This is a genomic window from Aeromonas sp. R2-1 (assembly GCF_040908425.1).
In the GTDB taxonomy this organism is placed as follows: Bacteria; Pseudomonadota; Gammaproteobacteria; order Enterobacterales; family Aeromonadaceae; genus Aeromonas; species Aeromonas caviae.
Genome location: NZ_JBFODR010000008.1, coordinates 56,989 through 146,141, shown reverse-complemented (window position 1 = coordinate 146,141; position 89,153 = coordinate 56,989). Strand labels below are relative to the sequence as shown.

General features: G+C 63.2%; 82 protein-coding genes, 1 tRNA gene and 1 pseudogene (1 of these 84 running past the window's edge). 42 read left to right on the top strand and 42 right to left on the bottom strand.

Features of this window, described 5'->3' with window-relative positions; all coding sequences use genetic code 11:
* Positions 1-63 precede the first annotated feature (63 nt).
* Together AB5Y80_RS02180 and AB5Y80_RS02175 are read left to right on the top strand one after the other, a co-directional pair.
* A protein-coding gene (locus AB5Y80_RS02180; protein ID WP_139739419.1) for an IS3-like element ISAeca4 family transposase occupies positions 64-1,217 on the top strand; the annotation gives its coding sequence in 2 pieces (ribosomal slippage) (positions 64-301 and positions 301-1,217; 1,155 coding nt in all).
* Positions 1,180-1,443: a helix-turn-helix transcriptional regulator gene (locus AB5Y80_RS02175; protein ID WP_368172471.1), complete on the top strand. Its 264-nt coding sequence runs from the start codon at positions 1,180-1,182 to the stop codon at positions 1,441-1,443. The genes AB5Y80_RS02180 and AB5Y80_RS02175 overlap by 38 nt, the downstream gene beginning before the upstream one ends.
* Before the next feature lie 35 nt (positions 1,444-1,478).
* Here AB5Y80_RS02175 and AB5Y80_RS02170 read toward each other — a convergent pair whose 3' ends face one another.
* On the bottom strand, positions 1,479-2,741 hold the full coding sequence (locus tag AB5Y80_RS02170) for a site-specific integrase (RefSeq protein WP_270672044.1): 1,263 nt from the start codon (positions 2,739-2,741) through the stop codon (positions 1,479-1,481).
* 184 nt (positions 2,742-2,925) lie between these two features.
* On the bottom strand, positions 2,926-3,789 hold the full coding sequence (locus AB5Y80_RS02165) for a YicC/YloC family endoribonuclease (RefSeq protein ID WP_010676104.1): 864 nt from the start codon (positions 3,787-3,789) through the stop codon (positions 2,926-2,928).
* Between the two features lie 146 nt (positions 3,790-3,935).
* On the opposite strand from AB5Y80_RS02165, the gene rph reads away from it, so the two are divergent.
* The 9 genes from rph (at position 3,936) to AB5Y80_RS02120 (ending at position 13,537) form a co-directional block, all read left to right on the top strand.
* Positions 3,936-4,652: a ribonuclease PH gene (gene rph, locus AB5Y80_RS02160; protein ID WP_010676103.1), complete on the top strand. Its 717-nt coding sequence runs from the start codon at positions 3,936-3,938 to the stop codon at positions 4,650-4,652.
* Positions 4,653-4,727: 75 nt separating this feature from the next.
* Entirely contained in the window at positions 4,728-5,381 is a 654-nt protein-coding gene (gene pyrE / locus AB5Y80_RS02155; RefSeq protein ID WP_368172470.1) for an orotate phosphoribosyltransferase, read from the top strand.
* A gap of 211 nt (positions 5,382-5,592) precedes the next feature.
* Complete coding sequence (locus AB5Y80_RS02150) at positions 5,593-8,022, top strand: heavy metal translocating P-type ATPase (RefSeq protein WP_368172469.1); 2,430 nt, start codon at positions 5,593-5,595, stop codon at positions 8,020-8,022.
* A complete protein-coding gene (gene cueR, locus AB5Y80_RS02145; protein ID WP_010676100.1) occupies positions 8,019-8,408 on the top strand; it encodes a Cu(I)-responsive transcriptional regulator in 390 nt (129 codons plus the stop codon). Before AB5Y80_RS02150 ends, cueR begins: the two co-directional genes overlap by 4 nt.
* A gap of 153 nt (positions 8,409-8,561) precedes the next feature.
* Positions 8,562-9,716, top strand: coding sequence for a diguanylate cyclase (locus AB5Y80_RS02140; RefSeq protein WP_043153375.1), 1,155 nt, complete (start codon positions 8,562-8,564; stop codon positions 9,714-9,716).
* Between the two features lie 30 nt (positions 9,717-9,746).
* Positions 9,747-10,010 (top strand): YihD family protein, encoded by a 264-nt coding sequence (locus tag AB5Y80_RS02135; protein ID WP_010676098.1) that lies wholly within the window; start codon positions 9,747-9,749, stop codon positions 10,008-10,010.
* A 197-nt stretch (positions 10,011-10,207) separates the two neighbouring features.
* Entirely contained in the window at positions 10,208-11,656 is a 1,449-nt protein-coding gene (gene ccoG, locus AB5Y80_RS02130; RefSeq protein ID WP_301479751.1) for a cytochrome c oxidase accessory protein CcoG, read from the top strand.
* 74 nt (positions 11,657-11,730) lie between these two features.
* Positions 11,731-12,720 (top strand): serine/threonine protein kinase, encoded by a 990-nt coding sequence (locus AB5Y80_RS02125; RefSeq protein WP_039039688.1) that lies wholly within the window; start codon positions 11,731-11,733, stop codon positions 12,718-12,720.
* 208 nt (positions 12,721-12,928) lie between these two features.
* Positions 12,929-13,537 carry a thiol:disulfide interchange protein DsbA/DsbL gene (locus AB5Y80_RS02120; RefSeq protein ID WP_010676095.1) on the top strand — a complete coding sequence of 203 codons (609 nt, stop codon included), beginning with the start codon at positions 12,929-12,931 and terminating at the stop codon, positions 13,535-13,537.
* A 74-nt stretch (positions 13,538-13,611) separates the two neighbouring features.
* On the opposite strand, the gene pncB is transcribed toward AB5Y80_RS02120, so the two are convergent.
* Both pncB and AB5Y80_RS02110 read right to left on the bottom strand, forming a co-directional pair.
* Positions 13,612-14,790: a nicotinate phosphoribosyltransferase gene (gene pncB, locus AB5Y80_RS02115; protein ID WP_010676094.1), complete on the bottom strand. Its 1,179-nt coding sequence runs from the start codon at positions 14,788-14,790 to the stop codon at positions 13,612-13,614.
* A gap of 101 nt (positions 14,791-14,891) precedes the next feature.
* A complete protein-coding gene (locus AB5Y80_RS02110; RefSeq protein WP_069652407.1) occupies positions 14,892-15,527 on the bottom strand; it encodes a nicotinamidase in 636 nt (211 codons plus the stop codon).
* Positions 15,528-15,601: 74 nt separating this feature from the next.
* On the opposite strand from AB5Y80_RS02110, the gene AB5Y80_RS02105 reads away from it, so the two are divergent.
* Positions 15,602-16,252, top strand: coding sequence for a DNA mismatch repair protein MutT (locus AB5Y80_RS02105; protein WP_029314880.1), 651 nt, complete (start codon positions 15,602-15,604; stop codon positions 16,250-16,252).
* Positions 16,253-16,328: 76 nt separating this feature from the next.
* Complete coding sequence (locus AB5Y80_RS02100) at positions 16,329-16,814, top strand: DUF523 domain-containing protein (RefSeq protein ID WP_266142247.1); 486 nt, start codon at positions 16,329-16,331, stop codon at positions 16,812-16,814.
* On the opposite strand, the gene AB5Y80_RS02095 is transcribed toward AB5Y80_RS02100, so the two are convergent.
* The 3 genes from AB5Y80_RS02095 to AB5Y80_RS02085 form a co-directional block, all read right to left on the bottom strand.
* A complete protein-coding gene (locus AB5Y80_RS02095) occupies positions 16,760-17,716 on the bottom strand; it encodes an acyltransferase (RefSeq protein ID WP_368172468.1) in 957 nt (318 codons plus the stop codon). The two genes, AB5Y80_RS02100 and AB5Y80_RS02095, sit on opposite strands and share 55 nt — an antisense overlap.
* Positions 17,717-17,723: 7 nt before the next feature.
* Positions 17,724-18,623, bottom strand: a complete 900-nt coding sequence (locus AB5Y80_RS02090) for an acyltransferase (RefSeq protein ID WP_039039683.1) — start codon at positions 18,621-18,623, stop codon at positions 17,724-17,726.
* A 132-nt stretch (positions 18,624-18,755) separates the two neighbouring features.
* Entirely contained in the window at positions 18,756-20,273 is a 1,518-nt protein-coding gene (locus AB5Y80_RS02085) for a YifB family Mg chelatase-like AAA ATPase (RefSeq protein WP_052815775.1), read from the bottom strand.
* A gap of 384 nt (positions 20,274-20,657) precedes the next feature.
* Here AB5Y80_RS02085 and ilvG point away from each other — a divergent pair, with 384 nt between their 5' ends.
* The 6 genes from ilvG (at position 20,658) to ompA (ending at position 28,479) form a co-directional block, all read left to right on the top strand.
* On the top strand, positions 20,658-22,304 hold the full coding sequence (gene ilvG / locus AB5Y80_RS02080; protein ID WP_368172467.1) for an acetolactate synthase 2 catalytic subunit: 1,647 nt from the start codon (positions 20,658-20,660) through the stop codon (positions 22,302-22,304).
* Positions 22,301-22,558, top strand: coding sequence for an acetolactate synthase 2 small subunit (ilvM, locus tag AB5Y80_RS02075; protein WP_010676086.1), 258 nt, complete (start codon positions 22,301-22,303; stop codon positions 22,556-22,558). Before ilvG ends, ilvM begins: the two co-directional genes overlap by 4 nt.
* Before the next feature lie 12 nt (positions 22,559-22,570).
* Positions 22,571-23,515, top strand: a complete 945-nt coding sequence (locus AB5Y80_RS02070) for a branched-chain amino acid transaminase (RefSeq protein ID WP_039039680.1) — start codon at positions 22,571-22,573, stop codon at positions 23,513-23,515.
* A 146-nt stretch (positions 23,516-23,661) separates the two neighbouring features.
* On the top strand, positions 23,662-25,503 hold the full coding sequence (gene ilvD / locus AB5Y80_RS02065; protein ID WP_368172466.1) for a dihydroxy-acid dehydratase: 1,842 nt from the start codon (positions 23,662-23,664) through the stop codon (positions 25,501-25,503).
* A 64-nt stretch (positions 25,504-25,567) separates the two neighbouring features.
* On the top strand, positions 25,568-27,100 hold the full coding sequence (gene ilvA / locus AB5Y80_RS02060) for a threonine ammonia-lyase, biosynthetic (RefSeq protein ID WP_010676083.1): 1,533 nt from the start codon (positions 25,568-25,570) through the stop codon (positions 27,098-27,100).
* 248 nt (positions 27,101-27,348) lie between these two features.
* Positions 27,349-28,479, top strand: coding sequence for a porin OmpA (gene ompA, locus AB5Y80_RS02055; RefSeq protein ID WP_048209598.1), 1,131 nt, complete (start codon positions 27,349-27,351; stop codon positions 28,477-28,479).
* A gap of 52 nt (positions 28,480-28,531) precedes the next feature.
* Here the strand turns inward: ompA and AB5Y80_RS02050 are convergent, their stop codons facing one another.
* Positions 28,532-28,927 carry an HPP family protein gene (locus AB5Y80_RS02050; RefSeq protein WP_041201741.1) on the bottom strand — a complete coding sequence of 132 codons (396 nt, stop codon included), beginning with the start codon at positions 28,925-28,927 and terminating at the stop codon, positions 28,532-28,534.
* 150 nt (positions 28,928-29,077) lie between these two features.
* Here AB5Y80_RS02050 and AB5Y80_RS02045 point away from each other — a divergent pair, with 150 nt between their 5' ends.
* Positions 29,078-29,617, top strand: coding sequence for a TetR/AcrR family transcriptional regulator (locus AB5Y80_RS02045; RefSeq protein WP_286700108.1), 540 nt, complete (start codon positions 29,078-29,080; stop codon positions 29,615-29,617).
* Here AB5Y80_RS02045 and priA read toward each other — a convergent pair.
* A complete protein-coding gene (gene priA, locus AB5Y80_RS02040; RefSeq protein ID WP_368172465.1) occupies positions 29,614-31,821 on the bottom strand; it encodes a primosomal protein N' in 2,208 nt (735 codons plus the stop codon). The genes AB5Y80_RS02045 and priA overlap by 4 nt on opposite strands.
* Positions 31,822-31,968: 147 nt before the next feature.
* On the opposite strand from priA, the gene rpmE reads away from it, so the two are divergent.
* From rpmE to AB5Y80_RS02025, 3 genes are all read left to right on the top strand, one after another.
* Complete coding sequence (gene rpmE / locus AB5Y80_RS02035; RefSeq protein WP_010676078.1) at positions 31,969-32,184, top strand: 50S ribosomal protein L31; 216 nt, start codon at positions 31,969-31,971, stop codon at positions 32,182-32,184.
* Between the two features lie 116 nt (positions 32,185-32,300).
* A complete protein-coding gene (locus AB5Y80_RS02030) occupies positions 32,301-33,734 on the top strand; it encodes a DUF2867 domain-containing protein (protein WP_010676077.1) in 1,434 nt (477 codons plus the stop codon).
* Between the two features lie 179 nt (positions 33,735-33,913).
* Entirely contained in the window at positions 33,914-35,170 is a 1,257-nt protein-coding gene (locus AB5Y80_RS02025; RefSeq protein ID WP_045522880.1) for a malic enzyme-like NAD(P)-binding protein, read from the top strand.
* Between the two features lie 72 nt (positions 35,171-35,242).
* On the opposite strand, the gene AB5Y80_RS02020 is transcribed toward AB5Y80_RS02025, so the two are convergent.
* The 5 genes and pseudogenes from AB5Y80_RS02020 to trmA all read right to left on the bottom strand — a co-directional run bounded on the left by AB5Y80_RS02020 (position 35,243) and on the right by trmA (position 39,133).
* A complete protein-coding gene (locus AB5Y80_RS02020) occupies positions 35,243-35,425 on the bottom strand; it encodes a hypothetical protein (protein WP_010676075.1) in 183 nt (60 codons plus the stop codon).
* 54 nt (positions 35,426-35,479) lie between these two features.
* Positions 35,480-36,805: a two-component system sensor histidine kinase RstB gene (rstB, locus tag AB5Y80_RS02015; RefSeq protein ID WP_368172464.1), complete on the bottom strand. Its 1,326-nt coding sequence runs from the start codon at positions 36,803-36,805 to the stop codon at positions 35,480-35,482.
* A gap of 113 nt (positions 36,806-36,918) precedes the next feature.
* Positions 36,919-37,008 (bottom strand): annotated as a pseudogene (locus AB5Y80_RS02010) (two-component system response regulator RstA); the annotation flags it as partial.
* A 25-nt stretch (positions 37,009-37,033) separates the two neighbouring features.
* Positions 37,034-37,741, bottom strand: a complete 708-nt coding sequence (gene rstA / locus AB5Y80_RS02005; RefSeq protein ID WP_010676073.1) for a two-component system response regulator RstA — start codon at positions 37,739-37,741, stop codon at positions 37,034-37,036.
* Positions 37,742-37,999: 258 nt separating this feature from the next.
* A complete protein-coding gene (gene trmA, locus AB5Y80_RS02000) occupies positions 38,000-39,133 on the bottom strand; it encodes a tRNA (uridine(54)-C5)-methyltransferase TrmA (RefSeq protein WP_042864749.1) in 1,134 nt (377 codons plus the stop codon).
* A 169-nt stretch (positions 39,134-39,302) separates the two neighbouring features.
* Here trmA and AB5Y80_RS01995 point away from each other — a divergent pair, with 169 nt between their 5' ends.
* Both AB5Y80_RS01995 and AB5Y80_RS01990 read left to right on the top strand, forming a co-directional pair.
* A complete protein-coding gene (locus AB5Y80_RS01995) occupies positions 39,303-40,424 on the top strand; it encodes a DUF5610 domain-containing protein (protein WP_368172474.1) in 1,122 nt (373 codons plus the stop codon).
* A 94-nt stretch (positions 40,425-40,518) separates the two neighbouring features.
* Positions 40,519-41,052: an ATP--cob(I)alamin adenosyltransferase gene (locus tag AB5Y80_RS01990; RefSeq protein WP_104452114.1), complete on the top strand. Its 534-nt coding sequence runs from the start codon at positions 40,519-40,521 to the stop codon at positions 41,050-41,052.
* 154 nt (positions 41,053-41,206) lie between these two features.
* Here the strand turns inward: AB5Y80_RS01990 and malZ are convergent, their stop codons facing one another.
* The 9 genes from malZ to AB5Y80_RS01945 form a co-directional block, all read right to left on the bottom strand.
* Positions 41,207-43,036 carry a maltodextrin glucosidase gene (gene malZ, locus AB5Y80_RS01985; RefSeq protein WP_029314873.1) on the bottom strand — a complete coding sequence of 610 codons (1,830 nt, stop codon included), beginning with the start codon at positions 43,034-43,036 and terminating at the stop codon, positions 41,207-41,209.
* A gap of 245 nt (positions 43,037-43,281) precedes the next feature.
* A complete protein-coding gene (locus tag AB5Y80_RS01980) occupies positions 43,282-44,130 on the bottom strand; it encodes an HDOD domain-containing protein (RefSeq protein ID WP_039039670.1) in 849 nt (282 codons plus the stop codon).
* Between the two features lie 69 nt (positions 44,131-44,199).
* Positions 44,200-44,619: an META domain-containing protein gene (locus tag AB5Y80_RS01975; protein ID WP_368172463.1), complete on the bottom strand. Its 420-nt coding sequence runs from the start codon at positions 44,617-44,619 to the stop codon at positions 44,200-44,202.
* A 178-nt stretch (positions 44,620-44,797) separates the two neighbouring features.
* Positions 44,798-46,159, bottom strand: a complete 1,362-nt coding sequence (gene yegD / locus AB5Y80_RS01970) for a molecular chaperone (protein WP_042878606.1) — start codon at positions 46,157-46,159, stop codon at positions 44,798-44,800.
* A gap of 104 nt (positions 46,160-46,263) precedes the next feature.
* On the bottom strand, positions 46,264-47,253 hold the full coding sequence (locus AB5Y80_RS01965) for a 2-hydroxyacid dehydrogenase (protein WP_042878605.1): 990 nt from the start codon (positions 47,251-47,253) through the stop codon (positions 46,264-46,266).
* A 77-nt stretch (positions 47,254-47,330) separates the two neighbouring features.
* Entirely contained in the window at positions 47,331-47,810 is a 480-nt protein-coding gene (locus tag AB5Y80_RS01960) for a CreA family protein (RefSeq protein WP_041214236.1), read from the bottom strand.
* Between the two features lie 21 nt (positions 47,811-47,831).
* Positions 47,832-48,278 carry a DUF962 domain-containing protein gene (locus AB5Y80_RS01955; protein ID WP_041214237.1) on the bottom strand — a complete coding sequence of 149 codons (447 nt, stop codon included), beginning with the start codon at positions 48,276-48,278 and terminating at the stop codon, positions 47,832-47,834.
* A 237-nt stretch (positions 48,279-48,515) separates the two neighbouring features.
* Positions 48,516-49,376 (bottom strand): hypothetical protein, encoded by an 861-nt coding sequence (locus tag AB5Y80_RS01950; protein WP_010676062.1) that lies wholly within the window; start codon positions 49,374-49,376, stop codon positions 48,516-48,518.
* Between the two features lie 156 nt (positions 49,377-49,532).
* The gene (locus tag AB5Y80_RS01945) at positions 49,533-49,919 is read right to left on the bottom strand and encodes a TraR/DksA C4-type zinc finger protein (protein ID WP_010676061.1); all 387 of its coding nucleotides are present in this window, start codon (positions 49,917-49,919) and stop codon (positions 49,533-49,535) included.
* A 462-nt stretch (positions 49,920-50,381) separates the two neighbouring features.
* Here AB5Y80_RS01945 and AB5Y80_RS01940 point away from each other — a divergent pair, with 462 nt between their 5' ends.
* The 9 genes from AB5Y80_RS01940 (at position 50,382) to AB5Y80_RS01900 (ending at position 59,683) form a co-directional block, all read left to right on the top strand.
* Positions 50,382-51,713, top strand: coding sequence for a glutamine synthetase family protein (locus AB5Y80_RS01940; protein WP_010676060.1), 1,332 nt, complete (start codon positions 50,382-50,384; stop codon positions 51,711-51,713).
* Positions 51,714-52,003: 290 nt separating this feature from the next.
* Entirely contained in the window at positions 52,004-53,365 is a 1,362-nt protein-coding gene (locus tag AB5Y80_RS01935) for an aspartate aminotransferase family protein (protein WP_010676059.1), read from the top strand.
* A 54-nt stretch (positions 53,366-53,419) separates the two neighbouring features.
* Positions 53,420-54,517 (top strand): polyamine ABC transporter substrate-binding protein, encoded by a 1,098-nt coding sequence (locus tag AB5Y80_RS01930; protein WP_039039663.1) that lies wholly within the window; start codon positions 53,420-53,422, stop codon positions 54,515-54,517.
* 117 nt (positions 54,518-54,634) lie between these two features.
* Positions 54,635-55,720 carry a polyamine ABC transporter substrate-binding protein gene (locus tag AB5Y80_RS01925; RefSeq protein WP_201890749.1) on the top strand — a complete coding sequence of 362 codons (1,086 nt, stop codon included), beginning with the start codon at positions 54,635-54,637 and terminating at the stop codon, positions 55,718-55,720.
* A 76-nt stretch (positions 55,721-55,796) separates the two neighbouring features.
* Positions 55,797-56,951 (top strand): polyamine ABC transporter ATP-binding protein, encoded by a 1,155-nt coding sequence (potA, locus tag AB5Y80_RS01920; protein WP_010676056.1) that lies wholly within the window; start codon positions 55,797-55,799, stop codon positions 56,949-56,951.
* Entirely contained in the window at positions 56,948-57,853 is a 906-nt protein-coding gene (locus AB5Y80_RS01915; protein ID WP_010676055.1) for an ABC transporter permease subunit, read from the top strand. The genes potA and AB5Y80_RS01915 overlap by 4 nt, the downstream gene beginning before the upstream one ends.
* Positions 57,850-58,692: an ABC transporter permease subunit gene (locus AB5Y80_RS01910; protein ID WP_104452119.1), complete on the top strand. Its 843-nt coding sequence runs from the start codon at positions 57,850-57,852 to the stop codon at positions 58,690-58,692. Before AB5Y80_RS01915 ends, AB5Y80_RS01910 begins: the two co-directional genes overlap by 4 nt.
* Positions 58,693-58,740: 48 nt before the next feature.
* A complete protein-coding gene (locus tag AB5Y80_RS01905; RefSeq protein ID WP_368172462.1) occupies positions 58,741-59,466 on the top strand; it encodes an MOSC domain-containing protein in 726 nt (241 codons plus the stop codon).
* A 140-nt stretch (positions 59,467-59,606) separates the two neighbouring features.
* A tRNA-Pro gene (locus AB5Y80_RS01900) sits at positions 59,607-59,683 on the top strand.
* A gap of 238 nt (positions 59,684-59,921) precedes the next feature.
* Here the strand turns inward: AB5Y80_RS01900 and AB5Y80_RS01895 are convergent.
* Both AB5Y80_RS01895 and AB5Y80_RS01890 read right to left on the bottom strand, forming a co-directional pair.
* Positions 59,922-60,449, bottom strand: a complete 528-nt coding sequence (locus AB5Y80_RS01895; protein WP_010676052.1) for a hypothetical protein — start codon at positions 60,447-60,449, stop codon at positions 59,922-59,924.
* Between the two features lie 123 nt (positions 60,450-60,572).
* Positions 60,573-61,037, bottom strand: coding sequence for a thioesterase family protein (locus tag AB5Y80_RS01890; protein WP_039039661.1), 465 nt, complete (start codon positions 61,035-61,037; stop codon positions 60,573-60,575).
* Between the two features lie 131 nt (positions 61,038-61,168).
* Here AB5Y80_RS01890 and recQ point away from each other — a divergent pair, with 131 nt between their 5' ends.
* A complete protein-coding gene (gene recQ / locus AB5Y80_RS01885; protein ID WP_039039660.1) occupies positions 61,169-63,004 on the top strand; it encodes an ATP-dependent DNA helicase RecQ in 1,836 nt (611 codons plus the stop codon).
* Positions 63,005-63,103: 99 nt separating this feature from the next.
* On the opposite strand, the gene AB5Y80_RS01880 is transcribed toward recQ, so the two are convergent.
* Complete coding sequence (locus tag AB5Y80_RS01880) at positions 63,104-63,406, bottom strand: cytochrome c (protein ID WP_041211966.1); 303 nt, start codon at positions 63,404-63,406, stop codon at positions 63,104-63,106.
* A 104-nt stretch (positions 63,407-63,510) separates the two neighbouring features.
* On the opposite strand from AB5Y80_RS01880, the gene AB5Y80_RS01875 reads away from it, so the two are divergent.
* The 3 genes from AB5Y80_RS01875 (at position 63,511) to AB5Y80_RS01865 (ending at position 66,055) form a co-directional block, all read left to right on the top strand.
* Positions 63,511-64,938: a YdiU family protein gene (locus AB5Y80_RS01875; RefSeq protein WP_368172461.1), complete on the top strand. Its 1,428-nt coding sequence runs from the start codon at positions 63,511-63,513 to the stop codon at positions 64,936-64,938.
* Positions 64,939-64,948: 10 nt separating this feature from the next.
* Positions 64,949-65,236 carry a DUF3630 family protein gene (locus AB5Y80_RS01870; RefSeq protein ID WP_266140054.1) on the top strand — a complete coding sequence of 96 codons (288 nt, stop codon included), beginning with the start codon at positions 64,949-64,951 and terminating at the stop codon, positions 65,234-65,236.
* 144 nt (positions 65,237-65,380) lie between these two features.
* Positions 65,381-66,055 (top strand): 7-cyano-7-deazaguanine/7-aminomethyl-7-deazaguanine transporter, encoded by a 675-nt coding sequence (locus tag AB5Y80_RS01865; RefSeq protein ID WP_010676046.1) that lies wholly within the window; start codon positions 65,381-65,383, stop codon positions 66,053-66,055.
* A 270-nt stretch (positions 66,056-66,325) separates the two neighbouring features.
* On the opposite strand, the gene rraA is transcribed toward AB5Y80_RS01865, so the two are convergent.
* The 12 genes from rraA to AB5Y80_RS01805 form a co-directional block, all read right to left on the bottom strand.
* Positions 66,326-66,811, bottom strand: a complete 486-nt coding sequence (rraA, locus tag AB5Y80_RS01860) for a ribonuclease E activity regulator RraA (protein ID WP_010676045.1) — start codon at positions 66,809-66,811, stop codon at positions 66,326-66,328.
* A 154-nt stretch (positions 66,812-66,965) separates the two neighbouring features.
* A complete protein-coding gene (mgtE, locus tag AB5Y80_RS01855) occupies positions 66,966-68,390 on the bottom strand; it encodes a magnesium transporter (RefSeq protein WP_324045111.1) in 1,425 nt (474 codons plus the stop codon).
* Between the two features lie 132 nt (positions 68,391-68,522).
* On the bottom strand, positions 68,523-69,929 hold the full coding sequence (gene cysG / locus AB5Y80_RS01850) for a siroheme synthase CysG (RefSeq protein ID WP_368172460.1): 1,407 nt from the start codon (positions 69,927-69,929) through the stop codon (positions 68,523-68,525).
* A 12-nt stretch (positions 69,930-69,941) separates the two neighbouring features.
* Positions 69,942-70,754: a nitrite transporter NirC gene (nirC, locus tag AB5Y80_RS01845; protein WP_368172459.1), complete on the bottom strand. Its 813-nt coding sequence runs from the start codon at positions 70,752-70,754 to the stop codon at positions 69,942-69,944.
* A 137-nt stretch (positions 70,755-70,891) separates the two neighbouring features.
* Positions 70,892-71,209 carry a nitrite reductase small subunit NirD gene (gene nirD / locus AB5Y80_RS01840; RefSeq protein ID WP_368172473.1) on the bottom strand — a complete coding sequence of 106 codons (318 nt, stop codon included), beginning with the start codon at positions 71,207-71,209 and terminating at the stop codon, positions 70,892-70,894.
* Complete coding sequence (nirB, locus tag AB5Y80_RS01835; protein ID WP_368172458.1) at positions 71,209-73,755, bottom strand: nitrite reductase large subunit NirB; 2,547 nt, start codon at positions 73,753-73,755, stop codon at positions 71,209-71,211. The genes nirD and nirB overlap by 1 nt, the downstream gene beginning before the upstream one ends.
* A gap of 296 nt (positions 73,756-74,051) precedes the next feature.
* On the bottom strand, positions 74,052-75,152 hold the full coding sequence (locus AB5Y80_RS01830) for an ABC transporter permease (RefSeq protein WP_368172457.1): 1,101 nt from the start codon (positions 75,150-75,152) through the stop codon (positions 74,052-74,054).
* Positions 75,153-75,155: 3 nt separating this feature from the next.
* Positions 75,156-76,265: an ABC transporter permease gene (locus tag AB5Y80_RS01825; protein ID WP_323909227.1), complete on the bottom strand. Its 1,110-nt coding sequence runs from the start codon at positions 76,263-76,265 to the stop codon at positions 75,156-75,158.
* Positions 76,262-78,031, bottom strand: a complete 1,770-nt coding sequence (locus AB5Y80_RS01820) for an ATP-binding cassette domain-containing protein (RefSeq protein WP_335815773.1) — start codon at positions 78,029-78,031, stop codon at positions 76,262-76,264. Before AB5Y80_RS01820 ends, AB5Y80_RS01825 begins: the two co-directional genes overlap by 4 nt.
* The gene (gene hlyD, locus AB5Y80_RS01815; protein ID WP_368172456.1) at positions 78,028-78,996 is read right to left on the bottom strand and encodes a secretion protein HlyD; all 969 of its coding nucleotides are present in this window, start codon (positions 78,994-78,996) and stop codon (positions 78,028-78,030) included. The genes AB5Y80_RS01820 and hlyD overlap by 4 nt, the downstream gene beginning before the upstream one ends.
* Positions 78,997-79,081: 85 nt before the next feature.
* Positions 79,082-79,723, bottom strand: coding sequence for a TetR/AcrR family transcriptional regulator (locus AB5Y80_RS01810; RefSeq protein ID WP_277856493.1), 642 nt, complete (start codon positions 79,721-79,723; stop codon positions 79,082-79,084).
* Between the two features lie 241 nt (positions 79,724-79,964).
* Positions 79,965-80,885, bottom strand: a complete 921-nt coding sequence (locus tag AB5Y80_RS01805; RefSeq protein ID WP_073352141.1) for a LysR family transcriptional regulator — start codon at positions 80,883-80,885, stop codon at positions 79,965-79,967.
* 168 nt (positions 80,886-81,053) lie between these two features.
* On the opposite strand from AB5Y80_RS01805, the gene AB5Y80_RS01800 reads away from it, so the two are divergent.
* A complete protein-coding gene (locus tag AB5Y80_RS01800) occupies positions 81,054-82,478 on the top strand; it encodes an MFS transporter (RefSeq protein WP_368172455.1) in 1,425 nt (474 codons plus the stop codon).
* An 88-nt stretch (positions 82,479-82,566) separates the two neighbouring features.
* On the opposite strand, the gene hslU is transcribed toward AB5Y80_RS01800, so the two are convergent.
* The 4 genes from hslU to argS form a co-directional block, all read right to left on the bottom strand.
* Entirely contained in the window at positions 82,567-83,895 is a 1,329-nt protein-coding gene (hslU, locus tag AB5Y80_RS01795; RefSeq protein ID WP_010676031.1) for an HslU--HslV peptidase ATPase subunit, read from the bottom strand.
* Between the two features lie 92 nt (positions 83,896-83,987).
* Positions 83,988-84,521: an ATP-dependent protease subunit HslV gene (gene hslV, locus AB5Y80_RS01790; protein ID WP_005340772.1), complete on the bottom strand. Its 534-nt coding sequence runs from the start codon at positions 84,519-84,521 to the stop codon at positions 83,988-83,990.
* A gap of 186 nt (positions 84,522-84,707) precedes the next feature.
* The gene (locus AB5Y80_RS01785) at positions 84,708-85,556 is read right to left on the bottom strand and encodes an SPOR domain-containing protein (RefSeq protein WP_010676029.1); all 849 of its coding nucleotides are present in this window, start codon (positions 85,554-85,556) and stop codon (positions 84,708-84,710) included.
* A 3-nt stretch (positions 85,557-85,559) separates the two neighbouring features.
* The gene (gene argS, locus AB5Y80_RS01780; protein WP_270821348.1) at positions 85,560-87,305 is read right to left on the bottom strand and encodes an arginine--tRNA ligase; all 1,746 of its coding nucleotides are present in this window, start codon (positions 87,303-87,305) and stop codon (positions 85,560-85,562) included.
* A 314-nt stretch (positions 87,306-87,619) separates the two neighbouring features.
* On the opposite strand from argS, the gene AB5Y80_RS01775 reads away from it, so the two are divergent.
* From AB5Y80_RS01775 to AB5Y80_RS01765, 3 genes are all read left to right on the top strand, one after another.
* Positions 87,620-88,186 (top strand): LON peptidase substrate-binding domain-containing protein, encoded by a 567-nt coding sequence (locus AB5Y80_RS01775; protein ID WP_010676027.1) that lies wholly within the window; start codon positions 87,620-87,622, stop codon positions 88,184-88,186.
* A 124-nt stretch (positions 88,187-88,310) separates the two neighbouring features.
* Complete coding sequence (locus AB5Y80_RS01770; RefSeq protein WP_010676026.1) at positions 88,311-88,880, top strand: sigma-70 family RNA polymerase sigma factor; 570 nt, start codon at positions 88,311-88,313, stop codon at positions 88,878-88,880.
* Positions 88,873-89,153, top strand: the 5' portion of a protein-coding gene (locus AB5Y80_RS01765; RefSeq protein WP_368172454.1) for a ChrR family anti-sigma-E factor. 385 nt of this gene lie beyond the right edge of the window; only the first 281 of its 666 coding nucleotides appear in the window; the start codon lies at positions 88,873-88,875; its stop codon lies beyond the right edge, outside the window. The genes AB5Y80_RS01770 and AB5Y80_RS01765 overlap by 8 nt, the downstream gene beginning before the upstream one ends.

Sequence of the window (89,153 nt, the reverse complement as noted above, 5' to 3'; positions counted from 1 at the left end):
TGAATCGCCCCTACTTTCCTAGACACCTCAAGAGCCTCAAACTGAGGTCAATCAGGAGGTGTTATGAGCAAGCAGCAACGTTACACGGAAGAATTCAAACTGGCCGCCGTCAAGCAGGTGACTGAGCGCCATTACCCAGTGGCAGAGGTCGCTGAGCGACTTGGTGTTTCCAGCCACAGTCTTTACGCCTGGATCAGGCGCTACAGCCAGCCCGCCGTGCAGCAACAGCATGACTCCAGCCAGCAAGCCGAAATTCGGCGCCTCAAGGCTGAACTGCGCCGCGTCACCGATGAGCGAGATATCTTAAAAAAGGCCGCCGCGTACTTTGCCAAGCTGTCAGGGTAAGGTACGCCTTCATCCGGGTGCACGCGTCCACACATCCCATCCGCCGACTGTGTCGGATGATGAATGTCCACCCGAGCGGTTATTACGCCTGGCAGCACCAGCCTTTATCTGCCCGCGCACTTGAAGACCAACGCCTCCTGGGCCAGATCAAGCAATGTTGGCTAGAAAGCGGGGGCGTCTATGGCTATCGCAAGATCCGGGATGACCTGCGAGAGATGGGCGAGACCTGTGGGAAACACCGGGTGGCGCGATTAATGCGTCATGAAGGTTTGCGTTCACAAACCGGTTATCGTCGCCGTCCCGGTCATTATGGTGGCCGGCCAACGGTGGTTGCACCGAATCATCTTGAACGCCAGTTCGATGTGACTGAGCCAAATAAGGTCTGGGTAACGGACATCACTTATATTCGAACCCATGAAGGCTGGCTCTATCTGGCCGCGGTATTGGATTTGTTTTCACGACAAGTCATTGGTTGGTCAATGGGGCCACGGATCGACCGAGAGTTGGCCATCAGCGCGTTACTGATGGCAGTGTGGCGACGGCGACCCGAGCAGGAAGTGCTGGTTCATTCTGACCAAGGGAGCCAGTTTAGCAGCTATGACTGGCAGGATTTTTTGCGGGAGCACCGGCTCAAGGCCAGCATGAGCAGACGTGGCAATTGCCATGATAACGCGGTGGCGGAGAGTTTCTTCCAACTCCTCAAACGCGAGCGGATCCGACGTAAAACCTATGCAGATCGGGAGGAGGCCCGGCAGGATGTGTTCGATTACATTGAAATGTTTTACAACCCCAAGCGTCGGCACAGTTTCAACAATGGGCTATCGCCAGTAGAGTGTGAAAAGCAATATTTCGAACGGCTCAAAAGTGTCTAGAGAAGCCGGGGCGATTCAGAGAGCCCAAGTGCTTCACTGCTCTGGCCAATGTGAGCGGTTGGTTCGAGAAGCGGATCGCCGAGCCATTACTGGCGTTACTCGAACGCTGTGGTGGAAGATGGAGAGGGAGGGGCTGGCGCCAAAGCGGGTGAGGCTGAGCATCCATTGTGTTGCCTGGCGACTGTCTGATCTGCTTTGGTGGATTGAGCAACGCAAGGCTGCCTAGAGGTAGAGTTGAGCCCCTGTTATGGGGCTCTTGTATTAACTGACTTCATCAAGCTTGGCACCAGTGTAGTTGACTGGGCCATTGACGATGGGGGCCAACCATTCACCGAGTTTTATGTGTGCCTCTGTGCGCTCTGCAAAGTAGGCATGGCGGTTGTAGATTTCATCAACACGACTCCCCGCTTGCTGGTTCAAGCAGCGTTTGGCGAGGGCATCATCAAATCCCATTTTGCCGAGCATTGTCCTCGCGGTACCGCGCAGGTCATGAACGCGTCGTTTATCAAACGAGAAGAAGTTCTGTTCGAATAACTTTTTGATTGCATGATTCAGAGTGTTTTCGCAGACATGGGGTGTTCGAGCCTGCTTGCTGATCCTCCTGGCTGGGAAAACCCACTCACTGCCACAGCTACGAATTTTCAGCTCTTTCAGCCAGGACATGGCAGGTTCACTGAGTGGAATGTCGATAGACTTGCGCTTTTTGGTGCGCTCTTTGGGGAGATGCCAAACCTTCTGCTCCAGATCAAACTCGCTCCATGGCGCAGCCAGCAGCTCCATTTTTCTTGTGCAGGTAGCGATCAGTAGGGCACAGGCCAGGTAGTTTTCACGACTGAACTGGGCCGGGATCGCACGAAGCTTGGTGAAAAACTCGATCACCTCCGGTTCTGTCATTGGATAGTTGGCGGCCCGCTCTGGCCCACCTGCATCTCTGGGGCGGAATGGACTGGCAGGATTAAAGCGAGTGACATCCAGCTTCATACCATGATCAAAGGTACGTTTGAGCATACGCATCACATCATTCGAAATGGTCGGTCTTGGTGGTTTTCCGCCATATCCGTTGGTGATATCGCGCAGGATTTCACTGATATCCAGCGGCCTGATTTTATCTAGTTCAAGATGACCGATGCGCCCGGCGATCTCACGTTCATAGAGGCTGCGCTCTTTTTCATGTGAGGTTATTTCGCGTTTGCGTAACTGGTGATAATCCTCAAAGAGGTCGTTCAGTGTCTTGAACGGGTTCCTGTTGATCTTGAGGCGAACCTGAACCGGGTCAACACCATCGCGCTTGATGGCCAGCCGCAGCTTGGTCGCTTCGTCCCGGGCATCTGCTAGAGACCAGTCAGATACCTGACCTATGGTGTACTCTCGCCGAAGTTTTGTCGTGGGCGTGGTGTAGCGCAGCATCCAATAAGCTTCACCGCGAGCAGGGGTCATCAGGTATAGCCCGTTACCATCGGCATGCCGGACGGCGGATTTTTCCTTGATCAGTTTTTTGACTGTTTTGTCGTACAGCTTACCCATTTTCCTGCCTTAAAAAATTGGGGAGTACAATTTCGCTAGCAAAACTATAGCGAGATTGAACTCCCCAATCTACTACCCATCACTACCCAAACTAAAATGCGTTTGGATGAATGTTGTGATTTTCAAAACAAGAAAAGCGTTTGATTTTAATGGGTTTGTTATCCTGCTCGGATAAAGAAAACCATCATTCAATATTTTGGATCTGCTCGCGCATCTGCTCGATGAGCACTTTCAACTCGACGGCGGACTGGGTCACCTCGGCGTTGATCGACTTGGAGCCCAGCGTGTTCGACTCGCGGTTGAACTCTTGCATCATGAAGTCGAGACGACGGCCGCAGGCGCCACCCTTCTTCATGATCTTGTTGGTTTCGCTGATGTGCATCTCCAGGCGATCCAGCTCTTCGGCCACGTCGATCTTCTGGGCCAGCAGCACGATCTCCTGCTCGATGCGGGCAGGATCCAGCTCCACCTTGGCTTCGGCCAGCCGGTCGGTGAGCTTCTGGCGCTGCCACTCGATGATCTGCGGCAGGTGCTCGCGCACCTTCTTCACTTCTACCTGGATGCCGGCCAGACGCTGTTCGATCAGCGCCTTGAGGTTGGCCCCTTCGCTGGCGCGTGAGGCGAGGAAGTCTTCCATGGTCAGGTCGAAGCCGGCCATCAGCTCGGTGGCGACCACGTCCATGTCCTGCTCGGCGGCAGCCATGACGCCCGGCCAGCGCAGCACGTCCACCGGATTGAGCTGACCCTGGCCCGCCTCTTTCATCACCCAGTTGGCGCTCTCGATGATGAGTTTGGCCAGTTCTTCATTGATGTGCAGCTGGCTGGCGGCGGCCTGGGCGGCCTCGAAGCGCAGGTTGCACTCCACCTTGCCGCGCTGCAGCTTGGCCCGGAAGCGCTCACGCAGAACCGGCTCCAGGCTGCGCAGTTGTTCCGGCAGGCGAATGTAGGTCTCCAGATAGCGCTGGTTGACCGAACGAATTTCCCAAACGGCTGTGCCCCAGTCGCCCTTGAGTTCCTTGCGGGCGTAGGCGGTCATGCTGTGAATCATTGATTGTTCCGGGCTTGATGAAGTGTGCGGCCAGTATACTCAGCCAGGCCTGCTCCGTCAGCCGACGAGGTGGTTTTAGCGGCTGATATTTGAGTAGCGATCGCTTATACTCCTGCGCCAATTCAGCCAGCCCAGAGGTCAGTCCCATGTCCCGTCCCAGCGATCGCAGCGCCGCCCAGGTGCGTCCGGTAACCATCACCCGCCACTTCACCAAGCATGCTGAAGGGTCCGTGCTGGTGGAATTCGGCCACACCCGCGTGCTCTGCACCGCCAGCGTCGACACCAGCGTGCCGCGCTTCCTCAAAGGCAAGGGGCAGGGGTGGGTCACTGCCGAGTACGGCATGCTGCCGCGCTCCACCCACTCCCGGATGAACCGCGAAGCGGCCTCCGGCAAGCAGAGCGGCCGCACCCTGGAGATCTCCCGTCTGATCGCCCGCTCCCTGCGCGCGGCGGTAGACTTGAGTGCCCTGGGCGAGCACACCATTACCGTTGACTGCGACGTGTTGCAAGCCGACGGCGGTACCCGTACCGCCGCCATCACCGGTGCCTGCGTGGCGCTGGTGGATGCGCTGAACTGGATGGTGGAGAAGGGGCTGATCAAACAGAGCCCGCTCAAGCAGATGATCGCGGCCGTCTCCGTCGGCATGTTCGAAGGGGAGGCAATCTGCGATCTGGAGTACATCGAAGACTCCGCCGCCGAGACCGACATGAACGTGGTGATGACCGAAGATGGTCGCATCATCGAGGTGCAGGGCACCGCGGAGGCCGAACCCTTCACCCACGAGGAGCTGCTGGCCATGCTGGCCCTCGCCAAGGGCGGCATCGCCGACATCATTGCGCTGCAGAAGCAGTCGCTTGCATGATTTTAAAAACGCGGCACTGTCCGCGTTTTTTTATACCCCTACACAAGACAACGACAAGCCAAGCAAGGAGCCAGAATGAAAGCCTACCAGCGTCAATTTATCGAGTTCGCCCTGGAGAAACAGGTCCTCAAATTCGGTGAATTTACCCTGAAATCCGGTCGTAAAAGCCCCTACTTCTTCAACGCCGGCCTGTTCAACAGCGGCCGCGATCTGGCCCGTCTCGGCCGCTTCTACGCCGCCGCCCTGATGGATGCCGGCATCGAGTTCGACGTGCTGTTTGGCCCGGCCTACAAGGGGATCCCCATCGCCTCCGCCACCGCGGTGCAGCTGGTGGAGCAGCATGACGTGGATGTGCCCTGGTGCTTCAACCGCAAGGAGGCCAAGGATCACGGCGAGGGCGGCAATCTGGTGGGCAGCCCGCTCAAGGGGCGCATCATGCTGGTGGATGATGTCATCACTGCCGGCACCGCCATCCGCGAATCCATGGATCTGATCCAGGCCAACGGCGCCTCCCTGGCTGGCGTGCTGATCGCGCTGGACCGTCAGGAGAAGGGCAAGGGCGAGCTTTCCGCCATTCAGGAAGTGGAGCGTGACTACGGCGCCCACATCATCGCCATCATCCAGATGAGCGACCTGATCGCTTATCTGGAAGAGAAGCAGGCCGAGCAGCCGGAGCTGGCGGTGCAACTGACCGCCATGAAGGCTTACCGCGCCCAGTACGGTATTTGACGACCCGGTTTCCCCCTCATCCCCGGTCCTTCTCCCGCGAGTGGAGAAGGGAGCAGATCGGCATGCAGCCGATCCCGTCAACGGCGCCCAACGGCGCCGTTTTTTATTTTCACAAAAAGTCGGTGTGCTCACTTGATCTTGCCCTTACAGTAAAGGTTAAGGTTTGGTCATCGGCGCGGGTTTCGGCCGACGGGTTCCGGGGAGGAACAACATGACCACTCATCTTCAATCACCCATTCATCTGCAGTTGCCGCTGAGCGGCATGAGCTGCGCCAACTGCGCCGGCCGCATCACGACCGCCCTCAACAAGCTCGACGGGGTATCGGCCACCGTCAACTTCGCACTGGAGCAGGCGGCCATCGAGCTGGCCAGCTCTGACCGTTTGCCGGCGGTGCTGGAGAGCATCCAGGCGCAGGGTTATGACTACGGCAGTGAGACCATCCTGTTTCAAATCACCGGCATGACCTGTGCCGGTTGCTCGGCCCGCCTGAACAAGATGCTGGCGGCGCTGTCCGGCGTCATCTCCGCCGACGTCAACTTCTCCATCGAGCAGGCTCGTATCGTGCTGGTCCCCGGGATGCAGACGCCCGCGGCCCTGCGCGAGCAGATCGAGGCCCTCGGCTTTGGCGCCCAACTGGCGCAAGGTTCCGCCAGCGGCCGCCGTCAGCAGTTGCTGGAGCGGGAAGCGCAGGAGGCCGCCAGCGCCCGTCAGGCGCAGACCCGGGTCATCGTCTCGGCTTTGCTGACCCTGCCGCTGCTGGTGGGGATGCTGGCCATGGCCGGTCTGCTGCCCTGGCATCTGCCCGCCTGGCTGGAGCTGGTGCTCGCCACCCCGGTACAGTTCTGGATCGGGGCCCGCTTCTATCGCGGCGCCTGGCTCGCCATCAAGAACCGCTCCGCCAACATGGATGTGCTGGTGGCGACCGGTACCAGCGCGGCCTACTTCTACAGCCTCTATCTGCTGCTCAACCTGGGGATGGCCGCCAGTGGCCAGCTCTACTTCGAGGCGAGTGCCATCATCATTACCCTGATCTCCCTCGGAAAACTGCTGGAAGCGCGAGCCAGACGCAGTACCCAGTCCGCCATTCGCGAACTGATGGCGCTGCGGCCGGAAACCGCCACCGTCTGGCGCGGCGAGCGCTGGCAGATCGTGGCCATCGACGAGGTGCTGCGCGGCGACAGGCTGCGGGTGCTGGTGGGGGAACGGGTGCCGGTGGATGGCAGAATCGCGAGCGGCGAGAGCGAGCTGGACGAGTCGATCCTCACCGGCGAGAGCCTGCCGGTGCCGCGCGGTGAGGGCGACAAGGTGCTGGGCGGTGCCATCAACCGCTCCGGCGTGCTGGAGATCGAAGCCACTACGGTGGGGGAGGACTCCAGCCTCAGCAAGATCATCGCATTGGTGGAGAACGCCCAGATGGGCAAGGCGCCGTTGCAGCAGCTGGTGGACAAGGTCTCCGCCGTGTTCGTGCCGGTGGTGATGGCCATCGCCCTGTTCACCCTGCTGGTATGGTACGCCATCACCAGCGACTTCGGTCAGGCGCTGCTGGCGGCGGTAGCCGTGCTGGTCATCGCCTGTCCCTGTGCGCTGGGGCTGGCGACGCCGGCGGCCATCGTCACCGGTACCGGGGTGGCGGCGCGCCACGGCATTCTGATCAAAGATGTCGATACCCTGCAAAAGGCCCACGCCATCAAGGCGCTCATCTTCGACAAGACAGGCACCTTGACCCAGGGCCGGCCCGTGCTGGCGAGCTGGAGCGGCAACGATGAGCAACTGCGCCTCGCTGCCGCTCTGCAGCAGGCGAGCGAACACCCGCTGGCGCTGGCCATGCGCGAGGCGGTCGACAAGGAGACTACGCTGCCCCAGCCGGAGGCGGTGGAGGTGCGGGTCGGTGCCGGTATTGTCGGTCAGGTCGCCGGTCATACGGTCGCCATCGGCAATGGCTCTTTGCTGGCCCAGCTCGGCATTGAGGTGCCCGCGCAGGATAAGCAGCCTACCGACGGCGCGACTCGGGTCTGGGTGGCCATCGACGGCGTGGTAGCGGGCATTGCGGCGCTGGCCGATACCCTGCGCCCCGAGAGCCCGGATGCCATCGCCACCCTGCGCCAGCGCGGCATCGCCAGCTGGCTGGTGAGCGGAGATGCGCCGGCGCCGGTGGCCCATATCGCCGCCAAGCTGGGGCTGGACGGGGCCTTCGACTCCGTGCTGCCGGCCGGCAAGGTGGAAAAAGTCGAAGCGCTGCGGGCGCAAACCAGCGGGCTGGTCGCCATGGTGGGGGACGGGGTGAACGACGCCCCGGCGCTGGCGGCGGCGGATGTCGGTATCGCCATGGGCTCCGGCTCCGACGTGGCGATGGAGACCGCCTCCATCACCCTGATGCGATCTGACCCGCGGCTGGTGGCCGATGCCATCGACATCTCGGCGGCCACCTGGCGCACCATCCAGCAGAACCTGTTCTGGGCCTTCGTGTTCAACATCATCGGCATTCCGCTGGCGGCACTGGGTTACCTCAGCCCCGAGCTGGCGGGGGCGGCCATGGCCCTGAGCAGCATCACCGTCTTGAGCAATTCCCTGTTATTGAAGCGCTGGCAGCCCCGGGCGGGCAGACTGCGTGCATCTGAATCCCAAAGGAGTCATTCATGAACATCAGCAAGGTCGCCAAGGCCACCGGCCTGACCGCCAAGACCATCCGCTACTACGAGAGCATCGGCCTCATCTCGTCGCCAGTGCGCAGCGACAACGGGTATCGCAGTTATACGGATGCCTCCCTGCGGGAGCTGCGCTTCGTCAAGCGGGCGCGGGAGACCGGCTTCAATCTGGAGGAGTGTCAGGAGCTGCTGGCGCTCTATCGGGACGAGCACAGAACCAGTGCCCAGGTGAAGAAGCTGGCCCAGGAGAAAATCGTCGATCTGCGCTCCCGCATCGCCGGTTTGCAAGCCATGCTCAGCGCCCTCGAGGAGGTGGTGAGCTGCTGTCACGGAGATGCGAATCCCCAGTGCCCCATCCTCGACGAGCTGGAGAAAGGGTGAGGGAGGGCTGCGCCATTCGACCCTGCAGAAAAGGGTCTGTCGGGGCCTGTACGGAAGGGGACGCGCTGAGTGGCAGCTTAATAGCGGTCGATTGATTGTTGAGCAGGAAAGGGGAGTGTTAAACTGTGCGGCTCTTGTACAGGGAGTACCCAGTTGACACAGAGTGTGAAATATCAGGTGCGGCGGGCCATCATGGTCCAGCTCTATACCCATGCCTCCTTCAGCCTGCCTTGCCTGGGGCTGCTGGCGATCAGCTGGAGCCTGCTGTTCCACGATTACCTGCCGGCCAGCGAGTCGCTGGGCTGGCTCGGTCTGGTCCTGCTGCTGTTGCTGGGGCGCTGGTGGCATTTGCGCTGGCGCCAGCCCAGGCTAGCGGAGCTTCCGCTGCCGGTGCTCGAGCGCGAACTCTTTGTCGGGGTGACCATCACCTCCATCATCTGGGCACTGGGCGTGCTGCTCTATATGGACAAGCTGCCCGACACCTATCGTGCCGCCATGATGATGCTCTCCAGCCTGATCCTGACCGGCAGCGCCATCATGCTGTTCGGCAGCCGTCGTACCCTCTATGGGGCCGTGCTGCCCCTCGGGTTTGCCATGTTGTTCGAGCTCAGTGGCGGCAACACCCAGGAGCGTATCGTCTCCTGCATGCTGGCGGGGTATCTGTTCGTCTTTCTGCCGACCCTGCTGCGGCGCCTGCGGCGGGATCAGGTGGCCTCTCTCTACCACAGTTTTTCCAATGCGGATCTGGTGGCCGAGCTGAAGGCGGTCTCCGAGCACCTCAAGCTCACGTCCCGCCTCGACGGTCTGACCGGCATCGCCAACCGGGCCCATCTCGACGACTCCCTGGCGCGCGCCTGGCGTCGCTGCCACCGTGCCAGGGCGCCTCTCTCTCTGGTGCTGGTGGATGTGGACTACTTCAAGCAGTTCAATGATCACTATGGTCACCAGGTGGGGGACCAGTGCCTGCAACAGGTGGCGAGCCTGCTGGCCGAAGTGCTGCGGCGGGAAGACGATCTCGCTGCCCGTTACGGCGGAGAGGAGTTCGCCCTGCTGCTGCCCTGCACCACCTTGCAGGGGGCCATGCAGATCGCCGAGCAGGTGCGTACCTCGTTGCGAGCCCTCGGCATTCCCCACCACAAATCCCGGGTCTCGGGGCGGGTCAGTTGCAGCTTCGGGGTGGCGACCCTGGTGCCGGATCAGCATCACTCTATTGCCGAGCTCATCCAGAAAGCGGATGCGGCGCTCTATCAGGCCAAGCATAATGGCCGGGATCGTATCGAAGTAGCCTTGATGGGTAAGGTTGCCTGAGTTTCACAAGACAGATTAAAGAGGTCGTCTATGCAATGTCATCGTATCGAAGAGCTGCTGGAACTGCTGCAGCCTGCCTGGATCAAGGAGCAGGATCTCAGCCTGGTGCAGTTTGTTGCCAAACTGGCCGAGGAGGCGGGATTTGACGGTCCCCTGTCCGCACTGACCGACGACATGCTGATCTACCACCTCAAGATGCGGGAATCCGACAAGCAGGCGATGATCCCGGGGCTGGCCAAGGATCACGTGCCCGACTTCAAGGAGGCCCTGCTCAAGGCACGCGGCATCAAGTAATCCGGCCGTCACATCGCCATCAGAGAAAGGTTTCAAGAGAATCTGTGAAAAGGCGCATAGTCAACTGGCTATGGGCCTTTTTTGTTGCCTGAAATTGCGACGGGACTCGAACTATAGATACATTTAACCCACACAATTAGCAGGTTGTTTAAGATATAATCGCTTTCATAACAATATGAGTGGAGCGATGTGTTGCAATGGCCGACAAGGACAAGATCGACATCAAGGATGTGACCGGTGACGTCACCGGGACCTTCAATCCCAACACCTTCAAGGCGGGAGATGACAGGTTCAACCCCGGCAACCGCATCTATGTCCGCTCCCAGACCGGCTACTGGCAGCGGGTGCGCAAGGCCATGGGCTGGTTCTTCGTCGCGCTCTTTGTCCTCCTGCCCTGGCTGCGTTATGACGGTCGTCAGGCGGTGCTGTTCGATCTGGAGCACCAGCAGTTCCACATCTTCGGTGCCACCATCTGGCCGCAGGACCTGACCCTGCTGGCCTGGATCTTCATGATCGCCGCCTTCGGGCTCTTCTTCGTGACCACCTTCCTCGGCCGGGTCTGGTGTGGCTATCTCTGTCCCCAGACGGTGTGGACCTTCCTGTTCATCTGGTTCGAAGAGAAGCTGGAAGGGGCGGCCAACAAGCGCCGCAAGCTGGATGCCTCGCCCTGGAACGCCGAGAAGCTGGCCCGCAAGGGGGCCAAGCACCTGGCCTGGATCCTGCTGTCGCTGGGTACGGGGCTGACCTTCGTCGCCTACTTCCAGGATGTCTTCCACCTGGTGCCCGATTTCTTCACCCTGCAGGCGGGAGGCTGGGTCATCTTCTGGGTGCTGTTCTTTGCCGCCTGCACCTATGGCAACGCCGGCTGGATGCGCGCCATCATGTGTATCCACATGTGCCCCTATGCCCGCTTCCAGTCCGCCATGTTCGACAAGGACACCTACATCGTCGGCTATGACAGCCAGCGTGGCGAGACCCGCGGCGCCCGTGGTCGCAAGGCCGATCCCAAGGCCCTGGGGCTGGGGGATTGCATCGACTGCGACCTCTGCGTGCAGGTCTGCCCGACCGGTATCGACATCCGTGACGGCCTGCAGTACGAGTGCATCAACTGCGGCGCCTGTGTCGACGCCTGCGATCAGACCATGGAGCGGATGGGGTATCCGAAGGGGCTCATCAGTTACACCACCGAGCACAAGCTGGCCCACAGTGAAACCCAGGTGGCGCGGCCCAAGCTGATTGGCTATGGCCTGGTGATGGTCGTCATGCTGGGGGTCTTCGTCTATAACGCCATGTCCATCATGCCCATGGGGCTCGACATCCTGCGGGATCGCAACCAGCTGTTCCGGGAAAACAGCGAGGGGCTCATCGAGAACACCTATACCCTGAAGATCCTCAACAAGACCCTGAACTCCCAGACCTACCGGCTGGACGTGGAAGGGCTGCCGGAGTACCAGTGGTTCGGACCCCGCGAGGTGACACTGAAGGCGGGCGAGATCTATACCCTGCCGGTGAGTCTGGCGGTGGATCCCTTCAACCTGAAGCGCCCCACTCTGGACGTCCAGTTCGTGCTCAAGCGGGAAGGCGCGGCGCCGGATGACAGCAAGGGGACCTTGCGCCAACCGAGCAAGTTTATCAGCAGGTTGTGACGGCAAGGCGCACCGCCATGCACGGCAACGGCAGACAGTGGTGATAGAATGGGGCGCAACAGCGCCCCTTTTCTATGGTGGATGACATGCGTTTCAACTATTCCGACCTCAATCCCGATCTCATCATGGATGCCATCGATCTCAGCGGCTTGCGCATCGATTCCGGCCTTATCGAGCTCAACAGTTACGAGAACCGCGTCTATCAGTTCCAGGATGAGGATCGCCGTCGCTACGTGGTGAAGTTCTACCGCCCCGGTCGCTGGAGCCGGGCCCAGATCCTGGAAGAGCACGCGTTTGCCGCTCGCCTCTGTGAAGCTGAGATCCCGGTCGCCGCTCCCATTGCCTTTGCCGGCGAGACCCTGCTGGAGCATCAGGGCTACCCGTTTGCCATCTGGCAGAGCGTCGGGGGGCGTCAGTTCGAGGTGGACAACCTGGACCAGCTGGAGTGGGTGGGGCGTTACCTCGGTCGCATCCACAGCGTCGGTGCCAGCCATGCCTTTCATCACCGGGTTCCGCTGGATGTGGAGAGCATGCTGCACGAGCCGCGTCAGTTGCTGGCGGCAGGCGAGTGGTTGCCGAGCGGACTGGCCAAGTCCTTCTTCGGGGTGCTGGACGAGCTGATCCGGCACGTATGCGACGCCATGACCCTGGATGTGGCGCGCATCTCCCTGCATGGGGACTGCCACCCGGGCAACATCCTGTGGCGTGACGGCCCCCTGTTTGTCGACCTCGACGATTGCCGCACCGGCCCCGCCATCCAGGATCTCTGGATGATGCTGAACGGGGAGCGTCATGAGCAGCAGATCCAGCTCGATACCCTGCTGGCGGGGTATGAGGAGTTCATGGAGTTCGACCCGCGGGAGCTGGCGCTCATCGAGCCGCTGCGTGCCATGCGCATCGTCCACTACATGGCCTGGCTGGCAAGACGCTGGGAAGATCCCGCCTTCCCCCGCCACTTCTCCTGGTTCAACACCGAACACTACTGGCGCCAGCAGATTGCGACCCTGCATGATCAGCTCGAGGCATTGAAGGCCCCGCCGCTCAGCCTGATGCCGCAGTGGTAGGGGCGCGAACCCGACAGATCGCCACGCCACGGGGCGTCCGTTGGTGGTGTGCCCGCACCATTGCCACAGCGGCAAGGTGCCCGTGGGAGGCGGGATGGCAGTCCCGCCTGTCTGCCTTTGCCATTGACGGCACGAGGGTGAGGCAATAGGCTTGGACTGCTTCGGTTCGCCGGGCGTGCCTCACAGTGATCCCTTAACAGGAAACGTCATGAAAAAAGTACTATTTTTCCTCGCTGCCATGCTGATGATCCCCATGGTTCACGCCGCCCCGCAATTCAAGGAAGGTGTCAACTATGACGTGGTCAGCCAGACCGGCAGCGCCCAGCCGGAAGTGATGGAGTTCTTCTCCTATTTCTGCCCGCACTGCGCCAAGTTCGAGCCGATTGCCGAGGATCTGAAGAAGAGCCTGCCGGAAGGCGTGCCGATGAAGAAGAACCCGGTGGCCTTCCTGGGCCGTGAAATGGGTCCCGAGATGCAGCGTGCCTACGCCGTCGCCAATCTGCTGAACGTGGAAGGCAAGCTGACCCCGGCCATCTTCGACAAGATCCACACCCAGCGCCAGATCCCCCAGAGCCGCGCCGACGTGAAGCAGGTTTTCGTGGACAATGGCGTGCCGGCCGAGGAGTTCGACGGTGCCGTCGACAGCTTCGCCGTCTCCGGCATGGTCTCCCAGTTCGATCGCAACACCGAGAGCTACAATGTGCGCGGTGTGCCGGCCTTTCTGGTCAACGGCAAGTACATGGTGAAGATTGAATCCATCACTTCCCAGGAGCAGTTCAACCAGCTGGTGAAATTCCTGCTGGCCAAGAAGGACTGATCATTCCTGAGTCGATACAAAAGCCCGCCGGTGCAAACCGGCGGGCTTTTTGTTTGGCGTCTCGCGGGCCTGACTCAGACCCCGACGTGGAAGGCCTGTTTGAGGTTGCGAATGAAGTCCGCATCCCGGCAGAGGGTCTTGCCCGGGCTGTCGGAGATCTTGGCGACCGGGCCGCCGTTGCACTCCATCAGCTTGAACACGATGTTCATCGGGCTGACGCCGGGCAGATCGCAGGTGAGCTTGGTGCCGATGCCGAAGCTGGTGTTGATGCGGCCGCGGAAGTGGCGCAGCAGCTCGACGGCCTTGTCGAGGTTGAGCCCGTCGGAGAAGACCAGTGTCTTCTCGGCAGGGTCGATGCCGAGCCGCTGATAGTGGCTGATGGCTTTCTCGCCCCACACCACGGGATCACCGGAGTCGTGGCGCAGCCCCTGGTAGCGGCTCGCCAGCTCGAAGTCGAAGTCACGCAGGAAAGCATCCATGGTGATGCAGTCGGTGAGCGCGATACCGAGGTGGTTGGTGAATTCGTCCAGCCAGCTGGTGAGGGCGGCGCGCTGGCTGAGCTCCAGCGGGAAGCCGAGCTGCTGGTGGGCCTGGAACCACTCGTGAGCCTGGGTACCCACCGCGGGCAACCGGTACTTCTGGGCCAGCAGGTAGTTGCTGGTGCCGCGAAACGCCGGCAGCCGCTCTTTGAGACGACCCACCACGGCGTCTTGTACCGCGAGGGAGAAGCGGCGACGGGTGCCGAAGTCGATGAGGTTGAACTCGCTCATCTCCTCCCGGCTCAGCTCCCGCTCCAGCTTGTCGATCTTCTGATCGAGCCGCTCCAGTGCCTGGCTGACGCCGAACTGGGGATAGCGGAAGCGGTTGCGCATCTCGCTGATGATGGCGAGCACCGGGATCTCCCACAGGATCACGTCCTGCCAGGGGCCCTCGACGCGCACATTGATGCGGCCATCCTGCTCGAACACCTTGAGCAGGGAGGCGTCCAGCGGCTTGCGGCGCAGGTGGTCCAGGTAGTCGGGCGTGAAGAAGGGGCGTTCGGCCAGGAAGTCGAGTTCGGACCGGGTCAGGCGCAGGGAGCCGGCGAGGCGCAGTTGTTCCTCGATCTGGCCCATCATGGGCAGCAGATCTTCTTCGTTGCGGCTGTGGAACTCGGCGACGACGTCGGCATCCGGATAGCGATGGAACACCGCCTGCTGCATGTGCAGCTTGTAGGCATCGGTGTCGAGCAGGCTGTGGAGGATGGGAGGCATATCAGGCTCCTGTGATGAGTGCTGCGCGGGCAACGCACTCTGGCTGCATCTGTGACGGGTGGGCGCCGGTGTCGGGTGGGCAGTGGAAAATGGAAGGCATGTCAGGCATCCAGCAGGCGTTGAATGTCGGCCAGGGTCTGGGCCAGCTCGGCGCCGGCCTCGATCATCCGGGTGCGGGCCTGGTCGATTGTCTCGGGGGCGATGCCGCGGCAGGCGTCGAGGTGGACGATGACCCGGAAACCGGCGCGACGCAGTTGCAGCACGCTGGTCTTGACGCAGTAGTCGGTGGCGAGGCCGCCGACCAGCACGGTAGTGACGCCGCGGGCTTGCAGAAACTCGATGAGCCCGGTGCTGCGCCGCTCCGCCAGGTCGTGATAGCAGGCGCCATAGGGATGCAGGTCCGGCTCGACCCCCTTCCAGACGAAGAAGTCGTAGTCGATGGGGGCGGGCAGGCCGTCGAGCAGCTCGAACCCAGGTGTGCCGGGCACGCAGTGGGCCGGCCAGGTGAGATCGGCATTCGCCAGAGCAAGGGGTTGCAACATGGCGCCGGGTTCGGTCACCACCCAGGGGGCGTTCGCGGGGTGGGCATCCTTGCTGCCGGTTCGCAGGGTGGCGAGGGCAGCCTGGGCATTGAGCGCCGCCACTATGGTATCCCCGCCAGCGACGGGCAGCTCGTTCGGGCAGAGGGGGGTGAATCCCTTCTGCGCATCAATATCCAGGCTGGCGATGATTCCCATGGATGGCTCCTTCACATAATATTCTTGTGATATTATCTACCAAACATTATTAGAAGGCGAGCAGGTCGACCAGGATGCCGAGAATGAGTCTGGATATGGTGGTGCTGCGGTTGCGCGAGGAGCGGCTCGAGCTGCTTCTCGAGACCCGGGATCGCCCCCCCTTTGCCCACTGCTGGCAGTTGCCGGCCCTGCGCATCGACGAGACCCGGGATCGGGATCTGGACGCGGCTCGCCATCGCCTGCTGGCAGAGTGGGGGCTGGAGCACTGCTACAGCGAGCAGGTCTGTACCCTCGGCAACCTGGAGCGGGATCCCCGCGGCTGGTCCACCACCCTGGTCTATCTCTGTCTGGCGGATCCCGATGGGGGGGCGGTGCGCGGTCGCTGGCATCCTCTGGACGATCTGCCCGGCCTGCAACTCGCCTTCGATCACGGCAAGCTGGTCGCCATGGGGCTGGAGCGGCTGCGCATCAAGAGCCGTTACAGCACCCTGCCGCTGCATCTGCTGGGGGCAGAATTCACCCTCTCCGAGGTGCAACGGGCGTTCGAGATCGTCCTGCAGACCCCCATGAACACGGCCGCCTTTCGCAAGCGGCTCCACCGTGCGGACATCCTGGTGGACACAGGACGCAAGCGCACCGGCAAGCAACGTCCCGCCATCCTCTATCGGCTGGAGACCCCCTGTTGCGTCATGTTCGATCAGGTGATGCACGGTGCGGAAGCATAAGCCGATGTCTGCGAAAGCCGGATTGTCGCCCCATCGCGGGTCTGGTGCACTGGCACCTCACACAGGAAGTGACAGCATGGGAGAGACGGGAATGCACAAGGTGCTGGTGAGCGCCTGCCTGCTGGGTCAGCCGGTGCGTTACGACGGCCAGAGCAAGGGGATTGTCAGCGACTGGCTGCAGGCGCTGGGAGCCGAGGGGCGGGCACTGGCCTTCTGCCCCGAAGTGGCGGGTGGCCTGCCGACGCCACGCCCCCCTGCCGAGCGCCAGGGGGAGCGGGTGGTCACCGAAAGCGGGCTGGATGTGACGGAGGAGTTCGATCGGGGCGCCGCCCTTGCGCTGGCCCTCTGTCAGCAGCAGGGCATTCGCTTCGCCCTTCTGAAGGAGGGGAGCCCCTCCTGCGGCAGCGGCCGCATCTACAATGGCCGCTTCGAAGGGGTTTCACTGGCGGGAGAGGGCAAGACCACGGCTTTGCTGCGCCGCCATGGCATCGCGGTGTTCAGCGAGGATCAGCTGCCCGAGCTGGCCTCGGCGCTCGCCTTGGCTGCCTGCGGATCGGTCTGAGCCGCCGCATCGGCCGCCTGCCACTGCGCCAGCACGTCGTCTTTTTCCTTCCAGCGTGCGTTCAGCCACTCCTGGAAACCGCGTTTGAACTGCTTGTCGTTGAAGTAGTCCCCCACCAGTTGCTCGTCCACCGGCAGCTCCTCGATCCGCACCCGGATGCGCTTCATCTTCCCCATCAGGAAATCCTTGAAGGGGGTGTCGGGGTTGTCCGGGTAGCTGATGGTGACGTTGATCAGGCTGTCGAATTGATCGCCCATGGCTGCCAGGGTGAAGGCGAGTCCTGCCGCCTTGGGGGGCATGAGATGGCGATAGCGGGAGCGGGCGGCCTCGCGCTTCTGATCGGTGAAGCGGGTCCCCTCCACGAAGTTGATGACGGTGGTGGGAATGTGGCGAAACTTCTCGCAGGCGTTGCGGGTGGTCTCGATATCCTTGCCTCGCAGATGCGGATTTCTTAACAGAAACTCTCTCGAATAGCGGCGCATAAAGGGCATGTCCAGCCCCCAGCAGGCGAGCCCCAGCAGCGGGATGTAAATGAGCTCGTGCTTCATGAAGAACTTGGGCACCGGCAGCCGATTGCGAAACAGGTGGCCGAGCACCACGATATCGGTCCAGCTCATGTGGTTGCTGATGATGAGATACCAGCCATCCTTGCGCAGCCGGGTATTGTCCTCAATCTGCCAGTCGATGCGGGTAGTGAGGCGGATCACCTGGGCGTTGCAACCGAGCCACAGGCCCATGAAGCGATTGTTGAGCCGGCTGCAGGCGCGACCAAAGGCCGGCACGGGCAGCAGCAGTTTGGCCAGAGAAACCAGCAGGATCAGGCTGGCACACAGGGCGGTAAACAGTATGGTCAGACCGGCGCTGATGAACAGCACCAGGGGGCCCGGGAGCAGGTTTGGCATGAGTGTCTTACTGCGTCTTGTCCGCCAGCAGCTTATCCAGGGTCTGGTCCTTCTCGTGCCAGATCCCGTTCAACCACTGTTGAAACTCTTGTTGGAACTCGGGGTCATTGAAGTAATCCCCCACCAGATTGCGTTCGATCGGCAGAAAGCGGACCCGAACCTTGATCTCCTTGACCCGACCGCACATGAAGTCCCAGTAGCTGGGGACGCCGCCGGGATAGGCGATGGTCACATCCACCAGCTTGTGCAGTTGATCCCCCATGGCCGCCAGGGTGAAGGCGATGCCCCCTGCTCTCGGGTGCAGCAGATGACGATAGGGTGCCCCTTGCCTGTCGTGCTTGCCGACGGTGAAGCGGGTCCCTTCCACGAAGTTCATCACACTCACCGGCATATGGCGGAAACGGGCACACGCCTTGCGCGTGGTTTCTATGTCTTTTCCCCTCAGATGCGGGTGCTTTTCCAGAAATTTTCGGGAATAACGCCGCATGAATGGGAAATCCAGCGCCCACCAGGCCAGACCGAGAAAAGGTACCCAAATCAGTTCTTTCTTGAGAAAAAACTTCAGGAAGGGGATTTTTTGATTAAAAATCCGCTGCAATACCAGTATGTCGACCCAGGATTGGTGGTTGGCAATCACCATATACCACTCATTCCGGCGCCCTTTGTCCACTCCGACCACATCGAAAGGGGTGTTGATGATGGTTTTCTGGATCAGATTGTTAAAACCTATCCAGTGGGTGGCGCAGCCGTCCAGGAGGGTGTTGCAGAGACGTCGCGCCCCCTTGAAGGGCAGCAGCAGCTTGATGAGGCCAAGCAGCAGGACGGGGACAAACCAGAACAGGGTGTTGATGAAATAGAGCAGGGTCGAGAGGCTGCCGCGCAGTCGCTCTATCAGCTTGTTGGGCATGGTGGAATCCGTCTTCGTATCGGTGGATGGCAACCAAGTGGTCAGATCTGTTGCCATAATATCAGCCGGCCCACGACTAGACCATGGTGGCGCCCTTTCCGGGTCGGGAGGTGGCTGCTGCCGTTCCCCCGCTCACTGGCCCCCGCGCAGCCGTGACAACAGCCTGTCCATGGCACGATAGCCCAGGGCTTCGATCAGATGCGCTCTCTCGATGGTGGCGTGTCCCGCCAGATCGGCGATGGTGCGCGATACCCGCAGGATGCGGTGCCAGGCCCGGATGCTGAGCCCCAGCTTCTGGATGGCACCTTCCAGAAACTCGGCATCCTGTGGCGATAATCTGCAAACATCTTCGATTTCACGACTATCCAGCAGGTTGTTGAGTTTTCCGCTGCGACTCAGCATGCGCTCTCGCGCCCCCAGCACCCGTTCGCGTATCTGCTGGCTCGATTCCCCCCGCTCCGCCTTGCCGGTCAGGCTCCCCCTGGGCAAGAGCGGGACCTCTACCGTTAGATCGAAGCGGTCGAGAAAGGGGCCGGAGAGCTTGCCCAGATAGCGCAGGATCTGATCCGGGCTGGAGCGGGTCTGGCCGTCGCCATAATGGCCGCAGGGGCTGGGGTTCATGGCACCCACCAGTTGGAAGCGGGCGGGAAAATCCACCTGGCGGGCGGCACGACTGATGGTGATGTGCCCGGTCTCCAGCGGCTCGCGCAGGGAGTCGAGCACCTTGCGCTCGAACTCCGGCAGTTCATCCAGAAACAGGACCCCGTTGTGGGCGAGGGAAATTTCGCCAGGCCTGGGATGGGTACCCCCGCCCACCAGCGCCACCGCCGAGGCGCTGTGATGGGGCGTGCGATACGGCCTGTGGTGCCAGTGGCCGGCGCGGGGGGTGAGGCCGCCGATGGAGTGGATGGCTGCGGTCTGCTGCGCCTCCTGTTCGCTCAGCGGTGGCAGAATGCCGGGCAGACGGCTGGCCAACATGCTCTTGCCGGTGCCGGGGGGGCCGATGAACAGCAGGTTGTGGCTGCCGGCGGCGGCGATCTCCAGCGCCCGCTTCGCCTGGGACTGACCGATCACATCCTGCAGATCCGGCACGTCGGGCAGGGTCTCCGCGCTCTGGGGTTCCGGCAGCGGCAGTTCGTACTGGCCCGCCAGCCAGGCGGTGACCGCCAGCAGCTGGTGGGCGGTGCGCACCTCGGCATCCTGGATGAGGGAAGCCTCCGGACCGTTCTCCCGTGGGACCAGCAGGGTGCGTCCCGCGTCGCGGCAGGCGAGCACCGAGGGGAGCACCCCAAGCACGGGGCGGATCTCGCCCGTCAGGGCCAATTCCCCTAAAAATTCGTGATCGAGCAGGTATTTTGCGGGTATCTGCTTGGATGCGGCGAGAATGCCGATAGCGATGGCCAGGTCGAAGCGGCCCCCCTCTTTGGGCAGATCCGCAGGGGCCAGGTTGACCGTGATGTGCTTGGCCGGAAATTCGAAATTGCCGTTGAGCAGGGCGCTGCGCACCCGATCCCGCGACTCTTTCACCGAGGTTTCCGGCAACCCCACCATGTTGAAGGCGGGCAGGCCGTTGGAGAGGTGCACCTCCACCGTGACTTGCGGCGCCGCTATCCCCAGGCTGGCACGGCTATAAACAACAGCTAATGACATAAATACCGTCCTTGGTTTGATGTATATGCTGGTTAACCGTTTTTTATTAGTTTTTTGTTCCAGTCGTCAGGTTTCAGAGCAGTTAAAATCAGAGTCTTGTCAGGTAAAAAGTGCTTGCCCAATAAAAATCACCGTGCTAGTTCTAATAGCCATTCGCGGCAAGCTCCGCTCCCATTTCACAGGATTTCCGGTTGTAACTATGAACATGGCCTCCCGTTTCGTCAGCATTATTGTGGTCCTAGTGGTGATTATTATCTCACCGCTCGGGGCTCGTTTGGCTGCACGGAACAAGGGATAGACCCACCACCGGACAGAACGAAACAAGCGACCCCCGAGCCTCACGGCCCGGGGGTTTTTTTTCGACCAAAGGACAGGATTTCCCACATGAACGGCGCGCAGTTTTTGGTACAGGCTCTCAAGAAACAGGGTGTGACCCAGGTGTTTGGTTACCCGGGCGGGGCCATCATGCCGGTCTATGACGCCCTGTATGACGGTGGCCTGGCCCATCAGCTCTGCCGCCACGAGCAGGGTGCCGCCATGGCTGCGGTGGGTTATGCCCGCGCTTCCGGTCAGGTGGGGGTCTGCATCGCTACCTCTGGCCCCGGCGCCACCAACCTGGTCACCGGCCTCGCGGAGGCACTGCTCGATTCGGTACCGCTGGTGGCCATCAGCGGCCAGGTGCCCTGCGCCGCCGTGGGGACAGATGCCTTTCAGGAAGTGGACGTGCTCGGCATGTCCCTCTCCTGCACCAAGCACTCCTTCATGGTGACGGACCCGGCGGATCTGGGACGGGTCATTGCCGAAGCCTTTGCCATCGCCAGCGAAGGGCGTCCGGGCCCCGTGCTCATCGACCTGCCCAAGGATGTGCAACTGGCCGCCGTTCCCTCTCAAAGCCCGCTGTTTGCCGTGGAGGAACCCGACCCCCTGAATCCGGCCGAGCTGACGGTCGCCCGCACCCTGCTGGCCGGTGCCGAGCGTCCGGTACTCTACGTCGGTGGTGGGGTGGGCATGGCCAATGCCGAGCAGCAGCTGCGCGACTTTGCCGCCACCACGGGGATGCCGGCGGTCACCACCCTCAAGGGGATAGGTGCCCTCGACCCCGACAGCCCCGTTTATCTGGGCATGCTCGGCATGCACGGTACCAAGGCCGCCAACCTGGCGGTACAGCAGTGCGATCTGCTGGTGGTGGTGGGCGCCCGTTTCGATGATCGGGTGACCGGCAAGCTGGAAGAGTTTGCCCCCGAGGCGAAGGTGATCCACCTGGATGTGGACGCCGCGGAGTTCGGCAAGCGTCGCGCCGCCGATGTGGGCATCACCACGGATCTCAAGCGTGTGCTGCCCGCCCTGGCGATGACGCTGACCCTCGACCCCTGGCGCGAGCACTGTGCCACCATGGCTCGGGAATATGCGTTTCGCTACGACCACCCGGGTCAGGCCATCTACGCCCCGGCCCTGCTCAAAGAGCTTTCAAGCCGGCTGCCGGAGACCAGCGTGGTCGCCTGCGACGTGGGTCAGCACCAGATGTGGGTGGCCCAGCACATGCGCTTCACCAGCCCGCGCAACCACCTGTCCAGTGCCGGTCTCGGCACCATGGGCTTCGGCCTGCCCGCCGCCATCGGCGCCAAGATGTCGCGCCCCGATGACGAGGTGGTGCTGGTGAGCGGTGACGGCTCCTTCATGATGAACGTGCAGGAGCTCGGCACCATCCGCCGGGCCCAGCTCAAGGTGAAGATGGTGCTGCTGGACAACCAGCGCCTCGGCATGGTGCGCCAATGGCAGGAGCTGTTCTTCGACGGTCGCTACAGCGAGACCAATCTGTCCGACAACCCCGATTTCGTCGCCCTGGCTGCCGCCTTCGGCATCCCCGGCGAGACCATCACATGCAAGGAAGAGATAGGTCCGGCACTGGATCGCCTGCTGGCGAGCGAGAGTGCCTATCTGCTGCATGTGGCTATTTCAGAGGAAGAAAATGTCTGGCCCCTGGTGCCGCCAGGAGTCGCCAACCACAAGATGATGGAGCAACGCCCATGAACCAGCTCAATACCAGCACCCTGGAAATCCATGCCCAACCCAGACCCGAAGTGATGGAACGGGTGCTGCGGGTGGTCCGTCACCGCGGTTTCAATCTCTGCGCCCTCAACATGGAGCAGGATTGCCAACAGCTGCGGATCACGGTTACTGTCGAATCGGTACGTCCCATCCAGCAGTTGTGGAGCCAGCTGGTGAAGCTGGTGGATGTCTCCCGGGTCGATGCACTGGAACAGCAACCCCGGATCAGAGCTTAAGGAGCCAAGCCGATGTCACAGCCTTCCCAATCCGCCGCACACCCCCAATACATCTGGTTCAACGGCAAGCTGGTCCCCTGGCAGGATGCCCAGGTGCATGTCATGAGCCATGCCCTGCACTACGGATCCTCGGTGTTCGAGGGGGTGCGGGCCTATGACACTCCCAAGGGGACCTGCATCTTCCGCCTGCAGGAGCACACCCGCCGCCTGTTCGACTCCGCCAAGATCTACTGGATGGACGTCCCCTACAGCGAGTCCGAAGTGAATGAAGCCTGCCGCACCGTGGTGCGCGAGAACGGCCTGAAGAGCGGCTACCTGCGCCCGCTGGCCTTTGTCGGCAACGTGGGGCTGGGGCTGCATCCGCCGCTGGATGCCAAGGCCGACCTCATGGTCGCGGCCCTGCCCTGGGGCGCCTACCTCGGTGAAGAGGGGTTGAAAAACGGAGTGGATGTGTGCGTCACCTCCTGGAACCGGCTCGCTCCCAACACCATCCCGACCGGTGCCAAGGCGGGGGGCAACTATCTCTCTTCCCAGCTCATCAGCCGCGAGGCCAAGCGCAACGGCTTCGCCGAGGGGCTGGCGCTGGATGTGAACGGCTATCTGAGCGAAGGGGCGGGGGAGAACCTGTTTCTGGTGAAGAACGGCGTGCTGTTCACCCCGCCCGCCACCGCCGCCATCCTGCCCGGCATCACCCGCGACACCATCATGACGCTGGCGCGCGACTTGGGTTACGAGGTGCGCGAGCAGGCGCTGCCCCGTGAAGCGCTGTACGTCGCAGACGAAATCTTCATGACCGGCACCGCCGCCGAGGTGACCCCGGTGCGCTCGGTGGATCGGATGAAGGTGGGCGCCGGTTGCCGTGGCCCGGTGACCGAGCAGTTGCAGAACGCCTTCTTTGGCCTGTTCAACGGCAAGACCGAGGACAAGTGGGGCTGGCTGACGCCGGTCAACGACTGATGATAGCGGGGAGGCGTCACGCCTCCCCGAGTCGCTTCCGGTGAAGGCTCCCCGAGGTGCCTTCACCAGGATCGATTCCCGATCCGCGAATCACACATTCATGTTGAAAGACAATGCGCCCCAGGGGCATTCAGGGAGTAGAGACAATGCCGAAGTTGAGATCCGCCACCACCACCCACGGACGTAACATGGCCGGGGCCCGCGCCCTCTGGCGTGCCACCGGCATGACCGATCAGGATTTCGGCAAGCCCATCATCGCCGTGGTCAACTCTTTCACCCAGTTCGTGCCGGGCCACGTCCACCTCAAGGATCTGGGCCAGCTGGTCGCCCGCGAAATCGAGGCGGCTGGCGGGGTCGCGAAGGAGTTCAACACCATCGCCGTGGATGACGGCATCGCCATGGGCCACGGTGGCATGCTCTATTCCCTGCCGTCCCGCGAACTCATCGCCGACTCGGTGGAGTACATGGTCAACGCCCACTGCGCCGACGCCATGGTCTGCATCTCCAACTGCGACAAGATCACCCCGGGGATGCTGATGGCTGCCCTGCGCATCAATATCCCGGTCATTTTTGTCTCCGGCGGCCCCATGGAAGCGGGCAAGACCAAGCTCTCCGACCAGATCATCAAGTTGGATCTGGTGGACGCCATGATCCAGGGTGCCGACCCCAAGGTCTCCGATGCACAGAGCGATCAGATCGAGCGCAGCGCCTGCCCCACCTGCGGCTCCTGCTCCGGCATGTTCACCGCCAACTCCATGAACTGCCTGACCGAGGCACTGGGTCTCTCCCAGCCGGGCAACGGCTCCCTGCTGGCAACCCACAGCGACCGCGAGCAGCTGTTCAAGCTGGCGGGCCAGCGTATCGTCACTCTGGCCAAGCGCTGGTATGAGCAGGACGATGCCTCGGCACTGCCGCGCAACATCGCCACCAAGGCGGCGTTCGAGAACGCCATGGCGCTCGACATCGCCATGGGCGGCTCCACCAACACCGTGCTGCACCTGCTGGCGGCAGCCCAGGAGGCGGGTGTCGACTTCACCATGGCCGACATCGACCGCATGTCCCGCAAGGTGCCCCAGCTCTGCAAGGTGGCGCCCTCCACCCAGAAGTACCACATGGAAGACGTGCACCGCGCCGGTGGCGTGGTCGCCATCCTGGGTCAGCTGGAAAAAGCGGGCCTGGTGCACGGGGATACCCGCAACGTGCTGGGCACCTCCCTGGGGGAGCTGCTGGCCGAATATGACGTCAGCCGCAGCCATGACAAGGGGGTTCACGACTTCTACCGTGCAGGCCCTGCCGGCATCCGTACCACCAAGGCGTTCAGTCAGGATTGCCGCTGGCCCGAGCTGGATCTGGACCGCGCCGAGGGGTGCATCCGCTCCTTCGATCACGCCTACAGCCAGGAAGGTGGCCTGGCGGTCCTCGCTGGCAACCTCGCCCTCAACGGGGCCATCGTCAAGACCGCCGGGGTGGACGAGGAGAACCTTACCTTCCGCGGCCCGGCCCGGGTATTCGAGAGCCAGGAGAGCGCGGTGAGCGGCATCCTGGACGGCACGGTGAAAGCCGGTGAAGTGGTGGTGATCCGCTACGAGGGCCCGAAAGGGGGCCCCGGCATGCAGGAGATGCTCTATCCCACCACCTATCTCAAGTCCATGGGATTGGGCAAGGCGTGTGCCCTCATCACCGACGGTCGCTTCTCCGGCGGTACCTCGGGTCTCTCCATCGGCCATGTCTCCCCGGAGGCGGCCTCTGGTGGCACTATCGGTCTGGTGGAGGATGGCGACATCATCAACATCGACATCCCGGCCCGCAGCATGGTGCTGGAGGTGGCCGACAGCGTGCTGGCCACTCGCCGCGCCGCCGTCTCTGCCCGTGGCTGGAAGCCGGTCGATCGTCAGCGCGAGGTCTCCTTTGCCCTGCGTGCCTACGCTATGTTCGCCACCAGCGCCGACAAGGGCGCGGTGCGCGATCGCACCCTGCTGGGGGAGTGAGAGAATGAACTGTCATGATATGGGCGCATTGCGCGCCCTTCGCCACGAGACGGGGGTATAAACCATGGTCTCTGCGGCGGATTATCTACGCAAGGTACTGCTCTCCCCCGTCTACGAGGCGGCGAGGGTCACCCCTTTGCAAACCCTGAAGAAACTCTCCGAGCGGCTCGGCAATCACGTCAGCCTGAAGCGGGAGGATCTGCAACCGGTTCACTCCTTCAAGCTGCGCGGCGCCTACCACAAGATCGCTACCCTGACCCAGGAGCAGAAAGAGCGCGGCGTCATCGCCGCCTCCGCCGGCAACCACGCCCAGGGGGTCGCCCTGTCGGCCGCCAAGCTCGGCATCAAGGCGATCATCGTGATGCCCAAGACCACGCCGGACATCAAGATCGACGCGGTGCGCCGTCAGGGCGGCAACGTCATGCTGTTTGGCAACAGCTTCGATGAGGCCTACGGCGAGAGCCGCCGACTCGCCGAGTTGGAGGGCTACACCCTGATCCCGCCGTTTGACGACGTCGAGGTGATCGCGGGCCAGGGCACCATCGGCAAGGAGCTGCTGGAGCAGGATACCCACCTCACCCACGTCTTCGTGCCGGTGGGCGGCGGCGGCCTGGCCGCCGGGGTGGCGGTCTACATCAAGCAGCTGCTGCCGGATGTGAAGGTGATCGGGGTGGAGGCGGAGGGGTCCGCCTGCCTCAAGGCGGCGCTGGCGGCTGGCGAGCCGGTCAATCTGGACCGGGTCTCCCTGTTTGCGGACGGGGTGGCGGTCAAGCGCATCGGCGAGGAGACCTTCCGGCTGTGCAACCAGTATCTGGACGAGGTGGTGACCGTCTCCAACGACCAGATCTGCGCCGCGCTCAAAGACATCTTCGACGACTGCCGCGCCATCGCCGAGCCGTCAGGGGCCTTGTCCCTGGCGGGCCTCAAAGCGTACAGCGAGCGCGAGCAGGTCAAGGGTGGTCGGATGGCGGCCATTCTGTCCGGCGCCAACGTCAACTTCCACAGCCTGCGCTACGTTTCCGAGCGCTGCGAGATCGGCGAGAAGCGCGAGGGCATGCTGGCGGTGACCATCCCCGAGCGCAAGGGGGCCTTCCTCGACTTCTGCCGTCAGCTGGGGCCCCGCATGGTGACCGAGTTCAACTACCGCTACGCCGATGCCGAGCAGGCGTCGCTGTTCGTCTCGGTGCGCCTCACCGGCGGTGACGAGGAGCTGGGCCAGATCATCGATCAGCTCGGCGGCAACGGCTATCCGGTGGTCAACATGACTGAGAGCGAGCTGGCCAAGAACCACGTGCGCTACATGATTGGCGGCCGCCCGGCCCGGCCCCTCGGTGAACGCCTCTACAGCTTCAAGTTCCCGGAGCAGCCGGGGGCCCTGATGCGCTTCCTGGAGACCCTGGGCTGTCGCTGGAACATCAGCCTGTTCCACTACCGCAACCACGGCGCCGACTATGGACGGGTGCTCTGCGCCTTCGAGCTGCCGGACGAGGACGTGGCGGCTTTCCACGACTACCTGCACGAGATTGGCTACGGCTGGAAAGAGGTGAGCGAGGATCCCGCCTACCGCCTGTTCCTGGCGAGCCAGGGCAGTCAGTGAGCGGGGAGCCATCCCCTTGCCAGATGAAAAACGAAGAGCCCGGCTCTTCGTTTTTTTATGGGCAACGCGCCGGCCCCCATGATTGGGGGCACGGTGGCTGATAATGTCGCCAATATCACACTCCTGAGTCCCTGGTCGTTTGAGGCTGGTTGCAGATGGGATAATCTGAATGCGGGGCTTGGGTTCAGGGCCCCGTCAGGGAAGAGAGACGCAGCCGCGTCATAACAATTCATTGCAGGGGCTCATCCATGAACAGATCTATGCTCGCCGTCCTGATCGGCGCTTTGATGGCAACAGGGACGGTGCAGGCTGCCGCCCAGGACAACACCTGGTATGTCGGCGGCAAGGCCGGCTGGTCAAATTATTACGGGGTGGATTACAACGCTCAGGTCGAAGAGCTGTTTGATGCGACCAAGGTGAACGAGAACAGCGATGATCTCGGTCTGGGGCTGTTTGCCGGTTATCAGGTGAACAGAAACGTGGCGGTTGAGCTCGGCTATGACTGGCTCGGCAAGTATCAGGTGGACAAGCACTACTCGGGCAACGGGGTTGATTTCGCACTCGATGGCGAGGCCAAGGCCCAGATGGTGCAGGCCACCATGAAGATCATCCTGCCTGCAACCTCGGCACTGGATATCTACGGCCGTCTCGGGGGGGCCTATGCCTGGACCGAGAGCTCACTCAACGTCAGGGCCAGCGATGGCACCAGCAGCCTCTCCGAATCCCATGAGGGCAATAAATATCATGGTGCCGCCTTTGTCGGGGCGCTGGGGGTCGAATACGCCATCGACAAGGATTGGGCCGCCCGCCTCGAATACCAGTACACCACACCCCTTGGCAAGACTTCCCTCGACGAGTCAGGCATCGAGATGGACAACGGCCTGCTGTCGGTCGGCATGCTCTATCGCTTCGGCCAGATCGGCGACGAGCCGGTGGCACCAACGCCTGCGCCCGAACCTGCGCCCGCCCCGGCCCCCGTGCTGGTGGAGAAACAGTTCAGCCTGGATTCCGATGTGCTGTTCGAGTTCAACAAGGCGACCCTGAAGCCGGCCGCCAGCCAGGCCCTCGACAACCTGTTTGCCCAGATCCTGGCGGCCAATCCGAAAGACGGGGTGGCGACGGTGATCGGTCATACCGACCGCATCGGCTCTGAGGCCTACAACCAGTCCCTCTCCGAACAGCGTGCCCGCACGGTGGCGGATTATCTCATCGCCAAGGGATTGTTTGCCGACAAGGTGCGTGCCGAAGGGCGGGGAGAGTCTTCGCCCGTGACCGGGGGCAGCTGCCCGGATGGCGCCAAGGCGCAGATGATCGCCTGTCTGGCCCCGGATCGCCGGGTCGAGGTGCGCCTGACCGGGGTCTCCCAGGTTGCCGAATAAGCCATCTTTGCCTTGCTATTAAACAACGAGGGGGCCTTGGCCCCCTCGTTGTTTATGTGGGTGTGAGCCGTGACGTTTGCAGCCGCCTGGCGCAATGGCTCACCATGATCAGCAGCAAGGCGCCGGGCAGCACTGTTTGCCAGAGGAAAGGCCAGGACTGGGTGGTGAGCAGGATCAACAGTGGATTGGCTCCGGCGGGTGGGTGGATCAGCCCCAGTCCCTGCATGAGTGCAATGGACAGGCCCACACCCAGCGCCAGCTTGAGTTCCATCGGTAGCGGGAGCAATTGCACCACCAACCCCACGGTGGCCGATAACAGGTGGCCTCCCAGCACGTTCTGCGGACGGGCCAGCGGACTGTCCGGCAGTGAGAAGAGCAGCACACAGCTTGCCCCGAACGGTGCCATCAACAGGGTCGACTGCCAGCTCATGTCCAGCCAGCCGAGCAACATTATGGCCAGGCAGGCACCGAGCCCTGCCAGCCAGGCACTTCGCCATCGTCTTGTTTCCATCTCCTGTCTCCTTGTCTGTGCCGGATCACTTGATCCAGCCTGCGACATTAGGTAGACAGATCGGTGTACTTCAAGAGGAAATTCACCATGAGCGAAAAACGGCAACAGCTGATGACGACAGCCTATCGGCTGTTCAATCGTCACGGCTTTCACGCCACCGGCATCGATCGCATCTGGGCCGAGGCGGGCAGTACCAAACGCACCCTCTATCGCCACTTCCCCACCAAGGATGCCTTGATCGAAGCGGTGCTGATGGCGCGGGATGCGGAGTTCTTTGCCCTGCTCGATGCCAGGATGGATGGGGTGTCGGGGCGGGAGGCCAGGTTGCTGGCGCTGTTCGATGGCTTTGCGGACTGGTTTGGCCGCAGCGACTTCTACGGCTGCAACTTCATCAACGCGAGCGCCGAGTTCTCCGATCCTCGCCACCCGGTACGCAAGCTGGTGGTGGCCCACAAGCGGGCGTTGCTGAACTGGGTCAGGAAGGCCCTCGAATGCACCGAGGTGCAGGCCACCGGGTTATGCCTGCTGCTGGAAGGGGCCGTGGTGATGGCCCACAGCTATCAGCAGCCCCTGGCTCTGGAACAGGCCAGGGTGTTGGCGGAGGCCGTGCTGGCAGAGCCGCGCTAGTTCAGTTCCGTGGGGTCGATATCCAGGCTCCAGCGCACCCGCTTGCTCTCGGGCCACCCCTCCAGCTCCTTCACTGCCCAGTCGAGCAACTGGGCCAGCGGTGCCCGGCTGGGCCCCTGCACCAGTAGCTGCATGCGAAACTTGCCCGCCTTGCGCTCCATGAAGCCGCTGATGGGCCCCAGCACCTGCACCTGGGGGTAGCGGGCGCTGCGCAGGGTATCGGCGAGGCGGGCGAGGAACAGCTGTACCTCGTCGCGGCCGTTGGCCTCGGCCCGGAACAGTCCCTGATGGCTGAACGGTGGCAGCCCCAGCAGGCGGCGCTCTTTCAGCGCCGTGTCGGCGAAGTGGCCGTAACCGTTCTGGGTCAGATCCTGCAGCAGGGCATGCTCGGGATGGTGGCTCTGCAACACCACCAACCCAGGTTTGCTGGCACGACCAGCCCGGCCCGCCACCTGGGTGTAGAGCTGGGCCAGCTTCTCGGCGGCGCGAAAATCGGCGCTGAACAGGGCGCTATCCACATCCAGCAGTCCGACCAGGGTCACATCCGGGAAGTGGTGGCCCTTGGCCAGCATCTGGGTGCCGATCAGGATCTTGTACTTGCCCGCCTTGATGTCGCCGAGGTGGGTCTCCAGCTCCCCCTTGCGGCGGGTGTTGTCCCGGTCGATGCGCACCACCGGATATTGCGGGAACACGGTGCCAAGCAGTTGCTCCAGCTGCTCGGTGCCGACCCCGGAGCCGATGAGCTCGTTGCTGCCACACTCGGGACAGTGATGGGGCAACGGGCGCACGCTGTCACAGTGGTGGCAGTGCAGCCGCCGCCCGGCCTGGTGCCAGGTGTACCAGGCGTCACAGCGCTCGCAGGCGGCACTCCAGCCGCACTGGTGGCAGATGAGTGCCGGCGCATAGCCCCGGCGGTTGAGAAACAGCATCACCTGGTTGCCCGCCGCCAGGTGTTCGGCCATCAGCTGCTCCAGCTGGGGGGAGAGCCCCGCCTGCAGCCGCACGTTCTTGATGTCCAGGATCACCTGGCGAGCGGTCTGGGCGTTGCCGGCGCGGCGAGTGAGAGTGAGGTGGTGATACTTGCCGCTGCGGGCGTTGTGCAATGTCTCCAGCGACGGGGTGGCAGATCCAAGCAGGATGGGAATGCCGGCGCGATGGGCCCGCATCACCGCCAGATCCCGCGCGTGGTAGCGAAAGCCGTCCTGTTGCTTGAAGGAGCTGTCGTGCTCCTCGTCGATGATGATGATGCCGAGGTCCTTGAACGGCGTGAACACCGCAGATCGGGTGCCGATCAGAATGGCGGCACCACCGTCGCGGCAGGCGAGCCAGGCATCGAGCCGCTCCCTGTCGTTCATGGCGGAGTTCATCGCCACCACGGGCACGTTGAAGCGGCGCCGGAAGCGGTTGATGGTCTGGGGGGTGAGGCCAATTTCCGGCACCATCACCAGCGCCTGCTTGCCCGCCTTGAGCAGGGGCTCGAGGATGCTGAGGTAAACCTCTGTCTTGCCGGAGCCCGTGATGCCGTCCAGCAGGAAGGCACCGAACTTGTTGCTCTGGCTGGTGACGGCGGCCACCGCCAGCGCCTGCTCGCCGTTGAGGCGCAGCCCCTCACCCGGCTCGAAGCGGGTGGCCCAGTCGCCATCATGGCTCGGCTCCAGCGAGCGCTTCTCCAGCAGTCCCTTCTTCTCCAGCGCGGTGAGGGTTGCGCTCTGGATCTCCTCCTGTTTGAGGGCGGAGGGGGTCTGCGGCCCCTTGCGCAGCAAGGCGAGGGCCTGCTGCTGCTTGGCCGCCCGCTTGAGCTCGTTGAGGTCGATGGCCATGCCCGCATCGGTAGCAAACCAGAACTCCAGCTCCCGATAGGCGGCGGGCTCACCCTTGCGCACCAGCACAGGCAGGGCGTGGGGCAGCACTTCCCCCAGCGGGTGCTGGTAGTAACCGGCGCTCCAGGCCATCAGCGCCAGAATGTCGGGCCCCAGCACGGGGGCGCTGTCGAGCACCCTCTTCAAGGGCTTTAATTTGTTGCGGGGGACCAGGCTCTCGGTCGGGTGATCCACCACCAGACCGACCAGGGTCTGCGGGCCGAACGGGATCTCGACCCGGCAACCGGGGGCAGGCAAGGGCAGGGGAGAGAGATAGTCGAAATGACGGCGTAACGGCACCGGCACAGCCACACGAACCAGATCCAGCGTTTGGGAAGAATTCACCAGGGGTTGCCTATTTTTTCTGCGAAGCCACTTGCCTGATCTCAGGCGTTTCCTATATTATTCGCAGCCTTTGAAACTGTGTTCAACAATCGTGTGGTGTCCGACAAGAGATCGGATGGCGACACGGCCTGATAATTGAGGTTGTCCATGAAAGCTGGTATCCATCCTGACTACGTAGCCATCACCGCCAAGTGCTCTTGCGGTAACGTCATCAACACCTTCTCTACCATCGGTAAAGATCTGAACCTGGACGTGTGCTCCGAGTGCCACCCGTTCTACACCGGCAAGCAGAAAGAAGTTTCTAGCGGCGGCCGCGTAGACAAGTTCAACAAGCGTTTCGGTGGCTTGACCTCCAAGAAGTAATCTTGCTTCTGAAGAATTCTGAAAAAGGCGCCCATCGGGTGCCTTTTTTATTGGCCGCCATTCTGTAATTCCCCGCTTTGCCCTATGGTGTTGGCTCAACCAAGGGAGAAGAGCCGATGCGCACATGTCTGGTGATGGGAGCTGCCGGGTACATAGGATCCTACCTGGTGCCTCATCTGCAGGGTCTGGGGTACAGGGTCATCGCCGGGGCCCGTCGTCCCTGCCGTCTGCCGGAGGGGGTGGCGTTTCGCCTCGCCGACAGCCTCAAGCCTGCCACCCTGCCCCCTGCGCTGGCGGGGGTCGACACCGTCTTCTATCTGGTACACGCCATGGGGGCGGGGGCCGGTTTTCACCGGCTGGAGCAGCAGGGAGTGAAGAACTTCGCCGCCGCCGCCCGTGCCGCCGGGGTGCGCCGCATCGTCTATCTCGGGGCCATCCAGCCCGAGCCCTGCAACAGTCGCCACCTCAACTCCCGGCGCTACTGTGGCGAGCTGTTTCGCAGCGCAGGGGTGCCCACGGTAGAGCTGCGTGCCGGCATCATCATAGGCCCCGGCTCGGCGGCGTTCGAGGTGATGCGGGATCTGGTGTACAACCTGCCCATGATGGTGACGCCCAAGTGGGTGCGTTCCCGCACGCCCCCCATCGCCCTCTCCAACCTCTTGCACTATCTGGGCGGGCTGGTGGAAGCCGACGGGGTGGATGGCCAGATCTTCAATGCGGCCGGCCCCGAGCTGCTCAGCTACCAGCAGCAGCTCCAGAAGTTCGCCGCCCACATCGGCAAACGCTGCCCCATCATTCCGATCCCCTTTTTGAGCCCCCGGCTCTCCGCCTGGTGGCTGCAGTTCGCCACCTCGGTTCCCCAGCCCATCGCCAAGGCGCTGGTGGGGGGGCTCAAGCACGACATCCCGGCGGATGACGGCCCCTTGCGCGCCCTGCTGCCCCAGCATCTGCTCAGCTTCGATGAGGCGCTGGCGGAGAGCCTGGCGCTGGAGCAGAGGCTCGGTGCCGAGCAGCACGGGGAGGAGACGCCCCTTGGTCTGCGCTGGCGCCATCCCGAATATGGCTTCTACGACCGCACCGCCAGCGGGGAGGCGGATTGCCTCGCCGCCCCCGAGGTGGTGTGGCAGGTGTTGCAGCAACTGGGGGGTGAGCAGCGCTACTTCTACATGAACGAGCTGTGGGTGGTGCGCGAATGGATGGATCACCTGATCGGCGGCCCGGCCCGGACCCGGGGGCGCACCAACCCGGATCGCTTCGTGAAGGGGGACATGCTGGACTCCTGGCAGATCCTCGGGGTGGATGAAGGACGCAGGCTGGATCTGCTGTTCAACATGAAGGCCCCCGGCGTCGGTCGGCTGGAGTTCAACATCCAGCCCCTGGAGTCCGGCCTGACCCGGCTGCGGGTGACGGCCCACTGGCATCCGCAGGGGGCCTGGGGGCTGGCCTACTGGCTCGCCATGCTGCCGTTCCACCTCTTCATCTTCCAGGGGATGACGGAGGCCATCGCCCGGCAGGCAGAGGCAAAAGCCGGCATTCCAGTCATGGATTGAAATCGAATCTATAACTAATTGGGTAGTTTTGGGTGGCATGACATGCTGCTGACTAGCGTGTCATTGCTATCCAGCGATATTTTATGCTGTGAAAGGGCGGGGGATTTCTTTATGATCCTCAGCCCTCGCCCGCTGGCGAGCCAACGCATCACTCATTCATTTCCGTATCGGGGTCCCCCATGTCCGATCAGCAGCACGATCTCCGCCAACAGGCACTCGACTACCACGCCCAACCCGTTCCGGGCAAAATCGCCATCGCCCTCACCAAGCCCGCCGAGACTGCTCGCGATCTGGCGCTGGCCTACAGCCCGGGCGTAGCCGAACCGGTACGCGAGATCGCCGCCAATCCGGCCGATGCCTACCGTTACACCGGCAAGGGCAACCTGGTGGCCGTCATCTCCAACGGCACCGCCATCCTGGGGCTGGGCAATCTGGGCCCGCTGGCCTCCAAGCCGGTGATGGAGGGCAAGGCCCTGCTGTTCAAGCGCTTTGCCGGCATCGACGCCATCGACATCGAGGTGAAGCACGAGACCAGCGCCCAGTTCATCGATACGGTGGCCGCCATCGCCGACACCTTCGGCGGCATCAACCTGGAAGACATCAAGGCCCCCGAGTGCTTCGAGATTGAAGAGGCGCTGATCGCCCGCTGCGACATCCCGGTGTTCCACGATGACCAGCACGGTACCGCCATCGTCACCGCAGCCGGGCTGCTCAACGCGCTGGAAGTGCAGGGCAAGGAGATTGGCACCAGCCGCATCGTCTGCATGGGCGCCGGTGCCGCCGCCACCGCCTGCATGGATCTGCTGATCAAGTGCGGGGCTGCGCCGCACAACATCTTCATGCTGGACCGCCAGGGTGTGATCCACAGTGGCCGCACCGATCTCAACCAGTACAAGCAGCGTTTCGCCAACGACACCCCCCTGCGTACCCTGATGGATGTCATCGACGGGGCTGACGTCTTCGTCGGCGTCTCCGGCCCGGACGTACTGCCCGCCGAGGCGGTGGCCCTGATGGCCCCCAACCCGGTGATCTTCGCCTGTTCCAACCCGGACCCCGAGATCAAGCCTGCCCTGGCTCACGGAGTGCGCGGGGATCTCATCATGGGAACCGGCCGCTCGGACTACCCGAACCAGATCAACAACGTGCTCTGCTTCCCCTTCATCTTCCGCGGCGCCCTCGACGCCCGTGCCAGCCGCATCAACGATGCCATGAAGATCGCGGCAGTGGAGGCTATCCGGGCTCTGGCCAAGGAGCCGGTGCCCGCCGAGGTGCTGACCGCCGCTGGCGTGAGTGAACTCGCCTTCGGCAAGGATTACGTCATTCCCAAGCCCATGGACGCCCGCCTGCTGCCGCGGGTTGCCCGTGCCGTGGCGCTGGCGGCGGTTGCCTCCGGGGTGGCCCGCATCGAACTGCCAGGGGATTACATGCTGGGTTGAGTCACGGCAAGCGCGTAAAAAACAGAAGGGGCCCCTGTCGGGGGCCCCTTTTTCATGGCGGGAGCGGGCGGCTTACTTGGTCTTGGGAGCAACCTTGACGGCCGGCGCCTTGGCGTGGGCAGCCTTGTGATGCTTTTTCACGACCTTGGTCTGGGTGGCGTGGGGAGCGGCGGCCTTGGTCGGGGTGGCGGCCATGGTGAAGCCGGAGGTCAGGGCGAAGACAGCGGCCAGAGTCAGGGGGATCAGCTTGTTCATATTCCAGTTCCTCGTTCGGTTTGATGACATGGAGCGTTTCTCCATGACTTCATCCTAGGGCTGTTCGACCTGCGGTTCAGTGAGCGACTGGTGACGGTTTGTATCCAAATGTACGGGCAGGGTCAGGCAGAAACGGGCACCGCTGCGGCTTGGCAGCAGTTGCACCTCGCCGCCGTGGTGGCGGGCGATGCTGCGCACGATGGCCAGCCCCAGCCCGGCGCCGCCGGTGCGTCTGTCCCGGCTCTGATCCAGGCGCACGAAGGGCTCGAAGATTTGCGGGGCCAGCGCGGGATCGATGCCGGGGCCATCGTCGGCCACCTCCAGCAGATAGTCGTCCCCCTGTCGCGCTATGCAGAGGCTTGCCTGGCTGGTGGCATGGCGCAGGGCGTTGCCGATGAGGTTCTCCAGCGCCCGGTCCAGCAATCGGGTGTCGCCGCGCCAGGGCAGAGCCATGGCCGGGCGCACGAAGTCGAGCCGCTTGTCCGGTTGCAGGGCCTGCCAGTCGGCCAGGCGGCTTCCGGCCCAGCTGCCGAGCTCCAGATCGCTGCATTGCAGCGGCAGTTCGGGGCGATCGAGCCTGGCATAGGTGAGCATCTCCTCGATGAGGGCATCGAGGGCGCCGAGGTCCCGCTCCAGCCCCTGCTGCTCCTCGGGTGAGGGAGGCTCGGCCAGCATGGCGAGGCGATAGCGCAGCCGCACCAGGGGGGAGCGCAGCTCGTGGGCGATGGCGTCGGTCAACTGCTTGCGACTGGCCAGCATGGCCTGCAACTGCTCCGCCATCTGGTCGAAGGTGCGGCCGACCCGGCCCAGGCTGCTGCCGGGCGGCAAACCGGTGCGACAGGAGAGATCCCCGTCGCCGACCCGGCGGGCGGTCTGTTCGAGCTGTTGCAGGCCGCGCCAGTGGGGGCGCAGCCAGAGCAGGATGGGCAGGCCGAGGGAAAGGCCGATGAGCAGCAGCAGCCCCACGTCCACCCAGTGCAGCTCGTGCAGGTAGGAGAGGTAGGGGACGGGACCGACGATCAGCACCTTGTCGGTGTTCGGGATGCGCTGCAGGAAAGTGTCATCCTCCTCGACGATGACGATGTTGCCCGCCTCGAGGAAGGCCTGATCCTCGCTGGCCAGGGGCTGGTTGGCGAGGACGCCGATCTGCAGCGGCAGATTGAGCTGGCGGCTCTGTTCGCCGGTGCGGGTGGCCCAGTGTTCCGGCGGCAGCCGGGCCAGCTCGCCAGTGAGCAGGCCGAGGGAGCCTTGCATCATCCGCTCCAGATAACGGTCCCCCGCCCGCTCTGCACTGACCTGATAGACCAGCCCGATGAGCAGAATGGCGAGGGTGAAGCAGCCTATCAGCAACAGATAGAACTGGATAAACAGGCGTCGCATGGGGCCTCTCCTCTTGCCTGGATTGCGTCTGGGCATTGCCTTGTTGCCCCTCATCCCCAGCCCTTCTCCCGCAAGGGGAGAAGGCTGAGTGCATCAAGGTCATTCGGCGGGGCTTATTCCCAGGCCTGGGGCACCAGCAGGTAACCTTTTTGGCGCACCGTCTTGATCCAGATCGAGTTGTTGCTGTCATTCCCTGGCTTCTGGTGTGCAGGCGTGTGAGACACCAGCTCATTCCCAAGCCTGGGGTACGAGTAGATAACCCTTCTGGCGCACCGTCTTGATGCGGGTCGGGTTGTTGCTGTCATCCCCGAGCCGGCGGCGCAGACGGGAGATGGCCACGTCCATGCTGCGATCCTGGCCGTCGTAGTCGCGCCCCCGCAGGCTGCGAAACAGCGCCTCCCGCCCCAGGATCTGGCCGGCGTGGCAGGCCAGCTCCCACAGGAGGTCGAAATCGGCGGTGGAGAGGGGGATGCTCTCCCCATCGAGGCGCACGTCCCGACCCGGGCCGTCTATCTGGAGGCGGCCGAACTGCAGGCGCTGGGGTGGGGCGGCGGGGACCACGGCCTGCTGGCTCTGCCCCTGCTGGCGAAACTGGACTCGTAGCCGGGCCAGCAGCACCGGGGGGGGCGTGGTCTTGAGGATGTAGTCGTTGGCCCCCAGCTCCAGGCTCAGGATCTGGTTCATGTCGCTGTCGAGCGAAGTGAGCATGACGATGGGGCCGGCAAAGCGCGGGCGCAGATCCCGGCACAGGGAGAGGCCATCCTGCCCCGGCAGCATGATGTCGAGCAGCACCAGATCCGGCTGCTCGGCCAGGGCCCTGTCGAGTGCCCGGTCACCCCGGGTTTCCAGCAGCACCTCGATGTCGTGGCGACCGAGCCAGCTGCTGATGAGCTGGCCTATCTCGGGATCGTCTTCAACAAACAGAACGCGTGGCATGGTGGCGTGGTTCCCCGGTCATGGCGTGAGTGGGCGTGTCGCCAGCATAACGGCTGCGTCCGCGCTCTGCACCGGGATAACTAATCAATGCGGGGGTTTTTGCCCCTTCTCCCGGGGGAGAAGGTGGGCAGGATGAACCGGTTGGCATCGGGCCGCCCCACTTGTCCCGTGGCGGGTCGGTCCGATGAGGCAGGATCCGCGCCCTTTAGTGGCCAAAGCGGCTCCGGCTGCCATGGAGCAGCCGGGGAACCGCCCGGATCAGCCGCCCTTGCGCTTCAGATACACCCCGGCTTCCATGTGGTGGGTCCAGGGGAACTGGTCGAACAGGGCGAAGCGGGCGATCTCGTGGGTTTCACCGAGCACGGCCATGTTGGCCTGCAGGGTCTCGGGGTTGCAGGAGATGTAGAGGATGTTGTCGTAATCCTGCACCAGCTTGACGGTGGCGTCGTCCAGACCGGCCCGGGGCGGGTCGACGAAGATGGTGTTGCACTGGTAGGCGCCGAGATCGACCCCCTTGAGGCGGTTGAACTCCCGCTCACCGCGCATCGCCATGGTGAACTCCTCCGCCGACATGCGCAGGATGATCAGGTTGTCGACGCCGTTGGCGGCGATGTTGAACTGGGCGGAGTCCACGCTCGGCTTGGCGATCTCGGTGGCCAGCACCTTGCGAAAGTTCTGCGCCAGGGCGATGGAGAAGTTGCCGTTGCCGCAGTAGAGCTCCAGCAGGTCCCCCTCGCTCCCCTTGGTCACGTCCAGGGCCCAGCCCAGCATCTGTTCGTTGATGGCGGCGTTGGGCTGGGTGAAGCTGTTTTCCACCTGCTTGTAGACCAGCTCGCGCCCCTGCACGGTCAGGCGTTCGATGACGAAGTCATCCCCCAGGCAGATCTTCTGCTTGTGGGCGCGGCCAATCAGTTGCAGCTCGAACCCCTTGGCACGCAGGTCGGCCTGCAGCGCCTCGGCGGCCTGCTGCCACTCGTTCTCCAGCTTGCGGTGGTAGAGCAGGCTGACGCAGATCTGGCCGGACTGGGTAGAGAGGTAGTCGATCTGGAACAGCTTCTTGCGCAGCACGGGGTGCGGGCGCAGCCCGGCCAGCAGCACCGGCATCAGCCGGTTGATGAGCAGGCTGGCGGTGGGGAAGCTGTCGACCCGGATAATCTCCTTGGTGGCCGGTGCATACATGCAGTGGAAGAGGTCGTCCCCCTCGTGCCAGATGCGGAACTCGGCGCGCATCCGGTAGTGTTCGGCGGGGGAGGCGTGCAGCTCCAGCGCGGGCGGATTGAAGGGGGCGAACAGCTGGGTGAGGCGATCGCGCTTCTCGTCGAGCTGGGCCTGGTAGTCGGCAGGAGTCCGTCTGCCCTGGGCGTCGGCGGAAGAGGGCTGGGATTGAGTCATGGATACCTCGCATGCACCGGGCTGAGCCGGGGAAAGACCGGGGGAAGGCCGCAGCCAACCAAAGGGTGGGGATTTTAAAAGGCCGTTGCGGATTGTCCAAGTTTTTTGTGGTCAAGAAGTGGCCAGTCGGGCCGATAACCGATCCACCACTATAGGCGGGAGAGTAATGATGCAAATTGATGGCATGGGCGCAGCCCAACCCAAGGGAGTGGGCATTGCTCCCAAATCGCCTCAACAGACGGAGTCGAAGACGGCGGACAAGGGGGATGAGGTCTCCCTGAACAAGCCCCCGAAATGGGCCCAGGTGCTGATCCAGCAGGCGCTGCAATTTGCGCTGGAGATCAACGGCCAGGGCTACAAGGCACCCAAGGTGCAGGAACCCCAGGAGATCACCCCGGAGACCCTGTTCGATTTCCAGTCGGTGGCGGACAACGTGTTGCAGTTCGTCACCGGGCGGATAGGCGCGGCCCGTGCCGACGGCAAGTCCGACGACGACCTGACCAAAATGATGGAGCAGGCCCGCAAGGGGGTGGACAAGGGCTTCGGTGACGCCAGGATGCAGCTCGGTGACTGGGCGGACAACGAGGACATCAAGACCGGCATGGATCAGAGCTACAAGCTGATCCAGAAGGGGCTCGACGAGTTCGAGAAGGAGTTCTTTGGCAAGGTGTCGACCACGGATCTGGGGGATGCCAGGATGGCCAGCCGCCAGCAGGCCCTCCTCGAGATCGAAACCCGGGATGGGGACAAGGTGATGCTGCGCTTCAGCGACAGCTGGCAGTTCAAGTCCCAGAGCGACGGGGGTGGCAGCCAGTTCAGCCTCAAGTCGAGCCAGAGCTTCGACTTCTCCCTGGAGGGGGATCTCGACAGTGCCGAGATGGATGCCATCGGCACCCTGGTCAAGGGGCTGGACGAGCTGGCCGGGCAGTTCTTCAAGGGGGGCGACGGCAAGACCCTGGCGGACGGGCTGAACAGGCTGCAACTGGATGACAGCCAGCTGGTCTCCTACTCCCTCAAGCTCAAGCAATCGGCCAAGTTGAGTCAGACCTACCAGGGGGCCAGTTCCCTGCAGGAGAGCCTCAAGCCCCTGGCGGACTACCTGCCGAGGCTCAGCCGGTTGCAGCAGCAGGCCGACGCCCTGCTGCCCCCTTCCCAGCAGGAGGCGCTGACACCCACCGTGCTGGCGGCGCGGGGTCAGGACGGGGCGACCCAGGGGGCAGGCTTCATGGGCTTCAACCAGCGGATGCTGGAGGCCATGCGGCTGCTTGGCCAGCAGATGGCGACCGGCTAGTCTGGCGACGCCCCCGTGATGCTGGCGGGGGCAGGGTGTTTGCCAGCCCGTCCCCGGGCTGGCACACTGCCCTTTTCCCCAGCCCGGCGATGCCATGAACCCCAAGAAGCCAAGAGACAAGCGCGAGCTCTGCTACCCCTTCATCTTCGAAACCCAGTTCCAGTGCGACTACGAGATCGCCACCGACGAGCTCTGCTGCCAGGTGGGGGCCGTGCTCTCTCATCTGATACCGGATGAGGATACCCAGCCCGTGATGGCGGATCTGGCGACCCTGCAGCGGCTCATCTACAACCTCAACGGCTCGGTGCGGGGACGGCTCGGCATCTTCGAGGAGGATCTGGACTGGCTGAAGGGGCGGTACGATCACTACAACGAGGCGAGTCGCGGCCGGGTGACCGGCTTCGTGCTGCCCCAGGGGCCCCAGCCCATTCCCACCCTGCACCTGTGCCGCTGTGGCAGCAAGAAGGTGGTGCGTCTGCTGGTACGCCTGGAAGAGAGCGGCGTGCGCTTCGATCCCATCCTCTATCGCTTCGCCAATCTGCTGGCCAACTTCTTCTTCGTGCTCACCGTCTACCTCAAGCAGGCGTGGGATGTGACCGAAGTCCCCTATGTCAGCATCAACTACTGATGAAGAGATGATGTTTGATGCATTCGTCGCATCACACATGGTGACGTAGGGCTATCGGATCGAAAAACAGCGATGAGGCAGCATCCGCCACTTCGGGGGATGCAGGCATAAAAAAACCGGCGCCCCGAGCGCCGGTTTTCTATTGCCGCTATCCCTAGCTCGACAGCAGTACCCTGGCGGAGTTGGCCGGGATCGTGAGCTGCACCTCCCCCTGCACCACCTCGAACTTGTCGCCGTTGAAGGCGTCGGTGAAGCGGCTGGCGGGGCTGGCGGTCTGCCACAGGGGCAGGCTGATGGTGCGCGGCTCCGTGGGGTGGCGGTTGCAGGCGACCACCACCTGATCGCTTTGCAGGGTACGGGCGAACACATAGCTGTGAGGGCCGGCGTAGAGGGTCTGGATGTCTCCCCGACGCAGGGCCGGGCGCTGGCGGCGCAGCTGGATCAGGCGGCGATAGTGGTCGTGCAGCACGTGATCCCAGTCGGTGGTATCCCAGGGGAAGCAGCGGCGGCAGTCCGGGTCGTTGCCGCCGGAGAGCCCCACCTCGTCGCCGTAGTAGATGGAGGGCACACCGATGTAGGTGATGAGCAGGGTGGCGGCGAGTCGCATCCGCTGCTTGTCTTCCCCCAGCAGGTGCAGGAAGCGGGCGGTGTCGTGGCTGTCCAGCAGGTTGAACTGGGCCAGCTGGTTCTTGAACGGAATATGGGCCCGCGCCAGCTTGAGCCAGTGATCCAGCTCGGTGGCGCTGATCTTGATGGGGTGATAGGCGATGTCCTGCCCCGCCAGGAAGGCGCGGATGGGGTGGGCGAAGCCGTAGTAGTTCATGGCGCCGTCCTCCTGATCCCCCTGCAGCCACTGGCTCGCTTCGAAGAAGTGCTCGCCCAGCACGTAGGCGTCCGGATTCTCCTGCTTCACCGCACCGCGAATGGCGCGCACATGGCCGCGATTGCCCTCGGCAGTGCCCCGCTCCCCCAGCATGTGGATGACGTCAAAGCGCCAGCCATCGATCTGGTAGGGGGCGCGCATCCAGTAGCGCAGAATGGCGTTGTCTGCCCGATAAACGGCGTCCTGCACCTGTTCACTTGAGAAATCCAGCTTGGGCAGGCTGCGGATCCCTTTCCAGCTAACATAATCCCCTTCCTGATCGAAGGTGTAGAAGCTGCGCCAGGGGGAGTCCGGGTTGCTCTGGGCGCCCAGCGGCGGGCAGAACCAGGGGTGCTCGGTGGAGGTGTGGTTGACCACCGCATCCAGGATGATCCTCATGCCGCGCTGGTGCAGGTTGCGGGTCAGCTCGGCAAACTGGGCATTGGTACCGAGGTGCGCATCCACCTTGAAGTAGTCCTGGGTGTCGTACTTGTGGTTGCTCGGCGAATCGAAGATGGGGTTGAGGTAGAGCGCCGTCACCCCCAGGGATTGCAGGTAGTGCAGCTTGGCGTCGATGCCCGCCAGATCCCCGCCGTAGAATTCACAGGCGCCGTGCCCCTCTTCGTGGCGGCTGACCGGCTCGCCCCAGGCCTTGCTGATGACCGCCTTGCCCCTGTACTCGTACTCGTGATGCTTGACGCTCAGCGACGGGTCGCCGTTGCAGAAGCGGTCGGGGAAGATCTGGTAGAACACCTGATCCTGCACCCAGGCCGGGGGCTGGTGATGGCTGTTGAAGCGGAAATGCTGCTCCCGCGGCGGCATGGCGGCGCTGACGCCTGCCCCGTGCAGCCACCACTGCTCCTCGTCGGTGAGGCACTTGAAGCAGTAGAGGTGGATCTCCTGCCCTCTGGCCAGCGGCAGTTCGACCTGCCAGACCTGAAGCCTGTCCCGGGTGGCGACCGGCGTCATGGCGACCAGATACTCCTCGTTGTCCGGCTCGTGGCGCAGCCACACCTCGCGGATGGGGGCGTCCAGCTCGCTGAACAGGGTGAGCTGCAGGGTGTCGGCACTCTCTTTGAACCAGGGTGCCGCCTGGGGGTGAAACAGGAAGGGGTGGGTCATGGTATCTACTGTGTCAGAGAGGCTCAGGAATGGGGGATGGGCGCAGGCCATCTTATCCCGTCCATGGGCGTGTGTATGTGACGACCGGCCAGAATGAGACGGTGCTTCCGGCTTGGCTGGGCGGTCTGCCGTGACGCTATTGGGTCAGCAAATCGGCCAGGGCGTTGCCCTGTTCGTGCAGCTGTTCGAGCTGATCCGCCAGAATGAGACGGGGATCCGGCTCCTGCTGATCGGCCGTTGTGCATCTACTGGGTCAGCAAATCGGCCAGGGCGTTGCCCTGTTCGTGCAGCTGCTCCAGCTGATCCGCCAGGCTGGCGGGATCCAGCCCCAGCTGGTCGGCCAGGGTTCTGGGGAAACGGGCGATGATGGCCTGTGCCGGTACGCCGGCCTGCCAGGCGAAGGAGACGAAGACGGCGAGCCGGATGAGCACGGCCTCCTTGCTGACCGGATCGTGGGAGAGGGGGTCGAGCTGCTGGGCGATGGCATCCACGAAGGCGGGCGACAGGTTCCAGCGCCGCGCCAGCTCTGCGCCGAGCTGGGCATAGTCGTAACCCAGCATCTCCCGCTGGGCATCGACCCGGCTGCTGCCTTTCTCGATGGCCAGATTGATGAGCCCCGCCTCTTCCGGCAGGGTGCTCTGGATCAGCAGCTCGCCGATGTTGTGAATGAGGGCGCAGGTGAAGGCGGTCTCGGGATCCACCGAGGTGGTCTGCTGTGCCAGGGTGCGGGCAATGGTGGCGACCTGGAAGGTCTGGGTCCAGAAGTGGAGCTTGTCAAAGCCGGGGGGGGCCTTGAAGCTGCTGATGATGCCGGAGGCGACCACCACGGAGCGCAGGCGGTTGAAACCGAGGCGGATCACCGCCTGTTCGATGGAGGTGATTTCATTGCCACGGCGCAGGGCGGCGGAGTTGGCCATCCGCAGTACCTTGACGCTGATCACCTGGTCCATGGCGATCTTGGCCGCGATCTCGTCGATGCGGGCATTCTCGTCGTTGAAACTCTGCATCAGCTCGTGCAGCAGTTTCGGAATTGTGGGCAGTTGCTTGATCTTGCCAAACAGGCGATCCATCGACATGGCTGAGGCAGCCTCCATTGCTAACAATGCCTCATATTGTGCCACAGCCTGGCCAGTTGTTCCTGCTGGCGAGCGGTTTTGTGAGCCCTAGTACACCCAGTCTTGCAGTCTGTATTCCAAACGGTGCCGTTTTCCCTGGAGGATCAGGGTCCGGGTGGAACCGCTCAGTGTGGCCCCCTCCGTCAGGGTGGCGAGCACGGCCTGCTCTATCAGATCGAGTTCGGGGGGGCAGGCCATGGCGGTGCTGCCGAGGCTGGTGACCCAGAGCTTGTTCCCCTTGAGGTGACCCTGGCCGAAGTAGCGGTTGCAACCGGCGATGCCGTTGACGGTGAAGTGCTCACCGATCTCGATGTCGGGGGGATTGCTGCGGCGGCTGGCGATGGCCTGGCCATCCAGCCGATCGAGCACCCAGTGATGGTGTTGCAGATCTTGCGAGGCAAAGCGGGGAGCACTGCTGCAGGCGCTGAGCAGAAGCAGGGCGAGCAGCAGTAGCAGGTATCTGGGCATTGAAGGGGCTCCGGTGGTGGGTATGACAAGCATACCCGTCCCCGGGCCCGGGCGGCAGGGCGAGGGGGGAGGAGCCCGACCGCTTCTGTCGCCCCGGGGGAAGAGGGGGTGTCGGCAAATGGCAACACCCGCCCCGAGCGAACCTGTCTACCGGTTGCCCATGGCTCCCCTGGCCGTCTCAGTCCGCAAACAGGCGCTCGGCATAGCGGGCGAGGCCCGAGGCCACCGAACCGAAGTCATCACCCCCCTCCAGCGGTACCTTGGGCAGTTTCTGCTGGATGAAGGCCTTGATGAGGGGGGAGCGGGCACTGCCGCCGGTGACGAAGACCCGGTCAGGCTGCACGCCTGCCGCCAGGATAGCCTCGTCCATCAGCTCGCCAATCTTCTCCAGCAAGGGGGCGGAAGCACTGGCCAGCTGGGGGCGGGTGAGTGCCGCCTCCAGCCCTTTTTCCAGCTCGTTCAGGGTCTGGTGATTGTGCTCGTGGTCGGAGAGGGCGATCTTGCCCTGCTCGGCGCGCCACACCAGTTGATGGCTCAGCTTGTGGGCCCGCAGGCTGGCGAGGCGCGGGAGCTTGCTGCCGGGCTGGCTGTCGAGCTGGAGATCCTGCAACTGGCGGGCGGTATCCAGGCTGTAGAAACGGCTCTGGGCACTGACGTCATTGATGGCGGCGGCGTCCCAGAACAGGGGATGGGGCAGCGGCTTGCCGGTCTTGAGGGTCTCGTGCATGCCGAGCAGCGGCATCATGCCCTCCACGGTCAGGCGGATGTCGAAGTCGTTGCCCCCGATGCGCTGGCCGCTGTGACCGAGCAGGTCGCCGCTGCGATCCAGCTGGTCACGGTGGCTCGGGCCCATGCGCAGCACGGAGCAGTCGGTGGTCCCGCCCCCGATGTCCACCACCAGCACCACCGCATCCTCGGTGAGGCGCGCTTCGAACTCGAAGCCGGCGGCCACCGGCTCATAGAGGAACTCCACCCGCTCGAACCCGGCGAGGCGTGCCGCCTCGCTCAGGATGGCGATGGCCTGGCGGTTGCTCTCTTCCCCCGCCAGTCCCTGGAAGTTGACCGGTCGGCCGATCACCGCCTGGCGGATGGTGCTGCCCGTCTGTTGCTCCGCCTCCCGGCGCACGTGCAGCATCATGGCGCAGACGATGTCCTCGAACAGGGCGATCTGGGGAGCCTTGAGGCCATAGGCCCCGAGAAAGGATTTGGGGGACTTGATGTAGTAGCCCTCGTCCGGCTCTTCCAGATAGCGCGCCAGCGCCGCACCGCCGAAGCTCAGCTCGTCGATGAGTCCCTCTTCGCGCATCTGGCGGCGCACCGCTTGTGCCCGGGTCACCACGGGACCGCGCAGCTTGAGGTATTCGCTCTGCTGGACGGGGGCCAGGCCTTCGGCCAGGAGGCCGGCGATGGCGTCCCGGTGGGGGGCGTGCAGGGTGGAGGGAAGGTAATGGGAACCGGAGAGGGTCAGCAGCCTGGGGCTGCCCTGTTCCATCACGGCGACGGCACAGTTGGAGGTACCGTAATCAAATCCGATGAACATGCTGGCCAGACTCCTGTACAAAAAAGGGCTGGTAGCCTACCCGATGCCGCCGGGTCTCACAACCCGGCGGCGGGATCAATGGCGTGGCGACAACGCCTCAGGGATCACTCCACTTCGTTGTCAGAGCGGCCCTGGCTCTCGATGGCCTGGATGTTGCTGAGGGTGGTGTCGGCGATGGCGTGCAGCGCCTCCCGGGTCAGGAAGGCCTGGTGACCGGTGAACAGCACGTTGTGGCAGGCAGACAGGCGGCGGAAGACGTCGTCGGTGATCACCTCGTTGGACTTGTCCTCGAAGAAGAGGTCTTCCTCCTCCTCGTAGACGTCCAGCCCCAGGGCGCCGATGCGGGAGGTCTTGAGGGCCTCGATGGCGGCGTTGGAGTCGAGCAGGCCGCCCCGGCTGGTGTTGATGATCATCACCCCGTCCTTCATCTTGGCGAAGGCCTCCTTGTTCAGCAGGTGATAGTTCTCCTTGAACAGGGGGCAGTGCAGGCTGATGACATCGGACTGACGGAATAGGGTGTCGAGATCCACGTACTCGGCGCCCAGATCGATGGCCGCCTGGTTCGGATAGGGATCGCTCACCAGCAGGCGCATGCCGAACCCCTTGAGGATGCGCAAGGTGGCGATGCCGATCTTGCCGGTGCCTATGATGCCGGCGGTGCGGCCATGCATGTTGAAGCCGACCAGCCCCTCCAGGGAGAAGTTGGCGTCCCGGGTGCGCTGATACGCCTTATGGATGCGGCGGTTGAGGGTCATCATCAGGCCCACCGCATGTTCGGCAACGGCCTCGGGGGAGTAGGCAGGCACCCGCACCACCTTGAGTCCCAGCTCCTTGGCGGCGGCCAGATCCACGTTGTTGTAACCGGCGCAGCGCAGGGCGATGACCCTGGTGCCGTACTGCGCCAGCTCGGTCAGCACTTCGCGGTCGGCATCATCGTTGACGAACAGGCAGACCACGGGGAAGCCGTGGGCGAGACGGGCCGTCTTGGCCTCCAGCCGCACGTCGAAGAACTCCAGATCGAAACCGTACTGGGCGTTGGCCTGGTGGAAATGTTCCTTGTCGTAGCTCTTGGTACTGAAAACGGCGACTCTCATGGTGCGCTCTCCGTAGATAATGATGTGGTTAAATTACAACAAATAGTGACCGGCATCACGAGATAAGTGGCGCTGTTTCAACCCCAGGGCATGATGGGAACGGCACTCACCGCACTCTTGTACGAACCATCCACCAACTTGGTGCTGTAGGTCAGATAGACAAGGGCATTGCGCTTCTCGTCGTAAAAACGCACCACCTTCTGCTCCTTGAACACCAGCGAGGTGCTGACATCAAACACCTCTTCCCCCGCCTTCAGCTTGGCGGGAAGGGTGATGGGGCCGATCTGGTGGCATGAGAGGGAGGCGTGGGAGGGATCTTCCGCCAGCCCAAGGCCACCCTTGACGCCGCCGGTCTTGGGGCGGGCCAGATAGCAGGCGACACCGGCGATTTTCGGGTCGTCGAACGCCTCCACCAGGATCTTGTGGTTGGGTCCGAGCAGCTTGAAAGCGGTGCTCACCTCGCCGACGGGATCGGCCTTGTCGGCCAGCACCGGGCCGGCCATCAGTGCCCCCAGCAGCAGGGGCAGGGTGCGAGCAAGGGTCTGAAGATGTCTCATGGTCTCTCCTGTTGGCCTCCCTCAGAAAGGGATGCCCAAACGACGATAGAGGCTGGCCAGCACCCAGGCGGGGCCTACCAGCAGAAATTGCAGGTCGGTGAGAAAGGAGGGGCGTTTCCCCTCGATGTGGTGACCGACGAACTGGGCTATCCAGAACAGCACGAACCCGATGAGGGCAGGCCACAGCAGCGGCCCCTGCCAGACGTGGCAGAAGGCCAGTCCCAGGGCGGTCAGGGCCGTCATCCCCGTAAAGATCGTCAACGACAGCCGCAGGTAGAAGACCAGCACCGGGATGGCCACCAGCCCCGCCCAGTTGAAGGACGCTGGCAGGGGACCGGCGGGCAGGCACCAGAGCAGTGCCAGGATGCAGAGGTAAATGCCTGGCACCGCCACCTTGTGGATGGCCACATTGACGGGGTGTTGATGGCTCTGGCCATAGTCGCGAAACCAGTCATCCAGTCGTTTCATGGCACCTCCCTGGTGCGCGTATTGAGGCCGGGCGACCTCGCGTTCCTGTGCGTCTGCGGCGGGCTGCGCCTACCGGATGGGATGACCCGCGGCTGATCACGCTCCCGGCGGCGGATATTCCCAACGCCGGAGACCCTGTCCGTTCACGCTCGCAGCGGTGGATATTCCCAACGTCGGAGACCGTGTCCGCTCATGCTCGCAGCGGTGGATATTCTCAACGCCGGATATCGTGCCCATTTACTCCTGAGACGGTGGATATTCCCAATATTGGGCCGGAATGCTTTTGAGCAAGGGGGTCATGTCGGGATTGGGCAGGGCGATGGTGACTCTCTGCTCCAGATTGGCGCTGGCCAGGGCCTCGCGGATCTTGGGGTTCTCCCGAAAGAACGCCATGAAGCTACCGTCGGCATAGGCACGCTCGAGGCCGGTCTGGATCGCCTTGGCCAGCTTCGGCGACTCCGGGCTGACGAAGAAGAACTCGGCGAAGGGGTAGCGGATCAGCAGGTGCTGATCGATCACCAGGTTGGGATATTGTGCCGCCAGCTCGCTGCGTTCGGCGAAGATTTCCACCAGACCACGGGGGAAGAAGTCCAGCTTGTCGCCGTCATTCATCAGGCGAAACAGGTTGCTGTAGCGCCCGGCATAGGTGGGAATGCCTGCCAGTTCCAGGATCTTGTTGTCGGCCCAGCCCACCCCCTGGGCGGCTTTCAGTTTCTTGAGGTCTGCCAGGGTGTTGATCTGGTTGAACCGCTCCTGGGCATCGGCGTGGATGAAGGAGAGGCGCAGCCCTTCCAGGCCACGAAACAGCGGGATTGGCACTGCGGTGAGGGAGGATTCCAGCGCGCTGGAGGTACCCATCCAGAACACATTGATGACCTTGCCCTTGGCAAGCGCCTGCTGGAGGCTGTACTGGTTGAGATTGAGGTCGACCCGCTCCAGCTTGTAGGGCTGCCCGGCGTGGTTGAGCGCCAGTTCCAGCAGCTTGAGCTGGTATTCGTTGTCGAGATCGTTGATCGGTCGGCTGGGGACCTTGACGGTGAGCGTCTGTGCTTGTGCCAGCAATGGCAGGCACAAGCACAGCCTGATGAGCCATTTCACGCTTTGATCTCCTGTAGGATCCGGGACTTGCCCGGAGTCTAACAGAAGTTGTCACGCTCTTGCTGTGAAAGGGGCCGGGGATCACCCGGCCGCGTCATCTTCGGGCATGGCCTGCCCTGTGCCCGGCTCGTACCGAGGCCGGGCTTGTTCGCCGCATCAGGCGACGCGACGGAACACGTGAGTGTCGTTGAATTCCTTGGTGCTCTGGCATTCAACACAGAAGCGGGACTCGGGACGGGCCTGCAGCCGCTTGAGAGAGATCTCGTCGCCACAGGATTCGCAATAGCCGAAATCCCCTTCATTGATCCGCTTCAACGCCCCTTTCAGCTTGCGCAGGTGCAACTTGTCGTGCTCGATGCGGTTCAGCTCCAGGCGACGGGCCTCCTCGACACTGGCACGGTCAATTTCATCCGCCATCTCGTTGGTATCGGTGGCGATAGCCTGGCTGGCCTGGGAGTTGAGACGTTCTTCGAGCTCAAGGATTTGTCGCTCGATCTGGCCTTTGTAGAAGGTCAGTTGGTCTTCTGTCATGAAATCACACATACGGTTTGCTACCAGTCAGTTTCCCAATGTTACCCATTGATGGGGGCTGTCTGTCGTCAGACCAAGCCCTTGTATCCCGTTTTGCACCAAATCCATGCAGGAGAGTGCAAATCAGGGCGGGCCTTGTACCAAAAAAACGCAGACATGCAAAGGAAATTGGATAAGGAGTGTGCGCCCTTGCAAAGAAATGGGCCTTCTCCGACAGGGTCTGACTGAGTATCGAACGAGATCCCGCCGCCGTTGGCATCGAGCTTGCAGTGGGCTGATCGTGACACAAAGTGTTTAGTATTTGGTGCCGCGCTGGTCATTATACAGGCCGTTGTTTATAGTTTTTTAAACACCGCTGCTTGACAAAGGCCTTTATCACGGGCTTTTATGGTGTGGTCGATTACATTTTCTTAACAAGGGTGTTCCTTATATTAGACACCCTTGACAATGGCAACCGTAAAGTCGGGGTTTAACATGGACAGTATCAAGGGCTGGATGGAGAGCAATCGCATCACGGAAGTGGAGTGCCTGTTTCCGGATTTCACCGGCAATGCCCGAGGCAAGATCATTCCAGCCAACAAGTTTCTGCGCGAGGGGGGCATGCGGCTGCCCGAGGTCATCTTCACCCAGACGGTGACTGGCGAGTACCCGGATGACGACAGCATGATAGACCCGCTGGAGCGGGACATGCAGCTCTATCCCGATCCCAACACCATTCGTTTCGTACCCTGGGCGCTGGAGCCCACCGCCCAGGTGATCCACGACTGCTTTGACGTCAACGGCAAGCTCATCGACATCGCTCCCCGCTCCGTGCTGCGCCGGGTTCTGTCATTCTACGAGAAGCAGGGCTGGAAGCCGGTGGTGGCGCCGGAGCTGGAGTTCTACCTGGTGACCCGCAACGAAGATCCCGACTATCCGCTGGTACCGCCGGTGGGCCGCAACGGCCGCCCGGAAACGGCCCGCCAGTCGTTCAGCATCGATGCGGTGAACGAATTCGACCCCATCTTCGAGGACATGTACGACTACTGCGAGGCCCAGGAGCTGGAGGTGGACACCCTGATCCATGAATCCGGCGCCGCCCAGATGGAGATCAACTTCCTGCACGGGGACGCCATCGATCTCGCCGACCAGGTGTTTCTGTTCAAGCGCACCATGCGCGAGGCCGCCCATCGTCACGGCATCTATGCCACCTTCATGGCCAAGCCCATGAGCAACGAACCGGGTTCCGCCATGCACATCCACCAGAGCCTGGAAGACATGGATGGCAACAACCTGTTTGGTACCAGCGAAGGGGGCAACTCCGATCTGTTCATGCATTTCATCGCCGGCCTGCAGAAATACACCCCGGCAGTGACCGCCCTGCTGGCGCCGAACGTCAACTCCTACCGCCGCCTCACCTTTGGCGAGAGTGCGCCGCGCAACGTGCAGTGGGGGGTGGAAAACCGCACCTGCGGCCTGCGGGTACCCTTCTCCGAACCGAGCGCACGCCGGGTCGAGAACCGCTTCGCCGGGGCCGATGCCAACCCGTATCTGGCCCTGGCCGCCACCCTGGCCTGCGGCTACCTCGGCATGCTGGAGAAGCTGGAACCCATGCAGGAGATGAAGGCGAGTGCCTATGACCTACCCTACAGCCTGCCCCGCTCGCTGGAGGAATCGCTGAGCCACCTGGAGCAGTGTGAACCCATCAAGGACATGCTGGGGGAGCGCTTCATCCGCGCCTTCGTGGCCGTCAAACGCAAGGAGTACGAGACCTACTTCGGCGTGATCAGCCGCTGGGAACGGGAATTCCTGCTGCTGAACGTCTGATCTGTCCCCGGGGGAGGCGAGGCCTCTCCCCGTCATATCGCAAGCAAGGGGCCGAAGGCCCGCCTCGCGGCGGCGCCCGCGACCCGGAAGGCACCGAGTAAAGGTGAGGCCCGCTCCCGCAATGGAGAGGGGGTCACCTGCAATCAACTGGCGACGATGTTCGCCCCATGGAAAGGCATCGAGCAGGCAAGAGAGTGCCAGCCCCGTGAATGGCAGTGACCGGGCCGGCCATCCGTGCCCTCATGAATGGCGACAAGATTCGCCGAATCGAAGGAACCGAGGAGCAAGCAATGCAGCACACCACCCGTGAGTGGCAGCAACTGGAAGCCAGCCATCATCTGCATCCGTTTACCGATTTTCAGGCCCTGAACAAGAAGGGCAGTCGCATCATCACCAAGGCCGAAGGCGTCTATCTGGAAGACTCCGAAGGCAAGCGCATTCTGGACGGGATGGCGGGCCTGTGGTGCGTCAACATGGGCTACGGCCGTCAGGAGCTGGTGGATGCCGCCACTCGCCAGATGCAGCAGTTGCCCTACTACAACCTCTTCTTCCAGACCAGCCACCCCCCTGCTGCCGAGCTGGCCACCCTGCTGGCCGAGATCACCCCTTCCCACCTCAACCACGTCTTCTTCACCGGTTCGGGTTCCGAGTGCAACGACACCGTGCTGCGCATGGTGCGTCACTACTGGGCCAGCAAGGGACAACCTGACAAGCAGGTGATCATCAGCCGTCACAACGCCTATCACGGCTCCACCGTGGCGGGGGCCAGTCTGGGCGGCATGAAGGGGATGCACGCCCAGGGCGGCTTGCCCATTCCCGGCATAGTACACATCGACCAGCCCTATCACTTCGGTGAGGGAGAGGGCATGAGCGCCCACGAGTTCGGTCTGGCCCGGGCCCGCCAGCTGGAAGAGAAGATCCTGGCACTGGGGGTGGACAAGGTAGCCGCCTTCATCGGCGAGCCTATCCAGGGTGCGGGGGGGGTCATCATTCCGCCCGAGAGCTACTGGCCCGAGATCCAGCGCATCTGCGACCAGTACGGCATCCTGCTCATCGCCGACGAGGTGATCTGCGGTTTCGGCCGCACCGGCCACTGGTTTGCCAGTGAAGGTTTTGGCATCAAACCGGACCTCATGTGCCTGGCCAAGGGCATCACCTCGGGCTATTTGCCGATGGGCGCCGTGATGGTGGGGGACAGGGTAGCCAGGGTGCTGGTGGAAGAGGGGGGGGAGTTCAATCATGGCTTCACCTATTCCGGTCATCCGGTCGCCTGCGCCGTGGCCATTGCCAACATCCAGCTTATGCAAAGGGAGAGCATAGTTAAGCGAGTTCATGATAGTATCGGCCCCTATTTGCAGCGCCGCTGGGCTGAGCTGGCGGACCATCCGCTGGTGGGGGAAACCCGTGGAAAAGGCCTGGTCGCCGCGCTGGAAATAGTGCAGGACAAGCAGACGAAACGTCGCTTCCCGGCCGAGCTCCATGCCGGGATGACCTGTCGGGAGTTCTGTTTTAACAATGGCTTGGTGATGAGGGCTGTCGGCGATACCATGATCATATCGCCCCCCTTGGTGATCACCGAGGAACAGGTGGATGAATTGGTCAAACTGGCCAGGCTCAGTCTGGACCTGACGGCTGCAAAGCTGCGGGAATAGGCGGGAACCGGGCAGGTTGGCTTACGCATACAATTTGCTTAGGAGACAAGGACTATGTCTTTTAAAAAGGGAATGATGGCTGCTTCCGTGGCGCTGGTCATGATGAGTACCGGGGCGATGGCCGACGAGAAGGTGCTGCACGTCTACAACTGGAGCGACTATATCGCGCCGGATACGCTGGAAAACTTCCAGAAGGAGACGGGCATCAAGGTGGTCTACGACGTGTTCGACAGCAATGAAGTGCTGGAAGCCAAGTTGCTGGCAGGCAAGTCGGGCTATGACATCGTCGTACCGTCCAACCCCTTCCTGGCCAAGCAGATCAAGGCAGGTGTCTTCCAGAAGCTGGACAAGTCCAAACTCTCCAACTGGCAGAACCTGGACGTCGACCTGCTCAAGGCGCTCGAACCGAGCGATCCGGGCAACCAATACTCCATCCCTTACCTGTGGGGCACCATCGGCTATGCCTACAACGCCGAGAAGGTGAAGGCCGTGCTGGGGGCCGATGCCCCGGTGGACTCCTGGGATCTGGTGTTCAAGCCGGAGAACATGGCCAAGCTGAAGGAGTGCGGTGTCTCCTTCCTCGACTCGCCGACCGAAATGCTGCCGGCCGCCCTGCAATACCTGGGCTTCAAGCCGGACAGCCAGAAGCCGGACGAGCTGAAGAAGGCAGAGGAGCTGTTCCTCTCCATCCGTCCCTATACCGCCTATTTCCACTCCTCCAAGTACATTTCGGATCTGGCCAACGGCAACCTGTGCGTGGCAGTGGGTTACTCTGGTGACCTGCAGCAGTCCAAGGCGCGTGCCGCCGAGGCCAAGAACGGTGTCAGCCTGACTTACACCATTCCGAAAGAGGGGGCGGGCAGCTTCTTCGACATGATCGCCATCCCGGCGGATGCCAAGAACGTCGAGGCGGCCCACACCTTTATCAATTACCTGATGAAGCCGGACGTGATCGCGAACATCACCAACGTGGTGCAGTTCCCGAACGGCAACAAGGCGGCCACGCCGCTGGTGGACGAGGCGATCCGTACCGACCCGGGTATCTACCCGACGCCGGATACCCTCAAGAAGATCTACACCTTCCCGGATCTGCCGGCCAAGGTGCAGCGTCTGATGACCCGCAGCTGGACCAAGATCAAGTCAGGCAAGTAAGAGTGACGAGTACCCCTCCCGGTCCGCAGTTCGGCCGGGAGGGTGGTGACCACCCGACAGGTTGGACGGCGCGTATGGATGCGCGACTGGCAAAATCACACAAATGAGGACTGATAAGTGCACATGACCAAGATGGCAACGCTGGCCCTGACCCTGGGGTTTGCAAATCTGACCCAGGCAGCCCCTGTGGTTCATTTTTACAACTGGTCCGATTATATCGGCGAGACCACCCTCAGTGACTTTCAGCAGAAGACCGGGATCAAGACCGTCTACGACGTGTTTGACTCCAACGAGACGCTGGAAGGCAAGCTGCTGACCGGACGCACCGGCTACGATCTGGTCGTGCCCTCCAACAATTTCCTGGCCAAGCAGATCAAGGCGGGGGCCTTCCAGAAGCTGGACCTCACCCTGCTGCCAAACCTGAGCAACCTGGACCCCTTGCTGCTCAAGCAGCTCGAGAAGGTGGATCCGGGCCATCAGTACGCCGTGCCCTACCTCTGGGGCACCAACGGCATCGGTTACAACGTCGACAAGATCAAGGAAGTGCTGGGTGTCGACAAGATTGACTCCTGGGCGACCATCTTCGAGCCGGAAAACATGAAGAAGCTCTCCCAGTGCGGCGTGGCCTTCCTCGATTCGGCGGACGAGATGATCCCGGCTGCCCTCAACTACCTGGGGCTCAACCCCAACAGCCATGAGCCGGCGGATATCAAGCGGGCCGAAGAGCAGCTGCTCAAGGTGCGCCCCTATGTGGCCTACTTCCACTCCTCCAAGTACATCGGTGACCTCGCCAACGGCAACATCTGCGTGGCGGCGGGTTTCTCCGGCGACATCCTGCAGGCGGCGTCCCGGGCCGAGGAGGCGGGCAAGGGGATCAATATTGCCTACAGCATCCCCAAGGAGGGTGGCAATCTCTGGTTCGACATGATGGCGATCCCGGCCGATGCCACCAACGTGAAAGAGGCTCACGCCCTGATCAACTACATTCTCGAACCGCAGGTCATCGCCAAGGTGAGCGACTATGTGGGTTACGCGAACCCGAACATCAAGGCGGGAGAGTTCATGGACAAGGCCGTTCGCGAGGACGAGTCAGTCTATCCCCCCCAGGCGGTGCTTGAGCGTCTGTATGTGCAGGAAGCACATCCCCGCTCGGTGCAGCGCCTGATCACCCGGAGTTGGACCAAGATCAAATCCGGAACCTAACCTTGGCGCCCATCCCGGGGCGCCAGATTGTATTGATGGATCGGCCCAGGCCGGAATCACCTTTGGGAGTTTGGTAATGGCGATAGCCTCCAGTGCCTACAAGAAAGCCCTCGAGGGCAGCCAGCAGCGTAAAGAAGTGCTGGTCAAAATAGACAGGGTAAGCAAGCAGTTCGACGAAACGCTGGCGGTCGACAACGTGTCTCTCAACATCCACAAGGGCGAGATTTTCGCCCTGCTGGGTGGGTCCGGCTCCGGCAAGTCCACCTTGCTGCGGATGCTGGCCGGGTTCGAGCGACCCACGGAAGGACGGCTGTTCCTCGACGGCGTCGACATTACCGACATGCCGCCCTATGAACGCCCCATCAACATGATGTTCCAGTCCTACGCCCTGTTCCCCCACATGACAGTGGCCCAGAACATCGCCTTCGGCCTCAAGCAGGATGGCCTGCCCAAGGCGGAGATTGATGCCCGGGTGGAAGAGATGCTCAAGCTGGTGCAGATGACCCAGTACGCCCGCCGCAAGCCGCACCAGCTCTCCGGTGGTCAGCGTCAGCGGGTGGCCCTGGCCCGTTCCCTGGCCAAGCGTCCCAAGCTGCTGTTGCTGGACGAGCCCATGGGGGCGCTCGACAAGAAGCTGCGCTCCACCATGCAGCTCGAGCTGGTCGAGATCATCGAGCGGGTCGGCGTGACCTGCGTCATGGTGACCCACGATCAGGAAGAAGCCATGACCATGGCCGAGCGGATCGCCATCATGCACCTCGGTTGCATCGAGCAGATCGGCAGCCCGATGGACATCTACGAAACCCCGGCCAGCCGGCTGGTGTGCGAGTTCATCGGCAACGTCAACCTGTTTGACGGCCTGCTGGTGGAGGATGAGCAGGACCACGCCATCATCGCCTGTGCGGATCTGGAGCAGCCCATCTATGTGGGTCACGGCATCAGCTCCCGGGCGGAGAACAAGAAGGTCACCTATGCCCTGCGTCCGGAAAAACTGCTGATGAGCCTGCAAAAGCCGGAAGAGATCGAGCATCCGGACTTCAACTGGACCAAGGGCGAGGTTTATGACATCGCCTATCTGGGCGGCCATTCCGTGTATCACATCCAGTTGCCCTCGGGCAAAATCGTTCAGGCTTTCATCGCCAATGCCGAACGCCACGGCAAACGGCCGACCTGGGATGACCAGGTGTTCCTCTACTGGGAAGATGACAGCGGCGTGGTGCTGCAATCATGAAGGCATTGAGACGACTCAAACAGGTGGGAGGGCGGCAGCTGGTCATCGGCATCCCCTTCTTCTGGCTGTTCCTCTTCTTCCTGCTGCCCTTCATCATCGTCGTGAAGATCAGCTTCGCCGAAGCGGACGTGGCCATCCCCCCCTATACGGACGTGGTGAGCTGGGCAGACAATCAGCTCACCATACTGCTCAACCTGGGCAACTACCTGCTGCTGCAGGAGGATGAGCTCTACATCGCGGCTTATCTGGGGTCCCTCAAGATAGCCCTAGTCAGTACCCTGCTCTGCCTGTTGATCGGTTATCCCATGGCTTACGCCATTTCGCGGGCCAACAAGGAGACCCAGACCGTTCTGCTGCTGCTCATCATGATGCCGACCTGGACGGCGATCCTGATCCGGGTATACGCCTGGATGGGGATCCTCAGCAACAACGGCCTGCTCAACAGCGTCCTGCTGGGCATCGGGGTGATCGACGAACCGCTGCAGATCCTCAATACCAACCTGGCGGTCTATATCGGCATCGTTTACTCCTACCTGCCGTTCATGGTGCTGCCGCTCTACGCCAACTTGGTCAAGCACGACCAGAGCCTGCTGGAGGCGGCCTCCGACCTGGGTGCCCGCAACCTGACCCGGTTCTGGCAGATCACGGTGCCACTCTCCAAGAACGGCATCATCGCCGGTTGCATGCTGGTCTTCATCCCGGTGGTGGGCGAGTTCGTCATTCCCGAGATGCTGGGTGGTCCGGAGACCCTGATGATCGGGAAGGTGTTGTGGCAGGAGTTCTTCAACAACCGTGACTGGCCGGTGGCCTCCGCCCTGGCGGTGGTGATGCTGGCGGTGCTGATCATTCCCATCATCCTGTTCAACCGCAACCAGGCCAAAGAGCTGGAGGGCAAGGCATGAGACGTTTCGGTTTTGCCAAGCTGATGCTGTGGCTGGGTCTGCTGTTCATCTACCTGCCCATGATCATCATGGTCATCTACTCCTTCAACGCCTCCAAGCTGGTGACGGTGTGGGGAGGCTGGTCGCTCAAGTGGTACTTCGGCCTGCTCGACAACAAACAGTTGATCGGGTCCGTGTTCCGCTCCCTGGAGATCGCCTTCTACACCGCCATCGCGGCGGTGGCGCTGGGGACGTTGGCGGCCTTCGTGCTGACCCGGATCCCTCACTTCCGTGGCCGGACCCTGTTCGGTGGCATGGTGACGGCGCCGCTGGTGATGCCCGAGGTGATCACCGGTCTCTCCCTGCTGCTGCTGTTCGTGGCCATGGCCCAGCTGGTGGGTTGGCCCGCGGAGCGGGGCATGCTGACCATCTGGATAGCACATACCACCTTCTGTACCGCCTATGTGGCAATCGTGGTGTCGGCGCGGTTGCGGGAGCTGGATCTCTCCATCGAGGAGGCGGCCATGGACCTGGGAGCCAAGCCCTGGAAGGTGTTCTTCCTGATCACCATCCCGATGATCGCCCCGTCGCTGGCGGCGGGTGGCATGATGTCGTTTGCCCTGTCGCTGGATGATCTGGTGCTGGCGAGCTTCGTCTCCGGCCCGGGTTCGACCACCTTGCCAATGGAAGTGTTCTCGGCGGTGCGTCTCGGCGTGAAGCCCGAGATCAACGCCATCGCGAGTCTGATCCTGCTGTCGGTATCCCTGTTCACCTTCGGTAGCTGGTATCTGATGGCCCGGGCGGAGAAACGCCGTCGCGCCGAGATCGCCATGACCACCCAGATGCAGGCAGTTGCCTGACCTGCCCCGTGATAAGATCCGCATTCCCCCATCCGTCAGGAGAATGGAATGCGGATCTCCCTCTTCATCGGCCAGAGCGCCGAACTGAACCCAGAGCAGGCCCCCGGCCTCATCAGTGCCATCCACAAGCAGCCTGCCGACGCCCCTCTGTGGTGCGATTTCCTCGGCCTTCGCGGGGATGAGCAGAGCGACAGACGCCATCATGGCGGCCCGGATCGGGCCCTGCACCATTACCCTGCGGAGCACTACGCCTGGTGGAAGACTTGGCAAACCGCGCTGGGGCTGCCTGTACCACGCACACCTTGGCAGCCTGCTGCCTTTGGCGAGAATCTCTCTGGTCTGGGGCTGACCGAGGCGCAGGTCTGCATCGGCGATGTCTATCGACTTGGAGAGGCGCTGATCCAGATAAGCCAGCCCAGATCCCCCTGTTTCAAGCTCAACCAGCGCTTTGGCTATGGCCAGCTCTCCCAGGTGATGCAGTTGAGTGGCCGCTGTGGCTGGCTGCTGCGGGTGCTGGAAGAGGGAAGGGTGGATCCGCAGGGGGAGCTGACACTGGTGGACAGACCCTACCCTGAGCTGACGGTGAAGCGCACCGCCGACATCCTGTTCAACCAGGCTCGCAACGAGGAAGACCTGCAACTGCTGCTGGAGAACCCGGCGCTCTCTCCCAATTGGCGCCAGCATGCGGCTCATTGGCTGGAACATGGAGTGGTGGCGGATTGGAGCCGGCGTTTGCTGGGGCCGACCGAGTTCAGGTTGTCTCGACAGGGCTGAAGGCAGGCGGAAAGATGCCTTGTGGCGATTTTTTCTGTGACTCGCTGAATTATTGAGCGTAAAGCCATTTTTTTAGAGTGAATGCAAAAAAAGGCTTGTGTCGGGTCGGGGCTTTCGGTAAATTCTCGCCCCGCAGACATCGGTGTGTAGCGCAGCTTGGTAGCGCACTTCGTTCGGGACGAAGGGGTCGGAGGTTCGAATCCTCTCACACCGACCACATTTGAAAAGGCCGCTCAATGAGCGGCCTTTTCGCATTTGGTCTGTTGAAGAAAAGCTGACATTTCCATTGTCGATTGCTGCAGCTGCTGCTCCGATCTTCCTCATTTGCCCAACTAAAAGGGCCACCGCTCGGTGGCCCCACTGGTGGAGTCTGATCCTGACTCCGGCACTCTAGATTGTGACAATCTCGTTGTGGGTCTTGTCGATGGTGCCCTCCTTGCGCCCCAGGCGCTCATTCAGATATGCCAGTGTTGATGCCGCAATGCCTTGAAACCGTGTTGGGTTTGCAGGGCCGCATGCTTGGGGTACTCACTAATGAAATGTGCTATTCCCTCCATCAGTTGTGAACGCAGCGAAGACACGGGCTCATGCCAGGCTTGCAGGCAGAGATGACCAGGGATCAGCTGCTCTCGATACGCTTCCAGCAGTGATTCCGGCCAGGGCTCGATATGGGAATCGTGACGCAGTAAATAGTGGGCGGCGGGTTCACGGGCATAGATGAACTGAACTTGGGCCAGGTCGCGTTGGCTTAGCGTTTGGCTGCCGATATGGCAAGTCAGATATTTTCCCGTCTTCAGATTCAGGAAGTGACCGCGTTGCCGACAGGCAATGATGCGATACCAGGGCAGGGGTGAACAGAGAGAATACCCCTCCAGCTCCTGTTCCAACCAGTGACGGCACTCTGGGGTCTGCACTTCTTCGCGCATGGCCTCAAGTCGTGTCAGCAAGGCTCTGGATGGTTGGGTAGCCAGTATCGCGCTCATCGTCTGCAATCCTCCCTCTGCACAGAATCCCGACTTTCAGTATGGACCCTGAGCGGAGGAGGGGGTAAGAATTCTAATGATTAAAATCAGCTTAGAAGCGCACTTTTTATGCAATAAAAACCATTAGCCGACGAGGTAGGTCCCCGTGCCGAAGGCGATGTGAGTGCCCTCTTCGTTGTGCAGCTCCATGCGGGCGACCGCTACCTTGCTGCCTGCCCGGATGATGTGGGCGGTGGCGATGAACTCGTTGCCGCGACCGGGACGAAGATAGTCCACCCGCAGATCGATGGTGCCAAGCCGCGAGAAGCGCTCCTTGAGATAGCTGGGGGAGAAGTCCTCCAGCTCGTCGATGCAGGAGGCTGCGACTATCATGCCGCCCGCCACGTCGAGCAGGCTGGCGGTGACGCCGCCGTGCAGTATGTTGTGGAAAGGGTTGCCGATGAGCTTCTGTTCCATCTTGATGCGCAGCTCCACTTTATCGAAGTCGTAGTGGGTGACTTGCATGCCGATCAGCTTGTTGAAGGGCATCTTTTCGGCGAACAGGTTGGCTATGCCACTGAGCGCCATCTTCTTGAGCATCTGTTTCATTCCTTGAGTCCGCCCTGTCATCAAAGCCGAGTAAAAACTCCAGCCAGTCTGCAACACTTCCTTAACACTCGCAATGGCAGGTTTATTGTGGGCGGCGGCTGCTTTAGAATGGCGACCCCAAAGGAGAGCCCATGACCGTCATTGCCGAAACCCTGCCTGACCCTCAGCCAGAGAATCCCCTTGCCTTGTTGCAGGCGGTGTTTGGCTATCAGCAGTTTCGGCCGGGCCAGCTCGAGATCATCGAGCAGATAGTGGCAGGGCGCGATGCCCTGGTGCTCAAACCCACCGGCGGCGGCAAGTCGCTTTGCTACCAGATCCCGGCGCTGCTGCGACCCGGGCTCGGGGTGGTGGTCTCCCCCCTCATCTCGCTGATGAAGGATCAGGTCGACACCCTGCGTGCCAACGGCGTGGCGGCGGTCTACATCAACTCGGCCCTGAGCCGGGAGGAGATGATCCAGAACTTTGCCGCCATGCGCCGAGGCGAGATCAAGCTGGTTTATGTGTCCCCCGAGCGTTTGCTGCAGCACGAGTTCATGGACCGGTTGGCGGAGCTGCCCCTCGGCCTGTTCGCCATCGACGAGGCGCACTGCGTCTCCCAGTGGGGGCACGATTTTCGGCCGGAATATGCGGCGCTGGGACGGCTCAAGCAGTGGTTCCCCCAGGTGCCCGTGGTGGCGCTCACCGCCACCGCCGACGAGGCGACCCGCAGCGACATGCTGCACCGGCTGGAACTGAACGATCCCTTCATCCACACCGCCAGCTTCGATCGGCCCAATATCCGCTACAGCCTGGTGGAGAAGTTCAAGGCGGCGGAGCAGCTGCTGCGCTACGTGCAGAGCCAGAAGGGCAACTGCGGCATCGTCTACTGCTCCAGCCGCAACCGGGTGGAGGAGGTGGCCGAGCGGCTATCCCGTCACGGCTGCAAGGCGGCACCCTATCACGCCGGTCTGCCGCTGGAGCTGCGTCAGCAGACCCAGGAGGCCTTCCTCAAGGATGACATCGAGATCGTGGTGGCGACGGTGGCGTTCGGCATGGGCATCGACAAGCCCAACGTGCGCTTCGTGGTGCACTACGACATCCCGAAGAACATCGAATCCTACTATCAGGAAACCGGCCGCGCCGGGCGTGACGGCACTCCCGCGGAGGCGCTGCTGCTCTACGATCCCGCCGACATCGGTCGGGTGCGCCGGCTGCTCGACAACATCGAAAACCCCCAGCAGTTGCAGGTGGAGCAGTACAAGCTCAACGTGATGGCGGCCTTCGCCGAGGCGCAGACCTGCCGCCGTCAGGTGCTGCTCAACTACTTCGGCGAGTACAACGACAAGCCGTGCGGCAACTGCGACATCTGCCTCGATCCGCCCCAGAGTTATGACGGCACCGAAGACGCCCAGAAGGCGCTCTCCTGTGTCTGGCGGGTGGGACAGAATTTCGGGGTGGGTTATGTGGTGGAGGTGCTGCGCGGATCGCTGAACCAGCGCATCAAGGATCACGGTCACGACAAGCTGTCGACCTACGGCATCGGCAAGGATCAGAGCCACGAATACTGGATGAGCGTCATCCGCCAGCTGATCCACAAGGGGTTGCTGACCCAGAACATCACCCGCAATCTGGTGTTGCAGCTGACCGAAGCGGCTCGACCCGTGCTGCGTGGCGAGATGAAGCTGGAACTGGCAGTCCCCCGCCTGCAGCCCATCTCCAGCCGCAAGGAGAAGCGCAACGGGCTGCTCGACAACGCCAACTACGACAAGCGGCTGTTCAAGGAGCTGCGCGCCCTGCGCAAGCAGATCGCCGAGGATGAAGAGGTGCCGCCTTATGTGGTGTTCAACGATGCGACTCTGGTGGAGATGGCGCAGCTCATGCCGATGACCGAGGAGGAAATGCTGGCGGTCAACGGTGTCGGTCACCGCAAGCTGGAGCGCTTCGGTGAGGCCTTTATGGACCTGATCATCGACTACTGCCGCCGGTAGGGTCGGCCCTGGTAGACCTTGTCATCGACCGCAGCAGGCCCAGGCCGGTAGGCTGGCACAACAAACAGTGGAAAGGCGCCCGTTGGTCGGCGCCATGCATTATTTGAGGTTGGCGTAATAGGCCGCCAGATTCTCCATGTCCGCCTCGGTCAGCATCGCCATGAAGGGAACCATCAGTGGCTCGGTACGGGAACCCTCCTTGAACGCCTTCATCTGCTTGAGCAAATAGGCCTGGTTCTGGCCCGCGAGGTGGGGGTAGGTCGGGACGCTCGCCTTGCCATCCGCGCCATGACAGGCGGCACAGACCACGGATTTGGCCTTGCCTGCGTCTATGTCGGCCGCCTTGGCCTGATGGCCCCAGGCAAGCGCCAGCAGGGGCAGGGTATAGACCCACTTTTGCATCGTCTTCTCCTTGAAATGAATAATCGTGATCGCCTGTTAGCCTCGACGAGCCGACGGCGGTATAAAGAGTGACACGAGCATACGCAGGGACAACCCCCATCACCATGAAGTTGATCAACACTTTTGCCACCGAACTCCCCTGGGCTTGCGAGCCTGTTGCCCCGCAGCCGCTGCATGGCCCCAGATTGCTGCATCTGAACCGTGCGCTGCTTGGTGAGCTGGGGCTCGGGGAGGTGAGCGAGGCGCAGTGGCTCGCCTGTTGCGGCCAGGGGCAGCCTCTGCCGGGCATGCAGCCGGTGGCCCAGGTCTATGCGGGCCACCAGTTCGGCGGTTACAGCCCGCGCCTCGGGGATGGCCGCGCCCTGCTGCTGGGGGAGCAGCTGGCGCCGGATGGCAGCCGCTGGGACCTGCACCTCAAAGGGGCGGGCAAGACGCCATTCTCCCGCTTCGGCGACGGCCGTGCCGTGCTGCGATCCAGCATTCGCGAGTACCTGGCTTCCGAGGCGCTGCATGCCCTCGGCATTCTCACCACCCGGGCTCTGGTGCTGCTGGGCAGTGACGAGCCTGTCTACCGGGAGCAGGTGGAGAGCGGGGCGACCGTGCTGCGCACCGCGCCGAGCCATCTGCGCTTCGGTCACTTCGAGTATTTCGCCTGGAGCGGGCAGGGGGAAAAGATCCCGGCCCTCATCGACTATGCGCGGCGTTACCACTTCCCCGAGCTGGCCGATGGCGCCGAGCTGTTTGCCGAAGTAGTGCGCCGCACCGCGCGGCTCATCGCCAAGTGGCAGGCGGCGGGGTTCTGTCACGGGGTGATGAACACCGACAACATGTCCCTGCTCGGGCTGACCCTGGATTACGGCCCCTACGGTTTCATCGACGCCTATGTGCCGGACTTCGTCTGCAACCACTCGGATCCGGATGGTCGCTATGCGCTGGATCAGCAGCCTGCGGTCGGATACTGGAACCTGCAGAAGCTGGCACAGGCGCTGGCCGGCCATGTGGATGGCGACGCGCTCGCGTCGGCCCTGGCCCAGTACGAGCACCAGCTGATGTTGCACTACTCCGAGCTGATGCGCGCCAAGCTGGGGCTGGCGGTGTGGGAAGAGGAGGATCCGGCGCTGTTCCGCGAGTTGTTCCGGCTGCTGGCGGCGCACAAGGTGGATTACCACCTCTTCCTGCGCCGTCTCGGTGAGGTGACGCGAGAGGGAGCGTGGCCCGCCAGCCTGCTGGCCCTGCTGCCCGATCCTGCCGTCTGGCAGGGGTGGTTTGAGGCCTATCGGGCGCGCCTCGCCCGGGAAGGGAGCGTGGATGGCGTGCGCAAGGGGCAGATGGACGCAGTCAATCCCAAGTATGTGCTGCGCAACGCCCTGGCCCAGCAGGTGATCGAGGCGGCAGAACAGGGCGACATGGCGCCGTTCGAGCGGCTGTTTGCGGCCCTGCAGCATCCCTATGATGAGCAACCGGAATACGAGGATCTCGCCACTCCGCATCCGGGCTGGTATTGCGGGGGCGAGCTCTCGTGCAGCAGTTGAGGAGCAACGGATGAACTGGCGTATCACGCAGACAGACAGGGAAGCCGGGGTGGTGATGCTGACCTGCCCGGGCCTTGACTGGGACAGCTTCCCGACTCTGGCCGAGGCCCTGTTGCAGGAGTGGGAGCTAGCGGCACTCGAGCGGGAGTGGGGGGCGGATCGCCACAGCTGGCTGCTGGAGTTTGAAGGCAGCCGCTTTCGGCTCGAGTACGAACATTACAGCGGCTGCTGGCTGGCGGCGGTGCAGCCGGACGACGCGGAGGCGCTGCTCTGGCTGGCTCGGCAGTCCTGGGAGTGAGCTTGGCGTGCGATGCGAGTCAATCCCTTGAGATAACCGCATAAAGATTGAACTATCAATTTGGGGGCGTATAATCTCGCCCCTTGATTATCGCCATGGTGGCGATATGGGTTCCCTAACCCCATTAACCAAAAAGGTCACAATATGAACCTGACTCCGGCTCAGTACCAGACGGCACTGATGCGTCTCTCATTGTTCCACATCCTGATCATTGCCAGCAGCAACTACCTGGTGCAGCTGCCGATCACCATCTTTGGCTTCCACACCACCTGGGGTGCCTTCAGCTTCCCGTTCATTTTCCTGGCCACCGATCTGACGGTGCGGATCTTCGGCGCAGGCCTGGCGCGCAAGATCATCCAGACCGTTATGCTGCCGGCATTGACCGTGTCCTACGTACTCTCGGTGCTCTTCTTCGAAGGGAGCTTCCAGGGGGTGGGCAATCTGGCAGAGTTCAATCTCTTTGTTGCCCGGATCGCGTTAGCCAGCTTTATGGCCTATCTGGTGGGCCAGTTCATGGACGTGGTGGTGTTCAACCGCCTGCGCCTGCTGAAAGCCTGGTGGGTGGCACCGGCGGCCTCCACCCTGTTCGGCAATCTGGTGGATACCATCGCCTTCTTCAGCATCGCCTTCTGGCGCAGCACAGATCCCTTCATGGCCGAGCACTGGGTCGAGATCGCGACCGTAGATTACGTATTCAAGTTGCTGATAAGTCTGGGGTTGTTTGTGCCGCTTTACGGTGTGCTGCTGCGCTATCTCAGCCGCAAGCTGGTGGGGGAGGCCGGATTGGCTGGCCTGCAAGCTGCTACGCGACAAGCCTGATGAGATTGACCACCCCCATGGGTGGTCAATTTTTTTGCGATCTTCGCAAATAAGGCTTGCACAGTTAAATGAGAATGATTATTGTTAACTTGTTTTCCGGGAAAGACTTCATTTGTTCCAACGTGATGGACTTCTTGTGAAGGCACGACATTGCTCACATTGCTTCCAGTTAAGGGGCCAGTAGTTTACTGGCCCTCTTTTTTGCGTCTTTTCCGCCATCAGCGGGCATAAAAAATGGGAGCCAGGGCTCCCATTTTCACTCAGCGCTGTTTACTCGATGTCGAGGGCATCGGGGGAGAGGATCACCCCTGTGGTATCGGCATAGAGGTGGTCATCCGGCAGGAAGGTGACGCCGCCGAAGTTGACCGGCAGATCGGTTTCCCCGATATCCTTGCTGTCGGCGCCCACCGGAATGGCCGCCAGGGCCTGAATGCCGATGTCGAGATCTTCCAGGATATCGACCTCACGGACGCAACCGTAGCAGACGATCCCTTCCCACTCATTTTCCGCCGCCGTGGTGGCGATCTCGCTATCGATCAGGGCACGACGCATGGAGCCGCCACCGTCGATCAACAGCACGCGACCGACACCGTTCTCTTTGACGAGTTCACGGATCAGGCCGTTCGATTCGAAGCACTTGACTGTGGTGATGACGCCGCCGAAAGAGGCGCGGCCGCCGAAGGAGCAGAGCATGGGTTCGAGCACATCCACCATGTCCTGATAGATGTCGCACAGTTCTGAAGTGTTGTATTCCATTGTGTCAGATCCACCGCTGGAAACAGGTGGATCCAGTATAAGGAGTGGGGTTGGCATTTCAACGACTATTCCTTGCCCAGTGGCGGGAAATGCCGTTTTTGCGCGAAAGTGGCCCCGCGTCATGGCAGGAGCCGCAGACGGTCAGCCTCGGGCCCTAGAGCAGGAACAGGGTCGCCAGCCCCAGGAAGATGAAGAAGCCGCCGGTGTCGGTGATGGCGGTGATCATCACGCTGGCCCCCACCGCCGGGTCGCGCCCCAGCCGGCTCATGGTCATGGGGATGATGACCCCCATCAGGGCCGCCACCAGCAGGTTGAGGATCATGGCGAGCGTCATCACGCCCCCCAGCGCCGCATCCTGATAGAGCAGGAAGGTGGCGATGCCCATGATGCCGCCCCACACCAGGCCGTTGATCAGGGCCACCCCCAGCTCGCGCCACAGCAGGAAGGAGACGTTGCCTGTCTGGATGTGCTGCAGCGCCAGCGCCCGCACTATCATGGTGATGGTCTGGTTGCCGGTGTTGCCGCCGATCCCGGCGACGATGGGCATCAGGGCCGCCAGCGCCACCAGCTGGGAGATGGTGTGCTCGAACAGGCCGATTACCCGCGATGCCACGAAGGCGGTGCAGAGGTTGATGGCGAGCCAGGCCCAGCGGGTCTTGACCGCCTTGGAGACGGGGGCGAACACGTCTTCTTCCTCGCTGATCCCCCCCATGCGGCGCAGGTCGGTGTCGCTCTCCTCATAGACCAAGTCCACCACCTCGGCGACGGTGAGCCGTCCCATCAGCTTGCCCCTGGCATCCACCACGGCGGCGGAGACCAGGTCGTCCCGCTCGAAGGTGCGGGCGGCGGCTTCGTCGTTGTCTTCTGGATCGAAGGTGACCGGATCCTTCTCCATCGCGTCGCTCACCAGGGTTTCGGGCTTGTGCAGCAGCACGGCGGTGAGGGGCAGCTCCCCCTGCAGCCGGTTGCGCCGATCGGTGACAAACAGCTTGTCGGTGTTCTCGGGGATCTGGCCGCGCAGGCGCAGATAGCGCTGGACGGTGGCCAGGGTCACGTCGGGCCGCACCGTGATGAGCTCGAAGTCCATCATGGCGCCGACCGTGTGCTTGCCGTAGCGGATCACCTCGCGCACCTTGTCCCTGTCCATCGGCGCCATGGAGGTGAGCAGCCGTCCCATCAGGTTGCGGGGCAGGTACTGACCCAGGTAGATCTGGTCGTCGATGTCGAGGGTGCTCAGGGCGTGCAGGAGTTCTTTGTCGCTCATGCCGCTGATGAGGCTGTCCCACACCGTCTCCGACGCCTCCACCAGGATCTGGCCGTGCTTGTCTGCATCCACCTGCTGCCACAGCACGTGGCGCTCGTCCGGCGGCAGGGATTCCAGCGCATCGGCGATATCGGCGGCGGGCAGGCTGTTGACCAGCCGGGTCAGCTCGCTGGTCTGGTCCCGAAGCGCTGCGTCCTGCTCCCCTTGCGGGTCGAGCAGGCTCTCGGTGAGGGCGTCATCGGCCAGCAGCAGCGTGAGGATGCGGGCTCTGTCGTGTTCACGCTGTTTGGCGCTGTTCTTGGGGGGGAGGGACATGAAGCAGAATTCCTGAATTCGGTGGTCCGGCTGACACACCCCATAGGATACCAGACTCAAAACAAGAGGTTATGACAGTAAATGCAGAAAAAGAAACGCCACCCGAGGGTGGCGTTGGAATGGATGCAGCGATCAGGCCGAGGCCAGGGCCACGTCTGTGGCACCTCTTTGCCCGAACCAGGCAAGCTGGTCGGCCAAAGTGACCACAGACCCCACCATGATGAGGGCCGGGCTCTCGACGCCCACCGCCAGCGTGGGCAACTGATCGAGGGTACCGCGAATGACCCGCTGGCTTGGCTGGGTGCCACGCTCGATCAGCGCCACCGGGGTGTTGCCCGTCTTGCCGTGGGCCAGCAGCTGCTCGCGGATGGTGGCGCAGGAGGAGAGCCCCATATAGAACACCAGTGTCTGCTTGTCCTTGGCCAGTAGCGGCCAGTCGAGATCCTGAGCGCCACCCTTGCCGTGGGCGGTGACGAAGCGCACGCTCTGGGCGTGGTCGCGGTGGGTCAGCGGAATGCCGGCGTAGGCGGCGCAGCCGCTGGCCGCCGTGATCCCCGGCACCACCTGAAAGCCGATGCCGCTGCCCACCAGCGTCTCCAGCTCCTCGCCGCCACGGCCGAAGATAAAGGGGTCGCCCCCCTTCAGCCGCACCACCCGCTGTCCCTTCTTCGCCTCCTCCAGCAACAGCTGGTTGATCCCCTCCTGCGGTACGCAGTGGTTGCCCGCCTGCTTGCCGACGAAGATCCGCTTGGCATCCCGGCGTACCAGGGCCATCACCTCATCGGAGACCAGCCGGTCATAGACCACCACATCCGCCTGCTGCATCTGGCGCAGGGCGTGCAGGGTGAGCAGGCCTGGGTCACCGGGGCCGGCTCCCACCAGCACCACTTCGCCAGCGGTGTGGCTCTCGTCAGCAAACAGGTTGTCGGCCAGCTGGTGGGCAGAGGCTCTATCCCCCCGAGCCAGCGCCTGACCGAGCCGATCCGCCCCGAGCAGCCGTTCCCAGAAGCGGCGCCGCTCGCCCATGCTGGCGAAGCGCGTCTTGACCCGCTCCCGCAGGCTGCCGGCGAAGGCCGCGACGGCACCCAGATGCTGGGGCAGCAGGGCTTCGAGTTTCTCCCGCAGCAGTCGGGCCAGCACCGGGGCCTTGCCGCCGGAGGAGATGGCCACCATCAGCGGCGAGCGGTCGATGATCGACGGCATGATGAAGCTGGAGCGTTTCGGGTCATCCACCACGTTGGCAAAGATCCGCGCCTGATTGGCGCTCTGGTAGACCAGCGCATTCACCTCGCGCCGATCGGTGGCGGCCACCACCAGCCACTTGCCCGCCAGTTGCTGCGGCGCGAATTCACCGGCCAGCCACTCGATGCTGCCGTTGGCAGCCAGTTCCGCCAGCTCGGGATCGAGCTCGGGAGACACCACCGTCAGGCGGGCACCAGCATCCAGCAGCAGGCGCGCCTTGCGCTGTGCTACCTCGCCGCCGCCGACCAGCAGCACGGGTTTGTTGTCGAGTCGACAGAAGATGGGCAAGTAGTCCATGGGGCCTCCGGATCAGGCGGTTTGGGTCTGGCTGGCAGTGGTGGTGGCGTCGCTCACCGCGACCGGGCGCTCAGCCTTGGGGGTGGCATACCAGTAGCCGAGGCCCATAAAGAGGGCGCCGGAGACGGTGTTGCCCAGGGTCACCCACAGCAGGTTGTGGCCGATGCCGCCTAGGGTGTAGGCCTCGGAATGGGCACCGAACCAGGAGAGGGCGAACAGGGTCATGTTGGCGACCGAGTGCTCGTAGCCGGAGGCGATGAAGGCCAGCAGGCACCACCAGATGGCGATGAACTTGGCGGCACCCTCGGTGCGCAGCGCCATCCAGATGGCGAGGCAGACCAGCCAGTTACAGAGTATGCCCTTCATGAACAGGGTCAGGGCCGGGGCCTGGGTCTTGGCCAGCGCCACCTTGTGCGCCAGGCTGCCCGCGTCCGGCAGCAGGCTGCCGCCGTAGGAGTAGATGAGCGCCACCCCAATGGAGCCAATCAGGTTGCCCGCCCAGGTCTGCGGCAGGATGCGCAGCAGATCCCCCATGGAAATCTTGCCGGTCTTCACCCCGAAGGTGAGGAACATGGTGTGGCCGGTGAACAGCTCGGAGCCGGCGATGATGACCAGGGTCAGGGCGATGCCGAAGGTGGCCCCCATCACCAGCGGACGCACGCTGGGATCCACCAGATTGCCCAGGGTGAAGATGAGGATGATGCCGAGGCCCACATAGGCCCCCGCCATGGCGGAGCTGAGCCAGAAGCCGAGCTTGTCGCTGCGCTCGAAGCGGTTGATGCGGGCCGCGTTGGCGGCGCACTTGTTGATGCTGTCGGTATACATATGGATTCTCTTTAGAGGGGCCGCCCGCAGGCAGCCCTGACTGTTTTTTCAACCCCCTCCCTGCCTCCCCCTTGTCAAGGGGGAGGGGCTTTTTGCTCCCTCACCTGTGAAGGGGAGGGCCGGGGTGGGGTCTGGTGTTAGACGGCGACCCAGACCTGCTGATCACGCACTTCAACGGGATAGCTCTGCACCGACATCGCAGGGTTGTCGAAACAGTGGCCATCGCTCAGGCGAAAGCGCTGCTTCTTGAGCGGGCTGGCCACCCAGAGATCGCCGTCGTGTTCGCAGATCAGGCCCCGCGACAGCACGTTGGCGGCGAAGAAGGGATCCCGGTTGTCGATGGCGAACACCTCGGCGGCCGCGCGCGGGCGGAACAGAGCGATCTGACGACCCTCGATCAGAGCGCAGACGCCGGTGCCCGGCAGGATGTCGTTGAGTTGGCAGGCAAGTTTCATCATTTGGTTTCCACCTCGATCTGGTAGACAGGGATGCGCTCGGCCGGAGTGGCGGGTCTGTGCTGGTCGCGTTCGGCGACGAACTGCACGTCCGGATCGCGCTTGTCGCTGTTGATGAAGTGGCTGAATCGCTTGAGCGCCTCCTCTTCGTTGAGGGTGCGCGACCATTCGCACTCGTAGCTGTCGATCAGGGTCTGGATATCGCGCTCCAGTGTCTCGGCCAGCCCCAGCTTGTCGTCGACGATCACTTCGCGCAGGTAGTCGACACCCCCTTCCAGATTGCCGAGCCAGACCGAGGTGCGCTGCAGTTTGTCGGCGCTGGTGACGTAGAACATCATGAAACGGTCGATCAGCTTGATCAGGGTCTCGCGGTCGAGGTCAGACGCCAGCAGGTCGGCGTGGCGCGGCTTCATACCGCCGTTGCCGCCCACATAGAGGTTCCAGCCAGCATCGGTGGCGATGATGCCGACGTCCTTGCCCTGGGCTTCCGCACATTCGCGGGTACAGCCGGAGACGCCGAACTTCATCTTGTGGGGGGTGCGAATGCCCTTGTAGCGGTTCTCGAGGAAGACCCCGAGGCCGACGCTGTCCTGCACGCCGAAGCGGCACCAGGTGCTGCCGACGCAGGTTTTGGCCATGCGCAGTGCCTTGGCGTAGGCCTGACCGGTCTCGAAACCCGCTGCCAGCAGCTTGCGCCAGATGGCGGGCAGATCATCCTTCTGGGCCCCGAACAGACCGATGCGCTGGGCGCCGGTGATCTTGGTGTAGAGCTTGTAGTCGCGGGCCACTTCGGCCACTGCCAGCAGCCCCTCCGGGGTCACTTCGCCACCGGCCATACGCGGGATGACGGAATAGCTGCCGTCCTTCTGCATGTTGCCGAGGAAGATGTCGTTGGTGTCCTGCAGCTGGGTGTTGAGCGGGCTCAGCACATGCTCGTTCCAGCAGGAGGCGAGGATGGAGCCGACGGTCGGTTTGCACACCTCGCAGCCATAGCCTTGGCCATGTTTGGCCAGCAGTTCGTCGAAGCTCTTGATCCCCTCCACCTTGACCAGATGGAACAGCTCCTGACGGGAGTGGGGGAAGTGGGCGCAGAGGTGGTTGTTGACCTCGATGCCCTGCTTCACCAGCTCGGCGTTGAGCACCTGACTGATGAGCGGCACGCAGCCGCCGCAGCCGGTACCGGCCTTGGTGTGCTGCTTGATGGCGGCCAGCGTGGTGTGGCCCTCGGCCACCGCCTTGGCGATGTCACCCTTGGAGACGTCGAAGCAGGAGCAGATCTGGGCGCTCTCCGGCAGGGCATCCACCCCCAGCGTCGGCTTGGCACCGGCGTAGGCGGGCAGGATCAGAGTATCCGGGTGGCTCGGCAGCGGCAGGGCGTTGAGCATCATCTGCAGCAGGTTGCCGTAATCTTCCACGTCACCCACCAGCACGGCGCCGAGCAATCGGCTGTTGTCTTCGCTCACCACGATCTTCTTGTAGACGCCGGCTTGATCGTCCTGAAACACATAGCTGTGGCTGCCCGGAGTGCGGCCGTGGGCATCACCGATGGAGCCGACGGAGACGCCGAGCAGCTTGAGCTTGGCGCTCATGTCCGCCCCTTCGAAGCGGCTGTCTCCGCCGAGCAGATGGTCGACGGTGATCTGGGCCATCTTGTAGCCCGGTGCCACCAGTCCGAAGAAGCGGCCCTGCCAGGCGGCGCACTCGCCGATGGCGTAGATGTCGGGGTCGGAGGTGAGGCAGTGATCGTCGATGACGATGCCGCCGCGCTCGGCGATGGCGAGATCACCGTAACGGCCCAGGGTATCTTGCGGGCGAATGCCGGTGGAGAAGACCACCACGTCCACTTCAAGCTGGCTGCCATCGGCGAAGGCGAGGCGGTGTTTCGCCTGCTCGCCGCCATGCATCAGGATCTCGCTGGTGCTCTTGCTGGTGTGTACCTGCACGCCCATGGATTCAATCTTGCGGCGCAGCAACTGGCCGCCCTGACCGTCGAGCTGCTCGGCCATCAGCACAGGGGCAAATTCCACCACGTGGGTCTCGAGACCCAGCGCCTTGAGGGCGCCGGCGGCTTCGAGGCCAAGCAGGCCGCCCCCGATCACCACCCCGCTCTTGCCGCTCTTGGCGGCGCTGCGGATGGCTTTCAGATCCTCGATGGTGCGATAGACGAAGCACTCGTGGTGCTGGCTGCCCTGGATGGGCGGCACCCAGGGGTAGGAGCCGGTGGCCAGCACCAGCTTGTCGTACTCGACCACAGTGCCCTTGTTGGAGTGCACTTCGCGGTTGGCCCTGTCGATTTTTTTCACCGCTTCGCCGAGCAGCAGGCGGATGCCGTGCTTGTCGTAGAAGCCGGGTTTGACGAGGGAGAGATCTTCGCTGGTGTGGTGGGAGAAGTAGGAGGAGAGATGGACGCGATCGTAGGCGGGACGGGGTTCTGCACCGAAGACGGTGATCTCGTAGCGGCCCGGATCGGCCCGCTCGATCAGCTCTTCGATGAAGCGGTGCCCCACCATGCCGTTGCCCACAACGACCAGTCTGATTTTGCTCATAGTTGCCTCAAGTTTGGAGTAATAAAACATCATTCTGGGGCTAGGCTACCCAGTCGGCAGGGGTGGGCGATTGATGCAAATCAAGTGTCTATTTATATATCTCCTCAGGGGTAATTCGAGAAAATTCAACACTATACAAAAATAGGTATACCAGTTAATGATTTCTGGGCTGGCTCGGGGTGAGGGATGGTGGAGGGAAAGCCCGGTTTACCAACTGCCGGGGAGTGAAAACTTATGTCGGAAAAAGGCCGGTCTCGCACTGGGCGAGACCGGCATCAGCTGATCAAGGCGGCACGTCAGGCGATATGGCGGCGGAACATGGCGAGCGCCAGCGACAGGGTGACGCCGGCGATGGCGAGCAGCGGCCAGATCAGGGGCCAGGCGGCCGACCAGCCGAGCCCCTTCAAAAAGACCCCCTTGAGCAGCACGATGAAGTGGGTGAGGGGGTCGATGGCCGCCAGCCATTGGAACACCTGGGGCATGTTCTCCACCGGTGAGATGTAGCCCGAGAGGATCACCGCCGGGACGGTGAAGGAGAAGACCCCGAGAAACGCCTGCTGCTGGGTCGAGCAGAACGACGAGATGAAGAGCCCGATCCCGGCCAGTGCCAGCCCGTAGCAGACCATACCCGCCAGCAGCAGGCTGAGGCTGCCGGCAAAGGGAAGGTGAAAGACAAAACGGGCGGCCAGCGCGACTATGCACCCTTGTCCCACCGCCACCAGGATGCCGGGCACCGCCTTGCCCGCCATGATCCAGCCTGCGGTGAGGGGGGAAACCAGCAGCTGATCGAAGGTGCCCTCTTCCCGCTCCCGCGCGACCGAGAGGGCGGTGACGATAAGACACCCCGTGGTGGTGATGATGGCCACCAGGGCCGGCAGGATATGCCAGTGGAACTCGATATTGGGGTTGTAGAGGTTGCGCACCGCGAGGGTCGGCGGCGCCTTGCCTGCGTTCCCTTCTTCATTCTGCCAGCGGGCGATCACCTGACTGATGTAGCCCGCCGCCACCTGACCGCCGTTGGAGCGACGGCCATCGATAATCAGCTGCACCTTGGCCGGTTCGCCCCGCGCCAGCCGACGCGAGAAATCCCCCGGAATAATCAGCCCGAGCAGTGCCTGCTGCCCGGTGATGGCCTCGGTCATGCCCGCCTCGCCCTGCACCGGGATGATGGTGGTAAAGGCGGGCATATGGGTGAGGCGCTCCAGCAGCTCGCGGCTCTGGGCTCCGCCATCCTGGTTGTAGATGGCCAGCGTGTTGCCGGTCACCTCCAGGGTGGCGGCGAACGGGAAGAGGGCGGTTTGCAGCAGCACCGGCATGATGAGCAGAAAGCGCCCCTGGGTGTTGCCCATCAGGGCCTGCAGCTCTTTTCGGATCAGCCACCAGAGTCGGATCAGCATGGGTTACTCCAGAGTGCGCCGCGTCTTGCGGGCGGTCAGGGCCAGCCAGAAACCGGCCAGCAGCAGCAGACAGAAACCGTTGACCAGCAGGATCGAGAAGACGCTGCCCGCCTGATAGAGGGTCTGCAGGGAGCTCGCGAAGTAACGGGCCGGAATGAGGTGGGTGATGGCCCGAAGCAGCGGTGGCATGCTGGCGATCTCGAACACGAAGCCCGACAGCATCACGGCGGGCAGAAACGCGGCGATCAGCGCAGCCTGTGCGGCATTGAACTGGCTGCGCATCACGGTGGAGAGGAACAGCCCGAGCCCGAGGGCGCTACCGAGAAAGACGCTGGTGACCAGAAAGAGCAGCAGCAGGGAGCCGCGCCACGGCACCGCCATCACCGCCACCGAGAAGAGCAGGCAGAGCAGCATGGCGATGATGCCAAGGCCGTAGTAGGGCAACAGCTTGGAGAGCAGCAGCTCCCCCTTGGTGACCGGGGTGGCGAGCAGCGCCTCCATGGTGCCGCGCTCCCACTCCCGCGCCACCACCAGCGAGGTGAGCAGGGCCCCTATGATGGTCATCACCACCGCAATGGAGCCCGGCACCAGAAAGTTGCGGCTCACCAGCGCCGGGTTGAACCAGGCGCGGCTCTCTATCGACACCGGCATGGCGACCCCCTCGCCAGCGAGCCATCCCTGCCAGATCCCCTGCACATAGTTGGTGACGAAGTTGGCGGTGTTGGGCTCGGAGCCGTCGGTCAGCAGCAGCGCCTGCGGCGTGCCATTACCCTGACCGGCCAGCGCGCGGGAGAAGCCGTCATCGATCACCAGCAGGCCGCGGATCTCGCCACGGGCCAGAGTGGCGAGCAGGGACTCCTTGCTCGGGCCGCTGTGGATCTCCAGTGCGGTAGAGCCGCGCAGGGCCTGCTCCAGCCGCACCGCCGGGGCGCCGCTGTCGGTGCGCCAGATGCCGAGGCGCAGATGGTCCACATCCAGATTGATGGCGTAGCCCATCACCACCAGCAGCACCACCGGCATGATGAAGGCGATGAGGATGCTGCTCGGGTCACGGACGATTTGCAGCGACTCCTTGCGGCAGAGGGCCAGCAGTCGTCGACGGTTGATGCTCATGCGTCCTCCTCGCTGGCCCGCTCGACCAGGGTGATAAAGGCCTCTTCCATTGTTGGCAAAGAACAGGTCGGCAAGGAGCCGGTTGGCAAAGAGGTCGCCGCCTCTTTGGCGGCCAGCCCCTTGAGATCGTCCGGAGTGCCGAGGGCCAGCAGCTTGCCGCGATAGATGAGGGCAATGCGGTCGCAATACTCCGCCTCATCCATAAAGTGGGTGGTGACCAGCACGGTGACGCCGTGGTCGGCCAGCGCGTTGATGTGCGACCAGAACTCGCGCCGGGTTACCGGATCGACCCCGGAGGTGGGCTCGTCGAGGAACAGCAGCGGCGGCTCGTGCAGCAGGGCGCAGGCCAGCGATAAGCGCTGGCGCAGGCCGAGCGGCAGGGATTCCGCCTTCTGATCGAGCCAAGGGGCGAGGGCAAAGGCAGTCACCATGGCGTCGATCCGCGTCTGCTGGTGGCGGCCGAACAGGCCGTAGATACCGGCGAAGAAGGAGAGGTTCTGGGCCACGGTGAGCTGCTTGTAGAGGGAGAACTTCTGCGCCATGTAGCCGAGGCGCTGGCGTGCCGCCGAGGGGCTGTGGGCCAGATCGATGCCGGTCACCAGCGCCTGCCCCTCGCTCGGGCGCAGCAGGCCGCACTCCATCTTGAAGGTGGTGGACTTGCCCGCCCCGTTGGGGCCGAGCAGGCCGAAGATCTCGCCGCGGCGCACCGCAAAGCTGACGTCATCGGTGGCGGCAAAATCGCCGAAGCGCTTGGTGAGGTGGCGCGCCTCGATCACCGCCTCGGGGGAGACTCCCTGCGGCAGTTCGGCTTCTCGCATCCCGGCTGCCAGACTCGACTCCCCGCCGGGGCCGCCGCCGAGCAGGTCGATAAAGGCATCCTCCAGCCGGGGCTGGGCCGGTTGAAAGGCGCCGTTGGCGAGATGCAGCTCTGCCAGCGGTGGGGGCGTCATGCCCGGGTGCAGCAGCAGGCGCACCCGCTCCCCCGCTACCGCGCCATCCATCACCGCCGGGTGAGCCAGTGCCCGGCGCAGCAGGGCGCGCCGCTCGCGGCCATCCAGTTGCCCCGCCTCCAGCAGCCAGCAGCGGCTGGCCATGGCCCCCATCAGATCGGCTGGCGTGCCGCTGGTGCGCACCTCGCCATCCGCCATCAGCAGCACGTGGTCGCACAGCTCCGCCTCATCGAGATAGGCGGTGCTCCAGAGCACCGTCATTCCCCCCTTGGCCAGTTCGCGCACCATCTGCCAGAGGGCGCGGCGGGAGATGGGATCGACCCCGACCCCCGGTTCGTCGAGCAGCAGCACATCCGGGGTGCCGAGCAGGGCGCAGGCCAGCCCGAGTTTCTGCTTCATCCCGCCAGAGAGCTTGCCGGCTGGCCGCGCGGTGAAGCGGGCAAGATCGGTGAAGGCGAGCAGCCGCGCGAAGGTGGGCGTGCGTTCGGGCTCCAGTACGCCGCGCAAGTCAGCGTAGAGGGTGAGGTTCTCCAGCACGCTGAGATCCTCGTAGAGGCCGAACTGCTGGGGCATGTAGCCGAGGCGCTGGCGCAGCAGATCCCCCTCGCTCACTGGATCCAGCCCCAGCACCCGGATGGTGCCCGCTTCGGGGATCAGCAGACCGGCCAGCAGGCGCAGCAGGGTGCTCTTGCCCGCGCCGTCGGGGCCCACCAGCCCGGTGATGCCGCCAGCCGGAATGGTGGCGGAGATGGCGTTGAGGGCGACCCGCTCGCCAAAGCGTTTGGTGAGCCCCTCGAGGGAGATGGCGCTGTTCATGGGGCCAGCCTGACGGTGACCGGCATCCCCTGACGCAGGGTCGGGTCGGGATCCTGCACCACGATGCGCAGCCGGTAGACGAGGTGAGTGCGCAGGTCCGGCGTCTCCACCGATTTCGGGGTGAACTCGGCGGTGGGCGAGACAAAGCCCACCACCCCGTGATAGGGCTGATCCGGCCGCGAGTCGGTGGTGAGGATCACCCTGGCGCCGCTCGGGAAGTGGCCGAGCCAGGGCTCCTCCACATAGGCGCGCACCCAGACCGGTGCGGTCAGGGAGAGGTTGAAGGCGGTCGCTCCGCTCTGCACCATGCTGCCATTCTCGACGGCGCGGCTGATGATGATGCCATCGCTGGGGGCGGTCAGATTGGCATCCGCCAGCGCCAGTTCGGCACTGGCGAGCGCCGCTTTGGCCCCTTCCAGCTGGGCATCGGACTGGGCGATTTCCTCCGGGCGGTAGCCGGTTTCGAGCTGGGCGAGCTGTTCGCGTGCCGAGCGTACCTGCGCCTGGGTCTGATCCCGCTGGGAGCGGGCGGTATCGAGCTGACCACGGGAGATGGCGCCGGTGGCGGCCAATGCGCTCTGGCGGCGCCACTGCTGGTTGGCCTCCAGTGCAGCGGCTTCGGCGGCGGCAAGTGCGGCCCGGGCGCGGTCGGTCTCTTCGCTGCGATAGCCTTTGTGGATCAAGGCGTTGGCGGCAGTGAGCGCAGCCAGATTGGCGCGGGCGCTGTCGCGGCTGTGGGTGAGGGAAACCGGATCGAGGCGGGCCAGCAGTTGACCCGCTTTCACGCTATCCCCCTCATCGACCAGCACCTGATCGACGCGGCCGCCGACCCGAAAGGCCAGATTGACGTCGCGAATATCGACGTTGCCGTAGAGGATGGATCCGTCGGCCGGGCGCCCCTGCCACCAGAGGTAGCCACCGATAACAGTTAGCAGCAGGGCTACGATTGCAATGCGTTGTTTCATGCTGCTTCTCCTTGAGGATGGCTCTGCAGCCAGAGGTCACCACCGAGAACGGCCAGCAGCAGAGCTAGCATCGCGATGCGTTGTTTCATGCCGTTTCTCCTTCTTTCATGTCGGTGGGGCGCAGGCCGCGCAGGGCCCATACCAGCCGCTGTCTGGCGGCCTCGGGGCTGTCTATCTGGCTGAGAAAGGGGGCAGCCTGTTCGGGCAGCCAGCCGAGCTGACGACCGCTGCCGGCGATCACCAGCGGCAGGCCGACCGACCCCATGATGAAGATCATCAGCTGGAGCGGGTGACCCGCGACCAGCGACCCTTCCGCCTGTGCCATCCGTACCTGCTCGATCAGCAGCAGGGGATGACGGCGCGGCAGACTGAGCAGAAAGCGCTGGGCCGCCCCTTCACCCGCCAGGGCATCGCCAAACAGGTGGTTGATGAAGCCGCGCTGGCGCGCCACCAGCCCGATCAGCGCCTCCATGGTCGCCTCGAACATGGCGATGGCAGAGGAGTAGGAGCCTTTGGCTGCCACCGCCTTGAGCTCGTCATAGAGGGGGGCGTACCAGAGCTCGACCAACTCGTCGATAAAGGCGTCGCGGTTGCCGAAGTGGTAGACGAAGGAGCCGAGGTTCACCTCGGCCGCTGCCGCCAGCTCGCGCACCGTCAGGCCGCGCAGCCCCTTCTCGGTGGCGATGGCGAGGCCGGTATCGAGCAGTTTCTGACGGGTGGGGTGCATCTGGCTGGCGCTCCTGGTGTATGCATTTTGTACGCAATTATACGTCCGTATAAAAAATGCGGAAGCGGGTGGCAGGATCTTTTTGCCCGCAATGTGATCCGCCCCGCTCTGAGGGGCCGTGATCCCCGTCCGGCAGGGGGAAGGATCCACCGCTTGTGCCCAAGCCACAGGCATGTCGGTGTGACGGGGTGGTGACAGGCGCAAGAGGCTGGTGATGGAGCCGGGAGCTGCCTGACCCGGATCAGGGGGTGTCGGTGGCCTCGGTGTGATAGGGGGGCCGGGCACAGGTGTCCCGTATCAGGGCGCGCAGCCAGCGGTGGCCCGGATCGGCATCCTGACTGGGGTGCCAGAGCAGGGCGACCCGGATCCCTGGCAGAGCGAAGGGCAGGGGCAGGGTGACCAGATCGCCGAGCAGGCTGGCGCAGTGCAGGTGCGGCACCGTCGCCACCAGATTGCTCTCCCTGACCAGGGCCAGCGCCGTCGCAAACCCGGGAACCAGGGTGGTGATGGTGCGCCGCCTCCCCTGGCCTGCGAGGATCTCATCGATGGGGCTGTGAGGCTGGCCCCGGCGGGAGACCAGTACGTGGCGGGCGGCGGCATAGCGCGCCACGGTCAGGGTGCCGTCGCAGAGGGGGTGGTCCGGGTGCACCACGGCGACGAAGTGGTCCTGGAACAGGGCCTGGGTGCGCAGCTCGGGGGCCGTGGTGGTGCCGATCACCCCGGTCTCGAAGTCCAGCTCGCCACGGCGCAGGGGGCCGCTCTCCTTGTCGGGTTTGGCCAGAAAGTGCAGCCGCACCCCGGGGGCCTCGACGGCGAGGCGCGCCAGCAGGGCGGGGCCCACCGCCTCCACGAAGCCGTCACTGGATCGTAGGCGGAAGGTGCGCTCCAGGCTCGCCGGGTCTACTTCCTGCTGGGGGCGCAGCACGGCCCGGGTCTCCTGAACCAGGCGGGCAACCTCATCCCGCAGGATCTGCGCCCGGGGGGTGGGGATCAGGCCGCGTCCCGCCCGCACCAGCAGCGGATCCCCCGTGGTCTCCCGCAGCCTTGCCAGGGCCCGGCTCATGGCGGAAGCACTCAGGCCTAGCCGTCTGGCGGCGCCCGCCACACTGCCCTCTTCCAGCAGGGCATCCAGGGTGATCAGCAGGTTGAAATCCGGGGTCATGGTCGTCTCCTCGCAGGCGGCGCCTGACGGGCCGACCCCTTCATGATACCCGAGTTGCCGTCTCTTCATATGGCGTCTGATGCAACTATAAGCTGCAATCCATGCGTCTTCCGCCTTGTCATCTCCCCCGCTAGCCTGAGTGCATCATCACTTGCCGGAGAGACTGCCATGTCCACACCACTTCTTGTTTCCCCTCCCGTGACGCGCCGTCTTGGCCTCGTGGGGCTCGGGCTCGCCACCCTGCTGCCCATGCTGGCGGGCAGCATGGCCAACCTGGTGCTGCCTGCCCTGGGGCAGGACTTCGGCGTGCCCTTCGCCAGCCTGCAATGGGTGCTGGTGGCCTACCTGCTTGGGATCACCAGTCTGACGGTGGTGGCGGGCCGGCTTGGCGATCGTCTGGGGCGGCGTCGCCTGCTGCTCTGGGGGACCGGGGTCTTTGCGCTGGCTTCCCTGCTGTGCGCCCTGGCCCCTTCCATTGGCTGGCTCATTGCCGCTCGCATCCTGCAAGGGGCCGGTGCGGCCTGCATGCTGGTGCTCTCCCTGGCCATGGCAGGAGAGCTGGTGCCGCCAGCCCGACGGGGCTGGAGCATGGGATTGCTCGGCACCCTGTCGGCCTGCGGCACGGCGCTCGGCCCCTCCTTCGGCGGCCTGTTGATCGGCAGATTTGGCTGGCAGGCTCCCTTCCTGCTGCTGCTCCCCCTGACGTTGCTGGCGCTGGGGTGTGCCTGGCGGGATCTGCCCCGGGATGAGGCGGGCTCTGCCGAGGGAGGTCTCCCGCTCACCAGTCTGTTGCTGCTGGTGACGGCGCTGCTCTGCTACGGGCTGGCACTGACCCGGGGCAGCCAACTCGGGGTCTGGCCGGGGATAGGGGCGCTCGTCGCCATGGTGCTCTTCGTGCGTGCCGACTCGGGCGCCCGTCGCCCCCTGCTGCCTCTGGCGCTGTTGGGGGCGTCCAGGCGAAGAGGCGGGATCATCGCCAGTGCGCTGGTGGCCAGCGTCATGGTGGCGACGCTGCTGATCGGTCCTTTCTACCTGCACGGTGCCTTTGCCCTCGACATGGGGACGGTGGGGCTGATGATCTCCATGGGCCCCCTGCTGGCGGCGCTGTCCGGCATGCCCGCTGGCTGGCTGGTGGACAGGGTGGGGGCGACCCCTGTGGTGCGCCTCGGCCTGGGACTCATGGTGGTGGCCACCGTCTTGCTGGCCCTCCTGGACAGGGCGCTCGGGCCCCTCGGCTACCTGCTGCCCATCCTGCTGCTCACCGCCGGCTATGCCCTGTTCCAGACCGCCAACAACAGCGCCGTGGTGGGGGAGGTGGAGGGGGCGAGCCGTGGCGCCGTGGCCGGGCTGCTGACCCTGTCGCGCAACCTGGGCCAGCTGACGGGGGCGGCGGGGCTGGGGGGCCTGTTCGCCGCCCTGGCGGGGCGGCCCGATCTCGCCCTCGCGACGGCGGACGAGCTGGCGTTTGCCACCCGGGTCACCTTCGCCCTGACTGCCTTGCTGCTGATGAGTGCGCTCTGGCTGGCGGGAAGGGAGGAGCGTGCCGTGCAGGGTGATGTGGCCCGGGACGGCTGCGAGTCGGGAGAACGCTGAAAACGAAGACGCCTCCACAGGGGAGGCGTCTTGTTATGGGATTGGGCAGGATAGTAAACCGCTCAGCTCCTCGTTATCGATCAACCTGTTACAGAATGAAGCGGCTCAGATCCTCGTCTTCAATCAGCTTGCCGAGGTGGGCGTTGACGTAGTCGGTGTTGATGACGAAGGTCTCGCCGGATTTCTCGGAGGCGTCGTAGGAGATGTCTTCCATCAGGCGCTCCATCACGGTGTGCAGACGGCGGGCGCCGATGTTCTCGGTGCGCTCGTTGACCTGCCAGGCCGCTTCGGCCAGACGGCGGATGCCATCCTGGGTGAACTCGATGTTGACCCCTTCGGTGGCCATCAGCGCCTTGTACTGATCGGTCAGGGAGGCGTTCGGCTCGGTCAGGATGCGCTCGAAGTCTTCGGTGGTCAGGGCGGTCAGCTCGACCCGGATCGGCAGACGGCCCTGCAGCTCGGGGATGAGGTCGGACGGCTTGGCGATCTGGAAGGCACCGGAGGCGACAAACAGGATGTGATCGGTCTTGACCATGCCGTGCTTGGTGTTGACGGTGCAGCCCTCGACCAGCGGCAGCAGGTCGCGCTGAACCCCTTCACGGGAAACGTCCGGGCCCGAGCTCTCGCCGCGCTTGCAGATCTTGTCGATCTCGTCGAGGAAGACGATGCCATTGTTCTCGACGGAGGCGATGGCCTTCTGCTTCAGCTCTTCCGGGTTGACTAGGCGGGCCGCTTCCTCTTCGATCAGCGCCTTCATGGCCTCCTTGACCTTGATCTTGCGCTTCTTCTTCTGGTTCTGGCCCAGGTTCTGGAACAGCCCCTGCAACTGGTTGGCCATCTCTTCCATGCCCGGCGGGGTCATGATTTCGACACCCATGGGGGAGGCGGCCAGATCCAGCTCGATCTCCTTGTCATCCAGCTGACCTTCCCGCAGTTTCTTGCGGAAAATCTGGCGGGTGTTGGAGTTGTCGGCTTTCTCTTCCTCACCCCAGCTGTTGCGCGGGTTGGGCAGCAGGGCGTCGAGGATGCGCTCTTCGGCGGCTTCCTCGGCGCGGTATTTCATCTTCTCCATCTCGGTCTCGCGCACCAGCTTGATGGCGACATCGGTCAGATCGCGGATGATGCTGTCCACTTCCTTGCCCACATAGCCCACTTCGGTGAACTTGGTCGCTTCCACCTTGATGAAGGGGGCGTTGGCCAGCTTGGCCAGGCGACGGGCGATCTCGGTCTTGCCGACGCCGGTCGGGCCGATCATCAGAATGTTCTTCGGGGTCACCTCGTGGCGCATCTCCTCGGAGAGCTGCATCCGGCGCCAGCGGTTGCGCAGGGCGACGGCGACCGCGCGCTTGGCGTCGGCCTGACCAATGATGTGTCTGTCCAGCTCGTGGACGATTTCTCTCGGGGTCATCTCGGACATGATGGCGTTCCTGTATCCGGGGCGGGCAGGGCCCACCCCTTGGAAAATGGGGTTTGGCTGGCGGCCTTATTTGGCGGCCCTATTTCGCCGACTTATTTAGCTGAATAATCCAGCACTTCGATGGTGTGGTTGCCGTTGGTGAAGACGCAGATGTCGCCCGCAATCTTGAGGGACTTCTCGACGATGGTCCTGGCATCCAGCTCGGTGTTCTCCAGCAGGGCGATGGCGGCGGACTGGGCGAAGTTGCCGCCGCTGCCGATGGCGATGAGATCGTGCTCCGGCTGCACCACGTCACCGTTGCCGGTGATGATGAAGGATTTGTGCTCGTCGGCGACGGCCAGCAGGGCTTCGAGGCGGCGCAGGGCGCGATCGGTGCGCCAGTCCTTGGCCAGCGCCACGGCGGCGCGCTCCAGGTTGCCCTGATGGGCCTGCAGTTTGGCTTCGAAGCGCTCGAGCAGGGTGAAGGCGTCGGCGGTGCCGCCGGCGAAACCAGCCAGTACCTTGCCGTTGTAGAGGCGATGAACCTTGCGGGCGTTGCCCTTCATGACGGTGTTGCCAAGAGAAACCTGGCCATCGCCACCGATGACGACCTGACCGTTGCGGCGAACTGAAACTATGGTAGTCACTTTACTTACCTCGCTTGAGCCGAATGACGGCCTGACTGTGCATGGAGGAAAAGATGGGGATGGCAAAACGGCTTTTCAAGCCTGTGCCGAGCACGGATCGCGGGGGAGGGATCGGGTGGGCGCGGGATGGCGCCAAAAGAAACAGGGCCGGGTGTTGCCACCCGGCCCTGTGCATGGACGCAGCGATCACCCCTTCTTGGGAATGCAGCCGCTGATGCCCGAGCCCTGCAGCTTGCGGTTGGCCGCGTCGGCCGCGGCCTTGCCGTTGAAGGGGCCCACCATCACCTTGTAGACGGCGCCACCGGCCCCGTTCACCACCTGCAGGCTGGAGGAGAGCCCGGCGGTGAAGGCGATGCGCGCCTTGAGGGATTCTGCGGAATCCTGGGAGCGCAGGGCGGCACACTGCATCATGTAGCGACCGCCGTCGGCGGCTGCGGTCTGGGCAGTCTGGGTCGCCGCCTTGGCCCTGGCGGCCTCGGCACGCTCCCGCTCCAGTTCGGCGCGGATCTCCCGCTCCATCCGCTCACGCTCGGCCTTCTGGTCGATCACCTGCTCCCGGGCGCTGGCGACCGGGGCGCCGGTGGCCGGCTTGGTCGGCTGCACCGGTTGCGGCTGATAGGGCTTCACCTGACCGATGGGGGTTCCCGGCTGGGGAATGTCGGTCGCGACCGGCTTGGGCAGCTTCTCCGGTTGCAGGGTCATGGTCTCGGCAGGCGGGGGCGGCAGCACGCCCGGCTGGGGCGGCGGCTCTATGATGTCCACCTGCTTGTTCTCCAGCCGCTCGATGTAGCTCCACTTCTCCTGGGGCAGGGTATTGCCCTGTGCCTTGGGTTTGTTGGCCTTCACCTGCTCTTCGATGGTGGGGGCATCGGCACCCTTGCCGTTGATGAGGTAGAGGAAGGCGCCGAAACCGACGACCAGGGCCCCGGCCAGCAGTGCCGGGATAACAGGAAAGCGGCGAGGGGCCGCTTTCTTGATGTTACGGCCACCCGCCCGTCGTCTCGGGCTGTTGCCGACGTAATCCCGGGTCGCCATCTATTACATGCGCTCCAGGGTGTGGATGCCCAGCACGCCCAGGCCCAGCTTGAGCACCTTGGCGGTGGCGGCGCACAACAGCAGACGGCTCTGGCGGGTCGCCTCGTCCACGCCGTCCTTGTTGATCGGGCAGGCTTCGTAGAAGGTCATGAAGTTGCCGGAGAGCTCGTACAGATAGGTACAGAGCAGGTGCGGCATCCCCTTGTCCGCCACGCCGTTGACCGCGTCGGAGAACTGGATCAGCTTCTGGGCCAGGGTCTCTTCGGCGTCTTCGCTCAGGACCACCTTGCCGCTCAGGGTATCGGCATCGACGCCAGCCTTGCGGAAGATGGACTGGATACGGGTGTAGGCGTATTGCAGGTACGGCGCCGTGTTGCCTTCAAAGGAGAGCATCAGATCCCAGTCGAAGATGTAGTCGGTGGTGCGGTTCTTGGAGAGATCCGCATACTTGACCGCGCCCATGGCGATGGCGTGCACCACCTGGGCCTTCTCTTCGGCAGAGAGGTCGCTGTTGCGGCTCTCCAGCAGGGCGCTGGCGCGCTCTTCCGCTTCGTTCAGCAGGTCAACCAGCTTGACGGTGCCGCCAGAGCGGGTCTTGTAGGGACGGCCGTCCTTGCCCAGCATCATGCCGAAGGCGTGGTGCTCGAGGGGCACGGATTCCGGCACATAGCCCGCCTTGCGGGTGATGGTCCAGGCCTGCATCAGGTGCTGGTGCTGACGGGAGTCGATGAAGTACATGACCCGGTCGGCGCCCAGGTTTTCGTAACGGTATTTGGCGCAGGCGATGTCGGTGGTGGTGTAGAGGAAACCGCCGTCGCTCTTCTGGATGATGACGCCCATGGGCTCGCCATCCTTGTTCTTGAACTCGTCCAGGAAGACCACGGTGGCCCCTTCGCTCTCGACCGCCAGCCCCTTGGCTTTCAGGTCGGCAACGATCTGCGGCAGCATGTCGTTGTACATGGACTCGCCCATGATGTCCTTGTTGGACAGGGATATGTTCAGGCGGTCGTAGTTGCGCTGGTTCTGCTCCATGGTCATGTCGACCAGCTTCTTCCACATGGTGCGGCAGTACTCATCGCCACCTTGCAGTTTCACCACGTAGTTGCGGGCGCGCTCGGCGAAGGCTTCGTCTTCGTCGTAGTGACGCTTGGCCTGGGTGTAGAAGGCTTCCAGGTCCTTGAGCTCCATGTCGGAGGCGTGCTCGTTGGCCATCTTCTCCAGATAGGCGATCAGCATGCCGAACTGGGTGCCCCAGTCGCCGATGTGGTTGGCACGCACCACCTTGTGGCCCAGGAATTCGAGGGCGCGGGCGGCCACGTCACCGAGCACGGTGGAGCGGATGTGGTGCACCGCCATCTCCTTGGCCACGTTGGGGGCGGAGTAGTCCACCACCACGGTCTGCGGCGCCGGCAGCTTCACGTTGGCGTTGTCGGAGGTCACCATGGCTTCCACCTGACCGGCCAGCCAGCACGGGTCGAAGAAGAAGTTGATGAAGCCGGGGCCGGCGATCTCGACCTTGGCGATCAGATCGGAGGCAGGCAGGTGCTCGATGATGGCAGCGGCCAGCTCGCGGGGATTCTTGCGGGCCGGTTTGGCCAGCAGCATGGCCAGGTTGGTGGCCAGGTCGCCGTGAGCCTTCTCCTTGCATCGGTCTACTTGCACCCGGGCTTCCAGGTCGGCGGGCAGGACGCCTGCGGACTTGAGATTGGCTACCGTTTGTTCAAGTAGATGATGAATATGCTCTTTCATAACTGACCACCGAGGTTGCGCGTCGAAAAGTGACTGACTGGATAAGGGCGTGAATTTTACCCGCATCGGGCCGAGAAAACTATAGGAACGGCCCGCACCCGTAGGTGTGGCGGATATTTCACTGCGTTTTCCACCACATTGCAGGATATTGATTTGGGTAAGTGGTGGTTATCCATTTCTACTGCATAACGAAACGGCTTGTCCAGGCTATTTTCCCCTGATTATGACAGGGTTATTTATACCGATTCGATCTGAATGATCCCGCTTCCCGTGGCGGTCGTATCCTTTGAGGACGCCGTTGGAGGATGATTCCCATGACACTGGTACTGTTTCCACTCTCCGCTCACCTGCTGCCGGGCGGCATCATGCCGCTGCGCATCTTCGAGCCCAGATACCAGCGCATGATCGCCGAGTCCCGGGAGCGGGAGTTCGCGCTCTGCATGCTGGACCCCCGCCAGCCCGACGCGCTGCGCAACATGTACCCCATCGCCACCCGGGTGCGCATCATCGATTTCGATCTGCTGCCCGATGGTTTGCTCGGCATCACGGTGCTCGGGGTGGAGCGGGTGCGTATCACGGATCTCTGGCAGGAAGAGGACGGTCTGCGGGTCGGCGAGGTGGAGCCCCTGCCCCCCTGGCAGAGCGGCAGGCTCCAGGCGGATCAGCACTCCCTGGCCAAGGCGTTGCAGGATGTGTTCAACGACTATCCGGAGTACGCGGCCCTCTATCCGGAGCCGGACTGGGAGGATGCGAGCTGGGTCGCCCAGCGCTGGCTGGAGGTGCTGCCCATCCCGGTGGAGCAAAAACAGTGGCTGGTGGCGGCCAAGGACAACCAGCCCACCCTCTCCCTGCTGAGCGGTCTGCTGGTCGCGAGCCATTGAATTCCCCTTCCCGGTGATCCTTTTTCCTCGCTCACCGTATTGGGGGTGAACACCACACGCGAGGGATGGCGCAATGGCATATACTGGCCAACCACAATCGGCTCCACGCAGGACATCGCCCCCCATGGACAACCCAGACGGCGACCTCACATCTTTGCTGGTCCGGGTGGCCGAGCGGGCCGACAAGGCTGCCTTCGCCACCCTGTTCCACCACTTCGCGCCGCGCATCCGCAGCTACGGGCTGCGCCACCTCGGCAGCGAAGCCAACGCCATGGAACTGGTGCAGGAGACCATGCTGCTGGTCTGGCAGAAGGCACGGCTCTATCACCCCGACAAGGGCGCCGCCACCACCTGGATCTACACAGTGATGCGCAACCAGAGCTTTGACATGCTGCGCCGCCGCCGCGCCAGCAAGGAGGAGCTCTGCGCCGAGGAGATCTGGCCGTTGCTGGAGTTCCGGGCCGAAGAGGAGCACCTGAGCGGCGGTGAAGACGCGGTGCTGACCCGCCAGATGGCCCACTATGTCGCCACGCTGCCGGAGCCGCAGCAGCAGGTGGTGCGCGGCATCTATCTGCAGGAGCTCTCCCAGCAGGAGCTGGCCGACCGGCTCGGCGTGCCCCTTGGCACCATCAAGTCCCGGCTGCGGCTGGCACTACAGAAACTGAAGGAACAAGTGGAGCAAGGCCATGATTAAGACCCATCCGACTGAACCCATGCTGCGCGCCTTCGCCGCCGACGAGCTGCCTCTGCCGCTGGCCGTCGGTGTCTCCGCCCATTGCGAGTTCTGCCCCGAGTGCGCCGCCCGGGTGAAGGAATTTGAAGAGGCGCTGGCGTGCCAGCATCTCGCCCCTGACGCGCCGGACGAGGCGCTGCCCGCCGGATTCGATGCCATGCTGGCGGGCATACTGCAACAGCCGGTGGTGACGGAGGTGGCGCTCGCCCTTCCCGAGAGCCCGAGGCCAGAGCT

Bases quoted from the DNA above. Each gene is read 5' to 3' on its own strand.
- AB5Y80_RS01990 (WP_104452114.1), top strand. From the start codon at position 40,519: ATGAACCCCAAGAAGCCAAGAGACAAGCGCGAGCTCTGCTACCCCTTC.
- AB5Y80_RS02045 (WP_286700108.1), top strand. From the start codon at position 29,078: ATGAGCGAAAAACGGCAACAGCTGATGACGACAGCCTATCGGCTGTTC.
- AB5Y80_RS01915 (WP_010676055.1), top strand. From the start codon at position 56,948: ATGAAGGCATTGAGACGACTCAAACAGGTGGGAGGGCGGCAGCTGGTC.
- AB5Y80_RS01880 (WP_041211966.1), bottom strand. From the start codon at position 63,406: ATGCAAAAGTGGGTCTATACCCTGCCCCTGCTGGCGCTTGCCTGGGGC.
- rph (WP_010676103.1), top strand. From the start codon at position 3,936: ATGTCCCGTCCCAGCGATCGCAGCGCCGCCCAGGTGCGTCCGGTAACC.
- AB5Y80_RS01895 (WP_010676052.1), bottom strand. From the start codon at position 60,449: ATGAGCGCGATACTGGCTACCCAACCATCCAGAGCCTTGCTGACACGA.
- AB5Y80_RS01870 (WP_266140054.1), top strand. From the start codon at position 64,949: ATGAACTGGCGTATCACGCAGACAGACAGGGAAGCCGGGGTGGTGATG.
- AB5Y80_RS01975 (WP_368172463.1), bottom strand. From the start codon at position 44,619: ATGCCCAGATACCTGCTACTGCTGCTCGCCCTGCTTCTGCTCAGCGCC.
- AB5Y80_RS02105 (WP_029314880.1), top strand. From the start codon at position 15,602: ATGCCGAGAATGAGTCTGGATATGGTGGTGCTGCGGTTGCGCGAGGAG.
- AB5Y80_RS02070 (WP_039039680.1), top strand. From the start codon at position 22,571: ATGTCACAGCCTTCCCAATCCGCCGCACACCCCCAATACATCTGGTTC.
- AB5Y80_RS02120 (WP_010676095.1), top strand. From the start codon at position 12,929: ATGAAAAAAGTACTATTTTTCCTCGCTGCCATGCTGATGATCCCCATG.
- AB5Y80_RS01890 (WP_039039661.1), bottom strand. From the start codon at position 61,037: ATGAAACAGATGCTCAAGAAGATGGCGCTCAGTGGCATAGCCAACCTG.
- ilvA (WP_010676083.1), top strand. From the start codon at position 25,568: ATGGTCTCTGCGGCGGATTATCTACGCAAGGTACTGCTCTCCCCCGTC.
- AB5Y80_RS01805 (WP_073352141.1), bottom strand. From the start codon at position 80,885: ATGACCCCGGATTTCAACCTGCTGATCACCCTGGATGCCCTGCTGGAA.
- AB5Y80_RS01905 (WP_368172462.1), top strand. From the start codon at position 58,741: ATGCGGATCTCCCTCTTCATCGGCCAGAGCGCCGAACTGAACCCAGAG.
- hslU (WP_010676031.1), bottom strand. From the start codon at position 83,895: ATGTCCGAGATGACCCCGAGAGAAATCGTCCACGAGCTGGACAGACAC.
- nirD (WP_368172473.1), bottom strand. From the start codon at position 71,209: ATGAAACTTGCCTGCCAACTCAACGACATCCTGCCGGGCACCGGCGTC.
- AB5Y80_RS01775 (WP_010676027.1), top strand. From the start codon at position 87,620: ATGACACTGGTACTGTTTCCACTCTCCGCTCACCTGCTGCCGGGCGGC.
- AB5Y80_RS01830 (WP_368172457.1), bottom strand. From the start codon at position 75,152: ATGCTGATCCGACTCTGGTGGCTGATCCGAAAAGAGCTGCAGGCCCTG.
- AB5Y80_RS01810 (WP_277856493.1), bottom strand. From the start codon at position 79,723: ATGCACCCCACCCGTCAGAAACTGCTCGATACCGGCCTCGCCATCGCC.
- AB5Y80_RS02025 (WP_045522880.1), top strand. From the start codon at position 33,914: ATGTCCGATCAGCAGCACGATCTCCGCCAACAGGCACTCGACTACCAC.
- AB5Y80_RS01770 (WP_010676026.1), top strand. From the start codon at position 88,311: ATGGACAACCCAGACGGCGACCTCACATCTTTGCTGGTCCGGGTGGCC.
- AB5Y80_RS02125 (WP_039039688.1), top strand. From the start codon at position 11,731: ATGGTGGATGACATGCGTTTCAACTATTCCGACCTCAATCCCGATCTC.
- AB5Y80_RS01945 (WP_010676061.1), bottom strand. From the start codon at position 49,919: ATGTGTGATTTCATGACAGAAGACCAACTGACCTTCTACAAAGGCCAG.
- hlyD (WP_368172456.1), bottom strand. From the start codon at position 78,996: ATGAAACAACGCATTGCAATCGTAGCCCTGCTGCTAACTGTTATCGGT.
- AB5Y80_RS02020 (WP_010676075.1), bottom strand. From the start codon at position 35,425: ATGAACAAGCTGATCCCCCTGACTCTGGCCGCTGTCTTCGCCCTGACC.
- AB5Y80_RS02150 (WP_368172469.1), top strand. From the start codon at position 5,593: ATGACCACTCATCTTCAATCACCCATTCATCTGCAGTTGCCGCTGAGC.
- rpmE (WP_010676078.1), top strand. From the start codon at position 31,969: ATGAAAGCTGGTATCCATCCTGACTACGTAGCCATCACCGCCAAGTGC.
- malZ (WP_029314873.1), bottom strand. From the start codon at position 43,036: ATGACCCACCCCTTCCTGTTTCACCCCCAGGCGGCACCCTGGTTCAAA.
- ompA (WP_048209598.1), top strand. From the start codon at position 27,349: ATGAACAGATCTATGCTCGCCGTCCTGATCGGCGCTTTGATGGCAACA.
- potA (WP_010676056.1), top strand. From the start codon at position 55,797: ATGGCGATAGCCTCCAGTGCCTACAAGAAAGCCCTCGAGGGCAGCCAG.
- cysG (WP_368172460.1), bottom strand. From the start codon at position 69,929: ATGGACTACTTGCCCATCTTCTGTCGACTCGACAACAAACCCGTGCTG.
- ilvG (WP_368172467.1), top strand. From the start codon at position 20,658: ATGAACGGCGCGCAGTTTTTGGTACAGGCTCTCAAGAAACAGGGTGTG.
- pncB (WP_010676094.1), bottom strand. From the start codon at position 14,790: ATGCCTCCCATCCTCCACAGCCTGCTCGACACCGATGCCTACAAGCTG.
- ilvD (WP_368172466.1), top strand. From the start codon at position 23,662: ATGCCGAAGTTGAGATCCGCCACCACCACCCACGGACGTAACATGGCC.
- rstB (WP_368172464.1), bottom strand. From the start codon at position 36,805: ATGCGACGCCTGTTTATCCAGTTCTATCTGTTGCTGATAGGCTGCTTC.
- AB5Y80_RS01995 (WP_368172474.1), top strand. From the start codon at position 39,303: ATGCAAATTGATGGCATGGGCGCAGCCCAACCCAAGGGAGTGGGCATT.
- AB5Y80_RS01955 (WP_041214237.1), bottom strand. From the start codon at position 48,278: ATGAAACGACTGGATGACTGGTTTCGCGACTATGGCCAGAGCCATCAA.
- ilvM (WP_010676086.1), top strand. From the start codon at position 22,301: ATGAACCAGCTCAATACCAGCACCCTGGAAATCCATGCCCAACCCAGA.
- argS (WP_270821348.1), bottom strand. From the start codon at position 87,305: ATGAAAGAGCATATTCATCATCTACTTGAACAAACGGTAGCCAATCTC.
- cueR (WP_010676100.1), top strand. From the start codon at position 8,019: ATGAACATCAGCAAGGTCGCCAAGGCCACCGGCCTGACCGCCAAGACC.
- AB5Y80_RS01910 (WP_104452119.1), top strand. From the start codon at position 57,850: ATGAGACGTTTCGGTTTTGCCAAGCTGATGCTGTGGCTGGGTCTGCTG.
- AB5Y80_RS02030 (WP_010676077.1), top strand. From the start codon at position 32,301: ATGCGCACATGTCTGGTGATGGGAGCTGCCGGGTACATAGGATCCTAC.
- nirC (WP_368172459.1), bottom strand. From the start codon at position 70,754: ATGTATACCGACAGCATCAACAAGTGCGCCGCCAACGCGGCCCGCATC.
- AB5Y80_RS01820 (WP_335815773.1), bottom strand. From the start codon at position 78,031: ATGAACAGCGCCATCTCCCTCGAGGGGCTCACCAAACGCTTTGGCGAG.
- mgtE (WP_324045111.1), bottom strand. From the start codon at position 68,390: ATGTCCCTCCCCCCCAAGAACAGCGCCAAACAGCGTGAACACGACAGA.
- trmA (WP_042864749.1), bottom strand. From the start codon at position 39,133: ATGACTCAATCCCAGCCCTCTTCCGCCGACGCCCAGGGCAGACGGACT.
- AB5Y80_RS02100 (WP_266142247.1), top strand. From the start codon at position 16,329: ATGGGAGAGACGGGAATGCACAAGGTGCTGGTGAGCGCCTGCCTGCTG.
- AB5Y80_RS01875 (WP_368172461.1), top strand. From the start codon at position 63,511: ATGAAGTTGATCAACACTTTTGCCACCGAACTCCCCTGGGCTTGCGAG.
- AB5Y80_RS01980 (WP_039039670.1), bottom strand. From the start codon at position 44,130: ATGGAGGCTGCCTCAGCCATGTCGATGGATCGCCTGTTTGGCAAGATC.
- yegD (WP_042878606.1), bottom strand. From the start codon at position 46,159: ATGTTCATCGGATTTGATTACGGTACCTCCAACTGTGCCGTCGCCGTG.
- rraA (WP_010676045.1), bottom strand. From the start codon at position 66,811: ATGGAATACAACACTTCAGAACTGTGCGACATCTATCAGGACATGGTG.
- AB5Y80_RS01865 (WP_010676046.1), top strand. From the start codon at position 65,381: ATGAACCTGACTCCGGCTCAGTACCAGACGGCACTGATGCGTCTCTCA.
- AB5Y80_RS01800 (WP_368172455.1), top strand. From the start codon at position 81,054: ATGTCCACACCACTTCTTGTTTCCCCTCCCGTGACGCGCCGTCTTGGC.
- AB5Y80_RS01930 (WP_039039663.1), top strand. From the start codon at position 53,420: ATGTCTTTTAAAAAGGGAATGATGGCTGCTTCCGTGGCGCTGGTCATG.
- AB5Y80_RS02165 (WP_010676104.1), bottom strand. From the start codon at position 3,789: ATGATTCACAGCATGACCGCCTACGCCCGCAAGGAACTCAAGGGCGAC.
- pyrE (WP_368172470.1), top strand. From the start codon at position 4,728: ATGAAAGCCTACCAGCGTCAATTTATCGAGTTCGCCCTGGAGAAACAG.
- recQ (WP_039039660.1), top strand. From the start codon at position 61,169: ATGACCGTCATTGCCGAAACCCTGCCTGACCCTCAGCCAGAGAATCCC.
- AB5Y80_RS01825 (WP_323909227.1), bottom strand. From the start codon at position 76,265: ATGAGCATCAACCGTCGACGACTGCTGGCCCTCTGCCGCAAGGAGTCG.
- AB5Y80_RS01785 (WP_010676029.1), bottom strand. From the start codon at position 85,556: ATGGCGACCCGGGATTACGTCGGCAACAGCCCGAGACGACGGGCGGGT.
- AB5Y80_RS02110 (WP_069652407.1), bottom strand. From the start codon at position 15,527: ATGGGAATCATCGCCAGCCTGGATATTGATGCGCAGAAGGGATTCACC.
- AB5Y80_RS01965 (WP_042878605.1), bottom strand. From the start codon at position 47,253: ATGAGAGTCGCCGTTTTCAGTACCAAGAGCTACGACAAGGAACATTTC.
- nirB (WP_368172458.1), bottom strand. From the start codon at position 73,755: ATGAGCAAAATCAGACTGGTCGTTGTGGGCAACGGCATGGTGGGGCAC.
- AB5Y80_RS01935 (WP_010676059.1), top strand. From the start codon at position 52,004: ATGCAGCACACCACCCGTGAGTGGCAGCAACTGGAAGCCAGCCATCAT.
- ccoG (WP_301479751.1), top strand. From the start codon at position 10,208: ATGGCCGACAAGGACAAGATCGACATCAAGGATGTGACCGGTGACGTC.
- rstA (WP_010676073.1), bottom strand. From the start codon at position 37,741: ATGCCACGCGTTCTGTTTGTTGAAGACGATCCCGAGATAGGCCAGCTC.
- AB5Y80_RS02095 (WP_368172468.1), bottom strand. From the start codon at position 17,716: ATGCCAAACCTGCTCCCGGGCCCCCTGGTGCTGTTCATCAGCGCCGGT.
- AB5Y80_RS02135 (WP_010676098.1), top strand. From the start codon at position 9,747: ATGCAATGTCATCGTATCGAAGAGCTGCTGGAACTGCTGCAGCCTGCC.
- AB5Y80_RS01940 (WP_010676060.1), top strand. From the start codon at position 50,382: ATGGACAGTATCAAGGGCTGGATGGAGAGCAATCGCATCACGGAAGTG.
- AB5Y80_RS02170 (WP_270672044.1), bottom strand. From the start codon at position 2,741: ATGGGTAAGCTGTACGACAAAACAGTCAAAAAACTGATCAAGGAAAAA.
- AB5Y80_RS02085 (WP_052815775.1), bottom strand. From the start codon at position 20,273: ATGTCATTAGCTGTTGTTTATAGCCGTGCCAGCCTGGGGATAGCGGCG.
- AB5Y80_RS02090 (WP_039039683.1), bottom strand. From the start codon at position 18,623: ATGCCCAACAAGCTGATAGAGCGACTGCGCGGCAGCCTCTCGACCCTG.
- AB5Y80_RS01960 (WP_041214236.1), bottom strand. From the start codon at position 47,810: ATGAGACATCTTCAGACCCTTGCTCGCACCCTGCCCCTGCTGCTGGGG.